Source organism: Candidatus Pelagibacter sp. HIMB123 (genome assembly GCF_052048195.1).
Classification (GTDB): domain Bacteria; phylum Pseudomonadota; class Alphaproteobacteria; order Pelagibacterales; family Pelagibacteraceae; genus Pelagibacter.
In genome coordinates, this window is record NZ_JBNAIL010000004.1 from 1 (window position 1) to 89,187 (window position 89,187).

101 protein-coding genes, 1 pseudogene and 1 riboswitch are annotated in these 89,187 nt (G+C 30.4%); of the genes and pseudogenes, 65 read left to right on the forward strand and 37 right to left on the reverse strand.

Features of this window, described 5'->3' with window-relative positions; all coding sequences use genetic code 11:
• The 8 genes from sufB to ACTTBL_RS00645 form a co-directional block, all read left to right on the forward strand.
• Positions 1-1,404 (forward strand): Fe-S cluster assembly protein SufB (gene sufB, locus ACTTBL_RS00610; protein WP_440643160.1); only part of this gene is annotated, 1,404 nt, incomplete at its 5' end.
• The gene (gene sufC, locus ACTTBL_RS00615; RefSeq protein ID WP_023855023.1) at positions 1,405-2,139 is read left to right on the forward strand and encodes a Fe-S cluster assembly ATPase SufC; all 735 of its coding nucleotides are present in this window, start codon (positions 1,405-1,407) and stop codon (positions 2,137-2,139) included. It begins immediately after the preceding gene.
• Positions 2,139-3,377: a Fe-S cluster assembly protein SufD gene (sufD, locus tag ACTTBL_RS00620; protein WP_440643161.1), complete on the forward strand. Its 1,239-nt coding sequence runs from the start codon at positions 2,139-2,141 to the stop codon at positions 3,375-3,377. Before sufC ends, sufD begins: the two co-directional genes overlap by 1 nt.
• On the forward strand, positions 3,374-4,591 hold the full coding sequence (locus ACTTBL_RS00625; protein WP_440643162.1) for an aminotransferase class V-fold PLP-dependent enzyme: 1,218 nt from the start codon (positions 3,374-3,376) through the stop codon (positions 4,589-4,591). Before sufD ends, ACTTBL_RS00625 begins: the two co-directional genes overlap by 4 nt.
• Positions 4,591-5,055 (forward strand): Fe-S cluster assembly sulfur transfer protein SufU, encoded by a 465-nt coding sequence (gene sufU, locus ACTTBL_RS00630; RefSeq protein WP_023855026.1) that lies wholly within the window; start codon positions 4,591-4,593, stop codon positions 5,053-5,055. Before ACTTBL_RS00625 ends, sufU begins: the two co-directional genes overlap by 1 nt.
• A 3-nt stretch (positions 5,056-5,058) precedes the next feature.
• On the forward strand, positions 5,059-5,358 hold the full coding sequence (locus ACTTBL_RS00635) for an SUF system Fe-S cluster assembly protein (protein WP_440643163.1): 300 nt from the start codon (positions 5,059-5,061) through the stop codon (positions 5,356-5,358).
• Positions 5,358-5,693, forward strand: coding sequence for a HesB/IscA family protein (locus tag ACTTBL_RS00640; RefSeq protein ID WP_440643239.1), 336 nt, complete (start codon positions 5,358-5,360; stop codon positions 5,691-5,693). Before ACTTBL_RS00635 ends, ACTTBL_RS00640 begins: the two co-directional genes overlap by 1 nt.
• A gap of 66 nt (positions 5,694-5,759) precedes the next feature.
• Positions 5,760-5,930: a hypothetical protein gene (locus ACTTBL_RS00645; RefSeq protein ID WP_440643164.1), complete on the forward strand. Its 171-nt coding sequence runs from the start codon at positions 5,760-5,762 to the stop codon at positions 5,928-5,930.
• Positions 5,931-5,939: 9 nt separating this feature from the next.
• Here the strand turns inward: ACTTBL_RS00645 and glnA are convergent, their stop codons facing one another.
• Positions 5,940-7,346 (reverse strand): type I glutamate--ammonia ligase, encoded by a 1,407-nt coding sequence (gene glnA, locus ACTTBL_RS00650; RefSeq protein WP_075504906.1) that lies wholly within the window; start codon positions 7,344-7,346, stop codon positions 5,940-5,942.
• Between the two features lie 137 nt (positions 7,347-7,483).
• Here glnA and ACTTBL_RS00655 point away from each other — a divergent pair, with 137 nt between their 5' ends.
• Both ACTTBL_RS00655 and ACTTBL_RS00660 read left to right on the forward strand, forming a co-directional pair.
• A complete protein-coding gene (locus ACTTBL_RS00655; RefSeq protein WP_440643165.1) occupies positions 7,484-7,966 on the forward strand; it encodes a YbaK/EbsC family protein in 483 nt (160 codons plus the stop codon).
• Positions 7,963-8,850: a DMT family transporter gene (locus ACTTBL_RS00660; RefSeq protein ID WP_440643166.1), complete on the forward strand. Its 888-nt coding sequence runs from the start codon at positions 7,963-7,965 to the stop codon at positions 8,848-8,850. Before ACTTBL_RS00655 ends, ACTTBL_RS00660 begins: the two co-directional genes overlap by 4 nt.
• Here the strand turns inward: ACTTBL_RS00660 and ACTTBL_RS00665 are convergent.
• The 3 genes from ACTTBL_RS00665 to ACTTBL_RS00675 form a co-directional block, all read right to left on the reverse strand.
• Entirely contained in the window at positions 8,843-9,745 is a 903-nt protein-coding gene (locus ACTTBL_RS00665) for a homocysteine S-methyltransferase family protein (RefSeq protein ID WP_440643167.1), read from the reverse strand. The two genes, ACTTBL_RS00660 and ACTTBL_RS00665, sit on opposite strands and share 8 nt — an antisense overlap.
• Positions 9,746-9,750: 5 nt before the next feature.
• Positions 9,751-9,816: riboswitch (SAM riboswitch) on the reverse strand.
• A gap of 91 nt (positions 9,817-9,907) precedes the next feature.
• Positions 9,908-10,498, reverse strand: coding sequence for a putative 2OG-Fe(II) oxygenase (locus ACTTBL_RS00670; protein ID WP_075504910.1), 591 nt, complete (start codon positions 10,496-10,498; stop codon positions 9,908-9,910).
• A 37-nt stretch (positions 10,499-10,535) separates the two neighbouring features.
• Entirely contained in the window at positions 10,536-11,282 is a 747-nt protein-coding gene (locus ACTTBL_RS00675) for a sulfite exporter TauE/SafE family protein (protein WP_440643168.1), read from the reverse strand.
• 16 nt (positions 11,283-11,298) lie between these two features.
• On the opposite strand from ACTTBL_RS00675, the gene ACTTBL_RS00680 reads away from it, so the two are divergent.
• Positions 11,299-11,799, forward strand: coding sequence for a molybdenum cofactor synthesis domain-containing protein (locus ACTTBL_RS00680; RefSeq protein ID WP_440643169.1), 501 nt, complete (start codon positions 11,299-11,301; stop codon positions 11,797-11,799).
• Here the strand turns inward: ACTTBL_RS00680 and ACTTBL_RS00685 are convergent, their stop codons facing one another.
• The 14 genes from ACTTBL_RS00685 to ACTTBL_RS00750 all read right to left on the reverse strand — a co-directional run bounded on the left by ACTTBL_RS00685 (position 11,800) and on the right by ACTTBL_RS00750 (position 22,067).
• Positions 11,800-12,045 carry a DUF1244 domain-containing protein gene (locus ACTTBL_RS00685; RefSeq protein ID WP_075504913.1) on the reverse strand — a complete coding sequence of 82 codons (246 nt, stop codon included), beginning with the start codon at positions 12,043-12,045 and terminating at the stop codon, positions 11,800-11,802.
• Between the two features lie 50 nt (positions 12,046-12,095).
• Positions 12,096-12,776 carry an XdhC family protein gene (locus ACTTBL_RS00690; RefSeq protein WP_440643170.1) on the reverse strand — a complete coding sequence of 227 codons (681 nt, stop codon included), beginning with the start codon at positions 12,774-12,776 and terminating at the stop codon, positions 12,096-12,098.
• Positions 12,776-13,105, reverse strand: coding sequence for an XdhC family protein (locus ACTTBL_RS00695; RefSeq protein ID WP_440643171.1), 330 nt, complete (start codon positions 13,103-13,105; stop codon positions 12,776-12,778). The genes ACTTBL_RS00690 and ACTTBL_RS00695 overlap by 1 nt, the downstream gene beginning before the upstream one ends.
• The gene (locus ACTTBL_RS00700; protein WP_440643172.1) at positions 13,102-13,680 is read right to left on the reverse strand and encodes a sulfite oxidase heme-binding subunit YedZ; all 579 of its coding nucleotides are present in this window, start codon (positions 13,678-13,680) and stop codon (positions 13,102-13,104) included. The genes ACTTBL_RS00695 and ACTTBL_RS00700 overlap by 4 nt, the downstream gene beginning before the upstream one ends.
• A complete protein-coding gene (gene msrP / locus ACTTBL_RS00705) occupies positions 13,680-14,585 on the reverse strand; it encodes a protein-methionine-sulfoxide reductase catalytic subunit MsrP (RefSeq protein ID WP_440643173.1) in 906 nt (301 codons plus the stop codon). Before msrP ends, ACTTBL_RS00700 begins: the two co-directional genes overlap by 1 nt.
• Positions 14,572-15,024 carry a molybdopterin synthase catalytic subunit gene (locus tag ACTTBL_RS00710; protein WP_440643174.1) on the reverse strand — a complete coding sequence of 151 codons (453 nt, stop codon included), beginning with the start codon at positions 15,022-15,024 and terminating at the stop codon, positions 14,572-14,574. The genes msrP and ACTTBL_RS00710 overlap by 14 nt, the downstream gene beginning before the upstream one ends.
• A complete protein-coding gene (locus ACTTBL_RS00715; RefSeq protein ID WP_440643175.1) occupies positions 15,024-15,293 on the reverse strand; it encodes a molybdopterin biosynthesis protein MoeD in 270 nt (89 codons plus the stop codon). The genes ACTTBL_RS00710 and ACTTBL_RS00715 overlap by 1 nt, the downstream gene beginning before the upstream one ends.
• Before the next feature lie 7 nt (positions 15,294-15,300).
• A complete protein-coding gene (moaC, locus tag ACTTBL_RS00720) occupies positions 15,301-15,846 on the reverse strand; it encodes a cyclic pyranopterin monophosphate synthase MoaC (protein ID WP_440643176.1) in 546 nt (181 codons plus the stop codon).
• 1 nt (position 15,847) lies between these two features.
• Positions 15,848-16,840 (reverse strand): GTP 3',8-cyclase MoaA, encoded by a 993-nt coding sequence (gene moaA / locus ACTTBL_RS00725; protein WP_440643177.1) that lies wholly within the window; start codon positions 16,838-16,840, stop codon positions 15,848-15,850.
• Positions 16,841-16,880: 40 nt separating this feature from the next.
• A complete protein-coding gene (locus tag ACTTBL_RS00730; RefSeq protein WP_440643178.1) occupies positions 16,881-17,672 on the reverse strand; it encodes an ATP-binding cassette domain-containing protein in 792 nt (263 codons plus the stop codon).
• A complete protein-coding gene (locus ACTTBL_RS00735) occupies positions 17,672-18,799 on the reverse strand; it encodes an ABC transporter permease (RefSeq protein WP_440643179.1) in 1,128 nt (375 codons plus the stop codon). Before ACTTBL_RS00735 ends, ACTTBL_RS00730 begins: the two co-directional genes overlap by 1 nt.
• Positions 18,800-18,865: 66 nt before the next feature.
• Positions 18,866-19,789, reverse strand: a complete 924-nt coding sequence (locus ACTTBL_RS00740; protein WP_440643180.1) for a sugar ABC transporter substrate-binding protein — start codon at positions 19,787-19,789, stop codon at positions 18,866-18,868.
• A gap of 134 nt (positions 19,790-19,923) precedes the next feature.
• Positions 19,924-20,937 carry an inositol 2-dehydrogenase gene (iolG, locus tag ACTTBL_RS00745; protein WP_440643181.1) on the reverse strand — a complete coding sequence of 338 codons (1,014 nt, stop codon included), beginning with the start codon at positions 20,935-20,937 and terminating at the stop codon, positions 19,924-19,926.
• Positions 20,919-22,067 carry a Gfo/Idh/MocA family protein gene (locus ACTTBL_RS00750; RefSeq protein WP_440643182.1) on the reverse strand — a complete coding sequence of 383 codons (1,149 nt, stop codon included), beginning with the start codon at positions 22,065-22,067 and terminating at the stop codon, positions 20,919-20,921. Before ACTTBL_RS00750 ends, iolG begins: the two co-directional genes overlap by 19 nt.
• Positions 22,068-22,095: 28 nt before the next feature.
• Here ACTTBL_RS00750 and iolE point away from each other — a divergent pair, with 28 nt between their 5' ends.
• Positions 22,096-22,998: a myo-inosose-2 dehydratase gene (gene iolE / locus ACTTBL_RS00755; RefSeq protein ID WP_440643183.1), complete on the forward strand. Its 903-nt coding sequence runs from the start codon at positions 22,096-22,098 to the stop codon at positions 22,996-22,998.
• Here iolE and ACTTBL_RS00760 read toward each other — a convergent pair whose 3' ends face one another.
• Together ACTTBL_RS00760 and ACTTBL_RS00765 are read right to left on the reverse strand one after the other, a co-directional pair.
• Positions 22,999-23,499, reverse strand: a complete 501-nt coding sequence (locus ACTTBL_RS00760; RefSeq protein WP_440643184.1) for a hypothetical protein — start codon at positions 23,497-23,499, stop codon at positions 22,999-23,001.
• 1 nt (position 23,500) lies between these two features.
• Positions 23,501-24,466: a hydroxyacid dehydrogenase gene (locus tag ACTTBL_RS00765; RefSeq protein ID WP_440643185.1), complete on the reverse strand. Its 966-nt coding sequence runs from the start codon at positions 24,464-24,466 to the stop codon at positions 23,501-23,503.
• Positions 24,467-24,577: 111 nt separating this feature from the next.
• Here ACTTBL_RS00765 and ACTTBL_RS00770 point away from each other — a divergent pair, with 111 nt between their 5' ends.
• The 3 genes from ACTTBL_RS00770 to ACTTBL_RS00780 all read left to right on the forward strand — a co-directional run bounded on the left by ACTTBL_RS00770 (position 24,578) and on the right by ACTTBL_RS00780 (position 27,602).
• Positions 24,578-25,174, forward strand: a complete 597-nt coding sequence (locus tag ACTTBL_RS00770) for a TRAP transporter small permease (RefSeq protein ID WP_440643186.1) — start codon at positions 24,578-24,580, stop codon at positions 25,172-25,174.
• The gene (locus ACTTBL_RS00775) at positions 25,174-26,463 is read left to right on the forward strand and encodes a TRAP transporter large permease (RefSeq protein WP_440643187.1); all 1,290 of its coding nucleotides are present in this window, start codon (positions 25,174-25,176) and stop codon (positions 26,461-26,463) included. Before ACTTBL_RS00770 ends, ACTTBL_RS00775 begins: the two co-directional genes overlap by 1 nt.
• An 86-nt stretch (positions 26,464-26,549) precedes the next feature.
• Positions 26,550-27,602, forward strand: a complete 1,053-nt coding sequence (locus ACTTBL_RS00780) for a TRAP transporter substrate-binding protein (protein WP_440643188.1) — start codon at positions 26,550-26,552, stop codon at positions 27,600-27,602.
• Positions 27,603-27,643: 41 nt separating this feature from the next.
• Here ACTTBL_RS00780 and ACTTBL_RS00785 read toward each other — a convergent pair whose 3' ends face one another.
• Positions 27,644-28,114, reverse strand: coding sequence for a tetratricopeptide repeat protein (locus ACTTBL_RS00785; RefSeq protein WP_440643189.1), 471 nt, complete (start codon positions 28,112-28,114; stop codon positions 27,644-27,646).
• Positions 28,115-28,282: 168 nt separating this feature from the next.
• Here ACTTBL_RS00785 and ACTTBL_RS00790 point away from each other — a divergent pair, with 168 nt between their 5' ends.
• Both ACTTBL_RS00790 and ACTTBL_RS00795 read left to right on the forward strand, forming a co-directional pair.
• Positions 28,283-29,452, forward strand: coding sequence for a cytochrome-c peroxidase (locus ACTTBL_RS00790; protein ID WP_440643240.1), 1,170 nt, complete (start codon positions 28,283-28,285; stop codon positions 29,450-29,452).
• A 31-nt stretch (positions 29,453-29,483) separates the two neighbouring features.
• A complete protein-coding gene (locus tag ACTTBL_RS00795) occupies positions 29,484-30,566 on the forward strand; it encodes a Gfo/Idh/MocA family protein (protein WP_440643190.1) in 1,083 nt (360 codons plus the stop codon).
• Here the strand turns inward: ACTTBL_RS00795 and ACTTBL_RS00800 are convergent.
• From ACTTBL_RS00800 to ACTTBL_RS00815, 4 genes are read right to left on the reverse strand one after another with little or no spacing between them, the layout of a single operon-like run.
• Positions 30,559-31,479, reverse strand: a complete 921-nt coding sequence (locus ACTTBL_RS00800; RefSeq protein WP_440643191.1) for an NAD(P)-dependent oxidoreductase — start codon at positions 31,477-31,479, stop codon at positions 30,559-30,561. The two genes, ACTTBL_RS00795 and ACTTBL_RS00800, sit on opposite strands and share 8 nt — an antisense overlap.
• Before the next feature lie 17 nt (positions 31,480-31,496).
• Entirely contained in the window at positions 31,497-32,480 is a 984-nt protein-coding gene (locus ACTTBL_RS00805) for a phytanoyl-CoA dioxygenase family protein (RefSeq protein WP_440643192.1), read from the reverse strand.
• A 31-nt stretch (positions 32,481-32,511) separates the two neighbouring features.
• Positions 32,512-33,381, reverse strand: a complete 870-nt coding sequence (locus ACTTBL_RS00810) for a 2OG-Fe(II) oxygenase (protein WP_440643193.1) — start codon at positions 33,379-33,381, stop codon at positions 32,512-32,514.
• Positions 33,381-34,325, reverse strand: a complete 945-nt coding sequence (locus ACTTBL_RS00815; RefSeq protein ID WP_440643194.1) for a ketopantoate reductase family protein — start codon at positions 34,323-34,325, stop codon at positions 33,381-33,383. The genes ACTTBL_RS00810 and ACTTBL_RS00815 overlap by 1 nt, the downstream gene beginning before the upstream one ends.
• 88 nt (positions 34,326-34,413) lie before the next feature.
• Here ACTTBL_RS00815 and ACTTBL_RS00820 point away from each other — a divergent pair, with 88 nt between their 5' ends.
• The 3 genes from ACTTBL_RS00820 to ACTTBL_RS00830 are packed head-to-tail and all read left to right on the forward strand — an operon-like array spanning position 34,414 to position 36,651.
• Positions 34,414-35,391: a DUF1907 domain-containing protein gene (locus ACTTBL_RS00820; protein ID WP_440643195.1), complete on the forward strand. Its 978-nt coding sequence runs from the start codon at positions 34,414-34,416 to the stop codon at positions 35,389-35,391.
• Positions 35,392-35,419: 28 nt separating this feature from the next.
• Positions 35,420-35,836, forward strand: coding sequence for a MarR family transcriptional regulator (locus ACTTBL_RS00825; protein WP_072090655.1), 417 nt, complete (start codon positions 35,420-35,422; stop codon positions 35,834-35,836).
• Entirely contained in the window at positions 35,836-36,651 is an 816-nt protein-coding gene (locus ACTTBL_RS00830) for a 3-methyl-2-oxobutanoate hydroxymethyltransferase (RefSeq protein WP_440643196.1), read from the forward strand. The genes ACTTBL_RS00825 and ACTTBL_RS00830 overlap by 1 nt, the downstream gene beginning before the upstream one ends.
• Here the strand turns inward: ACTTBL_RS00830 and ACTTBL_RS00835 are convergent.
• Together ACTTBL_RS00835 and ACTTBL_RS00840 are read right to left on the reverse strand one after the other, a co-directional pair.
• The gene (locus ACTTBL_RS00835; RefSeq protein WP_440643197.1) at positions 36,648-37,442 is read right to left on the reverse strand and encodes an HpcH/HpaI aldolase family protein; all 795 of its coding nucleotides are present in this window, start codon (positions 37,440-37,442) and stop codon (positions 36,648-36,650) included. The genes ACTTBL_RS00830 and ACTTBL_RS00835 overlap by 4 nt on opposite strands.
• Positions 37,443-37,445: 3 nt before the next feature.
• Positions 37,446-38,888, reverse strand: coding sequence for an NAD-dependent succinate-semialdehyde dehydrogenase (locus ACTTBL_RS00840; RefSeq protein WP_145597379.1), 1,443 nt, complete (start codon positions 38,886-38,888; stop codon positions 37,446-37,448).
• A gap of 92 nt (positions 38,889-38,980) precedes the next feature.
• Here ACTTBL_RS00840 and iolD point away from each other — a divergent pair, with 92 nt between their 5' ends.
• The 9 genes from iolD (at position 38,981) to ACTTBL_RS00885 (ending at position 48,074) form a co-directional block, all read left to right on the forward strand.
• Positions 38,981-40,825, forward strand: a complete 1,845-nt coding sequence (gene iolD / locus ACTTBL_RS00845) for a 3D-(3,5/4)-trihydroxycyclohexane-1,2-dione acylhydrolase (decyclizing) (protein ID WP_440643198.1) — start codon at positions 38,981-38,983, stop codon at positions 40,823-40,825.
• Positions 40,826-40,831: 6 nt separating this feature from the next.
• Positions 40,832-41,989, forward strand: coding sequence for a Gfo/Idh/MocA family protein (locus ACTTBL_RS00850; protein WP_440643199.1), 1,158 nt, complete (start codon positions 40,832-40,834; stop codon positions 41,987-41,989).
• An 11-nt stretch (positions 41,990-42,000) separates the two neighbouring features.
• Positions 42,001-43,023, forward strand: coding sequence for an NAD(P)-dependent oxidoreductase (locus ACTTBL_RS00855; protein WP_440643200.1), 1,023 nt, complete (start codon positions 42,001-42,003; stop codon positions 43,021-43,023).
• 22 nt (positions 43,024-43,045) lie between these two features.
• Entirely contained in the window at positions 43,046-43,795 is a 750-nt protein-coding gene (locus ACTTBL_RS00860) for an ATP-binding cassette domain-containing protein (protein WP_440643201.1), read from the forward strand.
• Positions 43,796-43,797: 2 nt separating this feature from the next.
• On the forward strand, positions 43,798-44,811 hold the full coding sequence (locus ACTTBL_RS00865) for an ABC transporter permease (RefSeq protein ID WP_440643202.1): 1,014 nt from the start codon (positions 43,798-43,800) through the stop codon (positions 44,809-44,811).
• 111 nt (positions 44,812-44,922) lie between these two features.
• Positions 44,923-45,846, forward strand: a complete 924-nt coding sequence (locus ACTTBL_RS00870) for a sugar ABC transporter substrate-binding protein (RefSeq protein WP_440643203.1) — start codon at positions 44,923-44,925, stop codon at positions 45,844-45,846.
• Between the two features lie 73 nt (positions 45,847-45,919).
• Positions 45,920-46,381, forward strand: coding sequence for an RbsD/FucU family protein (locus ACTTBL_RS00875; RefSeq protein ID WP_440643204.1), 462 nt, complete (start codon positions 45,920-45,922; stop codon positions 46,379-46,381).
• A gap of 3 nt (positions 46,382-46,384) precedes the next feature.
• Positions 46,385-47,299, forward strand: a complete 915-nt coding sequence (gene rbsK / locus ACTTBL_RS00880) for a ribokinase (protein ID WP_440643205.1) — start codon at positions 46,385-46,387, stop codon at positions 47,297-47,299.
• Between the two features lie 13 nt (positions 47,300-47,312).
• On the forward strand, positions 47,313-48,074 hold the full coding sequence (locus ACTTBL_RS00885; RefSeq protein WP_440643206.1) for an SDR family NAD(P)-dependent oxidoreductase: 762 nt from the start codon (positions 47,313-47,315) through the stop codon (positions 48,072-48,074).
• A 3-nt stretch (positions 48,075-48,077) separates the two neighbouring features.
• On the opposite strand, the gene ACTTBL_RS00890 is transcribed toward ACTTBL_RS00885, so the two are convergent.
• The gene (locus tag ACTTBL_RS00890) at positions 48,078-49,079 is read right to left on the reverse strand and encodes a 4-hydroxythreonine-4-phosphate dehydrogenase PdxA (RefSeq protein WP_440643207.1); all 1,002 of its coding nucleotides are present in this window, start codon (positions 49,077-49,079) and stop codon (positions 48,078-48,080) included.
• Between the two features lie 89 nt (positions 49,080-49,168).
• Between ACTTBL_RS00890 and ACTTBL_RS00895 the strand changes: the two genes are divergently transcribed.
• The 12 genes from ACTTBL_RS00895 to ACTTBL_RS00950 all read left to right on the forward strand — a co-directional run bounded on the left by ACTTBL_RS00895 (position 49,169) and on the right by ACTTBL_RS00950 (position 60,961).
• On the forward strand, positions 49,169-50,143 hold the full coding sequence (locus ACTTBL_RS00895) for a Bug family tripartite tricarboxylate transporter substrate binding protein (RefSeq protein WP_145597385.1): 975 nt from the start codon (positions 49,169-49,171) through the stop codon (positions 50,141-50,143).
• Between the two features lie 23 nt (positions 50,144-50,166).
• On the forward strand, positions 50,167-50,673 hold the full coding sequence (locus ACTTBL_RS00900; protein WP_440643208.1) for a tripartite tricarboxylate transporter TctB family protein: 507 nt from the start codon (positions 50,167-50,169) through the stop codon (positions 50,671-50,673).
• Positions 50,674-52,152, forward strand: a complete 1,479-nt coding sequence (locus ACTTBL_RS00905; RefSeq protein WP_145597388.1) for a tripartite tricarboxylate transporter permease — start codon at positions 50,674-50,676, stop codon at positions 52,150-52,152.
• Positions 52,149-52,898, forward strand: coding sequence for an SDR family NAD(P)-dependent oxidoreductase (locus tag ACTTBL_RS00910; RefSeq protein WP_440643209.1), 750 nt, complete (start codon positions 52,149-52,151; stop codon positions 52,896-52,898). Before ACTTBL_RS00905 ends, ACTTBL_RS00910 begins: the two co-directional genes overlap by 4 nt.
• Positions 52,899-52,900: 2 nt before the next feature.
• Positions 52,901-53,803 carry an ROK family protein gene (locus ACTTBL_RS00915; protein WP_440643210.1) on the forward strand — a complete coding sequence of 301 codons (903 nt, stop codon included), beginning with the start codon at positions 52,901-52,903 and terminating at the stop codon, positions 53,801-53,803.
• A 183-nt stretch (positions 53,804-53,986) separates the two neighbouring features.
• Positions 53,987-55,243 (forward strand): ABC transporter substrate-binding protein, encoded by a 1,257-nt coding sequence (locus ACTTBL_RS00920; protein WP_440643211.1) that lies wholly within the window; start codon positions 53,987-53,989, stop codon positions 55,241-55,243.
• Positions 55,244-55,315: 72 nt separating this feature from the next.
• Positions 55,316-56,191 carry a carbohydrate ABC transporter permease gene (locus ACTTBL_RS00925; protein WP_440643212.1) on the forward strand — a complete coding sequence of 292 codons (876 nt, stop codon included), beginning with the start codon at positions 55,316-55,318 and terminating at the stop codon, positions 56,189-56,191.
• Positions 56,181-57,086: a carbohydrate ABC transporter permease gene (locus tag ACTTBL_RS00930; protein WP_023854021.1), complete on the forward strand. Its 906-nt coding sequence runs from the start codon at positions 56,181-56,183 to the stop codon at positions 57,084-57,086. The genes ACTTBL_RS00925 and ACTTBL_RS00930 overlap by 11 nt, the downstream gene beginning before the upstream one ends.
• A gap of 2 nt (positions 57,087-57,088) precedes the next feature.
• A complete protein-coding gene (locus ACTTBL_RS00935; RefSeq protein ID WP_023854020.1) occupies positions 57,089-58,183 on the forward strand; it encodes an ABC transporter ATP-binding protein in 1,095 nt (364 codons plus the stop codon).
• Position 58,184: 1 nt separating this feature from the next.
• Positions 58,185-58,946, forward strand: a complete 762-nt coding sequence (locus tag ACTTBL_RS00940) for an SDR family NAD(P)-dependent oxidoreductase (RefSeq protein WP_023854019.1) — start codon at positions 58,185-58,187, stop codon at positions 58,944-58,946.
• Between the two features lie 5 nt (positions 58,947-58,951).
• Complete coding sequence (locus tag ACTTBL_RS00945; RefSeq protein ID WP_075504692.1) at positions 58,952-59,920, forward strand: aldose epimerase family protein; 969 nt, start codon at positions 58,952-58,954, stop codon at positions 59,918-59,920.
• Between the two features lie 3 nt (positions 59,921-59,923).
• Positions 59,924-60,961 carry a Gfo/Idh/MocA family protein gene (locus ACTTBL_RS00950; protein ID WP_440643213.1) on the forward strand — a complete coding sequence of 346 codons (1,038 nt, stop codon included), beginning with the start codon at positions 59,924-59,926 and terminating at the stop codon, positions 60,959-60,961.
• On the opposite strand, the gene ACTTBL_RS00955 is transcribed toward ACTTBL_RS00950, so the two are convergent.
• Complete coding sequence (locus ACTTBL_RS00955) at positions 60,958-62,022, reverse strand: tartrate dehydrogenase (protein WP_440643214.1); 1,065 nt, start codon at positions 62,020-62,022, stop codon at positions 60,958-60,960. The genes ACTTBL_RS00950 and ACTTBL_RS00955 overlap by 4 nt on opposite strands.
• Positions 62,023-62,126: 104 nt before the next feature.
• Between ACTTBL_RS00955 and ACTTBL_RS00960 the strand changes: the two genes are divergently transcribed.
• The 3 genes from ACTTBL_RS00960 to ACTTBL_RS00970 all read left to right on the forward strand — a co-directional run bounded on the left by ACTTBL_RS00960 (position 62,127) and on the right by ACTTBL_RS00970 (position 64,569).
• The gene (locus tag ACTTBL_RS00960) at positions 62,127-62,636 is read left to right on the forward strand and encodes a pentapeptide repeat-containing protein (RefSeq protein ID WP_075504343.1); all 510 of its coding nucleotides are present in this window, start codon (positions 62,127-62,129) and stop codon (positions 62,634-62,636) included.
• Positions 62,637-62,639: 3 nt separating this feature from the next.
• A complete protein-coding gene (locus tag ACTTBL_RS00965; RefSeq protein WP_440643215.1) occupies positions 62,640-62,933 on the forward strand; it encodes a hypothetical protein in 294 nt (97 codons plus the stop codon).
• A gap of 196 nt (positions 62,934-63,129) precedes the next feature.
• Positions 63,130-64,569 (forward strand): sodium:solute symporter family transporter, encoded by a 1,440-nt coding sequence (locus tag ACTTBL_RS00970; RefSeq protein ID WP_440643216.1) that lies wholly within the window; start codon positions 63,130-63,132, stop codon positions 64,567-64,569.
• Here the strand turns inward: ACTTBL_RS00970 and ACTTBL_RS00975 are convergent.
• The gene (locus tag ACTTBL_RS00975) at positions 64,562-64,930 is read right to left on the reverse strand and encodes a thioredoxin family protein (RefSeq protein WP_440643217.1); all 369 of its coding nucleotides are present in this window, start codon (positions 64,928-64,930) and stop codon (positions 64,562-64,564) included. The genes ACTTBL_RS00970 and ACTTBL_RS00975 overlap by 8 nt on opposite strands.
• Before the next feature lie 69 nt (positions 64,931-64,999).
• On the opposite strand from ACTTBL_RS00975, the gene ACTTBL_RS00980 reads away from it, so the two are divergent.
• Both ACTTBL_RS00980 and ACTTBL_RS00985 read left to right on the forward strand, forming a co-directional pair.
• A complete protein-coding gene (locus ACTTBL_RS00980) occupies positions 65,000-65,935 on the forward strand; it encodes an ABC transporter ATP-binding protein (RefSeq protein ID WP_023854011.1) in 936 nt (311 codons plus the stop codon).
• A complete protein-coding gene (locus tag ACTTBL_RS00985) occupies positions 65,925-66,692 on the forward strand; it encodes an ABC transporter permease (RefSeq protein WP_023854010.1) in 768 nt (255 codons plus the stop codon). The genes ACTTBL_RS00980 and ACTTBL_RS00985 overlap by 11 nt, the downstream gene beginning before the upstream one ends.
• On the opposite strand, the gene ACTTBL_RS00990 is transcribed toward ACTTBL_RS00985, so the two are convergent.
• From ACTTBL_RS00990 to ACTTBL_RS01000, 3 genes are all read right to left on the reverse strand, one after another.
• On the reverse strand, positions 66,689-67,828 hold the full coding sequence (locus ACTTBL_RS00990; protein ID WP_440643218.1) for a glycine cleavage T C-terminal barrel domain-containing protein: 1,140 nt from the start codon (positions 67,826-67,828) through the stop codon (positions 66,689-66,691). The two genes, ACTTBL_RS00985 and ACTTBL_RS00990, sit on opposite strands and share 4 nt — an antisense overlap.
• Positions 67,829-67,918: 90 nt before the next feature.
• Positions 67,919-69,193: an isocitrate lyase gene (gene aceA, locus ACTTBL_RS00995; protein WP_440643219.1), complete on the reverse strand. Its 1,275-nt coding sequence runs from the start codon at positions 69,191-69,193 to the stop codon at positions 67,919-67,921.
• Between the two features lie 51 nt (positions 69,194-69,244).
• Positions 69,245-69,406 (reverse strand): hypothetical protein, encoded by a 162-nt coding sequence (locus ACTTBL_RS01000; protein WP_023854007.1) that lies wholly within the window; start codon positions 69,404-69,406, stop codon positions 69,245-69,247.
• Here ACTTBL_RS01000 and ACTTBL_RS01005 point away from each other — a divergent pair.
• From ACTTBL_RS01005 to ACTTBL_RS01030, 6 genes are all read left to right on the forward strand, one after another.
• Positions 69,405-70,952 carry a helix-turn-helix domain-containing protein gene (locus ACTTBL_RS01005; protein ID WP_440643220.1) on the forward strand — a complete coding sequence of 516 codons (1,548 nt, stop codon included), beginning with the start codon at positions 69,405-69,407 and terminating at the stop codon, positions 70,950-70,952. The two genes, ACTTBL_RS01000 and ACTTBL_RS01005, sit on opposite strands and share 2 nt — an antisense overlap.
• A gap of 172 nt (positions 70,953-71,124) precedes the next feature.
• The gene (locus tag ACTTBL_RS01010) at positions 71,125-71,394 is read left to right on the forward strand and encodes a GNAT family N-acetyltransferase (protein ID WP_440643221.1); all 270 of its coding nucleotides are present in this window, start codon (positions 71,125-71,127) and stop codon (positions 71,392-71,394) included.
• Positions 71,385-72,131 (forward strand): sulfite exporter TauE/SafE family protein, encoded by a 747-nt coding sequence (locus tag ACTTBL_RS01015; protein WP_023854004.1) that lies wholly within the window; start codon positions 71,385-71,387, stop codon positions 72,129-72,131. The genes ACTTBL_RS01010 and ACTTBL_RS01015 overlap by 10 nt, the downstream gene beginning before the upstream one ends.
• A gap of 50 nt (positions 72,132-72,181) precedes the next feature.
• Positions 72,182-72,736 (forward strand): hypothetical protein, encoded by a 555-nt coding sequence (locus ACTTBL_RS01020; RefSeq protein ID WP_440643222.1) that lies wholly within the window; start codon positions 72,182-72,184, stop codon positions 72,734-72,736.
• A gap of 2 nt (positions 72,737-72,738) precedes the next feature.
• Positions 72,739-73,305: an SOUL family heme-binding protein gene (locus ACTTBL_RS01025; RefSeq protein ID WP_440643223.1), complete on the forward strand. Its 567-nt coding sequence runs from the start codon at positions 72,739-72,741 to the stop codon at positions 73,303-73,305.
• Positions 73,305-73,718, forward strand: a complete 414-nt coding sequence (locus ACTTBL_RS01030; RefSeq protein WP_440643224.1) for a carbonic anhydrase — start codon at positions 73,305-73,307, stop codon at positions 73,716-73,718. The genes ACTTBL_RS01025 and ACTTBL_RS01030 overlap by 1 nt, the downstream gene beginning before the upstream one ends.
• Here the strand turns inward: ACTTBL_RS01030 and ACTTBL_RS01035 are convergent, their stop codons facing one another.
• Both ACTTBL_RS01035 and ACTTBL_RS01040 read right to left on the reverse strand, forming a co-directional pair.
• Entirely contained in the window at positions 73,719-76,253 is a 2,535-nt protein-coding gene (locus tag ACTTBL_RS01035; protein ID WP_440643225.1) for an ABC transporter permease, read from the reverse strand.
• Complete coding sequence (locus ACTTBL_RS01040) at positions 76,237-76,902, reverse strand: ABC transporter ATP-binding protein (RefSeq protein ID WP_440643226.1); 666 nt, start codon at positions 76,900-76,902, stop codon at positions 76,237-76,239. Before ACTTBL_RS01040 ends, ACTTBL_RS01035 begins: the two co-directional genes overlap by 17 nt.
• On the opposite strand from ACTTBL_RS01040, the gene ACTTBL_RS01045 reads away from it, so the two are divergent.
• From ACTTBL_RS01045 to ACTTBL_RS01065, 5 genes are read left to right on the forward strand one after another with little or no spacing between them, the layout of a single operon-like run.
• Positions 76,901-77,512 (forward strand): arylesterase, encoded by a 612-nt coding sequence (locus tag ACTTBL_RS01045; protein WP_440643227.1) that lies wholly within the window; start codon positions 76,901-76,903, stop codon positions 77,510-77,512. The genes ACTTBL_RS01040 and ACTTBL_RS01045 overlap by 2 nt on opposite strands.
• Positions 77,513-78,202 (forward strand): ion transporter, encoded by a 690-nt coding sequence (locus ACTTBL_RS01050; RefSeq protein WP_075504774.1) that lies wholly within the window; start codon positions 77,513-77,515, stop codon positions 78,200-78,202.
• A gap of 9 nt (positions 78,203-78,211) precedes the next feature.
• Complete coding sequence (locus ACTTBL_RS01055; protein WP_440643228.1) at positions 78,212-78,664, forward strand: hypothetical protein; 453 nt, start codon at positions 78,212-78,214, stop codon at positions 78,662-78,664.
• A gap of 40 nt (positions 78,665-78,704) precedes the next feature.
• Positions 78,705-79,253, forward strand: coding sequence for a tetratricopeptide repeat protein (locus tag ACTTBL_RS01060; RefSeq protein WP_440643229.1), 549 nt, complete (start codon positions 78,705-78,707; stop codon positions 79,251-79,253).
• The gene (locus ACTTBL_RS01065) at positions 79,253-79,873 is read left to right on the forward strand and encodes an SOS response-associated peptidase (RefSeq protein ID WP_440643230.1); all 621 of its coding nucleotides are present in this window, start codon (positions 79,253-79,255) and stop codon (positions 79,871-79,873) included. Before ACTTBL_RS01060 ends, ACTTBL_RS01065 begins: the two co-directional genes overlap by 1 nt.
• Here the strand turns inward: ACTTBL_RS01065 and ACTTBL_RS01070 are convergent, their stop codons facing one another.
• Positions 79,874-80,359: a YajQ family cyclic di-GMP-binding protein gene (locus ACTTBL_RS01070; RefSeq protein ID WP_440643231.1), complete on the reverse strand. Its 486-nt coding sequence runs from the start codon at positions 80,357-80,359 to the stop codon at positions 79,874-79,876.
• A gap of 273 nt (positions 80,360-80,632) precedes the next feature.
• Here ACTTBL_RS01070 and ACTTBL_RS01075 point away from each other — a divergent pair, with 273 nt between their 5' ends.
• The 8 genes from ACTTBL_RS01075 (at position 80,633) to ACTTBL_RS01110 (ending at position 88,992) form a co-directional block, all read left to right on the forward strand.
• Positions 80,633-81,475 carry a HalD/BesD family halogenase gene (locus ACTTBL_RS01075; protein ID WP_440643232.1) on the forward strand — a complete coding sequence of 281 codons (843 nt, stop codon included), beginning with the start codon at positions 80,633-80,635 and terminating at the stop codon, positions 81,473-81,475.
• A gap of 1 nt (position 81,476) precedes the next feature.
• Positions 81,477-82,373 (forward strand): NAD(P)-dependent oxidoreductase, encoded by an 897-nt coding sequence (locus ACTTBL_RS01080; RefSeq protein ID WP_440643233.1) that lies wholly within the window; start codon positions 81,477-81,479, stop codon positions 82,371-82,373.
• Positions 82,370-83,101, forward strand: a complete 732-nt coding sequence (locus ACTTBL_RS01085) for a class II aldolase/adducin family protein (protein WP_440643234.1) — start codon at positions 82,370-82,372, stop codon at positions 83,099-83,101. The genes ACTTBL_RS01080 and ACTTBL_RS01085 overlap by 4 nt, the downstream gene beginning before the upstream one ends.
• Positions 83,101-84,318 carry a Coenzyme F420 hydrogenase/dehydrogenase, beta subunit C-terminal domain gene (locus ACTTBL_RS01090; RefSeq protein ID WP_440643235.1) on the forward strand — a complete coding sequence of 406 codons (1,218 nt, stop codon included), beginning with the start codon at positions 83,101-83,103 and terminating at the stop codon, positions 84,316-84,318. The genes ACTTBL_RS01085 and ACTTBL_RS01090 overlap by 1 nt, the downstream gene beginning before the upstream one ends.
• A gap of 158 nt (positions 84,319-84,476) precedes the next feature.
• Positions 84,477-85,589 (forward strand): RIP metalloprotease RseP, encoded by a 1,113-nt coding sequence (gene rseP, locus ACTTBL_RS01095; RefSeq protein WP_440643236.1) that lies wholly within the window; start codon positions 84,477-84,479, stop codon positions 85,587-85,589.
• 157 nt (positions 85,590-85,746) lie between these two features.
• A complete protein-coding gene (locus tag ACTTBL_RS01100) occupies positions 85,747-86,022 on the forward strand; it encodes an HU family DNA-binding protein (protein ID WP_023853992.1) in 276 nt (91 codons plus the stop codon).
• Between the two features lie 145 nt (positions 86,023-86,167).
• On the forward strand, positions 86,168-87,469 hold the full coding sequence (locus ACTTBL_RS01105; RefSeq protein WP_440643237.1) for an ammonium transporter: 1,302 nt from the start codon (positions 86,168-86,170) through the stop codon (positions 87,467-87,469).
• Between the two features lie 230 nt (positions 87,470-87,699).
• The gene (locus tag ACTTBL_RS01110; RefSeq protein ID WP_440643238.1) at positions 87,700-88,992 is read left to right on the forward strand and encodes an ammonium transporter; all 1,293 of its coding nucleotides are present in this window, start codon (positions 87,700-87,702) and stop codon (positions 88,990-88,992) included.
• 47 nt (positions 88,993-89,039) lie between these two features.
• Here the strand turns inward: ACTTBL_RS01110 and ACTTBL_RS01115 are convergent.
• Positions 89,040-89,187, reverse strand: a pseudogene (locus ACTTBL_RS01115) (peroxiredoxin); the annotation flags it as partial.

Consider the following 89,187-nt stretch of genomic DNA (forward strand, 5'->3'; position numbering starts at 1 on the left):
TATAAATACGGTTTTTCTACTGACATTGAAAATATTCGAGCACCAAAAGGTTTGAGTGAAGAAGTAATAAAATTTATTTCTAAAATAAAAAAAGAACCTAAATGGATGTTAAATTTTAGATTAAAAGCTTTTGAACGTTTTAAACAATTAAAAGAACCAAATTGGCAAAAACCAAAATACCCAAAAATTGATTATCAAGACCTTTATTATTATTCAGCACCAAAAAGCATGAAGGATAAACCAAAAAGTTTAGATGAGCTAGATCCTAAACTTTTAGAAACATACAAAAAATTAGGTATACCCCTGCAAGAACAAGCAAGGCTCAATGGTATAGCAGTGGATGCTGTATTTGACTCTGTTTCAGTTGCCACAACTTTTAAAGAAGAATTAACAAAACAAGGAATTATTTTTTGCTCGATGTCAGAAGCAATTCAAAAACATCCAGAATTAGTAAAAAAATATTTAGGAACTGTTATTCCAACAACTGATCATTTTTTTGCAACTTTAAATTCTGCAGTTTTTACAGACGGGTCGTTTGTATATATTCCTGAGGGTGTTAAATGCCCAATGGAACTTTCAACTTATTTTAGAATAAATGCATCTGAGACAGGACAGTTTGAAAGAACTTTAATTATTGCAGACAAAGGAAGTTACGTTAGTTACTTAGAGGGATGTACAGCACCAATGAGAGATGAAAATCAGTTACATGCAGCAAATGTAGAATTAATTGCGCTCGATGATGCAGAAATAAAATATTCAACAGTTCAGAACTGGTATCCAGGTGATAAAGACGGCAAAGGAGGAATTTATAATTTTGTAACCAAAAGAGGTTTGTGCAAAGGTAAAAATTCTAAAATTTCATGGACACAAGTTGAAACAGGATCAGCAATAACTTGGAAGTATCCAAGCTGTATTTTAAAAGGTGATAATTCTGTTGGTGAGTTTTATTCAATAGCAATAACAAATAATCATCAAAAGGCTGACACCGGAACTAAAATGATCCATCTTGGAAAAAACACAAAAAGCAAAATTATTTCTAAAGGAATTTCAGCTGGAAAATCTGATATGATGTATAGAGGTCTTGTAGATATCTCATCCAAAGCAGATAATTCTAGGAATTTTACCCAATGTGACTCCTTGTTAATGGGAAATAAATGTGGAGCTCACACAATACCTTATATAAAAAATAAAAATCTCAAATCAAATATTGAACATGAAGCAACTACATCAAAAATTAGTGATGAACAGCTATATTATTGTAATCAAAGAGGATTAAATCAAGAGGAAGCAGTAAGTTTAATTGTAAATGGCTTTTGTAAAGAAGTTTTACAACAGTTACCAATGGAGTTTGCCGTTGAAGCACAAAAATTGGTGGGCATTAGTCTAGAGGGGAGTGTGGGTTAAATGTTATCTATAGAAAATTTAAAGGCAAAAATAGACGAAAAAGAAATTTTAAAAGGTTTAAATTTAAACATTAAACCAGGAGAAGTGCATGCAATTATGGGTCCTAATGGTTCAGGAAAAAGCACTTTATCAAATATTTTATCAGGAAAAAAAGGGTATGAAGTAAATGGAAATATAAAATTTGAGGGAGAAAACCTTTTAGAGTTAGAAACTGAGGAAAGAGCACATAAAGGAATTTTTTTAGCATTTCAATATCCATTAGAAATACCTGGAGTTAATACAAATACATTTTTAAAAACTTCAATTAATGCAATCAAAAAAGCTAGAGGAGAAAAAGAGTTAGATGCAATTGAGTTTTTAAAATTAATCAAGCAAAAATCTTCGGAATTAAAGTTTGACCAAGCAATTTTGAATAGACAGTTAAATGTTGGTTTCTCAGGTGGTGAAAAAAAGAAAAATGAGATTCTCCAAATGTCAATTTTAAATCCTAAGTTATCGATATTAGACGAAACAGATTCAGGACTTGATATAGATGCGTTAAGAATAGTCTCTGAAGGAGTAAATTCATTAAGAAACAAAAATAATTCATTCTTAATAATTACTCACTACCAAAGATTACTAGATTATATCAAACCAGACTTTGTGCATGTTTTAAAAAATGGACAAATTATTAAATCAGGGAACTTTGAATTAGCTAAAGAATTAGAAAAAGTAGGTTACGAGAATTTTAATTAATGGAAAATCAAATTAAATCAAACTTTGAAAAAATAATTAGTAAATTGAATTTTACTAATGCTCAAAAAGAAATTAAGGAAAAAAATATCGACAATTTTTTAAAAAAAGGATTTCCAAACAAAAGACTTGAGGATTGGAAATTTTCCGACTTAAAGCAGATAATTTCAAATAATTTTGAAGATTTAAATTTTTTGAATGAGAATAATACTGAATTAAAAAAAGTTGAGATAATTGAAGACTTAGAAGCAAATAAACTAATTTTTGTTAATGGCGCTTTGTCTAACGTTAACTTTAAATACGAAAATCTTGAAAAGATTGAAATTGAAAAAAATGCTGTTCTTAACGAAGAGGTAAATCAAAACGCGTTACTAAACTTAAACTCTGCATTTGTTTCAAATTGTATTAAAGTAACTATTAAAGCTGGATATCAATTTAAAAAACCATTGGTATTGTATAATTATTTAACAGAGGAGCTAAACTCTTCAGGAATAAACACTAGACTGGATTTAGATTTAGAAAATGATGTTGCCGTAGATATAGTTAATGTTTCTAACAAATCATCAAATAAAAATTTTCTAAACTTTAGACAAAAAATTGATATTGGTCAAAATTCAATACTAAAAAATTACAGTTTAGATATAAACCAAACAGACAGTATTAAATATACGCATAAAGAAATTAATCTTAGTAAAAATAGTCATTTAGAATATTTCATTTTATCAGCTGGTTCTAAATTCTTAAAACATGATATCAATTGTTCATTAAATAGTGAGTATGGATCAATTTCATTAAATGGAATTATCAATCTGAACAATGACCAACATCATGAGATCAAAACAGTTATTAACCACAATGAAGAGAATTGTAAGAGCTATCAATTAATCAAAAGTGTATTGAGTGATGATTCAAAAGGAGTTTATCAGGGAAAAATATTTGTTGATCCAAAAGCTCAAAAAACTGACGGTTACCAATTAAGTAGAGCTCTTTTACTAAATGAAAATGTAGAGTTTAATGCAAAACCTGAATTAGAAATTTATGCAGATGACGTTAAATGTTCTCATGGCTCTACATCAGGAAATATAGATGAAAATTCAATATTTTATTTAATGTCCCGGGGACTTAGCTATTCAGATTCAAAAAAATTATTAACAAATGGTTTTTTAAATGAAGTTATTGAGAAAATTACAAATGAAAATATTAAAAATTTCGTAAAAAAAATTACGGGTATAGAAGTATGAACATAGATTTAGTTAAAAAAGAGTTTCCAATTTTCGATGAGAAAATTCAAAATAATGACTTAGTTTACTTAGATAGTGCTAATTCTTCACAAAAGCCTAAGGTAGTAGTTGATAGAATTAATGAATTTTATACGAAACAATTTTCTAATGTTGGAAGAAGTGTTCATTATCTTGCTGTGGCAGCAACTAATTTATATGAAAATACTAGAACCTCAGTTCAAAAATACATAAATGCTAAAGATAAAAATGAAATTGTTTTTACTAAAGGCGCCACAGAGGCATTAAATCTTGTTGCAAATACTTTAGGACAAAATTATTTACAAGAGGGAGATGAGGTTTTAATCACTGAATTAGAGCATCATTCAAATTATGTCCCATGGCATTTTTTAAGAAAATCTAAAAATATAAAAATAAATTTTGCTGAAATAAATGAAGAGGGTGAAATTACGTTAGAAGAAATAGAGAAAAAAATTACACCCAAAACTAAAATCATATCTATTACTCACTTATCAAATGTTACAGGTGCAATTTTACCTATTAAAGAAATTACTGATCTTGCACATTCTAAAGGAATAATAGTCGTTGTTGATGGATGCCAAGGAGCGCCACACTTAAAATTAGATATGCAAGATTTAGATTGTGATTTTTATGCAATTTCTTGTCACAAAATGTATGGGCCTACAGGTTTAGGAGTTCTTTATGGTAAGAAAAAGTGGTTAGAGGAATTGCCTCCATACCAAGGTGGTGGTGGAATGATAAGTGAAGTTAAAAAAGATAGAATTTCCTATGGTGATTTACCAAATAAATATGAGGCAGGCACCATGGCTACTGCGCAAGTAATTGCTTTTGATCAATCAATTAAGTTTTTAGAAAGTATTGGAATTGAAAATGTTATGAAACATGAAGCCGATTTAGTTGAGTATGGACAAGAATTATTAAAAAAAAATAATTCAGTTAAACTGATTGGTAATCCAAAAAATAAAGGAGGAGTTCTATCTTTTACTTTAGAAGGAGTACATCCTCATGATATAGCAACAATATTAGATGAGGATGGTGTAGCGATAAGAGCAGGCCATCATTGTTGTCAAATTTTACATGATAAATTAAATATTCCTGCTAGCGCAAGAGCATCAATTGGAGTTTATAATACAAAAGATGATTTAGACCAGCTTAATGAGTCGATTAATAAATGTAAAAAAATATTTAATTTATAATGAATTTAAAAGAATTATATCAAGAAATAATATTGGAGCATGGAAAAAATCCAAGAAATCTTCGTAAGACTGAAGATTTTAACAAAGATGCTAAAGGAAATAATCCTTTGTGTGGAGACAATGTTCATGTTTATTTAAAATTAAACGGACAAAGAATTGTAGAGGATATTTCCTTCGAAGGTAGTGGGTGTGCTATTTCAATGGCATCAGCTTCTATAATGACAGATTTAATCAAAGGTAAAAATGAACATGAGGCTAAAGAAATAGTAGAAGACTTTTTAGGAATGATTAAAGAAAATCCAGAATTAGAAACTGAAAATTTAGATGAAGATGAAAAAACTAAATTAATGAGTTTATCTGGAGTAAAACAGTATCCAATGAGAGTTAAGTGTGCAACATTATCATGGCACACTTTAGTTTCTGCTTTTGATGAAAATAAAGAAGAGGTAAAAACAGAGAATTAAAATATGTCTAAAAAAGAACAGATTATAGAAGAGATAAGAAAAATTTATGATCCAGAGCTACCTGTAAATATATACGAATTAGGATTAATCTATGATATTAAAGTAGAGAATGATAAGTTTGCTAAAATTAAAATGACTTTGACTACACCAAATTGCCCAGTAGCAGAAAGTTTACCTAAAGAAGTAAAAGATGGTGCAATGCAAGTTGAAGGTATAGAGGATGTTGATCTTGAGTTAGTTTGGGATCCACCATGGAACAAAGATATGATGTCAGAAGCAGCAAAATTGGAATTGAATTTATAATGAACCCGATAATTAAATTAAGTGATAACGCAGCAATAAGAATAAAAGAAATAATGACTAATGCTGAAAAAGATTCTATTGGTGTTAGAGTATCAGTTAAATCAGGTGGTTGTGCAGGGATGTCTTATGTAATGGAGTATACAAAAGAGTTGAATCCGAATGATGAAATTATTGAAGATAAGGGTGTGAGGGTATTTGTTGATTCAGCTGCTATTATGTATCTTCTTGGTACTGAAATGGATTATAAAAAAGAAGAATTATCCTCGTCATTTGTATTCAACAACCCAAATGAAACTGAGAGATGTGGTTGCGGAGAGTCCTTTAAAATATCATAAGTTGTATTATCCCATTCTTTGCATAACTGTATTGCATTATATGCATATCTAGTATATAGATTCTATATGAACAAATTTGAGTTTAAAAATCTTGTTAAAAACTTGAAAGATTCTTTAAAGGAAAAAGCATTCTTTAAAGAACTACGTAAAGAAGTGGAAACCGGCGCTAACGGAACACAAGATTACGTAGTCAAAAAAGGTATTAACAAAGATACAATTGCAACAACTAGACAGTAATTAAGTTTATTAGCTACTGTAATACATCTCAAACTCTACAGGATGAGGTGCATGTTCAAATTTGTGAATTTCCTCAAACTTAAGAGCGATGTAAGCATCAATTTGATCATCAGTAAAGACACCACCTTGAGTTAAAAACTCTCTATCTTTATCTAAACTTTCCATTGCTTCTCTTAAAGAACCACAAACTGTAGGAATAGCTTTAACTTCTTCAGGTGGTAATTCATATAAATCTTTATCAAAAGACTCACCTGGATGAATTTTATTTTTAATTCCATCAATTCCAGCCATTAACATAGCCGCGAAAGTTAAATATGGGTTCCCTGCAGCATCTGGGAATCTAATTTCACATCTTGCACCTTTTTTACTTAATGTGATCGGTATTCTACAAGAAGCAGATCTATTTCTAGCTGAATAAGCAAGAAGAACTGGAGCTTCAAAACCTGGAATTAATCTTTTGTAACTGTTTGTTGTAGAGTTAGCAAAAGCATTAATTGCTTTAGCATGTTTTAGGATTCCACCGATATAATGTAGAGCTGTTTCACTTAATCCAGAATACGCATCACCTGAAAACACTGGAGTATCACCTTTCCAAATAGATTGATGGATGTGCATTCCTGAACCATTATCACCAGCAACTGGCTTTGGCATAAAAGTTGCAGTTTTTCCAAATGAATGTGTAACCATTTGAACAACATATTTATATAACTGTACGTTATCTGCTTGATTTACTAAAGTTCCAAAATACATACCAAGTTCATGCTGACTAGGAGCAACTTCATGGTGATGCTTTTCAACTTTAATACCAACTTCTTTCAAATTTTTAAGATACTCACCACGCATGTCTTGTTCACTATCAACTGGTGGTACTGGGAAATATCCTCCTTTAATTTGAGGTCTATGACCCATATTTCCATTTTCATATTCTTTACCAGAATTGTAAGGACCTTCTTTACTATCTAATTTAAATCCACACTCATTCATATCATTTTTGATTCTTACATCATCAAAAACAAAAAATTCTGGCTCAGGTCCAAAAAAAGCTTTATCACCTATACCTGAAGCTTTTAAATATTCTTCGGCTTTTTTAGCAACACCTCTTGGATCTCTTTCATAAGGATCTTTTTTAATTGCATCTAGAATGTCACAAAACAAAACTACAGTATTATGAGACGTAAAAGGATCCATGAACATTCTTGCAGTATCAGGTTTTAAAATCATGTCAGACTCATTAATTGCTTTCCAACCAGCAATAGATGAACCGTCAAAAAAGACACCCTCGTTCAACATATCTTCATCAACTATTGAAGCATCCATAGTTAAGTGTTGAAGTTTTCCTCTTGGATCTGTGAATCTTAGATCTACAAATTCCGCTTCTTTTTCTTTAATAAATTTTAATACGTTTGCTGCACTCATTTTGTCTCCTATGTAATTTTGTTTGGCTTAATTAGCAAAAAAATACTTAAAAATATTGCTTATTTAATAAATAACACCTATGCAATTTTCACATAAGTAGTGTAATTAGTCACTAAAATAATAAATTTATTAAACTTGTGAATTCAATATTAAATAAAGAGCCAGTTTTAAGAGCAGAAAAATCACTAAAACAATTTAACCCAGATCTTAAAGTGATTGTCTTGGAGCAAACTGCCAGAACAGCTAACGATGCAGCTGCAGCTTTAGGTTGCAAAGTAGGGGCAATTGTCAAAAGCTTACTTTTTAAAGCAGGGGATAGTTATGTTTTGTGTTTAGTTTCTGGGGATAAAAGGTGTTCATTAAATAAATTAAAAAAAATTTTAGATGAAAAAGATGTTTCAATGGCGAACCCAGAAGATGTTAAAAAAATTACTGGATATACAATTGGTGGAGTATCTCCAACAGGACATTTAACAAAAATAAAAATTTTTATTGATGAAACTTTAAATAGATTTTCTTCTATTTTTGCAGCCGCAGGTCATCCTAATGCAGTTTTCGAAATAAATTTTGAAAATTTAATTGCATTAACTTCTGGCGAGATAAAAGAGATAACAGAATGAGACAACCAAAATTAATTGATTACTTTTTATTAACAATATTGTCTCTTATATGGGCTTCTGCGTTTTTTAATATAAAAATAGCAACTTATTCTTTTGGTCCAGTTACAATTGCTTTCCTGAGAGTATTTTTTGGAGCAATTCCAGTTTTACTTTTGTGTTATTTTAAAAATATTAAAGTTGAAGCTTTTTCTAAAGATTGGCATTGGTTTGCAATGATTGGCTTTATTAATTTGGTAGCTCCGTTTTTCTTAATTGCTTATGGAGTTAAATCAGTCCAAAGTAATTTGGCAGCTATATTGATGTCAACTACTCCTCTAAGCTCAACGGTCTTAGCTCATTTTTATACAAAAAATGAAAAATTCAATTTAGTAAAAACTATTGGAATTTTAATTGGATTTTCTGGAATAGTTTTTTTATTTTCTGATAACCTTTTAATAGATGAAAATAATTTTGTTTCAGCTTTATTAATATTACTTGGATCAACCTGTTATGTTATAGGCGGGGTACTAACTTTAAAAATAAGTAAGAAAAAAAATGAAAATGTAACTGGATCTATTTTAATTTGGGCAATAATTATTTTGTTACCATTAACATTTTTAATTGAACAACCATTTCAAACTATGCCAAGAACCGACTCTCTTATATCTGCTATTTATTTAGGAATTGTTCCTACTGGTATTGCTTGGTTGTTACGTTTTAGAATTTTGACAACAAATGGATTAATATTTCAATCTCAAGTTTCTTATTTGATACCAATTTTTGGAACTATTTTAGGTTACATATTTTTGAAAGAATTAATTACTACAAAAGTTTTAATTTCTTTAATTGCAGTTTGCATTGGTATTTACTTTGTTAAAAAAGGTGGAAACAAACAAACTATTTAATTTTTGCCATTGCTTCAATATGCGATGGCCTAGTTTCACAACAACCACCAATAATTGTTGCCCCATGTTCTTTAAACTTTTTTGCAATTTCCTGAATTTTTTCTGGTGTAAAATCTATACGGTGACCTAAAAATTCATTGGGGTTTCCTTTAGTTCTCAAATAATTTGCTGTATAACCATTTTTAGGCCTAGTGGTTTTAAATCCATTTAATTTAAATCCAAAAGGAACATCTAATTTTTTTAATTCTTCTAAATTCAATTCATAATTTTCTGGTGAAACACACGATAGCATTACCCCTAGAAGATTATCATCTAGTATATTTTTAATTTCAGAGATTTTTTCGCCACTAGGTAAATTTGTTCCTTCAGAAATATGAATTCCAACTAAATAGGGTTTGTTAAATTCTTTAATTGCTTTAATTCCACATTTAAATTCTTTAATGCTGCTCCAAACATCAAAATAATAAAAATCCACATATTCATCTAATAATTTAGCTTGTTCATTAAAATCTGTAATGATTTCTTTTTCACTTCTTTTGTCCTCTTCATAAGTTAAATGTTGAGGAGGCAAACCTCCAGCAATCTTAATATTAGGAAATTCTTTTTTTACATTTACAGCAATTTCACCAGCTTTTTTATTAAGGTATTCAAACTTGTCCTCGATATTATTGTCTTTCAGCCTCTTTCTTCTAGTTGTGAATGTAGTTGTAACGATTACTTCAGCTCCTGCTTTCACAAAATCCTTGTGAGTATCTTCTAAAAGCTTGTGGTAATCAGAATTTAATATTGCGTTTGCGCTCCACAAAGTTCCATTTGGCTTCATCCCCCGAGCCAAAAGCTCTTGGCCCATTCCACCATCTAATATTCTTGTTTCTTTAAAAAAATTAATATCCATCTTGTCCTCACCTTTTTAGTACTTTAGCTTTATGCCAGGTGCACAATACAGTTCAACTACCTTGCTTATTTGATTATTTTGGGAATTCCATTTTAGCAGTTTATGCCCGCAATAGGATCAAATCGGCAGTATCTTTTTAAACGATAATTAATTACTTGTAAACTATCTATTTAAAATAATTTTAGCATTAAAAGAAAAAGATCTTCTTTCAGCATTAATATTAAATGGATATGCAGTATGCATTAAATAGTTTGGAAAAATTATTAAGTCTCTTTCTTTAGGTACAATATTATAAATACTTCTGCTCAAAAAACCTCTTTGTCCGTTAATAAAATCAATTGTGCCGTTAGTCTTATCTTTTTTGTTTTTTAAAAATTTATTTTTAGTCATATCTTTTGGTACTTTTAAATAACCAACACCAGATAAATCTCCATCATGATAATGGATTGGGTTATATTCATCTTTAAATTGACTTACTACCCATAAATTTAATATCTTTATATCTTTAACTTTTTTAATCTTTTCATTTTTAAGAAAATTTTTGATATTTTTTTTTATTTCTCTTTCTAAATTTTTTTTTATAAAATTATTTGAAATTTTAATTTCTTTTTTAATCTGACTAGCTAATTTAGAACTATAATCATTATTCTTTGTTAAAACTTTATTATCAATTTCTTTATTTAAGATATCTAAAAATTTCTTTGAAATTTTTGTTTTTCCTATAGATGGACCAAAAGGTTTTATATTTTTCATAGAGCTTTAAATATATCAAAAAAAATTATAATCAATATTAGGATATTAATTTAAACCCCATTCTTATTGCCACAAAAATAACCAAAAAAGATGTCATTAGAGCTAACACTTTATTTGATAAAAATTTTATATTAAGAAAACTTCCAATTTGTCCACCGATTAAAACAACAATAAATAGAGGCCAATAATTCAAAAATTCATTTAAAACTATATCTTTAGTTAGTTGTCCTGCTACTCCAAAAATAGAATTGATTAATATAAATAGAGATGCTGTACTTGTTATATGTTTTGGATAACCAGCTTTAATAAGAAATAAAATTGGACTTAAAAATATTCCTCCACCTATTCCTACTAACCCAGATATAAACCCAATAATTGAACCAATAAAAATAGAAATGACTTTTGAGACTTGTCTAATTACAATCTGATCTTTATTAAAGGATTTACTCTCTAATAATAAAAAAATTCCTGCTATTAATAAAATAAAGAACAGTAAAATTTCAAATAAATCTTTATTAATTGAAATAGAAGCTCCAAAAAAAGCAAAAGGTACAGATCCAATTAAATAAGGTGTAAGTAAATTAATATTGATATTTTTTGTCCTCAAAAAATTTATTGAATTACCAGTTACAACAATAATATTACAAATTAATGCTATAATTGGAAAAATATAGAAGGGGATATCCCAAATTAACATCAAAGCAAGGTAAGTAGATCCGCCCCCAAAACCGATACTAGAATATAATATTGCAGTTATAAAAAAAAATATTGTAAGTATAATCATTTTTTAAAATTTAATTATGATAGTAAATATAGCTTTATTAACTGTAACAGATACCAGAACAATTGATAACGATAAATCGGGTGCAATACTTGTAGATAAAATTATCCAAGCTAAACATAAATTAATTGATAGAAAAATTTGCAAAGACAATAAAGAAGATATTGTAAAAATTTTAAAAGAATGGACAAATCAAAAAAATATAGATGTCATAATCACCACAGGAGGAACTGGTCTAACAGGAAGAGATATTACTCCTGAAGCATTAGGAGAGATTGCTGACAAACATATACCTGGATTTGGAGAAGTTTTTAGAACAATTAGCTTAAAAACAGTTGGTACATCATCAATTCAATCTAGAGCTTGTGCAATCTTATCTAATGGAAAATATATTTTTGCATTACCTGGTTCCTCAGGCGGCGTAACGGATGCATGGGATGGAATTTTAAAACATCAATTAGATATTAATCACAAACCTTGTAATTTTGTTGAATTATTTCCAAGACTTAAAGAAAAATAATTATTTTTGATATTTTTCTTTCCATTCAGAATAGGGCATTCCATAAACATGCTCTCTAGCTTCTAAGTCTGACATGCTTACTCCTTTTTTTTCACCTTCTTCTCTAAACCATCTTGACAAACAATTTCTACAGAACCCAGCAAGGTTCATCAGATCAATATTTTGAACATCTTTTCTTTCATCCAGATGTTTTAACAATCTCTCAAAAGCTGCTGATTGAAGTTCTTTTTTTTGATTATCATTCATGAGTAAAGTATTAATCACAAAAACGATCAACACAATAAATAAATTTATATTTAATTTTTATATTTTTCGGAAACTAGTTGTGAAATTATTGATAACGCTATTTCAGATGGCGATTTTCCTCCCAACTTAATACCAATTGGTCCATTTATTTTTTCTAATTCTACCTTTTTAAAACCAACTTCTATCAATCTTGAGCATCTTTTTTCATGTGTTTTTTTACTTCCTAGGGCACCAATATAAAAAAATTTATTTTTTAATGCATACTGTAATGCAGGATCATCAATTTTTGGATCGTGAGTTAATGTAACCAAAGCCGTCTTTGAATTAGTTTCTATTTCATCAAAAGCTTCATTGGGCCATTTATTAATAATTTTTGTATCTGGAAATCTATCTTTTGACGCAAAATATCCTCTTGGGTCAACAATAATAATCTCAAAATTTAAATTTTTAGCAAAATCAATTAAATACATTGAAATATCAACAGCTCCTACGACGATTACTTTAATTGGATTTTTATATGTTTGAACAAATATTTCTGAATTTTCTATTACACCATTTTTATTTAAGTGAAATATTTTTTCAATTTCCTCTGAATATTTTGAAAACTTTCCACTAAGATTATCCCCAGGAAAAAATATTTCACTTTCTCCATTAATTAAATTTGTTAAGATTACAAATTCTTTTTTTAAAGATTTATTTTTTAAAGTTTGTCTAATTGTTTCTATTTTCATTATTTAATTTCTTCAATAAAAACTGAAATATCACCTCCACAGGCTAATCCTATTTCCCATGCATTTTCATTCGAGACATTAAAATCTATTTTTTTACAAATTTTTTTGTTTTTCATTAAAGATAAACATTCTTCAACAACTTTAGCTTCCACACAACCTCCAGAAACAGATCCTAAAAAATTTCCATCTTCATTTACTATCATTCTGCTACCAACTCCTAATGGTGACGAACCCCATGTTTGGATAACTGTTGCTAATGAAACTTTTTTATTATTTTTTATCCAATTATCTGCTTCTTCAAATATTTTTCTTTCAGGAAAATTACTCATTTTTCAAATATTCTTTTAAAGTTTATTCTTATAGCTAGTAAAACTGTTATTAGCACAAAGTAAAATAAAGGTTTAAAATAAATAGTTTTAGATAACCAAATAAAATGTAAAGAACCTAAAATTGCAATTACATATATTAGTTTGTGCAATTTTTTCCAATTTTGTTTAAGCAACAACATCATTTTTTGTGAAGAGGTTATTGTTAGTGGTATTAACAAAACCCAAGCAGCAAAACCAACAAAAATATATTTTTTTTTCACAACATCATCGAAAATTGGTTGCCAACTAAATCTATAGTCTATGCCAACGTAAGTAAATAAATGCAATGAGGCATAAAAAAAAACAAACAATCCCAACATCCTTCTAATTTTTACCCAATAGTTTAAATTAGTTAATTTTTTTAATGGACTCATCGATAAGGTTAAACATATGAAAATTAAAGTCCATTCTCCTGTAAAATGAGTTATTTCTTTAACTGGTTCTGGTCCTAATTTATTAAAAAAAATTTTATAAGTTATAAGTAGAAATGGAATTATACTTAATATGAAAATACTTGGCTTAAAATACTTTATCATCAAAAGTACTTTTTTAAATCCATACCAGTATATAAATTTGCCACTTCATCACCATAGCCATTAAACATTAAAGTTTTAACCCTTGGAGCCCATACACCTTCTCCAATTATTCTTTCAGTTGCCTGTGACCATCTAGGATGATCCACATTTGGGTTTACATTCGAATAAAATCCATATTCTCTAGGTGAAGCCCACATCCATGAAGAAGTAGGCATATTTTCAACAAATTTAATTTTAACAATTGCTTTTGCACTTTTAAAACCATACTTCCAAGGAATAAAAATTCTAAATGGTGCTCCGTTTTGATTTGGAAGTTTTTTGCCATATAAACCTGTAACTACGGTAGTCAAAGGATGCATTGCTTCATCTATTCTTAAACCTTCATTGTATGGCCAGTTTAAAACAGGGTATCTTTGTCCTTTCATTTGTGCAGGATCATATACACTTTCAAATTCAACAAATTTTGCTTTATTAGTTGGATTAACTTTTGATAGCAATTCACTCAAAGAGAAACCCATCCATGGAATTACCATTGACCATCCCTCGACACATCTTAATCTATAAATTCTTTCCTCTGATACAAACATTTCAGAAATTTCTTCCATTGATAGTTTAATTGGTTTTTCAACTTCACCTTCAATACTAATTTCCCATGGTGTGGTTTTAAATATTTGAGAATTTCTATATGGATCACTTTTTGATGTACCAAACTCATAGTAATTATTATATGTGGTTATATCTTTATAACTTGTTAATTTACCCCTATCATTTGCAAAAGATTTATTTGAAAATGGTATAGTTGAGATCGCAAGAGAACTTGCTCCTAATCCAATAGATTTAATAAACGATCTTCTATTTTTATAAATTTTTTCTGGTGTGATTTCTGAGTATTTAAATTTTTTCATGAACTATAGGGTTACCTTTTAACCAATCACTTTGATCGTTTGTGTAATGTTCTTTTTTCCATATGGGAGATCTTTTTTTAATTTCTTCGATAATATATCTAGACAAAACATAGGCTTGATCTCTATGTTTGCATGCAACTGCAATTATAATACTCATTTCCCCAAGATTTAAATAACCTTTAGCGTGTTCTATAAAAACAGCTTTATCCTGAATATTAAGTTTTTCATCTGCCTCTTTATATATTTCTTCAAAACTTTTTAAAACAAGCTCATCATGACTGTCGTACGTAATTCCAATTACACTTTTGTTATTATTTAGATTTCTTACTGTACCAGTAAAAAATATGGATGCCCCAAATTCGACAGAAGATATAAATCTTTCTGCATCATTTATTGAAAGTTTTTTATTTTTACTGTCTACGATTTTTGTATGAAGCATTAACCTCCTCCTATAGGAGGTATGATACCGATTTTTTCGTTATTTGTTATTTTATAATTGTCGCTAACAATATTATTTTTCTCTGAACAAAAAGCTGAAGAATTGACAATTTTTTTATAGTTTTCATTGCCGTTGAATTTTTCATCTAAATATTGAATTATTTTTTTTCGAATATCCTTTATTGTTGATTTTTGGTCTAAATCTAATTCTAACAAATTTTGTTCACTAAAATCTCTCGCAGCACCAAATAACTCAATTTTAACTTTCATTATATTTTTAAAATAAATCTTTTAAAAAATTTGGTAGACCATCGGGGTTTTTCCATAATCCGTTTTTTCCACCTTCTTTGATTAATAATTTCACATTATCTATCTTGAGGTGTGGATTAATTATTTTACTTAAATCATAAATTGTGATTAGAGCAGCATTAACACCCATGATTGCTTCCATTTCAACCCCAGTTTTTGCATAAGTTGAGACAACACAAAATACTTCTAGAGATTTATCCTTTTCATTCATGATAATTTTTGAAGCAGTATGATCAATTGTTAAAGGATGGCAGAGTGGAATTAATTCACTTGTTTTTTTTACACCTAAAACTGCAGAGACTTCAGCCAAGGTTATTGGATCACCTTTTGGCATTTCTTTATTTTTTATTAGCTCAAAAACTTCATTACCAACATAAATTTTTCCAGAAGCTAAAGCTCTTCTAAATGTTTCTTTTTTTTTCGTAACATCAATCATTTTAAAAGAATTTTTTTTAAAAATTTCTTTTGCCCAATCCTTTAAATCATTATCACTAACAATTTTTAAATTTTTCATATTATCCACCAGTTTTTGATAAATTTACTGTTGATCCAGTATCACCTAATTCTAAATAATGAGATTCTTTTTTAAACTGCATTTGTTTCATTATTAAATCTTTTAATTCATTTAACTGATCATCTTTTTGCAAAAGATGTCTTAAATTAATTCCAGTATTTCCAAATAGACAAAGTCTTAAATCACCTCTTGATGTTATTCTTAGTCTATTACATGATTTACAAAAATCTTTTGAATATGGAGCAATAATACCAAACTTACCCTCATATTTAGGGTTGATGTAATTTAAAGAGGGTCCTGTATCTTTACCAAATGTTTGATATATCCATTTATTTTCCATTAGATATTCTTTAAAAATTCCTGATGAAACATGGTATTTTTTAAAATAATCTAAATTATCACCAGTTCTCATTAATTCTATGTATCTGAAATCAACTCTATTTTTTTCTATATACTTAGCCCAAGTATTAAAATCCTTTATCGATGAATTAATTCCATTTAAGAGTACAGCATTAATTTTAATATTTTCAAAACCTGTGCTTTGTAAAATTTCTATACCATTCAAAATTTCTGTTAACCTGTCATGGCCAGTAATATTTTTAAATATTTCTCTATCTAAGCTATCAACACTGATATTAATACCAGTAAGCCCGCTGTTAACTAATTGTTCTGCTTTTTTATCTAATTTATAGCCATTAGTAGTAATTGATACATTGTGAATTCCTGATTCAAATTTTAATATTTTTATAATATCAAAGAAATCTTTTCTTACTGTTGGTTCTCCACCTGTAATTCTGATCTTATTTACACCAAGTTCAGAAAAACAATTTGCAAGTCGCTTAATTTCATCTAAATGAAGAAACTTTCTAGAGTCGTTTTTGTCTACTTGGTAACCATTAGGCAAACAATATCCACATTTAAAATTACAAACATCAGAAATTGACAATCTGATATAAGGAAATTTTCTGCCAAAACTATCTTTAAGAACACTCATAAGTAGCTATTATAATATATTTTTATTTAGAAAATAGCTATTAACTATTAAGTCGATTCATCTCTTCAAGTTCTACTTCGAGCTTGTCTAATTCTTCACCACCTGCCATCATCCCTAAAAGTTCTTCTCTACTGATATCTTTTTTATTAAAAGTTCCTAGGCTTTTTCCTCTATTTAGAACTGTAAAACTATTTCCAACTGGATAAGCATGGTGAACATTATGAGTAATTAAAATTACCGCTAATCCCTGTGAAGCAGCTTTAACGACGTATTTTAAAACCATTGACGCTTGATGCACACCAAGAGCAGAGGTTGGTTCATCCAAAACTAAAACTTTTGCACCAAAATAAATAGCTCTTGATATTGCTAAACATTGTCTTTCACCACCAGACATTGTTCCAACTGCTTGAGAGGGATCTCTTACATCAATTCCTATTTGACCCATTCTTTCTGCAGCAATTTGATTTGCCTTTTCAATATCAAAAGTTTTTAAAAAAGGAGGCCCTTTTAATGGTTCTCTACCCATAAAAAAATTTCTAGTAACACTCATTAATGGAACTAGTGCTAAGTCTTGATAAACAGTTCCAATACCCATATCCAAAGCATCTTTTGGTGAGTCAAAAACAGTTTTTTTTCCTTCAATTACTATTTCACCTTCATCGGGTTTATGAACACCTGCTAAAGTTTTAATTAATGTTGATTTTCCCGCACCATTGTCACCAAGTAAACACATGATCTCACCTTTTTTTAATTTCATAGTGACATCTTTAAGAGCAATTACTTTTCCAAAAAATTTACTAATGTTGTTAAATTCAATTAAATTTTCTGACATTATTTACTCTCAGTTACTCGTTTTCTAATGTAATTATTAAACACTACAGCAATCAACATCATTGCTCCTAAAAACACTTTAAACCAATCAGTATCAACGTCTGTATAAAATATTCCCATTGAAACAGTTCCAAATATTAATGCACCAAAAGCTGCACCAATTGCAGAACCATATCCTCCAGTCAATAAACAACCACCAACAACTGCTGCTGCAATTGCTTCTAATTCTTTTAAATTTCCCCTCATAGTGTCTGCAGAACCAGCATCTAAAACTTGAATAGTTGCAAAAATGGTTGCTGCAACTGCTGTCCCAATAAATAAACTTATTTTAACTCTTCCGACAGGCACACCAACATTTGTTGCACCGTTCTTGTCTCCTCCTGATGCAAAAATCCAGTTACCATATCTAGTCTTCATCAATATCCATGTTGCAAAAAGTGTAGCAGCAATAAACCATATTACTGAAGGTGGAATACCAGTAGCTAATGGAGTACCATCAGTTCTTAATGCAATTAAATTCATTGAACCCAACCAAGTGAATAACCACTTGAATGTATCAGTTGCAAACATCCAAGCGATTGGATCATTCTCAATTAAAACTCTTAAACCAGGAACTTGAGTTCTTCCTGTAATTAATCTTGTGATTGCTAATGTTGCTCCTCTTAAAATAAACAACATTGCAAGAGTCACTATAAAAGATGGAAGTCCTGTTCTAACAACAAGGATACCATTGAAGTATCCAACTAATACTGCCATTGCAAAAGCAAAAATAATACTTACCCATAAAGGCCATCCCCAATAAATTGCAGGTATTGCTATACAAATTCCTGCAAAACCAATCATGGATCCAATTGATAAATCAAATTCACCACCAATCATTAGCATTGCTGCAGCAATTGCAATTATTCCTAAGTTTGCAGAGACATCTAAAAAGTTTAGAGTTCCATATGCACTGAACATTCCAGTGTCACCTGCAACTATTCCAAAAAATATGAATACTAAAATTGCACCACCAACAGCACCTAATTCAGGTCTATTTAAAAGCAATCTTAGTTTTGATACTTCTTTAAGTCTTTCGTCTTGACCTGAAGTTTTTTTTGATGCGATACTTTTTGCTTTGTCAGACATTTTGTTTTGAATTTTGTTTAGAAAAAAGGCCTAACTAAAAGTTAGCTAGGCCTTTTAAAGTATTTTTTATCTGTAACCTTGAGCTGCCCACTTAATTACTTTAGCAGCATTATCAGGAGTTACGAAACCAGGACCAGTCATAACTACTCCAGCTGGCATAGTTCCATATCTCATGTACTGACCAAAAATTGCTATTGGTAAGTAACCTTGTAGGTATTGTTGTTGGTCAATTAAAAACTCTACTTTACCTGCAGCAGCAGCTTTTAACATTCCTGGTGACATATCAAATGTACCAAGTCTAACTTTACCAACTTTTCCTGCAGCTTCTAAAGCTTTAAGAGCAGCTTCACCTGCAAGACCAGCACCTAAAGTTAGGATAGTGTCATATCCACCACCTAATTTAGCAGCAACAGCTTTTTGAATTTCTGTTGGGTCATTAGAAGTTCCTAAGATGTCAACTGATCCACCAAAACCTTTTTTGAATCCAGCACATCTTCTGTCTAGCGCAACGTTTCCAACTTCGTGGTTAACACATAGTGCTTTTTTACCACCAGCAGCTTTCATTTTTTGTCCGCCACCTACACCAGCTTCAAACTCAGTTTGTCCAACGTGAGCACTGATACCTAGTGAAGCAAAGTCATCTGAACCAGAGTTCATTGAAATTACTGGAATACCAGCAGCGATAGCAGCTTTAACAGATTTTCCTAAAGCGGCAGCATCTGGAAGAGTAATCACAATACCTTTTGGTTTTTGTGAAACTGCGTTGTCAATTAATTTAGCCATTTCAACCATGTCGAAAGTAGCAGGTGCAGTGTACTTGCAAGATATTCCCATATCTGCACATCCTTTATCTACACCATTCTTAGCAACAGACCAAAACGGGTCGTTAGCTTGTCCGTGAGATACAACGATCACGTCCACTGCTAAAGCAGACACTGATAGCATAACCCAAGCAACAAAAGCTAATAATGATTTATATAATGTTTTCATTATTTTTCCCTCTCGTTTAAATAAAAGTTAACTTTTAATGCGCGGACGTTAACATAAAAAAAAGTAGGTTGTAAAGGTGTCAAGGACAATATGTATAGAAAATATACATATCTTAGAATAATTATAATTTAGAATTAAAACTTAATTTTTATTTGTTTTCTTTGTTTTAAGGAATGTGAAGCGGCGTTAGCAATAATCAAAGCTCTTCTTCCATCCTCAAAACTTGAAATTGGGGACTTTTTTTTTCTTGAATATAAAGCTAATTCATCAAGTTGAAGCCTGTAAGCATCAACATATCTATCTATAAAAAAATTTAAAAGTGGTTTTTTCTGTGATGTGTTGTTTTTTGTAAAAATCTCTGTTTCATTCTCACTTTTATTTCCAGATATTAACATTCCTTTTGAGCCAAATAACTCTATTCTTTGATCGTACCCAAAGCTACAGTGTCTAGAATTTGTAATTATACATTGTACACCTTGTTTTGATTTCAAAAGACATGAGGCTAGCTCATAATCTTTAATTTTATCAAATCTTTTATCTGAAATATTACTAGCTGTAGTGAAAATATTTTCTATCTCATCTTTTTCTAAATAAAATCTTAACAAATCAAAGTCATGAATCATCATGTCTTTAAATATGCCACCAGATACTTTTAAATAATTTAATGAAGGTGGGGCAGGATCCCGGCTAGTGATAATTATTTTTTCTAGTTTTCCAATTTTTCCTTTTCTTAATTCTTGTTTTATTGAACTATGTCCTGGGTCATACCTTCTGTTAAAACCTAATTGTATTTTAGGTTTATACTTTTTGATCTCTTTTGAACATTTATTAACCTTATCAATATTTAAATCTAAAGGTTTTTCACAAAAAACTACTTTTTTATATTTTGCTGCCTTTTTTATAAACTTAATATGAGTGGAAGTACTAGAAGCAATAAATATTAAATCTATATTTTTATCTCTAAAAGCTTTTTCAGGGGTACTAATATCAATTGTATTAAATTTTCTTGAAATATTTTTAGCTAATTTCTTGCTGATATCAAAAGTATATTTTAATTTGAAACTTTTATGATTTATTAAGTTTTCAGCATGCATTTGACCTATTCTACCTAGACCAAGTAATGCTACGTTTATTTGATTTTTACCCATTTTTTACTTTTTGATGAAACCTTACATGCATTAATAAATTTTGCAGTTTCAAATCCTTCATCTTCATCAGGATAAAAATATCGTTTATTTTTTTTACTTTTTAATGATTGTGCAAATTCTTTATATATATTTGCAAACGCATCTAAATATCCTTCTGGATGTCCAAACTTGATTCTAGAAAAATTCTTCGAAAAATCTGCATTATGAAAACCTCTCTCTAGAAGTTTTACAGCACCTTTTGATGGATTTAACTTTAAGTAACCAGGATCATTTTGAACCCATTCTAAACTTCCTTTGTCACCATAAACTCTTATTCTTAGTCCATAAACTCCTCCTCTAGACATTACGCTAGTCCAAAACATACCCTTTGCACCGTTTGTAAAATTAATCATAACTTGAGCATTATCATCCATTTTTATCTTTGGAGAAATTTGCTTTATGTCAGCAAAAACATTTGTTCCTTTCAAACCAGATATATACATAGCTAAATGATAAGCATGAGATCCAATTTCATTTAATACAGCTGAAGAACCAACAATATTTTTATCAAGTTTCCATTTTAATTTCTTTTTTGCATTTCTGCTATTGATAGATGATCCATCAGACCAATCCTGCACATACTCAACATTTATCATTTTTACTTTTCCAATCTTACCTCTCTCAACAAGAATTTTTGCTTGTCTAACCATTGGATAGGCTGAGTAGTTATGTGTAAGTGCATATTTAATTTTTTTATTTTTTTTAATTGATTTGAAAAGTTTTTTCGCTTGTTCTAAATTGCCAGCAAAAGGTTTATCAGAAATTATATTTACATTTTTTGAAATAAATTTTTCAGCAATAATTTGATGACTTGATGGAGGTGTCATTATAGAAACTACATTAATTCCATCTTTTCTCTTAGATTCTTTTTCAGCCATTTCTTTGTAATTTGAGTAACATCGGTCAGGTGAAATGCCTATGCTTTTTCCAAACTTAGTAGAAATTTTTACATTTCTAGAAAAAACACCAGCTACTATTTCGTACTGATCATCAAATCGAGATGAAATTCTATGAACATGACCAATCCAGGATCCAGGACCACCACCAACAATTCCTAAACTTAATTTTTTAGTTTTATTTGATTTAAACATTGAATATATCTTAGCAAAAAAAATATTTATGTCAGTAAAATTAGGTATAGCACCAATAGCATGGAGTAATGATGACATGCCAGAACTAGGGGGCGATACTTCTTTAGAACAATGCTTATCAGAAGCAAGTCAGGCAGGTTTTATTGGAATTGAGTCTGGAGGAAAATTTCCTAAAACATCTGAGGAGTTAATTCCTAAATTGAAAGAGTTCAATTTAAGTCTTTGTTCAGGCTGGTATGGAGCAAATTTAAGAAAAAATAACGTTATTGAGGAAAAAAATTTAATTCAAGATCAGCTAAAATTATTTAAAGACTGCAACTCACCTTGTATGGTTTTTGCAGAAGTTTCAGGTTCAATTCAAGGAGATCCAAATAGAAAACTTTCTACAAGACCAAAAATGGATCTTGATGACGCTAAAAAATACTATTCAAAAATTTCTGAAATGGGAAAATATTTAGAAGATGAGGGAATGCCTCTTGCTTACCATCATCACATGGGAACAGTTATTGAAACTGAAGAAGATACTATAAGATTGTTAGAAAATACTGATGATAGTGTTAAACTTACTTTAGACACTGGCCATATGTTATTTGCTCAGGGTAATTCTCTAAAAATATTAAAAGATTTCAGTGAAAGACTTATTCATATGCACTGCAAAGATATTAGAAAAGATGTTTTGGAAAAATCTTTGAAAGAAGATTTAAGTTTTAGAGGAGCGTTTTTAGAGGGTGCTTTTACAGTACCTGGAGATGGCTGTATTGATTACAAGCCACTATTTGATGTATTAAAAGAAAAAAATTATTCAGGTTGGTTGGTAGTTGAAGCTGAGCAAGATCCAGCAAAAGCAAATCCTTTTGAATATGCAAAGATTGGTTATAAATATTTAACTGAAACCTTAAATAGCAGCAATATAGAGATTTTTAAAAATTGATTATCTATAAATAGAAGTAAGTTCGTTGTTTCCTGCTGCAACACAAGGTGATTTAAAACAAGTACCAACAATCCATTCAGAACCAGGATCAGGTAAAAAATTTGAAGACATAACAAATATCACACCCATTTCAACCGCTTGACCAGCTTTACCTTCAGCTTTTATTCTTGGATCAGGATCAGTTTTTACTTTTGAGTCATCAGAAAATGGATTTTCTATTTTTAAATTTTCATTTATATAATTAACAACTTTATCAGCTATCCATTCACCATTACATGGATCACCCCAAACAGTGAATTTACCTTCTTCGTTATTTCCACATTTATTAATTTCATCATTAATTAGATCAACAACTTTATTGTGATTTTCTTTTACTAAATTAGCTTTAGCTTCAACTGCTGGTCTTGTACTTGCTGTCCAAATTAACATGCCAACTACAAAGATTGCAGATGCTGAGACTAAAAATTCTAAAAATCCAAAATTTTTGAAATTAATTTTCATATTAAAGTTTTACAATTTTAGATTTTTCTAACTTTTCCTCAAAAAAATCAATAATATTTTGAATTGTCTCTTTACCCATTCTTGTCATACATTCATCGGTAAAAGCTGCAGTATGTGGACTTAAATAAACTTTTTCATTTTTAAGAAGTGGATTATTGTCATCAGGTGGTTCTTTTTTAAAAACATCAATTCCAGCTCCAAAAATTAAATTTTCATTGAGTGCTTTATCAAGATCTTCTTCATGAATAATTCCACCTCTTGCTGCATTAATGATAATGCAAGTTTTTTTCATTGTTTTTAATAAATCATAATTAATTAAATTTTCAGTTTTATCCGTTAAAGGCATATGGAGAGAAATAACATCCATAGTTTTTACTGCTTCAGTTAGATCGTCTACTTTTTTTCCACCTAATTCCTCAATTTTATCTTTGTCTACAAATGGATCGTACACAAATACATTCATTTCGAAACCTAGACATCTTTTGATTAAAGCTTTTCCTATTCTTCCAAACCCCATTATTAAAAAATTTTTTTTCCAAACTTCTATTGTTTTTGGTAATTTATTTCTTTCTTTAAAGTTTCCGTCTCTTACTGTTTTGTCAAATAAGTCTTTTCTTTTTGCAATATTTAACAAAACAAACATTACATGTTCCGCTACTGTCACAGCATTTGCGTTAGCTGTTATTGCTATTTTTATATCTTTTTCTTTAGCTTTTTTTAAATCGATATTGTCGTAACCAACACCATGTCTTGAAATAATTTTTAAATTTTTTGCTTCTTCAAAGGTTTCACCAGGAAGCTTTGCAATTCTTATTGATGCACCATCGCAATCTTTTAATTTTGATTTTAAGTTTTCTACTGAAGTGTCATCAGTTACCTCAACATCAAAGTTAGGATGATTGTTAATTAATTCCATACCTTTTTCATGGACTTTTTGAATAATTAATATCTTTTTTTTATTACTCATAATTATATGTCAATTTTTTAGAGAGCATTTTTAATACGAAAATTATTCTATAAAGTAAATTAGTTTTTTGATTAAAGTTGTATTTATTAAATAATTAAAATAAATTTAGCTGTGAATTTGACAATTAATATTCTCCTATTTGTTTTTAATATCCTTGAGAAAATAAATACTTTTTTTTTAAGAATTGGCAGACAGTTTGCCTGGATAGCAATACTTTTGATGGTGATTGTTATCTTAGTACAAGTATTTTTTAGGTATGTATTAAATAATGCACTACCATGGCCCGATGAGGTTGCTAGATTTTTAATGTTATGGATGACAGGATTGATCGCACCTTCTGCCTATAGATGGGGCGGATTTGTTTCTATTGATTTATTAGAGAGATTTTTACCAAAACTTATATCAACATTATTAGCTTTATTTTTATTAATAGTATCTCTTTTCGTCTTGGTAATAGGTTTAGAATTAGGTTTTAAACATATTAATGCAGGATGGATATTTAATTCTTCTTCGATAAAAATTCCTTTTCATTTAATTGGTGGAAAAGCAGAACCAATAAAATTAGCTTGGATGTACATGTCATTACCAATAGGAATTATTTTTTTAATTTCTGTAAACATAGAATTAATTCTAAGAAATATTCTTACAAATTTTACTAAGTTAGACTTACCTGAAGATTACGATAAACAAAAACTGGAGACACAATAATGTTAGTTTGGTTTCTTCCTTTGTTTTTATTATTTTTGTTAATTGGTTTGCCTGTATTTTTTGGACTGTTAGCAGCACCAGGAATTTTACTTTGGCTAAATGATCAAGCAAGAGATGGAGCTATGCTTTATAGAAACATTTATAATGGAATAGATAGCTTTCCTCTGATGGCGATACCCTTTTTTATGTTAGCAGGAGAATTAATGAATAGGGGAGGAATAACTCACAGATTAGTTGAATTTAGTCAAGCAATGATGGGTCACTTAAAAGGTGGATTAGCTCATGTCAATGTTCTGACTTCAATGTTGTTTGCTGGTTTATCAGGTTCAGCGGTAGCTGATACATCCGCAATTGGATCAATGCTTATTCCTGCGATGGAAAAACAAGGATACACAAAAAAATTTGCAGCAGCTATCACTGCAGCTAGTTCTGTAATTGGACCAATCATTCCTCCATCAGGCATTATGATTATTTATGCCTATGTAATGGGTGAAAGTGTTGCTGCATTATTTTTAGCTGGAATAGTTCCTGGTATTTTAGTTGGCGTAAGCTTAATGATCACAATAAAATTTATGGCTAAGAGATATAATTTTCCTGCTGTAACAAAAAAAACTACTTGGAGCCAAAGAGGCAAAGCATCTCTTAAAGCTTTTTTCCCTTTAATGACACCTGTAATAATTTTAGGTGGAATACTTGGAGGAATTTTTACACCAACCGAAGCATCAGCTGTAGCGGCTGCTTATGCAATGTTTATAGGTCTATTTGTTCTGAAATCATTAAAATGGAAAGATGTTCCTAAGGTTATGACAAAAGCAGCAATGGTATCTTCAGTAGTTCTTCTTTTAGTTGGTGCTGCGATGGCTTTTAAAACAGTTGTAAGTTTATCACATGCTCCAGAGCATCTTGCTGCATTTGTTTTGGGATTAACTGATAATCCATATGTTTTGTTATTTCTTATAAATATTTTATTATTTGTTGTTGGAATGTTTTTAGATGCAGGTCCAGCGATAATTATCTTAGGACCAATTCTTGGACCAGTATTTGTTGAGCTAGGTGTTCATCCTGTGCACTTTGCAATTATAATGTCTGTTAATTTAACTGTTGGTTTAGCAACCCCACCAATGGGCCTTGTTTTATTTGTTGCATCTTCTGTATCTGGGGAAAGAGTTGAAACAATAGCAAAAGCTATATTGCCATTTTTAGCAGTAGAGGCTATAGTTATATTCTTAATAACCTATTTTCCATCAATCTCAATGACTATTCCTTTGCTAACTGGTTTTGCAAAATAAATATATTTTTTTACTACTCGATAGACTCTCTAAATCAATTTAAGTATAGTTTATATACATAAATATTTAAAGAGAGGGAAATAATTATGAGTAAATTAATAAAATCATTTTTTTCATTATTATTCTTAATCAGTTTTACTGCATCTGTTTCAGCTGCAGATTATAACTTGAGAATGACAATGAACTCTAATGATCAAGATGAAGATTATGATGGTGCTGTAGTATTTAAAAACTACGTAGAAGCAGCTTCAAATGGAAAAATAGCTGTAGAACTATTTGTAGGAACACAGCTTTGTTCAAAAGGTGCTGAGTGTTTACAAGGTGTATCTGATGGAAGTATAGATATTTACATTTCTACTTCTGGAGGTGCTGCAGGTGTATTTCCATATGTTCAAGTTTTAGATTTACCTTATCTAATGGCCGATGACAGAATTGCTGAAGATGTAATGCAAGGTGATTTTGTAAGAACAATGAGAAAAATGGCTCTAAAAGATTCTAATGATTCAATTAGATTGATGACAATTGGAAACACTGGAGGATGGAGAAATTTTGCTAATACAAAAAGAAGAATTGCAAATCCGTCCGACATGAAAGGTTTAAAAATCAGAACAGTTGTAGCTGATTTACCTCAGGAACTTGTAAGAGCATTAGGTGCATCTCCAACTCCTATTCCATGGCCTGAATTATTTACATCATTTCAAACTGGTGTAGTTGAAGGTTCTAAAAATGGAATTACTGACATTATGAACATGAAGTTTCCTGATGCAGGTCTAAAATACGTTACTTTAGACGGTCATGCATACATGGGAGCATTATGGTGGATGAACAATGCAAAATATGAATCTATGTCACCAGATCTTAAAAAAGTAGTGACAGATGGTTTCTATGCTTTGCAGCAAGCAACTTTTGCTTCTCCAAAGAGAAAATCAATCAAAGCTTATGAGGACTTTGTAGCAGGTGGTGGAGATTTATATGTTCCAACGCCTGATCAAAAAGCTAGCTTTAAAAAAGCTGCTAGCCCAGTTTATGATTGGTTTAAATCTAATGTTAAAGGTGGAAAAGAAATTTTCAACGCTTTGACTAAAGCAGTAGCAAGTGCTGAGAAAAAAGCATCTAGTGCATATAAAAAAGATTTATAATTTCTAAATAATTTTAATGGGGCGGATATTTATTCGCCCTATTATCTAAAAGGATATATCCAAGATTTATAATCTTTTATGAGAATATGAGCTTTTTCAATTTGTTCAGGAGTCATTTTTTTAATAACTTCTTCCTGAGAAATTGCAGCATCAGGGTCTCCACCAATAGCAGACAAACCATACCACATATAAGCTCTAACAAGATCGGGAGCAGGAAGCCCTCTACCAATTTCGTAATACCATCCAACACCAGATTGAGCGCCAGGATGACCTTTCATAGAAGATCTGAGATACCATTCAAAAGCTCTAACATCATCTCTTTCAACACCAAGACCCATAGCGTACATAATTCCAATAAGCTCCTCAGCATCTGCATTACCCGATCTAGCTGCTGGCATAAGTTCTTCCATAGCTTCCTTAAATTTTCCTTTTTCCATCAAATCTCTAGCATTTTCTATTTCTGCAAAAACTATGGATGGAAGAAACAACAGTATAAAAAGATATTTAATCATTTAAAAATAATAATATTTATAATTCCATTTTTAATTTCAGTAAATAAATCTTACGCAATTGATTTACCAAAACCATTAAAGAGCGAAGATTTTCATGAAGTTGAAGTAGAAAAAGTTAAAATTGGAAGACTTTTATTTCATGATAAAATTTTATCTGCAAATCGAAACATTGCATGCGCAACCTGCCATAGTCATGATCTAGGTGGTTCAGATGGACTTTCATTAGGAATTGGTGAAGGAGGACATGGTATTGGATTAGAAAGAACAGCTGGAACGGGGGATGATAAAATTAAAAAACGTATTCCAAGGAATGCTTTAGCATTATGGAATTTAGGATTTAAAGACATTACAACATTGCTTCATGACGGTAGAGTGACTAAATCTGATATATTTGGCAATGGTTTTAATACCCCAGCACAAGAACTACTTCCAAAAGGGCTTGATAATATAGTTGCGGTACAAGCTTTATTTCCAATGACAAGACAATTTGAAATGGCTGGAAATCCAGGTGAAAATGAAATTATAGGACTTGTTTCGAAAGTTGGTAAAGACAGTATGAGAATAGATAGAGTTTGGCCTGTAATCACTCATAGAATAAGAGGAATTCCCGAGTATGTTGAAATGTTTAAACATGCATTTGAGGATGTTGATAATGCTTTAGATATAAATATTACACATATAGTAAATTCAATTGCAGCTTTTGAAATTCATGAATGGACCTCTTTTGACTCTCCATTTGATGAATATTTAAATGGAAATAAATCAGCTTTAAATTCAAATCAGATTGCAGGTATGAATTTATTCTATGGCAAAGCAAATTGTAGCTCATGTCATTCCGGGCCTTTATTGTCTGATCAAAAATTTCATTCAATAGGAATTCCTCAATTTGGGCCTGGAAGGACAAGGCCTTTTGATCCTTATGCACGTGATGTTGGAAGAATGGTTGAAACAGATGATGTAGACGACATGTATAAATTTAAAACTCCTGCGCTAAGAAATGTTTCTTTAACTGCACCTTATGGTCATAATGGTGCTTATCCAACACTTAAAGGCATAATTAAACATCATTTAAATCCAGTAGTTATGAATAAAAATTGGAAACCTCAATATGCAAATTTACCTAAGGCTCCATGGTTAGAGCAAATAGATTTTGTAACTTTTTCTGACAAAAGAGAACAGGATAGAATTATTTCGAGTATAGATATTAAACCAATAGATTTAAGTGAAAAAGAAATTGATCAATTGGTATCTTTTTTACAATCTCTAACTGGAAAAAGTGGAAATCAAAGACCCCTCGGTAAACCAGAAAAAGTACCAAGTGGATTAACAATTGATTAAACTTATTTAATTAAACTGATAAATAATAAATATGGAAAAAATTAAATATGGAATAATTGGAGCTGGCACAATGGCTCGAGAACATATTTTAAATTTATCTTTAATAGATGAAGCTCAAGTAGTTGCTCTTTCAGATCCTTATGATGAATCTTTGAAACAGTGCCAAGAATTACTCAAATCAGAAGTTGTTTGTTTTAAAAATCATGAAGATCTGATCAAAGAAAATTTAGTTGATGTTTATATAATTTCATCTCCAAATTTTACTCATATTCAAATTTTAAAAGATGTAATTAAAACCAAGAAACATATATTGGTTGAAAAACCTTTGTGCACTAAGACAAAAGATTGTTTAGAAATAGAAAAACTTACTAAAAATTACCCTTCAGTTTTTTGGACTGCAATGGAATATAGGTACATGCCTCCTGTTTCAAAATTTATCAAAGAAATTCACAACAAAACAATTGGTGATCTAAAAACATTAACAATAAGAGAACACAGGTTTCCTTTCTTAAAAAAAGTAAATGATTGGAACAGATTTGAAAAAAATACCGGAGGAACTTTAGTTGAAAAGTGTTGTCATTTTTTTGATTTGATGCGTTTTATTGTTAAGAGTGAGCCCGTAAGTGTTTATGCGAGTGGGGGACAAGATGTAAATCATTTAGATGAAGAGTATGATGGTAAAAAACCAGATATTATTGATAACGCTTATGTAATTGTTAATTTTGAGAATGGCTCAAGAAGTATGCTTGAGCTTTGTATGTTTGCTGAAAATTCTGAAATGCAAGAAGAGTTAACTGCAACAGGAAATATTGGTAAAATTGAAACTTCAGTTCCTTCAAACGAGTCTGGGAAAACTACTTCTGATGTAAGAATTGGTATGAGAGACGGAAAAACTAAACAAGAAAGTGTTAGTGTGGATCCAAAAATACTTGAAGCAGGACATCATCATGGTTCAACTTATTATGAACATTTAGCCTTTATAAATGCAGTAAAAAATAAATTAAAGCCAGAGGTATCTTTGAATGATGGATTAATCGCAGTTGCTGTTGGAGAAGCTGCTGAGACATCAATTAAACTTGGAAGAGTAGTTAAGTTAAGCGAGATAATTACTTAAAAAAATCAATCGCTTTTTTAACTATAAAATTGCTAACTCTAATATTTGACTCTGTAGTGACACCTGAAATATGAGGTGTTAAAATACAATTCATTTCAGATGTTATTCTTTCGTATAAATCTTTTTTAATAGGTTCATTTTCAAACACATCTAATGCAAATCCTGAAATTAGATTTTGATCATAAGCATCTATAAGATCATTCTCATTTACAACACTACCTCTTGAAGTATTAATTATTATTGGCTGTTTTTGCATTTTAGAGAATGAAGACTTGTTTATTAGATTTTTTGTCTCTTCGGTTAATGGTAAGTGTAAAGAAATAATATCTGCATCTTTAAATACATATTCTAATGAAGATAATTTATAATTTTTCTCATTATCATCTAATTTTTTAATGTAAGGATCATAAGCCAAAACATTTAGGCCATTTTTCAAACTATAGTCTGCAACCTTTCTACCAATGATCCCAAAACCTACTATTCCAATACATTTTCCATTTATTTCAGCAGATTTAATTGTAGTTCTAGGCCAATTACCTTTGACCGTTCCATTATGAAACATAGGAATTTTTTTTATCAAAGACATCGAAGATGAAATTACATACTCTGCCACAGAAACTGCATTCATACCAGTTGCTGGTTGGACATGAATATTTTTACTTTTACAAAATTCAGTATCAATATTATCCAAACCAACACCCAATCTTCCAATAAATTTTAAATTTTTTGCGTTAGATAAAATTTTTTTATTAACCTGAGTTTTGTTTCTAACAATTAAACCATCATAATCTTTAATTATTTCTAAAAGTTCCTCTTCTTTTTCCCAAAGCTTTTCATCAAATTTGATTTCAAAATTATTATTTAAGTCGTCTAAACTATTCTTATTAATAAATTCAGTTATCAAAATTTTCATAATTAATAATTGATATTTTAAATAAGTTTAGACAAATCCCTTTTATTTGTTTTAAAAGTAGGAAGAGGATATTTAAAAGCATATTTACGTGGAATACACTTTTCTTTTGCTTTTTCCCAGAGTGCTAACCATTGTTTAAAATTCTGAATTTTGAGATTTTTTTTATTTTTACTTCTTACATAGAAATTCGGTAGCGGATCTCTTCCAGAAGGTTGGCCAGCTACATTATATCTAAGGTCCGCACTTATTCTAAAATCATTTGATCTGTTCGGTAGAGAACAATGAATTGAATGTTTGTGTAAAAGAATTACATCCCCAACATCTGCTTCTAAGTGAATATGTTGCATTTCATCCAGTAATTTGCTGTCTTTAATTTCTACTTGCCCTCTATAACCAGCAATATGATTTAATAATCCCATTTTATTAATTTTCTTAACAGTAATCATGCAACCATTTTTTTTAGTAGTTTTTGTAAAAGGTATCCATACAGTAACCATGTCGGTTAATTTTTGTCCTTTAGTATTGAGAACAGCGGCATCCTGATGCCAGGGCGTTCGTCCACTTAAACCATCTAAAATTGACCCTTTTGGTAATTTTTTTTCAGGCTGTTTAATTCTAGTATTTTGTACTGGATTAGACATGATTTCTTTACCCAAAATTTTTTCAACAACATCTAAAATGTTTTTATTAGTAATTAAATTCCATAAAGATTGAGTAGCAAAATAATCACTATCTTTCTTAACATGATCTCTTGGTAATCTAGTATTAAAATACTGATCTAAATCATCAATTTTTAATTTTGATATATAAGAATATTTTTTTTTAAAATCTAAATTAAGAACTTTTTTGACATCTTTTTTTTTTGCAAATTTTTGAATTAAACAATCCATTACAAATTCCATATCATTAAGGATTGGCTTTAAATCTCTTTGAAAGTTAAGCACGTTTTTTACTTTCAAATACCCATGTTCAAATAATTTGTTTTTAAGATTATTTACCATTAATAGAAACTAGTAGAATTTAGTGACAATATCAATTCTTTGGAGCAGTTGTTAAATAGTTTGCGTCATGAAAAGAAGTTAACATTCTTTTCTTGGTACTGATAATGTGCGGATAGTAAGCTGTTCCTTTATAATTCCAAATAACTGGCTTATTCAGAGCATAACTTCCATAAATAAAAAATCTTTTTGGACAGTTTTTTTCTATAAAACGTTTAACCCCATGATAAGAATTTGGTGTAGATTGAAAAAAAACCACAGTCCCTTTTTTTGGCGTGAAAGCTTTGACCACTTCCAATTCACTCATCTTTGGAAATCTTCTGAAACTTTTTCTTAAATTTTTCTTTGATTTTTTTCTATAAATCGTAAGTGATCCTCCATTTTTTTTTGGAATATCTGTCAGGTAAATTAAGAAATTGTATAATCTTGTGATGTCATCTCTATGAGGACGTAATCTGTATCCTCCTTTAGAAACTGAAAAATCAATATCTAAATTAACTTTTGGGTTAGTGTAATTATTTCCTAACAATTTTTTTAGTTCGCTTGAATTTAGTTTCTTTTTAATAGTAAATTTTTTTTGATTAAATATTTTTGGTTTGTGAGTGTTTGTCCAAGATCCATCTTTAAAATTTTTAGAAAAAAGAGTTTCAATTTTTTTATAAAATGTTTTGCTATTAAAAAGTTTAAATAGTTTTGCAGAATTATTTGAAGATTTAATATAGTTTTTAAAATTTTTTGAGCCTTTGTTAATTCTGCTTCGACCACCCATAATCATGTCGTCAAAGGCTTTAGATTTACTAATCTCATCAATTAATAAATTACAATTATTTTTCTCAATAACTTTATCTCCAACCAATACAGGAAAATTACTTTTAATTTTTTTTAATCGATTGATTTTAAGCATCAACTATACATACCTTCTTTAACCTTAATCATTTTATACATCAGGTCATTTAAAGGTGTTTTTACTCCATGTTTTTTTCCTATTTTAGAAACTGCTCCACTAATAAAATCAATTTCAGTTTTTCTTTTGTACTGAACATCAAAAGCCATTGAAGATTTGTTAGTTTGCATAGAATCTACAATTTTATTGAACATAAATAGACATTCATCTTCAGAAACATTAACTCCATCAGCAAGTGCCACTTCTCTTGTCTCTAAAATGATTTCTTTACCAAGTCCTCTTGAAACATCATTAGCCTTATTATTTACGTAAAGATCAGTGTGGTGTAGATCAAATATAGCTGAAAGAGGACCTATTGCTGTTAGAGCAAAAAGCTTCATCCATTTTCTTTTTTTTACATCTTCAGCTGCAATCATTTCAAGATTATGTGCAGTAAAAGTATCAGCTATTTCCGTAATTCTCTCTGTTATTCCTCCTTCATATTCACCAATCCATGAAGGTAATGCGCCATGGTTCATTATATGACCTGGTCCTAAAATATTTGAAGCTTGCGTCGTTGTTCCACCGATTACCTTTTCATTTCCAACGATACTTTGAATTATTGCTTCATGGCCAATCCCATTTTGAAATGACATGAAGACTGTTTTTTCACCAATAATATTTTTAATACTGTTTAATGCTGGTTCCAATGCAGTTGCTTTACACATAACAATCACTGTATCCATTTTATCTAACGATGATGGATCTGAAGTAGCATTAACCTTAATTATACGATCTCCACCATGACCATCCATTTTCAAACCATCTTTGTTAATTGCATCAACATGTTCTTTCCAAACGTCAATTAAAGTTACATTTAAACCTTTTTCAGCTAGCAATCCTCCAAATAGACATCCCATAGCACCTGCACCTAATACAGCTACTTTTAAATCTTTATTTATCATCGTTACCTTTTTTAAAATTATTTATGTATAGAAATTATATATATTATCTATAGACAATATGCAAAATAAATTATAGCTTATTAACATTATGCAATTAAAAATAGAAAAAGGAACTTTCACAAATCATTCACTTGAAGATATAGCGAGTGCATTAAAAAAAGGACTTTCTGAAAATTTTAAAATTGTTGAAGTAGAAGTTGTTGATTGTCCTAATCTTCGTGAATGGGATTGTCCATCTGAAGGTATAAGCGGTAACCAAAAAATCATAGATGTTGGGGGAGAGCCATACATGCATGATCCTAATTTTATTGGTGCAGAATTTGATTATGAAGAAATTTCAAAAATGATCGGATCAGAAAAATCTTATGCTTTAGGTGCAGGATCTGGTGCAATGTCGTGTTTGGACGGCCACTGTGGTGAATTAGTAATTAATGAAAATTTAATTACCGATGAGTCTAGATCTATAATTGCAAGAGTAAGTCCTGATAAAAAATGTATTGTTGAAAAATATAGCGCAAGGAAACATGGTGGACTTGGAAACATTTATTATACCGATGGTAAACAAGGAAAAGTAATTAAAATAAAAATCAAAGGAAGATCAGGAGATCAAGGTTCATTGCCACAAGCAATGAGGTCTTCATTGTCAAATAATTTAAATCTTAAAGCAAATGAACAGATTGCTCTTGCAGGTGTATTTAGAATACTGGAGGGAAAAGTAAGATCTCATGTTCAACCAGATTATAAAGACATCAAACATGAATACTATGATCCAAAACAAATGAAGTGTGTAAAAGATTTTCTTCAATTTTATGAACCTGTTGGTCCAAAGTTACAGTGTTATACAGTTCTTTGGACTGGAGATCCTACTGGAGGGGAATTAAATTTAAGAGAGTCTGGTGAACACACTCACTTTCATTCTTATGAACATGATAAAGACGCTGGACACTATCATTTTGATGTCACGCCTGAAGAAATAGAATATGAGGGTTATTTTAATACTGCTACTGAAGTACATAGAGTAAATAACATTTATAAGGAACTATTAAGTAAAAATAGTATTGAATAGAAAACTCAATGAGTTTAAATTTATTTAAATGAAAAGACAGTTCAAGTATCCTAAGCACTTCGAAGAACAAAAAAAAATTCCAAAACTTACTCAAAAACGAATTCAATTAGCAGAAATATCACTTGGAGATTTTGAAGGAAGATTAGCTAACGAGTTATTGAATTGGTTTTCTTTAACTCCACAACATTGGATAATGTTGCATATGGTGATGCTTGCTTATTACAAAAATAAATCAATTACAAAAAATCAATTACTTAAAGTGATCGAGAAATCATACTTAACCTCAAATGTTTATATCGATACTGCAATTAAAAAAGGTTATTTTAGAATTATAAGAAATGAGCGAGATAAAAGATCTATATTTATATTACCTTCAGTAATTACCATTAAAACCTTCGAGGAATTTATTGATAGGAGAGATATTCTTTATAAAGGTGTTAAATAATGAAGAATATCTATACTTGGGCTGCTAAGCCAGCAAAACGAACTTTGACTGTTGGGGATTTAAAAGCAGCAAAAGGAAAAAGAAAATTTACACAAGTTACAGCGAATAGTGTTGAAGAAGCTGAGGCAGCTGAAAAGGCAGGATTTGATATGATTATATCAAATGCAAAAAATGTAATTCCTGTAAGAGAAGGTTCAAAAAATTTATTTTTAACAGCTGCTTTAGTTTTAAATGAGTTTGTAACTACAGAGGATATTATGCGTGGAGCTTTTAAAGCATTGGAGAATGGTGCGGATGCAGTTATGACACCAAGAAGTATGGATATAGTTGAAATGCTGGCTAAAGAAGATGTTCCAGTAATGGGGCATTTAGGTTTAGTTCCAAGAAAATCTACTTGGATTGGTGGATTAAGAGCTGTAGGTAAAACTGCTGATGAAGCATACGAGCTTTTTCAAAAGTTTAAAAGATTAGAAGATGCAGGTGCTTTTTCAGCTGAGTGTGAAGTAATACCTGAAAATGTAATGGGTGAAATATCAAAGCGTACAGATATAGTTACTGTTTCATTAGGTTCAGGTAAAAACGCTGATGTAATGTATTTATTTATGGAAGATATCTGTGGTGATATAGAAAATCCCCCAAGACATTCAAAAGCATATGGAAATTTATTGAGACTTAGAAATGAAATAAAACTAGAAAGAGTAAAAGCTCTTAAGGCTTTTAAAAAAGATTCAATGAATGGAAAATTTCCAGGAAAAAAACAATCGTCTAATCTAGAAAAAAAACAATTTGAGGAATTTTTAGACCAACTTGATTAGTAAGTAGAGTTGTCGTCTTTTTTTGATAAAGAACCTTTCATTTTATCTACTGTAGCTTTAGCGCCAGCACTTAAAGCTCTTAAATCAGAAGCTATAGTTACAAAATCAAAACCTTTTTCGATCATCTTAGTAGCATATTCTGTAGTACCATTATGAATTCCTGCAAAAATATTATTTTTTTTAGCATGTTCTAGAATTCTTAAAATTTCAGAATAAGCTTTTGTAGATTCTGACCTATCAAAACCAGGTTTTTCACCTATTGCTAAACTTAAATCTGCTGGACCAATATAAATACCATCAACACCTGGTGTAGACATTATCTCATCAAGATTTTCTAAAGACTCTTTTGTTTCTATCATTGCTAATTTTAGTATTTCTTCATTAGCGTGATCTGCATAATCAGCTCCACCATAAATTAAACCTCTAATAGGACCAAAACTTCTGTAACCTTCAGGTGGATACATGCAAGCTTGAACAAAATTCTCTGCCTCTTTTTTATTACTTACCATCGGACAAACGATTCCGTAACATCCAGCATCTAAAATTTTCATAATTTGACCTGGTTCGTTCCAATTAACTCTAGCTAAAGGAGTTACATCTGTTGTTGATATTGTCTGAAGCATGGGAAGCGCATTACTGTAGTCAACTAAACCATGCTGCATATCGATAGTTAAAGAGTCCCAACCTTGATGAGCCATTGCTTCGACAGAGGCTGTACTTGGAATCGCACACCAGCCGTTAATAACAGGTTTGCCTTCTTTCATCATTTGTTTGATTTTATTTTTTCTCATTTTCTAGATTTTTAATCCCATGTGAGTGTATTTCACATTTAGATAATCTTTTATCGCTCCTGAACCACCTTCACGACCATAACCAGTTTGTTTTATTCCTCCAAAAGGTGCCTCAGCAATAGCAACAACTCCAGTATTGACTGCAACACAACCAGACTCTAATTTTTCAGATCCAATGTGAGCTTTATCCATAGAGTTAGTGTATAAATAACTACATAATCCTAAGTCATTATCGTTTGCTCTTTCAATTACTTCATCAAAAGTTTTAAAAGTTAAAATTGGAACTAGTGGACCGAAAGGTTCTTCTTTCATAATTGTAAAATTATCTTTAACATCATCAAAGACTGTTGGTTCATAATAGTATCCCTTGTTGAAACCAGAAGGTCTTTGTCCACCCATTAATACTTTTGCTCCTTCTTTTTTAGTAGTTTCAACTAGTTTTTCTATTTCTTCTAATCTTTTAGCGGTAGTTAAAGGTCCAAGATCCACACCTTCATCCATACCGTTTCCAATTTTTAATTTTTTTGCCCTTTCAATAAAAGCATTAACAAAATCTTCTTTTCTATTTTCTTGGATATAAAATCTATTAGGTGAAATACAGACTTGACCGTTATTTCTAAATTTACCAGTTATTGCTATATCAGCTACTTTGTTCATATCTACATCTTCACATACAATAAAAGGTGAATGTCCGCTAAGCTCCATAGTAACTCTTTGAACTTTATCAGCTGCTTTTTTTAAAATAATTTTACCAACTCTAGTTGATCCAGTAACTGAAACTTTTTTAATTATATCAGACTCCATTAATTCATTTGATATTTCAGCAGGATCACCTGACAAAAGACTTACAACACCATCAGGTACTCCAGCTTCTTTACAAATGTTTACTAATTCCATTACAGCACCAGGAGTAATTACATCTGGCTTACAAATTACAGAACATCCTGCAGCTAGGGCAGTAGAAATTTTTCTAGATGCTAAAACTATTGGGAAATTCCAAGGAACTAAAGCTGCAACAACTCCTACAGGTTGATAATAAACATGAACTCTAGTGTCTGGAAATCTACTTTGCTGTGTTTGTCCATAAATTCTTTTTGTTTCTTCAGCATTCCACTCAAAAATATCAGCTCCACCACCAACTTCACCAACTGCTTCTGCAAGAGGTTTTCCAACTTCAAGAGTTAACCATTTTGCTATAACATCTTTTTTTTCTCTCATCATGTCTGCAATTTTTCTAAGCACATAAGCTCTTTGCCATGGTGCAGTGTTTTTCCAAACTTCCAAACCTTTTTCTGCAGACTTTAATGCTTTTTGCACTTCAATAGATGAAGCTTTTGATGCTTTCCCAATTACTTCTTCTGTTGCAGGGTTGATTACGTCGTAAGTTTCTTTTTTTTCAGCTTGTTGCCATTTACCGTCAATGAATTGTCCAAATTTTTCGTACATAGAATTTATTTTTAAGTTTACTTAATTAGGTTTTTTAATTTATAAATAGAATTATATATAAACATTATACATATTAAAAGATAAACAATTTTATGAAAAAAATTACCCTCACATGTGCTCATGCGATAGTTAAATATTTAATTGCTCAGAAAATATTAATTAATGGTAAAAAAGAACCTTTATTTCCAGGTGTCTTCGGAATTTTTGGACATGGAAATGTAGCTTGCTTAGGTCAAGCACTAGAGGAAAATCAAAAAGAACTTCCAACATATAGAGGGCATCATGAACAAAATATGGCTCTTACAGGAATTGGCTATGCTAGAGCAAAAAGAAGACAACAAATTTTTGTAGCAACATCTTCTGTTGGCCCTGGGGCAACAAATATGGTTACCGCTGCCGCAGTTGCTATGAGTAACAGATTACCAATTTTATTTTTACCTGGAGACACTTATGCAAATAGAATGCCAGATCCAGTATTGCAACAAGTTGAGCATTTTAACAACCCTGGTATTACGGCTAATGATGCATTTAAACCAGTTACAAGATATTTTGATCGAATAACCAGACCAGAGCAGATTATTCAATCATTCCCGGCAGCAGTTCAAACAATGTTAGATCCTGCAGATTGTGGTCCCGCATGTATCGCTTTAAGTCAAGATATACAAGGTCAAACTTTTGATTACCCCGAAGAATTTTTTAAAGAAAGAGTTCACGCGATTAGAAGACCAAGACCGGATGAATTTCAAATTAAAGAGGCAGCAGAAAAAATTAAGTCATCTAAAAATCCAATTATAATTTCAGGTGGTGGGGTTTTTTACTCAGATGCAATGGATGAGTTAAGTCAATTTGCAATTAAACACAACATACCAGTCACTCAAACTGTAATGGGATATTCTACCATGAAAAGGGACCATTCTCATTTTGCAGGTCAGATTGGGGGATTAGGTGGAAAAAATACAAATACATTAGCAAAAGAAACAGATTTAGCAATTGCAGTTGGAACCAAACTTGCAGATTTTACAACTGGTTCATGGGCAAATTTTGAAAACGAAAATTTTAAACTAGTTTCAATAAATGTATCAAGATTTGATGCTAACAAACATTTAGCGCAAGCGGTCATTGGAGATGCTAAAGTTTCATTAACTGAACTTTCACAAGCGTTAGGTAGTTGGAAAGCTGGAGAAGAATGGAATAAAAAATCTCAAACTGAACTCAAATCTTGGAATGAACATATAGATAAAGAGAGTGCGCCAACAAATCAAGAAGTTCCAAGTTATGTTCAGGTAATTGGTGCAATTTACAGAAACTCTGACCCATCAGATATTGCTGTTACTGCAGCAGGAGGTTTAGTTGGTGAAGTTGTTCAAGTTTGGAGACCCAGAGAACTAAATACTCATGAAACAGAGTGGGGCTTTAGTTGTATGAGTTATGAAATTTCTGGAGCGCTTGGAATTAAAATGGCTAATCCAGATAAAGAAGTAATTTCTTTTGTCGGAGATGGTTCTTATCTTTTAAACAACACAGATATATACTCATCAGTTATTACAAAAAATAAATTAATAATTATAGTTTGTGATAATGGTGGGTTTGCAGTTATCAATCGACTTCAATTATTTAAAGGTGGTAAAGAATATAATAACTTATTAAAGAGTTCTAATACTCCTGGATTAGTTGATGTTGATTTTGCAAAACATGCAGAAAGTATGGGAGCTAAATCTGAGCATGTTAATTCAATTTCAGATCTTGAAGCTGCATTCAAAAGAGCTAAAGCATCTGATGTAACATACGTTATTTCAATTAAAACCCATGCTTATAAATGGGTTGAGGGATCAGCTTTTTGGGATAGCCCTACACTAGAAATTCCGACAACTAAAGAGAATGAAGAAGCTTTAAAACTTTATAAAGAAGGAAAAAGCAAACAAAGACAAGGTGTATAAACCTTTATGAACAAAATTTTCAAAGTCGGTCTTATTGGCTGTGGTCATATTTCAGAAACTTATTTTAGAGCTCAAGAATATTTTAATAATATTAGAATAGTTAAGTGTGCAGACATAAATATGGAAGCAGCTAAAAAGTGCGCAATTCATTATAACATTGAAGCTTTAACAGTAGAAGAACTTTTAAAAGATAAAGAAATTGAAATAATTCTTAATCTGACGATCCCAGGAGCACATTACGAAGTTTCTAAAATGGCTCTAGAAAATGGAAAACATTCATATGCTGAAAAACCAATGGCAGTAAATTTTGAGGATGGAAAAAAATTACTTGAACTAGCTAAAGAAAAAAATCTTTATATAGGAAATGCTCCAGATACATTTTTAGGTGGAGGAATTCAAAAAACTAGAGAGTTAATTGATAATGGTGTAATTGGTGATATTAAATTAGGAAATGCTATATTTGCATTTCCAGGAGTTCAATCCTACCACCCAAATCCAGAAAGTTGGTTTGCAGAAAATGAAGGAGGACCTGTTATTGATATGGGTCCATACTATTTAACTGCATTAGTAAATCTAATTGGACCAGCAAAACAAGTGCAAGGAAGATGTACAAAAGTTTTTGAAGAAAGAGAAATCGGAATTGGTCCGAAAAAAGGTCAAAAATTTAAAGTTGAAACACCTACAACTTACTTGGCAACAATACAATTTGAAAATGATTGTATAATTCAAATAACTTTATCATTTGATGTTGTTGCTCATCAAAGAAATCATATTGAGCTTTATGGAAACAAAGGATCAATAATTGTTCCTGATCCAAACATGTTTGGTGGATCTGCTTTTGTCTCAGTCACAGCCGGAGGTAATTGGGGAGAGCACAAAACAGACATGATGCCTTTAGGTAAGATTAACATCAAGAGTCAAAGTTCTAGAGCAAATGAGTCACCTACTAACGCAAATTATAGAGGTGCTGGTTTATCAGAAATGGCTTATGCAATTGAAAATAATTTAGAGCATAGATGTAATGGAGAGTTATCTCTTCATGTTTTAGATATAATAGATTCTACCATGAGAGCATCACAAACAGGTATTCCTCAGGAAATAAAAACAACTTGTAAAAAACCCAAACCTTTTACGTTGGAAGAAATTAAAAATATAATGAATTAATTTAAAAAAATATGAAAAAATTAACTGTAATTTCTGATCCTTTTCCAAGAACATTAGATTTAATTTTCACAAAAAAAAAACTTAGAGAATTAAAAAACAAATACACACTTCTTGTAGCTCCTAATAAAAACAAAAGAAAGTTTTTAGAAAAAAATATTCATAAAGCATCATTTATTATGGGACAGCCGGATTTAGATGAAAAACTTTTGTCAAAAGCTGTAAAATTAAAAGCAATTGTAAATGTAGAAAGTAATTTTATGAATAATGTTGATTATAAGTATTGCTTTAAAAAAGGAATTCATGTTATTGCAACTTCTCCTGTTTTTTCTAAACCAGTAGCTGAAATAGCGCTTGGAATGACATTGTCTTTGTTACGAAATATTCACGAAGCGCATTTAGATTTTTTGAAAGCAAAAGAGAAGTATGGACTTGAAAGCAATCTTAAAGCTTCAATGTTATCAGGAAAGAAAATTGGTCTTTTAGGATTTGGTGATTTAGCAAAATCTCTTTATCCAATGTTATTACCATTTACAAAAGATATCTCGGTTTATGATCCATGGCTCCCAAGAAATATCATAAAAAAACATGGATTTAAGCCAGTTAATTTGAAAGATATGTTTTCAAAATGTGAAATAATTTATGTTCTGGCAGCGGTTACAACTGAAAATAAGAATTTAATTGATAAAAAATTATTAAATAAAATGAAACCAAACAGTTTATTTATTCTAATGAGCAGAGCTGCAGTTGTTAATTTTAAAGATTTGATTAATAGAGTAAAAAAAGGAGATATTTATGTTGCCACTGATGTATTTCCTGAAGAGCCTGTAAGAAAAAATGATCCAATAAGAAAAGTAAAAAATATTTTATTTTCAGCTCATCGAGCAGGCGCTCTTACCGATGCGTTTTATAACATGGGCGAAATAGTTTTAAAGGATATGGATCTAATTTCAAAAAATTTGAAACCAAAATATTGCAAGAGAGCTGAGTTAAAAACTGTTAGCTTGTTAGCATCAAAACCTGTTGCAATTAATTGAAATTTTATTAGGTTTATGATTTATGTCTACAACTAACAATTTACTTCTTGAGGCCAAAGGAATCACAAAATATTTTGGAACAATTACTGCATTAGAAAATGTAAATTTAAAAGTTCATGCAGGAGAATGCCTGGGTGTTGTTGGTGATAATGGTGCTGGAAAATCAACACTTATGAAAGTTTTGTCTGGTCTATACAAACCTAGTGCAGGATCATTACATTTTGAAGGAAAAGAAAAAGTTTTAGAAAGTCCAAGAGATTCTCAAAACTTAGGTTTAGAGATGGTTTATCAAGATCTTGCTCTCGCTGGAAACTTACCTATTGGAGAAAATATTTTTTTAGGTAGAGAACCAACTAAGAATGTTGGTTTGATGAAATTATTAGATTTTAATAAAATAAAAGAACTTACAAATGCCCATTTAGAAAAATTAAAGATTAATGTTAAAAGTGCTGATCAGAAAGTTGAAGAATTATCTGGAGGTCAAAGACAAGCAGTTGCTATTGCAAGATCAACCGCATTTAATGCTAAAGTAGTAATTATGGATGAGCCAACAGCAGCTCTTGCAATAAAAGAAGTTGGCAAAGTTTTAGATTTAATAAATAGTTTAAAAAAAACTGGTGTAGGAGTAATTGTTATAAGTCACAGGATGGACGATATCTTTACAGTTTGTGATCGTGTGATGGCTTTATTTCAAGGAACTAATTTTGCGGAAGCTAATCTTTCAAATACTTCAAGAGATGAAGTTATTGGTTGGATAATGGGTAAAAAATAATTATGGAAGAAAAAGATAATAATTTAAAAAGTTTGCATTTAAAACTAATTCCATATTTTGAAAAATATGGAATATTACTTTTATTAGTGATCATGATTTTGGTAATGCATATTTTGCAACCAGATGTTTTCTTGTCTTGGAGAAATGTAACCAATGTATTTAAACAAATTTCTTGGCAATCTATGTTAGCACTTGGTGTATTTATGGTTATTGTAACAGCTGGTATTGATCTTTCTGTTGGATCAATAATGATGCTCTCATTAATGATTTTAGCTGTTGTTGCAAAAGCAGGGGCCCCCTGGTTTATTGTAATTCTTACTCCTCTTATTACAGGCTTTTTATGTGGCTTATTTAATGGTTATGGAATCACCTTATTGAGGATGCCGCATCCATTTATCATGACTTTAGGGACACTCTATATATTTAGAGGTACTGGAAATTTGATTTCAGGAGGAACACCAATCAGTGGATTTCCTGATGAAGTTCGTTACCTAGGACATGGGAGAATTGATTTACAATGGTTGGGTCTAGAAAAATCTCAGTATCTTCCAGTAAGTTTAGTTTTGATTGTTGTAGTGTTTGCAATCTTTTGGGTTTTTCTTAACCATAGTAAAACTGGAAAGTGGATATATGCGATAGGAGGAAATCCTAATGCTGCTAGAGCAGCAGGTATAAACGTTAACAAAATTTTAGTTATTGTATATTCATTATGTGGTTTTTTAGCAGGTATTGGTGCTTTGATTTTAGCTGGAAGAACTGACTCTGGATATCCAAATGCTGGGCTTCAGTCTGAACTAGATGCGATAGCTGCTTGTATTATTGGTGGAGCAAGTTTTTTTGGGGGGAGAGGAACTGTTCTAGGAGTTTTTGCTGGCGTTATGATCATGGGTATTCTTCGAAATGGTTTAAACTTAATGGATGTTAGTTCTTTTTGGCAACAAGTATTAATTGGTTCAATAATAGTTTTAGCAGTTTACATTGATGTTTTAAGAAGAGACTTAGGCACAAGAAAATAGTTTTCACGCAAAAGTTGTTTTTCTTATTTTAGAGGAGTACTTATTAACAGTTGAATTCCAATAGTTTTTTATATTAAATTTCAATTTTAAAAATAAATAATAGGAAATAAAATGAGAAACTTAACAAAAATAATAAGTATTATTATTACTTCTGTTTTTCTTTTAGCAAGTTTTTCAACAGGAGCATTTGCTGGAAAGAAAATATTATTCAGCATTAAAGGACCTGGATCAGGTAATCCTTTTTGGGCATCTGTAGAAAAAGGAGCTAAGGAAGAAGCAGCAAAACTAGGTGTTGATCTTGTTTTGGTTGCACCACCACAAGAAGGTGATGTTCAAGCTCAGATTAACCAAGTAGAGGATCAACTTGCAAAAGGTGTTGATGCTATTGCATTAGCTCCAGGAGATCCAAATGCTTTTGCACCAATCGTTGATGAGGCAATCAAAAGTGGAGTGCCTGTAGTATTTGTTGATACTAATGGAATTAACGAGGGTGTTACTTTTATCGGAACAAATAATATGAATGGTGCTGAATTAGCAGCTAATTTTATTTGTGATAAAACACCAAAAGGTTCAGATGTTGCAATTTTAACTGGTATTGAGTCTCAATCTACAGCCTTACTTAGAAGAGACGGTGCAATTAAAGGTTTTAAAAATTGTGGTCTTAATATTGTTGCTACTCAAACTGCTGAGTGGGATACTGCAAAAGGAAGATCTGTAACAGAGTCAATCATCTTAAAAAATCCAAACATCAAAGCAATATTTGCGTCAAACGATAATATGGGCTTAGGCGCTATGCAAGCACTTAAAGATGCTGATATGAACGACGTTATCGTTGTAGGATTTGATGCTACTCCAGACGCAGCTACGAGTATCTTAAAAGGAGAAATGACAGCTACTATTGCTCAGTTCTCTTATAATATGGGTGCTTATGGAGTTAAATATGCTCTAGAGCTAGCTAATGGTGGAAGTATTGATCCAAACATTGATACAGGAACGCAATTAGTAACAAAAGAAAACGCTAACGATTTTAAATAATCGATAGACATATAATTTAAAAAAAAGGGTGGAATTTAATTCCACCCTTTTTTTTTATGTAATATAATAATTTATGCTTATTAAAATTGATCCAGTTTTAAGCCCTGATTTGCTTTTTCATTTAAGATCTATGGGTCATGGAGAAAAATTAATATTGGCTGATGCTAATTTTCCTGCAAATACAACAAATGAAAATGTAATTAGATTAGATGGAGTGGGGATTAAAGAAGCAGCCTCTGCTATACTTTCAGTTTTTCCACTTGATTGTTTTATTAATTCAAAAGGAGGGTCTCCAGCTTTAAGGATGGAAGTAGATGACAAACCTGAGGAGTTAACTGAAACTCATAAAGAATTTATTGATATTGTAAAAAAAGTCTCTGGTGAAAATTGGAATGTAGGATCTATTTCAAGACAAGAATTTTATGAAGAGGCCAAGAAGGCTTATTGTATTGTTACCACAACAGATGCAAGACCATTTGGTTGTTTTATACTTACCAAAGGAGTCATTTTACCTGACGGAAACGTTTGGACTTAAAAAATGAAAACCATATCAGTATTTGGTGTATTTGTAGCAGACCTTTGTTTTATTGCTAATGCGATCCCTGAAAAAGGTCAAACAATTCTAGGTTCACAGCACATTGTTGGACCAGGGGGAAAAGGATCAAATCAAGCAATAGCTGCCGCTAAATTAAACGGGAAAGTAAATTTTATAACCAAAATAGGTAATGACAAAAATGGTGAGATGGCTTTAAATTTATATAAATCATTGGGCATGGATGTTGCATCCATCATTCAAGATAAAAATCACTCAACTGGAGTTGCAGGAATAATGGTCAATGAAAAAACAGGAGATAACGCAATAAATATTATACCAGGTGCTGCTGGAACACTAACCAATGATGATATCGAAAAAAATTTAAATTTTATTGCAAATACAGATATATTTTTAACACAACTGGAAACACCATATGATGTTACGAAATATGCGTTAACTAAAGCTAAAGAAAATAAATTGACCACAATATTAAATCCAGCACCTGCATGCCAAATTAATGATGATGATTTTAAATTAATTGATTTTTTTACACCTAATGAAACTGAGGCTGAATTTTATTTAAATAAAAAAATTGAAACTGAAAAAGATATAAAAATTGCCTCAGAAGAATTTTTAAAAAAAGGTATTAAAAACGTAGTTATAACTTTAGGTGAAAAGGGATGTTATTTTGCAAATAATAAAGAAAACTTTTTCATGAATGCATTTAAGTTTAAAGAACCAGTACTAGATACTACTGGTGCAGGAGATGCTTTCAACGGTGCTTTAGCCGTTGGTTTATCAAAAGATTTAGATATTAAAGAAGTGCTAACTTTTGCGAATAAGGTTGCAGCAATTTCAACTACAAAACAAGGTGCAGCAGCCTCAATGCCATCAATGGAAGATTTAAAGAATTATTAATATAATTTCTAAAATGAAAACCGAATATTTTGATCTTAAAAATAAACGAGCTTTAGTTTCAGGTGGAGCTTCAGGAATAGGTTCATCAATTGTAGAGCATCTTTGTGAGCAAGGAGTTGAAGTTTATTTTTTTGATATAAACAAAAATGAAGCAAAAAAAACTATAAACAAAATTAAGAAGAAAAAATTTAAAACCCCTCTATTTGTAGAATGTAACATTAAAAATATTAAAAAATATAAATCATCAATTTTAAATATTATAAAAAAACAGGGTCCTATTGATATTTTAGTTAATAACGCTTCTAACGACCAAAGACATAGCTTAGAGAAAATTACAGAAAAATATTGGGATGATAGAATGGCAATTAATTTAAAGCATTATTTGTTTGCAATTCAGGCAGTTAAAAAAAGTATGATAAAAAACAAGGGAGGATCAATAATTAATTTAGGTTCAGTTAGTTGGGTTAGAGGTGCAGTGATGTTTCCAGCTTATAGTACTGCAAAGGCTGGTATTCACGGTTTAACAAGATCTTTGGCAGGGGATTTAGGGAAATATAATATAAGAATCAATTCAATTGCTCCTGGTTCTATTGCTACTGCAAGACAATCAAAGTTATGGCTTAATCCAAAATTTAAAAAAGAAATATTAAAAAACCAGGCTTTAAAAAAACAACTCTTGCCTGAAGATGTTTCAAAAATGGTTCTTTACTTAGCATCAGATGTTTCATCTGGATGTACTAAACAAAATTTTACAGTAGATGCTGGTCTAATTTAAAACTTAGCTTAACTTCTTTTTATTTTCAGCCATTGATAATGCAATTTTAAATGAGTTTAAAATTGGAGCTAAGTTAGCTTCATTCTTACCAGCAATTGCAAACGCAGATCCATGTGCAGTTGTTGTTACAGGAACTGTTAACCCGCCTTGAACTGTAACTCCTCTATCAAAACCAAATGCTTTAAGTCCAGACTGAAGTGCATCATGATACATTCCAACCATACAATCATGATTTTTATTTTTATATGCAACTACAAAAGAAGTATCACATGGCAGAGGACCATCCGTATTAAATCCAAGTTTTTTTGCTTCTTCTATTGCTGGAATAATTTCATCTTTTTCTTCAGTGCCGAATTCTGCATGCGGGTTAAGTGCTTGAACTGCTATTCTTGGATTTTTTACACCGTTCAATTCCATAACTTCATTTATTAATTTTATTGGTTTTAAGATATTTTCTTTTGTGATGTGTTGTGCAACTTCTTTAATTGGAATGTGAGAGGTTACTCTTGCAGTCCAAAAATTATCTATAACATTAAACTCACAACAAAAACTTTTTACATCTAATTTTTCTGCCATTAATTGCAATTCATCTGAATGAGTGTTTCCTCCAAGTTTTAAACTTGTTTTATTCATTGGAGCAAAATTAATTGCATCAATTTTTTTTTCTTTAGCAAGAGTTAATGCTAAATCTAAAGCTTCCAAAACACTTTCACCTGATTCTTTTGAAGGTTCAGCTATTTTATATTTATGGTTTTTTCCTTTAGAAATATCTAATAGAAATCTATTCGATTTATTAAAATCAATATGATCAAAACTTTCTACGACTTCAAGTTGGTGAGAGTTGCCAGTTACATTATTTCCACTCTCAAGTATTTGCTTTTCACCAATAACAACTATATTTGCTTCATTAGTTATCTTTTCACTTAATAATTTTGAAATGAGCTCAGGTCCTATTCCTGCTGGATCACCAAGTAGAAGAGCGATGTTAGCTTTTATTTGAGTCATTTTTTTCTTTACGTATTGTATCAGAGTATGATTATATATTTATATATAACTTATATATATAAAAACTAAATAAACTAAAGAGGGAAATAATGAAAAAAAGCTTTAAACTATTTTTAGCAGCTGCTTTTTTAGTAACGGAATTTTTTGTTGTAGCTCTTCCATTAATGATCACTTCAGCAAAAGCTGATGGACACCCAATACAAGCAATTACACACGCTGGTTTTGGTGGTGGAACTGACGTTACTACTAGAATGATGTTATTAAGAGCAAGAAGAGTTCTTAAACAAGATATGCAGTTAGTAAACAAAAAAGGTGGTGGTGGAGCAGCATCTATGGACTACATGATGTCTTTACCTGCAGATGGTAACCACACTTTAACTTGGACAACAGGTCATGCTGTATCTATGGCTTTAGGTAAAACTAAAGTTAAGTTAAGTGATATGCAACCACTTGCTAGAGGAACTGATGATCCTCAATTATTTGTTGTAAATTGCAAAAACGATATCAAAGATGCTAAAAAATTTATTAGCACACAAAAATCAAAATCACTAAAATATGGAACTACTCACACTGGTGGTATTGATGATGTTAGTGCAATTGCATTTACAAAAAAAGGTGGATTAAAAGACCCAACTATCGTTGCTTATAAAGGTGTTGCGCCAATTAAAACTAACCTTATCAAAGGAGATATTGATGTGGGTGTTTTAAACTTAGGTGAAGCATTAACTGAAATTAATGAAGGTAAACTTTGTGTATCAGTTGTACTAGCAAACGAAAGAATGGCTAAAATTGGAGATTCTCCAACAGCTAAAGAATTAGGAATACCTGTTTCTTTATCTACTGTTAGAGGATTTGTAACTAAAAAAGGTGCTCCAGCAGACAGAGTAAAACAATTAGAAGCTGGAATGCTTAAAGCAATGAGTCACAACTATTACAAAAATTTCTTAACAGAAATTGGTCTTGATGACACTAGTGTAGTTGGTGCTGACGAGTGGGGTAAGCAAATGGAAGAAATGCTTGCTGAAATGACTGCTCAGCTTAAAGCTTTAGGTTACATTAACTAATCTAATTAAAAGTACATTTGCATATGAGTAATGTACGAAAACAAAAAAGGGCAAACAAAAGTTTGCCCTTTTTTTTTAAAGATGAATTTAAAGTTTCATTTGTAATTATTTTTGTATCAGCGATTTTACTTATAACTACTTTTACATTCGACATAGTACCTCCAATTTTAAATAGAGGAATTCAGCCAGCAACATTTCCTAAAGCATTGCTAATTTTAATAATAACAATGACATTAATTATTTATTACTTAGCAACTAAAAATCCTTGGAAAGTTGAGAAAAAATTACCAAAATCATTCTTTCTAACTTTATTAAGTTTTGTAATTTTTATTGTAGTTTCCAAAACACTTGATTTCTTTTTAGCAATCTCAGCTTTATCTATATTTGTTTCTTATTGTTGGGGAGAAAAAAGATTATTTTATTTATTATTAGTTGGGATTATTTTTCCAATTATTGTTTTTATATTTTTTGAAACGATTTTGGGTTTAAGATTTCCTCCAGGAATAATTACCAACATTTACTATAGCTAAATGGATAATTTATTATTAATGCTGGCACCACTTTTCAGTTCTAAACTGTTATTAGTTTTATTTTTTGGAACATTATTTGGTTTGATATTAGGTGTGTTGCCTGGGTTAGGACCAACAACAGGTGGAGCATTGATCTTACCTTTTACAATGACACTAGATCCATTATCTGCAATTGTTTTATTAACATCTATTTATTGTGCTGGAACATATGGTGGCGCAATAACAGCTGTACTTATAAATACTCCTGGAACCCCAGCAGCTGCAGCAACTTGTTTAGATGGCTATCCATTAGCACAAAAAGGTGAAGCTGGGAGAGCTTTGGGTATGGCAACAGTATCAAGTACTGTGGGAGGTATTTTCAGTGTTATTATATTAGTTTTCTTTGCACCTATATTAGCACAACTCGCTTATGAGTTTGGTCAGCCAGAATATTTTGCATTAGCAATATTTGGTTTAACAATGCTTGCATCAATTGGTGAAGGTAGTCCAATTAAAAATTTAATTGCAGGTGCATTTGGAATATTGATTTCTACAGTTGGTAAAGATTTTATGACTTCAATTGATCGTTTTACTTTTGGGATCAATGAATTAACTGAGGGAATAGGGTTTATACCAGTAGTAGTTGGACTTTTTGCAATGAGTGAAATGTTAACTCAATCAACTTTAATCAATCAAGTATTTAACAGAATAGCTTTAAAAGCAATTAAGCTTCCAAGCAAAGATGATTACAAGAAAACTTGGAAAACAATATTACGATCAAGTGGAATTGGTTCTTTTATAGGAGTATTGCCAGCTGAAGGAGGAACAGTTGCCTCTTTGATTGGATATTCTGAGGCTAAAAGATTTTCAAAAAAACCAGAAGAATTTGGGAAAGGTTCAATTGAGGGGATTGCTGGAGCAGAAGCGGCAAATAATGCAGCAACAGGAGGTGCGATGGTTCCAACCTTAGCTCTTGGTATTCCTGGTAGTGCAACAACAGCAGTTATTCTAACTGGATTAATTATCCATGGTGTTAGACCTGGACCAGATTTATTTAGAGAGCAACCAGATTTCTTATATGGAATTTTTGGCTCTATGTTGATCGCGAATATTCTTTTCTTCATATTTGGTTTTTTTGGTGCAAAAATTTTTGCAAGAATAACTTTGGTTCCTAATAAAATTTTGTGGCCAATGATTTTTGCAGTTTCAGTTTGTGGAACATATTCACTTAATCAATCAATAATTGATGTTTGGATAATGTTATTTTTTGGTGTGCTTGGTTTTTTTATGAGAAGATATGGTTTTTCAGTTGTACCAGTTATTATTGGATTAATTTTAGGGGAATTAGTTGAGGGAACGTTAAGACAATCCTTGGTTATTTTTGAGGGTAATTGGTTGATGTTTTTTACAAGACCAATTGCTTTAACATTCTTTATTTTGTCTTTAATTGCTTTGGCTTTTCCTTTAATAAGATCAAGAAAAATTAAAAAGAAAAAATGATTAAGTTTGACTTAAATAATAGAGTGGCAGTTGTTACTGGCGGAGCTCAAGGATTTGGTTTAGCAATAACCGAAAGATTTATCGAAGCAGGTGCAAAAGTTGTAATTTGGGATATTGACGAAAGTGCAGCTAAAGAGGCTATAGATAAAGTGAAATCAGAAAATCTAAGTCATCAAATAGTAGACGTAACAAATTTTGAAATAGTAAATAAAAATCTAGAAGAAATAGAGAAAAAACACGGAAAAATAGATATTTTTGTTAATAACGCAGGTATTGCAGGGATGAATAATACTGTAGCTGAATATCCTCTAGATGAATGGAAAAAAGTAATGAACTTAAATTTAAATTCTGTTTTCTATTGTTGTAAAGCAGTTGTTCCATTTATGCTAAAAAATGACTATGGAAGAATAGTTAATATTGCATCAATTGCTGGAAAAGAAGGTAATCCAAATGCAAGTGCATACAGTACATCTAAAGCAGGAGTTATTGGTTTAACCAAATCTTTAGGTAAAGAGCTTGCGCAAAAAAATATAGCTGTAAATTGTGTAACACCAGCAGCAGCTAAAACAAGAATTTTTGATCAAATGACAGAGGAACATATTAATTACATGTTATCAAAAATTCCTAGAAACAAATTTGCAAAGGTTGAAGAATTAGCATCATTAGTAACTTGGTTAGCTAGTGAAGAAAATTCTTTTTCAACTGCAGCAGTTTTTGATTTAAGTGGTGGAAGAGCTACATATTAGTTATGCAAGTAGGTATTGATGTAGGAGCGACTAAAATTGAGAGTGTTGTACTTGAAGATAATGGAAATGAAAAACATAGATCAAGAATATCTTGTCCAAAAGAGTATACTCAAATTATAACTGCGATAAGAGATATTCATAGACAATTAGAACAGGAATTTAAAAGAGAACTTCCAATTGGAGTTTGTCATCCGGGAGTTCATTCACCTCAAACAGGATTAGTAAAAAATGCCCCAAATATTACTTGGTTAGAAAAAAAACCTTTTCAAAATGATTTACGTAAAGCACTTGGTAAAGAAGTGTTCTGTGAAAATGATGCTAATTGTTTTGCTTTATCAGAAGCTATAGATGGATCAGGCAAACACTACAAAATTGTTTATGGTATTATCTTAGGATCTGGAGTTGGTGGTGGTTTAGTTATTGATAAAAAAATAGTAAGTGGACCAAATGGAGTTGCTGGGGAATGGGGTCACAATCAAATTCCTTACTTTGCGGCAAAAAAAGAAAATTTTGACTCGAGCAATGTCAGAGAAGCAGAGATTGAGAGTTTTTTATCTGGCTTAGGATTAGCTAAAAGATTTAATAAACTTTACGGAAAAAGCTTAAAAACAAACGAAATTTTCGAATTAAATAGAAAACATGATTTAGATGCTGAAAGATTTATAGATGACTTCAAGGTAAATCTAGCAATGTCTCTTTCAAGTATAATTAATATTTTGGATCCTGATGCTTTTGTTTTTGGAGGAGGAGTTTCAAACGAAATAGATTTTTTACATGAAATAGACTCACTAGTTAGAAAATTTGTTGTCGGTAGAGAATACGAAGGTGTTTTTTTAAAACCTAGGTACGGTGATGCTAGTGGCGTTAGAGGTGCAGCAAGATTAGGAAGAAGCGCGACATATTAATGTTTCAACTTTGAGTTGAAATTTAAATATCCAAAATATTTCGAAGTTGAGAAAAAATTAATAAAATTTTTAAAAAAACAATTACAATTAAAAGTTGTAATATTTTTTTTAGTTATCAATTATCCCTTAATCTACTTATAGTTTCGTTTATAAAAATCGTTAATTAACAGATAGGAAGATAAGATGAAAAAAATAATAATCGCTTTAATTACATTAGCGTTCACATCTACTTCATCAATTGCAGGACCTAAGATTGAGGTATTGCACTGGTGGACGTCTGGTGGTGAAGCTGCTGCACTTAAAGTTTTAAAAGATGATTTCGCTGCAAACGGCGGTGAATGGATGGACATGCCTGTAACAGGTGGTGGTGGAGACGCTGCTAACGTTGCACTTAAAGCAAGAATTGTTGCTGGAGATCCTCCATCAGCATCACAAATTAAAGGACCTACAATTCAAGAGTATGACCAAGAAGGTGTTGTAGCTCCATATAATATAGATGAAGTTGCTAAATCAGAAGGTTGGGACAATTTATTAGATCCAATGATTGCCGCTATTCACAAGTGTGAAAATAACAGCGGACCTTATTGTGCTGCTCCAGTAAACATTCACAGAATTGACTGGATGTGGGCAAACAAAGCTGTATTTGATGCAAACGGTATTTCAGTTCCAACTACTTGGGATGAGTTAAATGCTGCTGCAGAAAAATTACAAGCTGCTGGTATCATTCCATTTGCGCATGGTGGACAAGCTTGGCAAGATGCTACAGTATTTGAAGCAGTTGCTATGGGTCTTGGTGGAAATAACTATTACAAAAACTGTTACGTAGATCTTAAAGAAAGTTGTCTAAGAAGCGAAACAACAGTTAAAGTATTTGACCAAATGAGAAAGCTTAAAGGCTTTACTGACGAAGGTAGCCCAGGAAGAGACTGGAACGTTGCTACTGGTATGGTTATTGAAGGAAAAGCTGGTTTCCAAATTATGGGTGACTGGGCAAAAGGTGAATTTACAGCTGCTGGAAAAGTTCCAGGTGTAGATTACTACTGTGCTGCTACTCCTTCAAACAATGGATACTTATATAACGTTGATAGTTTTATCTTTTACAAATCTAGCGATCCAGATAAACAAGCTGGTCAAAAGTTACTAGCTAAGCTTATGATGGGTAAAAACTTCCAAAAAGTTTTCAACCTATACAAAGGTTCTATTCCAGCTCGTTTAGATGTACCAATGGATGAATTTGACAAATGTGCAAAAACATCTAATGCAGATATCAAAACTGCTGGTGCAAGCGGTGGATTAGTCCCAAGCTTTGCTCACGGTATGGCTCAAGGTAATACTATGAAAGCTGCCCTACAAGATATCATCACAGAGCACTTCAACTCTGATATGTCATCTGTAGATGCTGCTAACGCTTTAGCTGACTCAGTTTTAGCTAATATGTAGTACATAAAAATTAAAAGGCCACTTTTGATTAAGTGGCCTTTTTTTTAAATCTAAAAATAAAAAATATTTATAATGTTCAAGTGGTTAGAAAAAAATTTACCTAAAATTGTAATGGCTCCTGCTGTTGGGTTAATAGGTTGGTTTGTATATGGTTTTGTACTTTGGACTTTATATATATCTTTTACTAATTCTAAAATCTTACCTAAATATGAATTGTGGGGATTTGGTCAATATGAAAAGTTATGGGCATCTCGAAAATGGCTTATATCAGTAGATAATTTGCTTGTTTTCACGGCTTTATTTTTAATTTTTTGTATTGTGATTGGTATAATTCTAGCAATCTTTCTAGATCAAAAAATAAGAGCAGAAGGGGTTTTAAGAACAATCTATTTATACCCAATGGCTTTATCATTTATCGTAACAGGTACTGCCTGGAAATGGATTTTAAACCCAACTCTTGGTATTCAAAAAATGTTTGTAGATTGGGGTTTTGAGAACTTTACATTTGATTGGCTGGTTAACAGGGAAATGGCAATTTACACTATAGTCATTGCGGGTGTTTGGCAATCGGCAGGATTTGTCATGGCTTTATTTTTAGCAGGATTAAGATCCGTTGAGGATGAAATCGTTAAAGCAGCAAAAATTGATGGTGCTGGTTTGTTTACAGTTTATTGGAGAATATTACTGCCAATGATGAGACCAGTATTTTTTACAAGCTTTGTAATTTTAGTTCATATCTCAATTAAAAGTTATGATTTGATTGTTGCCTTGACTCAAGGTGGTCCAGGTATCTCTACTACGATGCCAGCTTTATTTATGACACAAACCGCATTTCACAAAAGTCAAGTTGGGTTATCTGCAGCAAGTGCGATGATGATGTTTATGGCAGTAGCTGCAGTCATTATTCCATATCTATATTCAGAATTAAGGAGAGAAAATGCAAGATAATACACAATCATCTTCTTACCAGCAGCTTGAACAAAAATCAAAATACACAAATATGTTTTTAAGATGGTTTTTGTATTTTGTATTAATTCTGTTTGCTTCTTATTTTATTTTTCCTTTATATGTAATGATTGTTACCTCATTAAAAACTATGGAAGAAATACGTCAAGGAACACTTTTATCTTGGCCGAGTGGATTAAATTTTGAATCTTGGGCAGTTGCTTGGGGAGGAAGAGGATACGGAGCAGGAGATACTTTTTTAAGACCTTATTTTTGGAATTCCATTAAGATGGTTGTACCTGCTGTATTTTTTTCTACCTTTATCGGAGCAATGACTGGATATGTTTTAACTAAATGGAGATTTAAAGGTGATAGTTGGGTTTTCTTATTTTTATTATTTGGATGTTTTATACCTTTTCAAGCAATATTACTTCCAATGGCAAGAACTTTGGGTGTATTAGGTATTTCAAATTCAATAATTGGATTAGTTTTAGTTCATACCGTTTACGGTATTCCATTTACCACTTTATTTTTTAGAAATTACTATGTGTCAGTTCCAACAGAATTAGTAAAAGCTGCAAGAATTGACGGAGCAGGTTTCTTTAAAATATTTTTCAAAATTTTACTTCCAATATCAGCGCCAATAATTGTGGTAACAGTTATTTGGCAGTTTACTCAAATTTGGAATGACTTTTTATTTGGATCAACTTTTTCATTTGGTGAAGCAGCACCAATTCAAGTTGCTTTAAATAACATGGTTTTATCTAGTACAAGTGTTAAAGAATACAATGTTGATATGGCGTCAGCAATCATAGCAGGAGTGCCAACACTAATTGTGTATGTTTTAGCAGGTAAATATTTTATTAGAGGATTAACTTCAGGAGCAGTGAAAGGATAACAATGAAAACATTAAAAATTGAAGATCTATCAAAAAATTTTGGGTCTACAGAAGTATTAAGAAAAATTAATTTAGAGATAGATGAGGGAAATTTTTTAGTTTTATTAGGTCCTTCAGGATGTGGAAAATCTACATTATTAAACATTATTGCAGGTTTAGAGACAATCAACGAAGGTAACGTTTTTATTGATGATTATAATGTCAGTAAAGTAGAGCCAAAAGACAGAAATATTGCGATGGTTTTCCAATCATACGCTTTATACCCTTCGATGAATGTAAGAGAGAATATGATTTTTGGTCTGAAACAAGCAAAGACTTCAAAAGAAAAAATTGAACAACAGTTAGAGAAGGTATCTAAATTTTTACAAGTTGATCAATTGTTAGAAAGAAAACCATCTCAATTGTCTGGAGGACAAAGACAAAGAGTTGCTATTGGAAGAGCATTAGTAAGAGAACCTAGAATATTCTTATTTGATGAACCTCTGTCTAACTTAGATGCAAAATTAAGAGTTGAGATGAGAAGAGAAATTAAAAAACTTCATCAACAATTAAAAACAACAGTTGTATACGTAACTCATGATCAAACTGAAGCGATGAGTTTAGGCACAAGAATTGCAATTATGAATCATGGCGTTATTCAACAAAATGATACACCTGAAAATATTTACAACAAACCAAGCAACACATTTGTAGCTGACTTTATTGGATCACCATCTATGAATTTAATTAAAGGAATTTTAAAAGAAAGCTCGGGTGAAATATCTTTTTCAGTAAGTGGTTCTAACGTTGAAATTCCAATTAAAGATTATGAATTTATAGATAAATCTAATTTAAATAATAAAGAAGTTTTCTTTGGTATAAGACCAGAACATATTTACTTTAAAAAATCTAATGAAAGTGATTTTGAAATTAATTTAAGAGCGGATTTAAGTGAGTATATCGGCCACGAACAGATAATGACTTTTGATTATGCTAATCAAGAAATTTTAGCTAAATTTCCTTCAACAATAAAAATTGAATTAGCAAAAGAAACAAAATTATATTTTGATTTAACTCAAACATCATTATTTGATGCTCAAACTGAGGAGAGAATATAAGATGAAGGTTAAATATTCTGATTTAAAAAATAAAAGAGTGTTTATTACTGGTGGTGGTTCAGGCATTGGAGCTTCAATAGTCGAACATTTTTGTGAACAAGGCAGCGAAGTTTATTTTGTAGATATTGATCTAAAAGAAACAAAAAAACTTTTAAATAAAATTAAAAAAAATAAATTTAGAACTCCAACATTCATTGAATGTAATTTGCTAGACATCAATAAATTAGAAAAAACAATTAAAAATATTATTGCAAAAAAAGGTCCAATACATGCTTTAATTAATAATGCAGCCAATGATGATAGACACACAACAGATCAGGTGGATGAAAAATATTGGGAAAATAGAATGGCAATCAACTTAAAACATTATTTTTTTGCAGCTAAAGCTGTCGTTAAATCTATGAAAAAAATGAAAGCTGGTTCGATTGTTAATTTAAGTTCAGTTTCTTGGATGCTAGGTGAAGGTGATAAAGTTGTTTATGAAACCGCAAAATCTGCAGTAGTAGGTTTAACTAGATCTTTTGCGCAAGAGTATGGGAAATATAATATCAGAACAAATTCAGTAGTCCCTGGATCAATAGCTACTGAAAGACAAATAAAACATTGGTTAACACCAAAGTACAAAAAGCTAATTTTAGACAGTCAGGCTTTAAAAAGACAACTAAAACCTAATGATGTTGCTCAAATGGTAATGTTTTTAGCATCAGATCAATCATCTGGATGTACAAAACAAAGCTTTATTGTTGATGGTGGTATAACTTGATCTAGGTGAAAGTTAAAAGTTCCACAATTCAAAATAAATTTCTACGAGTTCAAACTCTTAATTACGGCGCCAGTCTTTTTGAAGTTTATCACAAGAAAAAGAAAATAAATTTAATTTTAAACTTAGGATCAAAACAAAACTATCGATATAAACATCCAAGTGTTGGATCTACTTGTGGAAGATATGCGGGTAGAATTTCCAATGCAAAATTTAAGATAGGTAATAAAAAATATAATTTAAATGCAAATGAGGGAGAAAATATACTGCATGGTGGTAAAGTTGGTTTCTCAATTCTCCCATGGAAAAAATTAAATCAAACAAAAGATAAAGTAGTATATCAACTTCATTCAGCAAATGACGATCAAGGCTTTCCGGGAGATCTTGTTGTCAATTGTACTTATCAATTAATAAATAAATATCTATTTATAAAATATGAATATAAATCCAATAAAAGCACTCATGTTAATTTAACTAATCATAGTTATTGGAATTTAGAAAAAAATAAAAAAAATATGATTTATAGTCATGAGTTAAAATTGAACTCATCTAAATATCTTCAAATAAATAAAAATTTAATTCCAACTGGTAGATTTAAAAATGTAAATAAATCTATTTACGATTTTTCGAATTTTGAAAACATTAGAAAAAAATTAGATTATTTTAAAAATAAAAAGCTTAATATTAAATTTAAAGGTTTTGATAACACTTTTGTTGTAAAGAAAAATATTAGAAATTATGTTGGAACTTTAAAAAATAATAATACTAATATTCAAGTTGATTTTTTTTCAAATTTACCCAGTGTTCAACTTTATTCAGCGCAAAATCTAAATTACAAAAAAAAATTATTTCCCTATCAAGGTATTTGTTTAGAAACACAATATTTTCCTGATGCCCCTAATAAAAAAAATTTTCCTAGTACTTTAATTAAACCTAATAAAAGGTATACATGCTTTACAAAAATTAAAATTAATTAATTTATGAGTAAAAAAATTAATATCTCTATAGTTGGAACAGGACTAATGGGTTTACAACATATTAAAGCCATTAATAAATCAAAGAAAGCAAATCTTCATTCAATAGTAGATATTAGTAATAACGCTAAAAATTTATCAAAAAAATATAAAATCCCATTATATTCTAATGTATCAGAGCTTTTAAATTCAAAAAAACTAGATGCTGTAATAGTTGCTACTCCCAATCAATTGCATGAAAAACATACAGTAAGTTTTTTAAAAAATAAAATACCTGTTCTGTTAGAAAAACCTATTTCAGATAACATTCAATCTGCAAAAAAAATTATAAGTAGTGCTAATAAGAATAAAACACCATTATTGATTGGATATCATCGTAGGCACAATTCTATAGTCTCTAAAGTAAAAGACATTATTAACAAAGGTAAATTGGGCAACATCGTTTCCGCAAATGTTTTGTGTTGGTTGTACAAACACAAAGCTTATTACAATGAAAAATGGAGAGTTAGGAGAGGTGGGGGGCCTTTAGGAATTAATTTAGTGCATGACATTGATATGATTTGTTATTTATTGGGTTCAATAAAATATGTGCAAGCATTTACAACAAATAAAACTAGAAAATTCCAAGTGGAGGATACAGCTACAATTAGCTTGATTTTTAATTCAGGAGCACTTTGTACGCTAAATTTGTCAGATACAATTGTTGCACCGTGGAGTTATGAATTAACTGCTGGAGAAAATCCTGCATACCCAATTACCAACCAATCTGCTTACATGATTGGAGGTACCAAAGGTTCTTTACAGTTTCCCAATCTTAAATATTGGTTTTATAAAAAAGAAAGAAGTTGGTGGAATAAAATTTTTGTTAATGAAGATAAAAACAAAAAAGATGACAATACATTAGTAAATCAAATTGATCATTTTGCTGATGTTGTCGCAAAAAAAGCTAAACCAAAAGTAAATGGAAATGATGGTTTAATCTCTCTTAAAATTTTTGCCGCTATAACTAAAAGTGCAAAAACTGGAAAAAAAATTAAAATTTAAAGATTAGCTAAAATCGAATTAGAAGATTTAATAGTATCAGCATCACCCCCTAAATCTTTAGTTCTGTTACTTTTATCACTTAAAGATTTTTCAATTGCTTCAACTATTGAATTAGACGCTTCTTTTTCCCCTAAATAATCTAGCATCATTGCTCCAGACCAAATTTGTCCTACAGGATTAGCAATTCCTTTTCCTGCAATATCAGGGGCAGAACCGTGAACTGGTTCAAACAAAGATGGAAATTTATTTTCTGGATTAATATTTCCAGAGGGAGCAATTCCAATTGTTCCTGTGCAAGCAGGCCCTAAGTCTGAAAGAATATCTCCAAATAAATTCGATGCTACTACAACATCAAACCATTCAGGATTGAGCACAAATCTAGCAACTAAAATATCAATATGAAATTGATCTGTTTCAATTTCAGGATAGTTTTTTTTCATTTCATTAAATCGTTCATCCCAAAAAGGCATAGTAATTGAAATTCCGTTTGATTTTGTTGCATTTGTTAATTTTTTTCGTTTTCGTTTTTTAGCTAATTCAAAAGCAAATTTCTGAACTCTGTCTATTCCATGTGCCGACATGATAGTTTCTTGAATTGCAATTTCTCTATCGGTATTTTTATACATTCTTCCGCCTACAGTAGAATATTCTCCCTCTGTATTCTCTCTAACAATCAACATATCGATATCACCAGGTTTTTTGTTGGCTAGAGGAGGATTAATACCAGGGAAAAGTTTTACAGGTCTAAGATTTATGTATTGATCAAATTCTCTTCTAAACTGAAGTAAGGATCCCCATAAAGAAATATGATCTGGTACTCTATCTGGCATACCGACTGCTCCAAAAAATATAGCATCATGTTTTTCTAATTTTTCTTTCCAATCATCAGGAAGCATTTTTCCATGTTTCTCATAATAATCACAGGAAGCAAAATCATATTCTGTAAAATTTATTTTAAATTGATGTTTTAAAGCAACATCTTTTAAAACTTTTAAGCCTTCAGGTAACACCTCTTTACCAATCCCGTCACCAGCTATTGAAGCAATGTTATATTCTTTCATTAGTTGATTTTTATACTGCAAAATATCAATAAATCACATTGTTAAATTAATATTAAATTTTAAACCTTCATTGTTTTGACATATTTTTTTTGCTAACTTTGCCTATGAAAAAAATAATCCTAATTGCTTTATTTAGTTTATTATTTTTCACAAATTCAAATGCTGCATGTGACGATCCTTTAACAGAAGGTGTTGATTATTCTAATTGTAGATTTTCGGATTCACAAGATTTACAAGGCAGTTATCTTCCAAATTCAAATCTTTCTTTTGCAAGTTTCATTCAAGTAAATTTTGATAAAAGTATAATGATGACTTCAAATCTATCGTTTGGAACTTTTCCAGAGTCTACCTTTGTAAGAGCCAACCTTTATGAATCTGTTTCTATAGGGGCAAATTTTGAAAAAACTAATTTCACTGGCGCTAATTTAACTCGAGTTGATTTTATGGGAGCAACCTTAATCGAAGCAAATTTTCAAAACTCTAATTTAATGGAAGCTAACTTCACCTCTTCTAACATCACCAATGCTAATTTCGATGGAGCTAATTTGACTGGAGCAACGTGGACTAATGGTCAAACTTGTGGTCCGGAATCTATTGGTACTTGTAAACAATAATTAATGAATACTTCAGTAAATACTGATGATGTTATCTTTAATTTTTTTAAACAAATTTGTGATGAAAAAGATGATCAAAAATGTGTTGAGCTTGGAAACGAGTGGATAAAGGCAATGGAAACTAATTTATCTGAAATGGAGAAAAACCTAAATGGGGCTGATTATATTAAGCATAAAGATGACATTCAAAGTAATAGAAACCATCTTGATAGTTTAAAAAACAAAACTTCATCTGAATGGAGACAATACGCTACACAATGTATGATCGAAATAATGAATCATAAAGGCCAGAAATAATGAGTAATCAGGAAAGAGTTTTTTTAATCATTTGTGCTTCGTTGATCATCTTCACTTTGCACTATTTAATTGAAAAACATTTTTTTTAAAAAGACTATCAATAATTATAAAAATACATTAAATACTTAACAAGGGGTGTCTTAACAGACTGAGATTATACCCTAAGAACCTGTCCGGTAATTCAGAAAGGGATAAAATGGATAAAACATATTTTTTAAGTCAATCAACATCATTAATATTAGTTATCGCAATTAGTTTATTATTTGCCTTTTTTGGAATTTTTCATTCTAAAAAATATGAGGGTATAAATAATTATTTAACTGCAAATAGAAACATCGGTTTATTTTCACTCACGACAAGTCTTGTAGCATCAGCTTTAGGTGCTTGGATTTTATTTGGTCCAGTAGCGGCTGCAACATGGGGTGGAGTAGGTGCTGTTATCGGTTATGCATTAGGCACAGCTTTTCCAATGATTTTCTTAATTTATTTTGGAAAAAAAATTAGAAATGAGTTTCCAAAAGGATCTTCTTTAGTTGAGTTTATGAGAAAGAAATTTGGCAAAAGTTTATTTAAGTTAATTTTGTTAATGACGATCTTTTACATGTTCGTTTTTCTTTGTGCGGAAGTAACGGCAGTTGCTCTATTAATTAATTATATATCCGGAACAGAATTGTGGATTACAGCATTAATAGTCTTGGTAGCTACATTAAGCTACACCCTTTATGGTGGATTAAGAGCGTCAATATTTACTGATAATATTCAAATGATTGTAATAGGTGTTTTATTATTTATTTTGATTTCAATTATTAGTTCATCTTCAGGAGATAATTTTTCTTTTTCTTTAATTAATGAGAAAAATCCTCAACTATTAAGTTCAAATTATATTCCAGGATATACTGCTGGATTAACTTTCTTTATTGCAGTTGCAGCAACAAATTTATTTCATCAAGGAAATTGGCAAAGAGTGTATGCAGCAAAAGATTATCAAACATTAAAAACTGGTTTGATAATTTCTTTCTTTATTATTGTTCCAATAGTTTTTTTAATGGGTTTTATTGGAATGGTTTCATTTTCAATGGATCCATCTGTTAGACCTGATTTGGGTTTTTTTAGTTTATTATTAAAAAACCAAACTGAAATTTTATCCTTATTGATTATTATTCTTGGTCTTGCATTAACAATTTCTACTGTTGATACTTTGGTTAATGCTATTTCTAGTTTGTTTGTAGTTGATGGCAAAGCAACTTTTAATTTAGATAAAAAAACTGATTACTTAAAAATATCTAAATATTTCATTTTAATCTTATCCGTAATTGCATTTGGTGTTGCTTCAAAAGGATTTGATATTTTATATTTATTCTTACTTGCAGATTTATTTTGTTGTGCGTTTGTAGTGACTGTTTTTTATAGCTTCTATAATAAAGTGGATGAAAAAACCGCTTATGTTTCAATTATAATTGGTTTAGTTGCTGGATTTTTAATGTTTCCATTTCCAGATTTTTCTAAAAGTTTATTAGTGGGAGTATTTTTGTCTAAAGACCTGTTTTCACCATTTATAGCTCAATCTTTATTATTTTTATCTTTTTTGATTGCAACTTTCTTGCCTGCAATAATTTTAAAAATTAAATTTAGATAGAGGATTTTAAAGCATCATAAATAAGTTCTTTAGTGGTCTCACCAATGCTTCTGTAAACTTCTTTATTATCTTTAAAAATTAAAAGTGTTGTTTGATATTGAACGTTAAAAAATTGAGCAATTTCTTTATTTGTTACATCAAAAGCAAAGTACTCCATATTATCAAAATCATTTTTTGCTTTTTCAAGAACTTTCATTTGGCTAGCACAAGATGTACAATATTTAATCCAAGAACTAACTACCACAACTTTTCCCTCTGATAGAGCTTTATCAAACAACTCTTTACTATAAGTGGTTTCTTTTCCAATTGCCTTGGTGCTAAATGCTAATACAAAACAGATAAATACTAAAAATTTTTTCATTAAACCAAAATTAAGCTAAATTTTAATTTATTGTAATACTATAAATTGTCTCTATATATGCCTAACCACATGTCAAACGAGCAAATAAGCATAAATAACTTGTCAAAAGTGTACGATAATGGTTTTGAGGCATTAAAAAAAATAAACCTAAATATTAAGAAGGGTGAAATTTTTGCAATGCTTGGACCAAATGGTGCAGGAAAAACTACACTTATAAGTATTATCTGTGGGATAGTAAGACCATCTTCTGGGAAAGTTACAGTAGATGAATTTGATATTATTGATGATTATAGAGAAACAAGATCTAGAATTGGATTAGTTCCTCAAGAGTTAACTTTAGAGCAATTTGAAACTGTATTTAATAACGTTTCATATTCTAGAGGTTTGTACGGAAAAAAACCTGACCCTAAACATATTGAGAAAGTTTTAAAAGATCTAAGTCTATGGGATAAAAAAGATTTAAGGCTTAGACAATTATCTGGGGGAATGAAAAGAAGAGTTTTGATTGCAAAAGCATTATCTCATGAACCAACCATTTTATTTTTAGATGAACCAACTGCTGGTGTTGATGTTGAGTTAAGGCAGGATATGTGGAAAGTTGTTGAGAGTTTAAGAAAAACTGGTGTTACAATAATTTTAACAACACACTACATAGAGGAAGCCGAAGCTATTGCAGATAGAGTAGGGGTAATCAATCAAGGAGAAATTATAGTGGTTGATGAAACAAAAGAATTATTAAAGAAAATGGGCCACAAGAAACTCACTGTGGACTTACAAGAAGAAGTTAAAGAATTACCAAGCAGTTTAGAAAAATATAATCTTGAAATTGGCAAAGATAAAATGTCAATTGATTACACTTATAATGTTCAAGCAAAACAAACAGGGATTACAAATTTACTTCAAGATTTAAAAGATGCAGGTTTAAAATTAAAAGATTTAAAAACAGAACAAAGCACATTAGAAAAAATATTTGTCAGTTTAGTAAAGGAAAATAATGAAATTTAATTATTATGCTTTTAAAGCAATTTATCTACATGAGATGGATAGATTTAAACGAACATTGATGCAATCGTTGTTATCGCCAGTTTTATCTACCTCTTTATATTTTATTGTTTTTGGATCAGTAATTGGAGGCTATGTGGAAAATATTGATGGGATTAGTTATGGATCATACATTGTTCCAGGTTTATTGATGCTTACTCTTTTAACTCAATCAATCAGTAACACATCCTTTGGTATATTTTTTCCTAAATTTAATGGAACTATTTATGAAATCTTGGCAGCTCCAATATCAACTTTAGAAATTGTTCTTGCTTTTGTTGGTGCTGGTGCAACAAAAACTTTAATTGTAGGTTTTGTAATTTTTATAACAGCAACATTTTTTGTAGAGGTAGATGTAAAATATCCTTTATTAATGATATTTTTATTAGTTTTAGTTGCTTTTACTTTTGCCTTGTTTGGTTTTTTAATCGGATTGATGAGTTCTAACTTTGAGCAAATGTCAATTATACCAACCCTAGTTATTACTCCGATGGTATTTTTAGGTGGAAGTTTATATTCTTTAGATATGCTGCCAGAATTTTGGCAGATGGTTACATATTTTAATCCAGTAGTTTATTTAATAAATGGATTGAGATTTTCATTTTATGGAGTATCAGATTTTAATATTTGGGTTAGTATTGTTTCTATGGTTGCTTTTTTATTAGGATGCATCACGATTGTTACTATCTTACTTAAAAAAGGGTACAATATTAAATCTTAGCTACTAGCTATTTTCTTTTTAGGATCATAAAAAGGTTTTTCTACAATTGTAGCAGAATATTTTCCTTCATGAGTTTGAACATATAATTGATTCCCTAATTCAGAATAATTTATTTCTATCATTGCAAGTGCAATATTCTTTTTTAATCTAGGTGAATATACAGCTGAAGTTACTTTACCAATTATTTTACCATCTTTTTCAATTGGCCAAAAAGTTGTGTTAGGTCCTGATAAAGGATCACAATCAATGATAAGGCCAACCTGTTTTCTTTTTATTCCATTTTGCTTAATCTTTTTTAGAGCTTCTTTACCTATAAAGTCTATATCAGTTTCTAAATTTACTAATCTATCAAATCCTAATTCGTATGGATTTGTATGAATATCTGCGTCTGCATGATATGAAAGCATACCGCCTTCAATCCTTCTAATTGATGATGTATGACCTGGTTGAATTCCATGTTCTTTACCAGCAGCCATAATTTTTTCATATAATTCATTTCCTTTTGAACCATCTCTTAAATATATTTCGTAACCAAGTTCACTTGACCAACCTGTTCTTGAAACAATTAATGGAATTCCATCAAGTTTATATTCTCTTAGCCAATAATATTTAAGATCTCTGATATCTTCACCAAATAGTTTGACCATTATTTCTTGTGAGGTAGGACCTTGTAACTGCAGAGGGGATACATCTGGTTCAGATATTTTAACATCTAAACCTGAATTAATCGCAACACCTTGTGCCCATAACAAAACATCACTATCTGCCAAGGATAACCAAAAATGATTTTCTGCTAATCTTAGTAAAACTGGATCGTTTAATATGCCTCCATCGTTATTTACGATTAATACATATTTACACTGTCCTATTGATAATTTTGAAAGGTCTCTAGGAGTTAATAATTGAATAAATTTGTAGGCATCAGGACCAGTTATTTCAACCTGTCTCTCAACCGCCACATCACATAAAATTGATTTTTTAATAAGGTTCCAAAAGTTTTGCTCAGGACTTCCAAAGTCTCTTGGAATATACATATGATTATATACAGAAAAACCTGTAGCTCCCCATTTTACAGTAGAGTCAAAATATGGAGACTTTCTTATTTGTGTTCCAAAACCAAAGTTTTTATTAGACATTTGTGACCCTTAACAGTCTTGGTATGAATTACAAACAAAAAAAATAGCCCTGTTAAGGGCTACTAAAAAAATGGAGAGGGAAGTTATTTTTTAAAACTGTTCTGACTCTGTAGATCCAGCCATTGCTGTAGTTGAGCTTTGACCGCTACTGATAGTATTTGAAACTGCATCAAAATAAGATGTACCAACTTCTCTTTGGTGTTTAACGCTAGTATAACCATCTTTTTCTCGAGCAAATTCTTGTTGTTGAATTCTTGAGTATGCAGCCATACCTTCTTTTCTATATTTTTCAGCAAGCTCAAAGATTGCAATATTTTGAGTATGAAAACCAGCAAGAGTAATAAATTGAAATTTATAACCCATTTTTGCAATCTCTTGTTGGAATGAAGCAATTTCATCATCGCTTAAATGTTTTTTCCAATTAAAAGAAGGCGAACAATTATAAGCTAAAAGCTTTCCAGGAAATTTTTCATGTATTGCATCAGCAAACTTTTTAGCTTCTGCTAAATTAGGCGTTGCTGTTTCACACCAAATTAAATCAGCATAAGGTGCATAAGCTAAACCTCTAGAGATAGCCTGTTCAATTCCATCTTTTACATAATGAAAACCTTCAGGAGATCTTTCACCTGTTAAAAATGGTTTATCATTTTCATCAAAATCATTCGTAATTAGTTTTGCAGCATTCGCATCAGTTCTTGCTAAAATAATTAATGGAACTTCTGCAATATCAGCAGCTAATCTTGCAGCTTTAAGATTTTTTACCATTGTTCCTGTTGGTACCAAAACTTTACCACCCATATGACCACATTTTTTTTCACTAGCTAGCTGATCTTCAAAGTGTACACCTGCAGCACCTGCTCTTATAAATTTTTTAGTTAATTCAAATACATTTAATGGACCACCAAATCCAGCTTCACCATCAGCAATAATAGGTAACATATAATCTGTTCTATTCTCTTTTTTCATATCACCGTCTTGCATTTCCATATGTTGAATTTGATCAGCTCTTATTAAAGAATTATTCATAGACTCAACTAATTTTGGTGCACTGTCATAAGGATATAGAGATTGATCTGGGTACATTTCACCAGCCGTATTAGCATCAGCAGCAACTTGCCATCCGCTTAAATAAATTGCTTTTAAACCAGCTTTTGCATGTTGAACTGCTTGATTACCTGACAAAGAGCCGAGCGTATTCACGTATGGCTCAGAATTTAATAATTTCCAAAGTTTTTGAGATTGGTTTTTACACAAAGAATACTCAATTTTAATTGAGCCTCTTAATCTTTCAACTTCTTCTTCCGTATAGTCTCTTTTTATTCCAGCAAATCTTTTTAAGTCGTATGAGATTTTTTCTGCACTCATTTTTTAGTTTCCTTTGTGTTTTAATTTAGAAAATTGAATAAGAAGAATGAATTAGTTGCTATCGTCTAAGGCTTTGATTAGCTCACTCATTCCACTTGAACCCCAATCACAATGATCATCTCTCATGTAGATTCCTCTACTGTTGTGCTGATCTAAGTCCTCTTTTTTAATGATTTGAGCTTCATTTTCTGTGTTTTTTAAATTTTTATCCATGCAAATTATATATTTTACAAAATTTACAAAATCTATAAAAAACGTTAAAAAGCTTTGTAAATATGGAAAAAATGTTGTAAAAATAAATTTACAAAATTTACAAATAGTAAATATGAGTCAAATAGATTTAAAAATAGGTCCTAAAATCAAGTCTTTTAGAAGACAGCTTGGTCTTCAAGCTAACAAGTTAGCAGAAGAACTAAATATTTCTCCAAGTTATTTAAATCTTATTGAAAGTGGAAAAAGAAAAATTGATGGCGATTTACTATTAAACTTATGTGAAAAATTAAATATTCAATTATCAGATCTTACATCAAAAACAGATATTAATCTTCAAAATACAATTTCTGAAATTTTAGATGATAGTTTGTTTGAGGATTTAGATATTTTAGGACCTGAAGTAAAAGATTTAGTTAGTACCAATCCAAAAATTGGAAAAGCAATAGTAAGACTTGGGGATATTTTAAAAAAAAAAGATCACGAACTAATTAATAAGATTGAAAAAATCTCTGGAAAAATTGTTGATAATAGAAAAAATTCCTTTCCTGGCGAAGTTGTTGTTGATTTTTTTCAAGAAAATAAAAATTACTTTCCTAAGCTAGAGGAATTTGCAAACAAAGTATTTGATAAAATTAAAAAAAATAATCGTACAAGATATTTGGTGCTATGTGATTATTTAAAATCTGAATATTCAATTACAGTTAAAGATGTTATACCAGAGGAAAGCAAACCTTTTTCAAAAATTTATAATAAAAATAAAAAAGAACTTTTATTGAGTGATTATAGTTCGATTGAAACAAAAAAATTACATGCCGCCTCTCAAATTGCTCAAGAAGGTGCAATTGAAGATGTTGAATATTATTTATCAAAATTTAGTTTTCCAACTGAGGAGTCAAAAAAACTTACTAAAGTTGCTTTATTAAATTATTGTGGTGCTGCTATCTTAATGCCCTATAAATTATTTCATTCTGAGTGTAAGAAACTTAAATATGATTTAGAATTACTTCAAAATACTTTTGCAACATCTTTTGAACAAGTAGCTCATAGAGTAACTTGTCTTCAAGATCCAAAACTACCTGGTATCCCATTTCATTTTTTAAGAGTTGATATGGCAGGTAATATTTCTAAAAGATTCTCTTTATCAGGTATAGATATTCCAAGATATGGTGGTGCTTGTCCACGATGGAATGTCTATTCAGCATTTACAACCCCAGGGGTTTTACACACTGCTGTAAGTAAAATGAACAATGGTCAAAAATATGTTTGTATTGCAAAAACTGTAGAAAAAGGAATTGGACGATTTGGTCAATCTAAAAACGTTTTATCGATTGGTTTAGGTTGTGAAGCGAAGTATGCTAAAGATTTTGTTTATACTGAGAATATGAATATTAATGATAAATCTACTGAAATACCAATTGGAGTTTCTTGTAGAACCTGTGACAGATTAGATTGTTCACAAAGAGCATTCCCCCCATTACATAAAAAATTTGATGTTGACTTAAATACAAGAGGTGTTTCGGTTTATGTCAGCGATGATAAAGCCTAATTATGATTAAATATATACTTCCAGCTATAATTATTTTTTTAATAGTATTATTCTGGGAAAAAATTACTGAGTTCGTAGAAAAAAAATTCAATATTAAGCTTAATTATATTGTTGTTAGCTCCATTATTGCTGCAATCGCAGTTATCCTTTTACTCCTAAATTACTAGGATTTATGAACAATCTGGAAGTTTCAAATTTCAAAATTGAAGAAACTGAGGGAGTTTTTACCTTTAAAAACGAAAATACAACTATAGGCTTTGTTAGATTTAATGAAAAAGGTGAGGTAGAGTATATTTTTGTTAATCCAATTTTTAGAAAACAAGGGTTAGCAACTAAACTATTACAATTAGTAAAACAAAAAACTGGAAAAGAAATAATACTTCAGGAACCAATTAGCCCTTTAGGATCGAAATTATTAAAATCATTAAATAAATGGAAATAAACTTATTATTTTTTTTCACAGTTGTTCCAGCCATAATTTTATACGGAATTGCAAAATCAGGCCTAGGTGGCTCCATGACTTTAATTTCCGTCCCGTTAATGACTATAGTGATGCCACTAAATCAAGCTTTAGGAATTATTTTACCAATTCTAATTTTTTCAGATTTTATTGCTGTTTATAAATATAGAAAAGAATTTGATTTAGGAACTTTGAAATTAATGGTTCCATTTGCAGCTATTGGTATAATTATTGGATCTTTAACTTTTTCATATTTTTCAGAAGATTTGTTAAAATTTATAATTGGAGTAATGGGTTTCTTGTTTGCAGGTCATTATTTCTTTTTTAAAAAAGACAAAGAAAAAAAATCAGAAAAAAATTTTTTAAAAGGCGGAACATGTTCAGTGGTTGCAGGTTTTACAAGTTTTTGTGTCCATGCTGGAGGAACTCCAACGAGTCTTTACTTACTTCCACTTAGAATGAAAAAAGAAATCTATGTTGGTACAAGAATATTTTTTTTCACTTTTGTAAATTTAATTAAACTTCCTTTGTATATTAATTTGTCTATGACAAATTTAGAATCTTTTAAACATTCAGCAATATTATTTCCAGTTGCATTATTAGGAATATTGATTGGATACAAATTACTTAAAATTATTGAAGAAAAATTATTTTATAATTTTATATATGCTCTTATTTTCGTAACTAGCTCAAAACTTTTATATGATTATCTAATATGATTTTTTTACACATACTAAATTTTAAATAAATGTTTAAGTTTATTTAAATTATGAAAAAAAAATTTAATCCAAGAATTAAAGCTAGATTAAGAAAAAATCGACAAGTCTTAAGTAAAAATATCGATAACTTTTTTAGTTGGGTTAAAGGTGCAAAACTTGTTGAGCTTAAAGAATGCAATACAGATGAAGATCCTGTAAGACCAGAGTTAGATAATAAGTTTAGAACAGGATATGGAAGGAAAATTTTTGGAGTTGAATATAAAGGAGAAATTCATGCTGTTATGTGTTTTGCTTATACAAACAAAATTCCTAAAAGTGTTGAAGAGTTAGAAAAATTAAGCACTGATGCATTTCTACAAACAGCAATGAGAGATCAAGCTGGTGGTCAAATAGCAATTGCTTATACAGTATGGTCAAAAAAAAAGGGTGGAGGAAAGTTAATTGTAAAAGAAGTGTTTAAAAAAATTAAAAAATCTAATCATTTAAATAGATTAGTGACACTTTCACCTTTAACAGAAATGGCAACTAATTTTCATGAGAGAAATGGCGCTAAATTAATTCAAATTAATGAAACTACACAAAATTTTGAATATAAAGTTATGTAACAATGAAAATTATTAAACTTTATCTTATAGTATTTTGTACTTTATTTGTTTTACCTTATTCTACGGTTATGGCTTACGAAGATGCAAATTATGAAGTTATCTCTAAAAATGAGGTTTATGAGATTAGAAAATATTCTGATCGTTTAGCGGTAGAAACAATGACATCTGGAATAGATAGTAATTTTAGAAAATTGTTTAATTACATTTCAGGCAGAAATGATACTCAAGAGAAAATTAAAATGACAACTCCAGTTACACAGGTTGAGAAAAATGGAAATATGAGTATGCAATTTTATTTACCCTCTAAATTTAACTCAGAAAATGTACCAAATCCAAGCAGGGAAGATGTTAAAATAGTTAACATTGAAGGAGGATACTACGCAGTACTGAGGTATTCTGGACGAGCATCAGATGGAAACTTCCTTAAGCATAAAGAAATTTTAGAAAAAGAGTTACAAAAAAACAATATATCAATTATAAGCCCACCAATTAGAGCAACTTATGATAGCCCATTTACCCTTCCAATGAATAGAAGAAACGAGGCTATGTTTAAAGTTGAATTAAATTGATGAAATCAAAATTTAAAGCAATGGTGTTATCTTGTATGGATCCAAGATTTCAACATCTAGTACATAATCATTTAAAGAAAAAAAAATTAACAGGAAAATACAGTGCATTCACAATTGCAGGTGCAGCTGTTGGTGTGACACATAATAAATTCAAAAAATGGCATAAAACGTTTTATGACAATTTAGGAACCTCTATTCAATTACATAAAATAGAAAAATTAATTGTCATTAATCATAAAGATTGTGGCGCAGCTAAAATTGCTAATGGAAATAAAGAATTTAGTCCAGTAAATGAAAAAAAAATTCATAAAGAGTCGTTTTCTAAAATTAAAAAACAAATAAAAAAAAGATTTCCAAAATTGAAAGTAGAATTAAATCTAATTTCTTTGGATAGTAAAATTACTAAATTCTAATTATTGATTTCTTATAAGAGGATAAACTTTAGGATTTAGATATTTTAAGTTTGTTAGCAATATTAAAATTAAAGTAACAAAGCCGATTGAAAATCCTAAATAAATTAAAACTTTAAAGTCAAACATCCAAACTAGCTCAAAAATATTTTCCATAATAAATTTTGAACCAATCACCGCAAAGAGTATTGCAATTAAAATTACAGATTTAAAAATAATAATGAATTCAATTAACGATGAAAAAACAATTTGTTTTTTTGAAAAACCTAAAATTTTAAATACTAAATTTTGATATTCTTTTACTTTTCCTTGAACCATAATTGCGCTCGAAATTACAATTAAACCAATAACAATAGTAACTGCTGAAATTAAAGTAACTGCAATAAATACTTTATTCAAAACAGCTGTAACTTTAGATAAATAATCTGCAATTTTTATCATTGATAAACTTGGCATGATTTCAAGCATTTCAGTTTCATCAAATTTATTTGAATTAAATTTTGCAGTAGCCAAATATTCGTGTGGAATATTTTTTGCAAATTGAGGATTAAATAACATTGCAAAGTTGATGCTTAAATCTCGATAATCCACCTCTCTAAAATTAATTACTTTTCCATCAATTTCACGCCCATAAACATTTAAAGTAAAAATATCACCTAACTGGATATTTAAATCTTTAGCAACTTTTGCATCTAAAGATATTTGAAGTTGATCTGGGTTTGATAAATCCCACCATTCACCTTGTAAAATTGGATTGTCTTCAGGTACATTTTCTACCCATGATGATCTTCGTTCGCTACCAATTACCCAGTAACTATCATTATCTGGTCTAATATAGGTGTTAGGATCTACACCATTAATTTTTACAATTCCAGAGGATACCATTGGCACAATTTCAATAGATGCATTTGGATCCATATTTAAAATACCTTGCTCAAATTTCTCTCTTTCTCCTTTTTGAATACCGACAAAGAAATAATCAGGTGCAATATCAGGAATAGATTTAGCTATTTCTCTTTGAAAATTTGTACCAACTAAAGCTAATGTTAATAATAAAGTAACCCCTAAGCCAAGAGACATAACTGTAATGGGAGTTATACTTTTTGTTTGGGTAATATTTTTAATTGAAACTTTTAAAGAAATTATTGAACTAGATTTGAATTTTTTTAGGAAAAAAATGATTAATTTTGAAAGTAAGAAAAATACAATTAAACACACAAAAAAAGCAGCAAAGTAGCCCAAGCTATAAGAAGGCTGTTCAGATCCAATCGTGAATAACAAAATTAAGATAGATAATAAAACAAAGCTTAGAACAACTGATCTTTTAGAATAATAAAATTGAAGATTTTGAAATACGTTTCTAAATAAATTAGACGCTTTTACTTGATCAATAGAACTGATTGTTGGGATAGAAAAAATTACCAAAACTAACAAACCTACTAAAAATATTTTTAAAAAATTTAGTAAAGAAAACACTGGATAAACATTCAATCCTAATCCATCGGATAAATATTTATCTGCTATTGGTACAATTAAAAAACTCAACCCATAAGCAACAACAGTGATAATAAATAAAAGTATAAATAACTGCAGATAATATAGAGTTTTAATATTACCTGAGTAAAAGCCAACTGCTTTTCGTACAGCTATCGACATATTGTTTTGATTAATAAAAGAAAGCAAAGTATTTGCTATTCCAATACCTGCTATCAACATTGCACTGATAGATACAAGTGATAAAAATTGAGAAAAATTATTAATAATTCTCTTTATACCACTTGCAGAATTTTCAGGATATCTAAGTTTAACTTTTTGATCGTCTTTAAATATTTCTTCAATCCGTTGTTCAATTTCTTCAGGCTTATCATTGTCATTAAACTTTACTTTATATTCATAGTTTAAAAAGCTTCCAATTCCATTTAGTTTTAAAATTTCTAAAGTTTGTTTTCCTGCTAAAGCCCAATCGCCAAATGCAACAAATCCACTTACATCTGGTACTGATTTAATAATTCCAATTACTGTAAAATTTTGATCTTGAACTTTTACGATTTCATTAATTTTAATATTTAGAGTTTTTGATAAACTTTCATTGATCAGGATAGTATTAGGTTCTCTTTGCATTCTTTCATAAGCACCCATTGGTTCATAAACAACATTTCCATATAAAGGATATTTTTCATCCACAGTTTTAATTCTAGTAAATAATGATTTATTTTTTTCTCTGCCAGTAGTTGAAAGCATAGTGCTGAACTCAATCATTTGAGAAACTGTTGCAAATTCTTTCACTTTGTTAACTAGATCTAAATTTCTTTGATTACGATTGTAATCAATTTCTAAATCTCCACCTAAAAGTGCTTTGGCATTATCATTAAGTTCTTTTTTAAGACTATCTTCAATTGTGAAAATAGCACTTAAGATAAAAAGACTTATAAATAGCGTAACAATGATACTAGAAATTTTATGATAATTTCTGCTTAAATCCTTTAAAGCATATTTAAAAATCAAACTAAATTCAGATCGATTATTTAATTTTTCCATCTTTTATTTTGATTTTTCTTTTTGCTTTGTTTGCAAGTTTTGGATCGTGCGTTACCATGATTAAGGAAGATCCTTCCTCTTTTACATATTTAAATAAAATATCTGAAATCATTAATGAGTTTTCAGTGTCCAAGTTTCCTGTAGGTTCATCAGCTAAGATTAGTTCTGGTTTCATTGCAATTGCTCTAGCAATAGCAACTCTTTGCTGTTCACCACCTGACAATTGACTTGGTAAATTATTAAAACGATGTTTCAAACCAAAACGATCTAATAAATTTTTTGCCTCACTCTCAGGATTTTTAAAATTATTTAATTCTAGTGTTAAAGCAACGTTTTCAACTGCTGTGTAATTTGGAATTAAATAGAAGGATTGAAATATAATTCCAATATTTTTCTTTCTAATCTCTGAAACTTCATCTTCATTTAAACTAGTTATTTCTTGATCTTGAAAAATAATTTTACCAGAGGTTGGTTTTTCTAAGCCTCCAATTAACATTATTAAACTTGTTTTCCCTGAGCCACTTTCTCCAACTACTGAAACAGTTTCTTTTTTCTTAATATTTAAATCAATATTCCTTAAAACACTGATACTATCTTTTCCAGTTTGGTATTTGAGATTTATTTTTTTTAATTTAAGAAGAGTACTCATGAGTAAAACTATATTTATAAAAATTTTAATAATCTTTCTAGTGCACATAAACGCAAGTGCAATAGAAAAGGTAGTTTTATTTGGTGATAGTTTGATGGCTGGTTATGGATTGCCTAAAGAACATCATTTATCAATAGTTTTAGAAAACAATCTTAAGCAAGCTGGGTTAAATATTAAAGTCATTAATGGAAGTGTTTCTGGAAGCACATCATCAGGTGGATTGAATAGAGCAGATTGGAGTTTATCAGAGCCAGGTATTGATTTAATTATTTTAGGATTAGGAGCTAATGATATGCTTAGAGGAATTCAACCAGAGGAAACAGAAAGAAATTTAGAACAAATAATAAAAGTTGCTCAGAATAAAAAAATTAAAATTATTTTAGCTGGAATGGTAGCGCCAGATACTCATGGGGAAAAATATAAAAAAGAGTTTGATGCTATTTATCCAAAGTTATCAAAAAAGTATAATTTAGCATTAATCCCATTTCTTCTTGAAGGAGTAGCATTAAACCCAAGCTTAAATCAGCAAGATGGGATTCATCCAAATAAAGAAGGAACAATTAAAGTAAGTGAAACTATTAAAAAAAGTATTATTAGTATTTTAAATTAAATGAATAAATTTTTATATAATCTCAAAGAAAGTAGAATTTTTCAGTTTATTGTAATTTCAATTATTATTTTAAATGCAATAACTATTGGAGTTAATACATACGATTTAAGTGAATTTACCAAACAAGCAATTAATTACTTAGATTATTCTATTACTATATTTTTTGTCATTGAAATTATTATTCGGTTTGTAGGAGAGCCTAAAAAGTTAGATTTTTTTAAAAGTGGATGGAATGTATTTGATACTTTAATTGTTTTAATTTCTTTAATCCCAATCCCTAATAATTCAAGCTTCTTACTTCTAAGATTGCTCAGAGTATTTAGAGTGTTGAGAATTATTTCAGTTGTCCCTGAATTAAAAAAAATAATTGAAGCACTGCTTACATCAGTCAAAAGAGTGTTTTATGTTGGATTATTGTTATTTATCATTCTTTATATTTACGCAACTATAGGGTCCATTTTGTTCAGCACTGATATTCCAGAAAGATGGAATGATGTTGGTGTTGCAATGATCACATTATTTCAAGTTTTAACACTCTCAAGTTGGGAACAGGTAATGCTACCATTGCAAGATATTTACTGGTGGGCTTGGATTTATTTTTTCAGCTTTATAATAATATGTGGAATAACAATGCTTAATTTACTAATTGCGATATTAGTTGATGTAGTAATCAATCAGAAAAAACTATAAGACCAATTTATGAAAAAACTAATTCTAGTTTTAAGCTTTTTTTGCTTTAATTTTGCAAACGCTCAAAATACGAACGTAACCATTAACTCAGATTTAAATCTTAAGTGTAAGTTTGAAAAAGTAATTTTAAAAAACCCAAATCACAATTTTGAAACATTTTCTAATGAACAAGTGAATAGAGCAGATATTAATAAGTTAATAATAGAGTCTAAAACTCCTAATACTTTAAACGTAAAAAATTTATCTAAATTTATTGATAAAATTGACTTAGAAGTTAAAATTTCCAATAAAGATATTGTTTTAATCCAAGCATTTGATGAGGAGAGAAATTACTCAGAATCTGCAGTTTTTACAAAAAAAACAGGCGAACTTATTCATGAAATTACAACCAATATAAAACAAGAGGAAAAAGAAAAAGACATTTCTTTTTATAGTTGTAAAAATAACAATAAAGACACTTAAGACCGAAGACTCTAATTCTAATATTTGATAATATTTAATTATGAAGAAGCTACTCTTTATAGTTTTGTTTTATTTATTTTCACAAGTTAGCTCATTAGCAAACGAAAGAGATACTAGACTGAACCAATTATTTAATGAGTTAAAAGCAAATAAATCAAAAGTAGCTTTTATAATTGAACAAGAAATTTGGGCCTTGTGGAGCACCCATCCAACAGATGAAAAACTTACCGCAAGATTAGAAGAGGGCTCTAAATTTGTGAGAGATCAAAACTATATAAAAGCAAAAGATATTTTTACTGAGGTTATTAATCTAGATCAAAGTTGGGCTGAAGCTTGGAATAAAAGAGCAACTGTGCTTTATATGCTAGGAGAATTTGAAAAATCTCAAAATGATATAGATCAAGTATTAGCCTTAGAACAAAGACACTTTGGAGCTTTAGCAGGGCAGGGTTTAGTAAATATTCAGCTAAAAAATTATGAAAAAGCGATAAGAAGTTACGAACAAGCGCAAGAAATTTACCCTGCTATGAGATCACCAAAAATAATGATTAAGCAAATTGAAGAATTAATGAAACAGCAAACAATATAATGTGTGGAAGATACGTAGTAAAAAACCCCGTAACAAAAACAAATAAATTAGTAAAATCTGCAATTCAGGTTGAAGATACTGAAAACTATAATGCTCATCCATATCAAAAACTGCCTGTCATAAAAAAATATAAAAATGGAAATACTTTAGAAAATCTACAATGGGGTTTAGTTCCAGGATGGGCTAAAGATAAAGATTTTAAAGCTTTAATTAATGCAAGGTTAGAGACTATTGATGAAAAGGTTTCATTTAAAAAATTGATAAAAAACAATCGATGTGTTGCAGTTGCAGATGGTTTTTATGAATGGAAAAGGGAAGATAAAGAAAAAACTCCACATTATTTTACTCGTGAAGACACAAATCCTATTTTTTTTGCCGGTATATTTGAAAATGATCAGTTTTGTTTAATTACAGAGGAAGCAAAAGAAAATATAAATGAAATTCATCACAGACAACCAGTTATTTTAAATCAAGCTGATATTAATCGTTATTTAAATTTAGAATTACAAGGTTCAGCGTTTTTAAAAGAACGTAAAATTCCTAATTTAATTTTTCATGAAGTATCAAAAGATGTTAATAAACCTACAAATAACAGCGCTTCTTTAATTCAAAAAGTTTAATTAATCTCTAAAATTAACAAAATCAATTGGAAGACCTATATCAATTCCTTTGATTGCAGCGATAGCTTCTTGAAGATCATCTTTCTTTTTGCCATCTACTCTTAATTCATCGCCTTGGATTTTAATTTGAATTTTAAGTTTAACTTTTTTAATGTCAGCAATAACTTTTTTAGCATTTTCTTGGCTAATACCTTCTTTTAATTCACTGACTTGTCTAATCGATCCTCCTGAGGCTCCTTCAGAACTTTTAACTTCTAAAACCCTTGGATCTACTTTTCTTCTAACTAAATGTGTTTGTAACAATTCGTTTACTTGCTTTAATTTTAATTCATCAGGGGCAATGGTAGTCACCGTTTTATCTTTTCGTTCAATTGAAATATGAAGTCCCTTAAAATCATAACGGTTACTAATTTCTCTTAAACAATTAGCTAAAGCATTATCAAATTCTTGATAATTAATTTTGCTTATTACATCAAATGACGGCATTATTTCTCTCTATAATAATGTAATTTTCGATTATTTTATAACTAAAATTTGTTTACCTGGAGTAGAAAATATAATACCGTTTGATTATGAATCTTAACCTTTTTACTCATTGTCATAGACTAGCTAGAGTTGGCTTGAGTACGAAGTTATCATCTAATCTATTTAATTTATTACTTCAAAAAATAGACTGTAAAAATCATATAATTTCTTCAACGCCCACGAAATTGTAATCACTTCTTTATTAAAAAAATTAATTTTAATTAAAGGAGAATTATGGAAATAAAAAATATTGTAAACTTAAGAGATTACCCAATTGATCAGACAGGATCTAGAGAGTATAAAGATTTAATTGTTAAAAATAGAAAGCTACTTGATAAAGACGGATGCTGTGTACTTCCAAAATTTGTACTTAGCGAATCTTTGAAAAGAATGAAGGAAGAAGTTGAAAGAAATCTTCCTAAAACTCATTGGACTAAAGATCATCATAACCCTTACTTTTCAAAAGATGATGAAAATTTATCTAAAGATCATCCAAAAAGAGTTTTTTCATTTCGAGAAAGCGGATACATCAATTCAGATGATTTAGAAGAGCAATCTGATTTAAATAAAATTTACGAGTCTGAAGAAATGCTAAAATTTGTTTCAGATAGTTTAGGAGTTTTTCCTCTTTATAGATGGTCGGATCCTTTAGGAAAAAATCCATATAGTATCATGCATAAGGATCATTACTTTCCTTGGCACTTTGATGGAAATGAATTTACATTAAGTATTTTAGTTCAAAAAGCTGAAAAGGGCGGATTGTTTGAATACTCACCAGATTTAAGAAGTGTTGAAAATGAAAACTTTGATGAGGTTACTAAAGTTCTTCGAGGTTCAAGAGACAAAGTTAAATCATTAGACCTTCAGCCAGGTGATCTTCAAATATTTAAAGGAAGATTTTCTATGCACAGAGTAACAAAAATAGAAGGGAATACTTCTCGTTACATTGCATTACCAACATATGTAAAAGATAGTTACAGAGTAAATAAACCTGAACATTCTAAACAAGTTTACGGTAAAGCACTTCCAATTCATTATGAGAGAAATAATGTTGAGGTAGATGGGTTAATGGATTGATATGAATATAGGTTTTATTGGTTTAGGAAATATGGGTATGCCGATGGCATTAAACTTACATAAATCTAAAAGAATAGATTTATTGGGTTATGACGTAAGTCCTAAATCTTTAAAAGAATTTAAATCTAAAAAAGGAAAAGCAACAAGCTCATTAGATGAATTAATCAAGTTTTCTGATGTTATTGTTACCTGCGTTCCTGGACCAAAACAAATTAAATTATTATCAATTGGTAAAGGTAAAATCATTGATCAATTAGTTAAAAATAAAATTTGGATTGATTGTTCTACCAATTCTTTAACTTGCTTTAATCTTTTAAAACAAAAGTTAAGTAAAAAAATAAATCAATTTGTTGATGCAACGATATCAGGTGGAAATTTAAAGGCTCAGTCAGGAGACTTGTCAATATTTATTGGAGGTAATAAAAAGACAGTTAATAAGCTTAAGTTTGTCTTTAATATACTGGGTAAAAACATCTATTATCTAAATAAACCAGGTGCTGGTTATGCTGCTAAAATTGCACAAGTTAGCCTTTGTTATTTAAATTATTTATCATTATCAGAGTCGTTGATGCTTGGAGTAAAGTCAGGCATTAAACCAAAAAAAATGTTAGAGATAATCGATAAAAGCGCAAGTGGAGGCTACACTTCAACAAGATATGGCCCAAATATGATTAATGGAGATTATGACCCATCATTCTTTTTAGGTTTATCAATCAAAGATTTAAATCTTGCTAATGAAATCATTAAACTTCAAAAACTAAAACTACCAATCATGAACTTAACTTCAAAAATTTATAACAAAGCAATTAAAAAATACGGACCGAATTCTAATCACTTAAAAGTGATTAAAATTTTAGAACAAAATAATAAATTAACTTTTTCAAAGGAGGGACGATGAAAAATAATATAAGTGAAGCAGATTGGAAAGTAAGAGTAGATCTTGCAGCCATGTTTAGATTAACCAATATGATGGGTTGGGACGATACGGTTTGGAACCATATAACTGCAAGAGCACCAGGAACGGATCATACTTTTTTTATGCATGAGATGGGGTTGTTATATGAAGAAGTAAAAGCATCAAACCTAATTAAAGTAGATGAACATGGTAAAGTTTTAGAAGGACCTGAAAAAGCTAATACTGCAGGTTTTATTATTCATAGTGCTATTCATCTAAATCATCCTGATGCAAAATTTGTCTTTCATGCACATCCTCCTTCAGCTTTAGCTGCAACGGCGTTGAAAGATGGTATTCCTCATTTAGTTCAAGATAGTTCAATGCTTTATGGAAAAGTTGGTTACCATGAGTGGGAAGGACTATCGATTAATAATGACGAGAGAGTAAGAATTGCTGAAAACATGGGAGATAATAAGGTTTTGATTATGAAAAATCATGGTCTCCTTACTGTTGGTACAACGGCAGGAGAAGCTTTTATGAATATGTATTATGCAATTAGAATGTGTGAAGTTGCAGTACAAGCAACTGCATCAGGTTTACCTCTTGAAAGAGCAACAGAAGAAATGTGGAAATTATCTCAAAAACAATATGATTTATTTTCTCCAGGTTTAAACGAGTGGCCAGCATTACTTAGAAGATGTGATGCAAAAGACCCATCTTATAAAGAGTAATGACGAAAATTAATTCTTTAGATGATATTGTAAAGAATGGCCTTTGTATTGGCTGTGGTCTTTGTAAAAGTATTGCAGGTAATTCTCTTGAAATGGAGATGAGTGACAAAGGTAATTTAGAACCTAAAGAATTAACACCAATTACAAATGAAACTTTAGAGAAAATTAAAAAAGTTTGTCCTGGAGTGATTGCCGAAGGACCTGAAGATCATGAGGAAAATGAAGGATCCAATAAAGACTTGGTTTGGGGAAATTATTTTGATTTATATTATTCATGGTCCACAGATCCAAAGATTAGATTTCAAAGTTCTACAGGAGGTTTGTTAAATGGTTTGTCTTTATATTTATTAGAAAAAAAGAAAGTTGACTTTATTATGCATACAGCAGGGGACAAAGATAACCCTATGCGAAACATTGTAAAATATAGTTATAATAAAGAGGACTTAATTAACTGTGAAAGTAGATCAAGATATGGTCCATCCTCACCTTTAAGTGAATTTCATAAAGCTTTAGATAAAAAACAAACCTTCGCTTTTGTTGGCAAACCCTGTGATGCAGGAGCTATCAAATTACTCGCTAAATCAGATAAAAGAGTTGATCAGTATTGTAAATATATATTCACTCTTGTTTGTGGAGGTTTTCAAGAACTTACTAAATCACAAGAATTTATTGATAGTTTTAATGTCAAAGAACAAGAGTTAGAAGAATTTAGATATAGAGGATTTGGTAACCCTGGAAGAATGTATATTAAAACAAAAGATCAAAGAGAGTTTGATAAAGATTATAATTCTTTTTGGGGTGATGAAAGTAATTGGAAAGTTCCATTTAGATGTAAAATATGCCCCGATGCTATTGGAGAAAGTTCAGATATTGCGGCACTAGATACGTGGAGGGGTGGTTCACCTAAAGGAGAAGATGAAGGTTTTAATGCTGCAGTGATGCGAACCAAAAAGGGAGTTAAAGTTTTTAATGAAGCAGTAGAAAGTGGATACCTTGTTAAAGGAGATAAAGTAACCATTGAAGATATTAAAGATTTTCAACCTCATCAAACCAGTAAAAAACAAGCAGTTTATGCAAGACACTTAGGAATGAAAAATAATAATGTGACGACAATTACAACTAAAAACCTTAGAATAGAAGAATTATACAAATTAAATAATGTTGAATATAACAAACAACAGGAAAAAGGGGTTAGTCAAAGATTAAATAAAAAATGATTGAGTTTATAGATATATTTTTTAATCAATATTTAAGGATTTTAGTAGGTATTGTACTGATTGGTCTTATTTTGTTTTCTTTATATTACAAATTTAAAGACAAAAAGTAACAGAATGTAGGGTTGTGAACCATTTAATATTCATTTAAAATTTAAAATATGCTTAGTTATATAATACCTTTTTTAATTTTAATTCTTGTTGTTGTATTTATTCATGAATATGGACATTATTATTTTGCAAGAAAATATGGTGTAGGTGTAACTGATTTTTCAATTGGGTTTGGTAAAGAATTATTTGGTTGGAACGATAAATTTGGAACAAGATGGAAAATTTGCGCAATTCCTTTAGGTGGATATGTAAAATTTTTTGGAGATAGAAATGTTTATTCACAAGCTGACCATCAAGAAATTTTAGAAAAATATAACGAAGAAGAACGAGAGAAATTATTTATTTTAAAACCTTTATACCAGAGAGTTTTAATTGTATTTGGTGGTCCATTAGCTAATTTTTTACTAGCTTTAGTAATATTTTTTTCAATTTATACCTTTGTAGGTAAAGATTTTACTCCTGCAGTCATTAATGAAGTCCAAAAAGATAGTCCAGCAATGGTAGGTGGGTTGAAAGCTGAGGATATAATTTTAGAAATAGACGGTAATGAAGTTAAAAGCATTATGGAGGTTTCTAAATTTATCACCATGTCTACTGGTGATTTTATAGATTTTAAAGTTAAGCGTTCTTATGATGAATTAATACTAAAAGTTAAACCCAATATAGTTGAAGGTGATGATGGATTGGGAAACAAAATAAACAAAAGAATGGTTGGTATTAAGCTTGGGGCTTATAATAATAAAGTTAATCATGTTAAATTAGGACCTGCTCAGGCTTTATATCATGCAGGTTATGAAGTTTATTTTGTAAGCGTTTCCTCATTAAAATACATCGGAGGAATGATTTTAGGTAAAGCAGATACTTCTCAATTAGGAGGCCCAATTAGAATTGCAAAGATATCAGGACAAGTAGCAACCTTTGGAGTGTTGGCTTTCATTAGCATGATGGCTTATATTTCAATAAGTTTAGGACTTATTAATCTATTTCCAATACCAATGTTGGATGGAGGACATCTGATGTTTTATGCATTTGAGAAAGTTTTAGGCCGACCTTTATCTCAAAAAACTCAAGAAGGTTTTTTTCGAATCGGATTGTTTTTGTTGCTATCATTAATGTTTTTCACCACATTTAATGATCTAAAAGACCTAGGTTTATTTAGATAATTCACATTCTAAAAAGTTTAAAAAAGTCAACAAATCCAACGTTTATTTAAGTTTCTACAAGATATTGTGTGTTTAAAAAAACTAAACACTAAAAAAAAGCTTGATTTATCAACGTTTATGGCAAGTATAAATATTAACCAACAAAACCGGAGCTAAAATGAACAAAAAACAACTAATTGCTAAGCTTTCTGGCTCATTAAATTTGAGCAAAGCAGATGCTGAGCGAACTTTTGATACAATTACCAACACTATTTTAGATGCTCTAAAAGGTGATGATTCAGTAAAAATTGCTGGATTTGGTACGTATAAAGTTGCTAAGAGAAAAGCAAGAGTTGGAAGAAACCCTAGAACGGGTGAGCAGATTCAAATTGCTGCTTCTCAAAAGGTAAAATTCTTACCAGCTAAAGCTTTAAAAGAAGTATTCAACAGATAATATTTTTTTTTAACAGCCCTAACGTTTTCAAAACACGTTCAGGGCTGTTACTATATGCAAAAACTGCATAGCCAATTTTCCTAATCAGCGTTAGTTTTTAAATTTATTAAATTTATAAACCACCACTTTAACAAGTGGAGGTCTTATGACTAAAATAATAAAGAGAATATCTGCACCGCTTCTTAGTTTGGTATTTTTACTAAACATGAGTAGCGCAGGTATGGCAGAGACAACAGTTTCTGCTGAAGTGGGGTTTATATTTAATACTCTACTATTTTTAATTTGTGGTTTCCTTGTCATGTTTATGGCAGCAGGTTTTGCAATGTTAGAATCTGGAATGGTAACTTCAAAAAGTGTTTCAGTAATTTGTGCAAAGAACATTGGTCTTTATGCAATTGCTGGAATTATGTTTTGGCTAGTTGGTTACAATCTAGCTTATGGTATTCCTGAAGGCGGATATATTGGATCATTTGTTCCATGGTCAGATGCGAGTGCAATTGACACTGGATATTCAGATGGATCTGATTGGTTCTTCCAAATGGTATTCTGTGCAACAACAGTTTCAATTTGCTCAGGTGCTATGGCTGAAAGAATCAAGTTATGGCCGTTCTTTTTATTCGCAGCTATTTTAGCTGGAATTATTTATCCAATCGTAATGGGTTGGCAGTGGGGTGGAGGCTGGTTAGCAGAACTAGGCTTCTCAGATTTTGCTGGTTCAACTTTAGTACACTCAACAGGTGGTGCTGCTGCTTTAGCAGGTATCATGTTGTTAGGTGCTAGAAGTGGAAGATTTGACAGTAAAGGTCAGCCAAAAGCTTTAGCACCTTTTGCTGCATCTTCAATCCCATTAGTAACAATAGGTGTGTTTATCCTGTGGTTAGGTTGGTTTGGATTTAATGGTGGTTCACAATTAGCATTAGGAACTTTTGATGATGCAGTTGCGATCTCATCAATATTTATCAATACAAATCTTGCAGCCTGTGGTGGAGTAATGGCCGCTGGTATCATTACAAGATTAATGTATGGTAAAACAGATGTTATTCAAATGTTAAACGGAGCAATTGGTGGTCTAGTAGCTATCACTGCTGAACCTTTAGCACCATCACCATTCGCTGCAATTTTAATTGGAGCAGTTGGTGGATTAATCGTAGTGTTTGGAACTAAATTATTATTTAGCTTTAAACTTGACGACGTTGTAGGTGCAATTCCAGCTCACTTATTTGCTGGTATTTGGGGAACACTTGCGGTGCCATTAACAAATGCTGATGCATCGTTTAGTGCACAATTAATTGGTGTACTTTCAATTAACATTTTTGTGTTTGCTGTGTCCTATGTAATCTGGTCAATAATGAAAGCTACGTTTGGAATTAGATTAAGTAAAGAAGCTGAAACCAAAGGTACTGACGTTACAGAAACAGGAGTAATAGCATACGCAATACGTGACTAATTGCATGCAATGCAATATAGAGGCTCTTCGATCTCCATGTCGTTATCTCATTGAAGAGCCTCTGTAAAAAAAAATTAACTAAAATCTCTCTCTCTAGTTAGTTAACTAAAGGCCCCAGAAATGGGGCCTTTTTATTTTATACATGTTTAAATAGCATAACTCGTTTGCCTTATAAGCAATTCTTTATTTCAAAAATTTTTATAAAAGACACTTCTTAACAAGGAGAGATAATGACTCAAATTCTAAAAACTTTTATTATAAGTTTAATATCTTTATTAAGCTTATCAAATTTTGCTTCAGCAGAAACAACAATGTCAGCTGAAGGACAATATATTTTTAACTCACTTGGATTTTATCTTGGTGGTGTATTAGTTGCTTTTATGGCTGCAGGTTTCTGTATGCTTGAAAGTGGATTAGTAACAACAAAAAGTGTATCAACAATTGCAGCCAAAAATATTGGTAAATTTGCAATTTGTTCATTAATATTTTTTCTATGTGGTTATAATTTAGCTTACGGTATTCCAGAAGGTGGTTTTATTGGATCTTTTTCAATGTGGAGCGATTCTTCTGAATTAGCTACTGGTTATTCAGATTATTCAGACTGGTTCTTTCAAACAATGTTTGTATGTGCAACTGCTTCTATAGTTTCAGGAGCTGTAGCTGAAAGAATTAAAATTTGGCCTTTTTTTATCTTTGCTGCAATCATGGCTGGAGTAATTTATCCAATTTCAATGGGTTGGCAGTGGGGTGGAGGTTGGTTAGCAACTTCAGGCTTTTCTGACTTTGCTGGATCAACTTTAGTTCATGCGTGTGGTGGTGCCGCTGCGTTAGCGGGTGTTATAGTTTTAGGTGCAAGAGAAGGAAGATTCTCAAAATCAGGTGAAACTAAATCTTTAGTACCGTTTGCTGCATCTTCAATTCCATTAGTAACACTTGGAACATTTTTACTTTGGTTTGGTTGGTTTGGTTTTAATGGCTTTAGCCAATTAGCTATGGGAACTTTTGATGATGTTAATGCAATTAGTAAAATTGCAGTCAACACTCATTTAGCAGGTGCCGCTGGTACAGTTGCTGCAGCAGTTGTAACAAGATTGCTTGGTGGAAAAACTGATATCGTTATGATGTTAAATGGTGCATTAGCTGGATTAGTTGCAATCACAGCTGAACCTTTAACTCCAAGTCCTGTATTAGCAATTGTAATTGGAGCTATTGGATCATTGATTATGTACTTTGGTACAAAATTTTTAGAAAGTAAAAAAATCGATGATGTAGTAGGTGCAATTCCTGTGCATATGTTTGCAGGTATATTTGGAACTTTAGTTGTTCCAATAAGTAACCCAGATACAAATTTTGGAACTCAATTAACTGGTGTAATTGCTGTATGTTTGTTTAGCTTCATACTTTCTTACATTACTTTTAGAGTTCTTAAACAAACTATTGGTCTTAGAATTAGTGCTCAAGCTGAAAAACTTGGAACTGATGTTGCGGAAGTTGGAGTTAAAGCTTACGCAATAAGAGACTAAAATATCTCTCTATATATTAAAGGCTCCTTAGAAATAAGGGGCCTTTTTTATTTTTTAACAATATTTTGAAGAGTTTCTAATACTTCTTTAGCGTGGTCTTTTACTTTAACATTATTCCAAATTTTGATTATTTTACCTTTTTTATCGATTAAAAAAGTAGTTCTAACTATACCCATAAACTCCCGTCCCATGATT

Coding starts and splice junctions, on each gene's coding strand:
- ACTTBL_RS00780 (WP_440643188.1), top strand. CDS start 26,550: ATGAGTAAATTAATAAAATCATTTTTTTCATTATTATTCTTAATCAGT.
- ACTTBL_RS01005 (WP_440643220.1), top strand. CDS start 69,405: ATGCAAATTATATATTTTACAAAATTTACAAAATCTATAAAAAACGTT.
- ACTTBL_RS00850 (WP_440643199.1), top strand. CDS start 40,832: ATGAACAAAATTTTCAAAGTCGGTCTTATTGGCTGTGGTCATATTTCA.
- ACTTBL_RS00940 (WP_023854019.1), top strand. CDS start 58,185: ATGAAGGTTAAATATTCTGATTTAAAAAATAAAAGAGTGTTTATTACT.
- glnA (WP_075504906.1), bottom strand. CDS start 7,346: ATGAGTGCAGCAAACGTATTAAAATTTATTAAAGAAAAAGAAGCGGAA.
- ACTTBL_RS00900 (WP_440643208.1), top strand. CDS start 50,167: ATGAGTAATGTACGAAAACAAAAAAGGGCAAACAAAAGTTTGCCCTTT.
- ACTTBL_RS01075 (WP_440643232.1), top strand. CDS start 80,633: ATGGAAATAAAAAATATTGTAAACTTAAGAGATTACCCAATTGATCAG.
- ACTTBL_RS00750 (WP_440643182.1), bottom strand. CDS start 22,067: ATGTTTAAATCAAATAAAACTAAAAAATTAAGTTTAGGAATTGTTGGT.
- ACTTBL_RS00700 (WP_440643172.1), bottom strand. CDS start 13,680: ATGATAAAGTATTTTAAGCCAAGTATTTTCATATTAAGTATAATTCCA.
- ACTTBL_RS00895 (WP_145597385.1), top strand. CDS start 49,169: ATGAAAAAAAGCTTTAAACTATTTTTAGCAGCTGCTTTTTTAGTAACG.
- ACTTBL_RS00840 (WP_145597379.1), bottom strand. CDS start 38,888: ATGTACGAAAAATTTGGACAATTCATTGACGGTAAATGGCAACAAGCT.
- ACTTBL_RS00830 (WP_440643196.1), top strand. CDS start 35,836: ATGAAGAATATCTATACTTGGGCTGCTAAGCCAGCAAAACGAACTTTG.
- ACTTBL_RS00795 (WP_440643190.1), top strand. CDS start 29,484: ATGGAAAAAATTAAATATGGAATAATTGGAGCTGGCACAATGGCTCGA.
- ACTTBL_RS00735 (WP_440643179.1), bottom strand. CDS start 18,799: ATGTCTGACAAAGCAAAAAGTATCGCATCAAAAAAAACTTCAGGTCAA.
- ACTTBL_RS00865 (WP_440643202.1), top strand. CDS start 43,798: ATGGAAGAAAAAGATAATAATTTAAAAAGTTTGCATTTAAAACTAATT.
- ACTTBL_RS00665 (WP_440643167.1), bottom strand. CDS start 9,745: ATGGATATTAATTTTTTTAAAGAAACAAGAATATTAGATGGTGGAATG.
- ACTTBL_RS00955 (WP_440643214.1), bottom strand. CDS start 62,022: ATGAAAGAATATAACATTGCTTCAATAGCTGGTGACGGGATTGGTAAA.
- ACTTBL_RS00885 (WP_440643206.1), top strand. CDS start 47,313: ATGAAAACCGAATATTTTGATCTTAAAAATAAACGAGCTTTAGTTTCA.
- ACTTBL_RS00690 (WP_440643170.1), bottom strand. CDS start 12,776: ATGAAAATAGAAACAATTAGACAAACTTTAAAAAATAAATCTTTAAAA.
- ACTTBL_RS00710 (WP_440643174.1), bottom strand. CDS start 15,024: ATGCTTCATACAAAAATCGTAGACAGTAAAAATAAAAAACTTTCAATA.
- ACTTBL_RS00685 (WP_075504913.1), bottom strand. CDS start 12,045: ATGAATGATAATCAAAAAAAAGAACTTCAATCAGCAGCTTTTGAGAGA.
- ACTTBL_RS00970 (WP_440643216.1), top strand. CDS start 63,130: ATGGATAAAACATATTTTTTAAGTCAATCAACATCATTAATATTAGTT.
- ACTTBL_RS00695 (WP_440643171.1), bottom strand. CDS start 13,105: ATGAGTAATTTTCCTGAAAGAAAAATATTTGAAGAAGCAGATAATTGG.
- ACTTBL_RS01080 (WP_440643233.1), top strand. CDS start 81,477: ATGAATATAGGTTTTATTGGTTTAGGAAATATGGGTATGCCGATGGCA.
- ACTTBL_RS00660 (WP_440643166.1), top strand. CDS start 7,963: ATGAGACAACCAAAATTAATTGATTACTTTTTATTAACAATATTGTCT.
- rseP (WP_440643236.1), top strand. CDS start 84,477: ATGCTTAGTTATATAATACCTTTTTTAATTTTAATTCTTGTTGTTGTA.
- ACTTBL_RS00905 (WP_145597388.1), top strand. CDS start 50,674: ATGGATAATTTATTATTAATGCTGGCACCACTTTTCAGTTCTAAACTG.
- aceA (WP_440643219.1), bottom strand. CDS start 69,193: ATGAGTGCAGAAAAAATCTCATACGACTTAAAAAGATTTGCTGGAATA.
- ACTTBL_RS01085 (WP_440643234.1), top strand. CDS start 82,370: ATGAAAAATAATATAAGTGAAGCAGATTGGAAAGTAAGAGTAGATCTT.
- ACTTBL_RS00985 (WP_023854010.1), top strand. CDS start 65,925: ATGAAATTTAATTATTATGCTTTTAAAGCAATTTATCTACATGAGATG.
- ACTTBL_RS01020 (WP_440643222.1), top strand. CDS start 72,182: ATGAAAAAAAAATTTAATCCAAGAATTAAAGCTAGATTAAGAAAAAAT.
- ACTTBL_RS00740 (WP_440643180.1), bottom strand. CDS start 19,789: ATGAAAACATTATATAAATCATTATTAGCTTTTGTTGCTTGGGTTATG.
- ACTTBL_RS00965 (WP_440643215.1), top strand. CDS start 62,640: ATGAATACTTCAGTAAATACTGATGATGTTATCTTTAATTTTTTTAAA.
- sufD (WP_440643161.1), top strand. CDS start 2,139: ATGGAAAATCAAATTAAATCAAACTTTGAAAAAATAATTAGTAAATTG.
- moaC (WP_440643176.1), bottom strand. CDS start 15,846: ATGAAAAATTTAAAAATTGTTAGTGATAATGATTTAAAGGATTGGGCA.
- ACTTBL_RS00675 (WP_440643168.1), bottom strand. CDS start 11,282: ATGATTATACTTACAATATTTTTTTTTATAACTGCAATATTATATTCT.
- ACTTBL_RS00950 (WP_440643213.1), top strand. CDS start 59,924: ATGAGTAAAAAAATTAATATCTCTATAGTTGGAACAGGACTAATGGGT.
- ACTTBL_RS00625 (WP_440643162.1), top strand. CDS start 3,374: ATGAACATAGATTTAGTTAAAAAAGAGTTTCCAATTTTCGATGAGAAA.
- ACTTBL_RS01090 (WP_440643235.1), top strand. CDS start 83,101: ATGACGAAAATTAATTCTTTAGATGATATTGTAAAGAATGGCCTTTGT.
- ACTTBL_RS00760 (WP_440643184.1), bottom strand. CDS start 23,499: ATGAAAATTAATTTCAAAAATTTTGGATTTTTAGAATTTTTAGTCTCA.
- moaA (WP_440643177.1), bottom strand. CDS start 16,840: ATGAGTGTTCTTAAAGATAGTTTTGGCAGAAAATTTCCTTATATCAGA.
- ACTTBL_RS00785 (WP_440643189.1), bottom strand. CDS start 28,114: ATGATTAAATATCTTTTTATACTGTTGTTTCTTCCATCCATAGTTTTT.
- ACTTBL_RS00825 (WP_072090655.1), top strand. CDS start 35,420: ATGAAAAGACAGTTCAAGTATCCTAAGCACTTCGAAGAACAAAAAAAA.
- iolG (WP_440643181.1), bottom strand. CDS start 20,937: ATGGGTAAAAATCAAATAAACGTAGCATTACTTGGTCTAGGTAGAATA.
- ACTTBL_RS00910 (WP_440643209.1), top strand. CDS start 52,149: ATGATTAAGTTTGACTTAAATAATAGAGTGGCAGTTGTTACTGGCGGA.
- ACTTBL_RS00815 (WP_440643194.1), bottom strand. CDS start 34,325: ATGATAAATAAAGATTTAAAAGTAGCTGTATTAGGTGCAGGTGCTATG.
- ACTTBL_RS01040 (WP_440643226.1), bottom strand. CDS start 76,902: ATGAGTACTCTTCTTAAATTAAAAAAAATAAATCTCAAATACCAAACT.
- ACTTBL_RS00925 (WP_440643212.1), top strand. CDS start 55,316: ATGTTCAAGTGGTTAGAAAAAAATTTACCTAAAATTGTAATGGCTCCT.
- ACTTBL_RS01065 (WP_440643230.1), top strand. CDS start 79,253: ATGTGTGGAAGATACGTAGTAAAAAACCCCGTAACAAAAACAAATAAA.
- ACTTBL_RS00640 (WP_440643239.1), top strand. CDS start 5,358: ATGAACCCGATAATTAAATTAAGTGATAACGCAGCAATAAGAATAAAA.
- ACTTBL_RS01055 (WP_440643228.1), top strand. CDS start 78,212: ATGAAAAAACTAATTCTAGTTTTAAGCTTTTTTTGCTTTAATTTTGCA.
- ACTTBL_RS00680 (WP_440643169.1), top strand. CDS start 11,299: ATGATAGTAAATATAGCTTTATTAACTGTAACAGATACCAGAACAATT.
- ACTTBL_RS01010 (WP_440643221.1), top strand. CDS start 71,125: ATGAACAATCTGGAAGTTTCAAATTTCAAAATTGAAGAAACTGAGGGA.
- ACTTBL_RS00805 (WP_440643192.1), bottom strand. CDS start 32,480: ATGGTAAATAATCTTAAAAACAAATTATTTGAACATGGGTATTTGAAA.
- ACTTBL_RS01105 (WP_440643237.1), top strand. CDS start 86,168: ATGACTAAAATAATAAAGAGAATATCTGCACCGCTTCTTAGTTTGGTA.
- ACTTBL_RS00960 (WP_075504343.1), top strand. CDS start 62,127: ATGAAAAAAATAATCCTAATTGCTTTATTTAGTTTATTATTTTTCACA.
- ACTTBL_RS00935 (WP_023854020.1), top strand. CDS start 57,089: ATGAAAACATTAAAAATTGAAGATCTATCAAAAAATTTTGGGTCTACA.
- ACTTBL_RS00930 (WP_023854021.1), top strand. CDS start 56,181: ATGCAAGATAATACACAATCATCTTCTTACCAGCAGCTTGAACAAAAA.
- ACTTBL_RS00835 (WP_440643197.1), bottom strand. CDS start 37,442: ATGAGAAAAAATAAAATCAAACAAATGATGAAAGAAGGCAAACCTGTT.
- ACTTBL_RS00730 (WP_440643178.1), bottom strand. CDS start 17,672: ATGTCAGAAAATTTAATTGAATTTAACAACATTAGTAAATTTTTTGGA.
- ACTTBL_RS00810 (WP_440643193.1), bottom strand. CDS start 33,381: ATGCTTAAAATCAATCGATTAAAAAAAATTAAAAGTAATTTTCCTGTA.
- ACTTBL_RS00990 (WP_440643218.1), bottom strand. CDS start 67,828: ATGTCTAATAAAAACTTTGGTTTTGGAACACAAATAAGAAAGTCTCCA.
- ACTTBL_RS00670 (WP_075504910.1), bottom strand. CDS start 10,498: ATGAAAAATATAAAACCTTTTGGTCCATCTATAGGAAAAACAAAAATT.
- sufC (WP_023855023.1), top strand. CDS start 1,405: ATGTTATCTATAGAAAATTTAAAGGCAAAAATAGACGAAAAAGAAATT.
- ACTTBL_RS00875 (WP_440643204.1), top strand. CDS start 45,920: ATGCTTATTAAAATTGATCCAGTTTTAAGCCCTGATTTGCTTTTTCAT.
- ACTTBL_RS01060 (WP_440643229.1), top strand. CDS start 78,705: ATGAAGAAGCTACTCTTTATAGTTTTGTTTTATTTATTTTCACAAGTT.
- ACTTBL_RS01045 (WP_440643227.1), top strand. CDS start 76,901: ATGAGTAAAACTATATTTATAAAAATTTTAATAATCTTTCTAGTGCAC.
- ACTTBL_RS01025 (WP_440643223.1), top strand. CDS start 72,739: ATGAAAATTATTAAACTTTATCTTATAGTATTTTGTACTTTATTTGTT.
- ACTTBL_RS01015 (WP_023854004.1), top strand. CDS start 71,385: ATGGAAATAAACTTATTATTTTTTTTCACAGTTGTTCCAGCCATAATT.
- ACTTBL_RS01070 (WP_440643231.1), bottom strand. CDS start 80,359: ATGCCGTCATTTGATGTAATAAGCAAAATTAATTATCAAGAATTTGAT.
- ACTTBL_RS01050 (WP_075504774.1), top strand. CDS start 77,513: ATGAATAAATTTTTATATAATCTCAAAGAAAGTAGAATTTTTCAGTTT.
- ACTTBL_RS00645 (WP_440643164.1), top strand. CDS start 5,760: ATGAACAAATTTGAGTTTAAAAATCTTGTTAAAAACTTGAAAGATTCT.
- ACTTBL_RS00980 (WP_023854011.1), top strand. CDS start 65,000: ATGTCAAACGAGCAAATAAGCATAAATAACTTGTCAAAAGTGTACGAT.
- ACTTBL_RS00855 (WP_440643200.1), top strand. CDS start 42,001: ATGAAAAAATTAACTGTAATTTCTGATCCTTTTCCAAGAACATTAGAT.
- ACTTBL_RS00715 (WP_440643175.1), bottom strand. CDS start 15,293: ATGAAAGTTAAAATTGAGTTATTTGGTGCTGCGAGAGATTTTAGTGAA.
- iolE (WP_440643183.1), top strand. CDS start 22,096: ATGTCAGTAAAATTAGGTATAGCACCAATAGCATGGAGTAATGATGAC.
- ACTTBL_RS01035 (WP_440643225.1), bottom strand. CDS start 76,253: ATGGAAAAATTAAATAATCGATCTGAATTTAGTTTGATTTTTAAATAT.
- ACTTBL_RS00635 (WP_440643163.1), top strand. CDS start 5,059: ATGTCTAAAAAAGAACAGATTATAGAAGAGATAAGAAAAATTTATGAT.
- iolD (WP_440643198.1), top strand. CDS start 38,981: ATGAAAAAAATTACCCTCACATGTGCTCATGCGATAGTTAAATATTTA.
- ACTTBL_RS01030 (WP_440643224.1), top strand. CDS start 73,305: ATGAAATCAAAATTTAAAGCAATGGTGTTATCTTGTATGGATCCAAGA.
- ACTTBL_RS00890 (WP_440643207.1), bottom strand. CDS start 49,079: ATGACTCAAATAAAAGCTAACATCGCTCTTCTACTTGGTGATCCAGCA.
- ACTTBL_RS01000 (WP_023854007.1), bottom strand. CDS start 69,406: ATGGATAAAAATTTAAAAAACACAGAAAATGAAGCTCAAATCATTAAA.
- ACTTBL_RS00820 (WP_440643195.1), top strand. CDS start 34,414: ATGCAATTAAAAATAGAAAAAGGAACTTTCACAAATCATTCACTTGAA.
- ACTTBL_RS00775 (WP_440643187.1), top strand. CDS start 25,174: ATGTTAGTTTGGTTTCTTCCTTTGTTTTTATTATTTTTGTTAATTGGT.
- ACTTBL_RS00975 (WP_440643217.1), bottom strand. CDS start 64,930: ATGAAAAAATTTTTAGTATTTATCTGTTTTGTATTAGCATTTAGCACC.
- ACTTBL_RS00920 (WP_440643211.1), top strand. CDS start 53,987: ATGAAAAAAATAATAATCGCTTTAATTACATTAGCGTTCACATCTACT.
- ACTTBL_RS01100 (WP_023853992.1), top strand. CDS start 85,747: ATGAACAAAAAACAACTAATTGCTAAGCTTTCTGGCTCATTAAATTTG.
- ACTTBL_RS00860 (WP_440643201.1), top strand. CDS start 43,046: ATGTCTACAACTAACAATTTACTTCTTGAGGCCAAAGGAATCACAAAA.
- ACTTBL_RS00800 (WP_440643191.1), bottom strand. CDS start 31,479: ATGAAAATTTTGATAACTGAATTTATTAATAAGAATAGTTTAGACGAC.
- msrP (WP_440643173.1), bottom strand. CDS start 14,585: ATGAAAAAATTTAAATACTCAGAAATCACACCAGAAAAAATTTATAAA.
- sufU (WP_023855026.1), top strand. CDS start 4,591: ATGAATTTAAAAGAATTATATCAAGAAATAATATTGGAGCATGGAAAA.
- ACTTBL_RS00915 (WP_440643210.1), top strand. CDS start 52,901: ATGCAAGTAGGTATTGATGTAGGAGCGACTAAAATTGAGAGTGTTGTA.
- rbsK (WP_440643205.1), top strand. CDS start 46,385: ATGAAAACCATATCAGTATTTGGTGTATTTGTAGCAGACCTTTGTTTT.
- ACTTBL_RS01110 (WP_440643238.1), top strand. CDS start 87,700: ATGACTCAAATTCTAAAAACTTTTATTATAAGTTTAATATCTTTATTA.
- ACTTBL_RS00765 (WP_440643185.1), bottom strand. CDS start 24,466: ATGAGTAATAAAAAAAAGATATTAATTATTCAAAAAGTCCATGAAAAA.
- ACTTBL_RS00870 (WP_440643203.1), top strand. CDS start 44,923: ATGAGAAACTTAACAAAAATAATAAGTATTATTATTACTTCTGTTTTT.